Genomic DNA, 114,142 nt, shown 5'->3' with positions numbered 1-114,142 from the left:
TACAATAACGGCGCCACGTGGAGCAGTTGGCAGCAGTACAACCACAGCCTCTTTGCCACTCTGGAGCACAGTTTCGATAATGACTGGGTGGGTAAGTTGCAATACAACCGCCAGGTCAATGGGTATGACGCACCGCTCGGTTCCATGCAGTCGCCCCCCGATGCGAGCACCGGTCGAGCAAAGCTTTACGCCAATAAATACACCGGTGAAACAACCAGTAATTCTCTGGATGGCTACGCCAGCGGGCCGTTTAGCCTGCTAGGGCGAGAGCACGAACTGGTCGTCGGTGCATCGACCTCCAGATCTCACTGGCTCGGTAAGGACTATTGGAACGTCACCTATTACGACAACGATATCGACTTCTATAATTTTGACGGCGATGTAACTGAACCAGACTGGGGCCCGCTTGGCCAACGCATTGACCAAATAACCCGGCAGACCGCAGCCTACCTGGCAACCCGCTTAAGCGTGAACGACCAGCTTTCGCTGCTACTCGGTGCACGCTTGGCGGACTATCGTCTGAGCGGCACGGACAAGAGCGTCGAAACTGGTCGCCTAGTTCCCTATGCGGGCATGATTTATGACCTCAACTCAAACTATTCGCTCTACGCCAGTTACACCGATATTTTCATGCCGCAAACCTACTACCGCGATAGCGCGAACAAACTGCTGGAACCCGATGAAGGACAGAATTACGAAGTAGGTATCAAGGGTGAGTTTTTCGATGGTCGTCTCAACACCAGCGTGGCCTACTTCGAGGTGCATCAGGATAACCGCCCCGAGTCCGACCTCAATGCCGACATCGCGCTGAACGCGGATCCTTACATCGCATTCAAGGCAAAAACTAAGGGCTATGAAGCCGAAATATCCGGAGAGCTGGCAGCAGGCTGGCAAATCCAGGCGGGCTATACCCACAAGATCATTCGCGACCAGGCCGGCGACAAGTTATCGACCTGGGAGCCGCAAGATCAGCTCACGCTCTATACCAGCTATAAACTCAGAGGGCCGCTGGATCGCTTCACTGTCGGAGGAGGCGCACGCTGGCAAAGCGAGGGGTGGCAGGTATTGAACAATCGCGGTAAGGGCATCCGGGAAAAATTTTCCCAAGACCCGTACTCGCTGGTGGATGCAATGGCCCGTTATCAGATCAGCGAAAACCTGTCGGCTACACTCAATGTCTATAACTTGTTCGACAAGAAGTATTACACCAACATCGGCTTTTACAATTCCGCCTATTCGGGTGATCCACGTAACGTCATGTTGAGCACTCGCTGGAGCTTCTGACTCTGATGAGAAGGACTATCTGCTGCCCCTTCTCAGGATGAGGCCTCAAATGACCTTCGACTCACGCAGAGCGAGGGAATGATCATCAACAAGCCACAAGATTGTCATTCCCAGCAGCCCGCCTTACACGTAGAATTGCGAAGAATTCCCATTCGCATGCTGTCTCTACTGGAGGGCGGGATGTCCACGGCATCCACCGGCACGGCTTTGCACGTGCTTTACCGCGACCATCACGGCTGGCTTCGTGGCTGGCTGCGCCAACGATTAAACAATTCCGCCGATGCCGCCGACCTGGCGCAGGACACTTTCGTTCGGGTAATGGTCGCCCGTACAGCGGGCAATCTGCGCGAGCCGCGCCACTATCTATCGACCATTGCCCGAGGTCTGGTCATTGATCTTTACCGGCGACGTTCTCTGGAGCAGGCTTACCTCGAAGCACTCGCCCTTCGTCCCGAACAGTACGCGTCGTCGGCTGAAGAGCGAGCGGTAATCCTCGATAGCCTGATGGCCATCGACCGTCTGCTAGACGGCCTCGGGGCACGCACTCGCGCTATCTTCCTTGCCGTGCAACTGGACGGCCTGACATATGAGAAAACTGCCGAACGGGTAGGCGTTTCGGTCACCACGGTGCGCAAGCACCTGGCCATCGGTCTGCTGCATTGCCTGCAGCTGGAGGATGTGTGACGGCCTTTCTCACCGAGGCCGTGGAGTGGTATGTACGTCTGCATGACAGTACTGCCGACGATGCTACGCGTGTCGGCTGGCAAGCCTGGCTTGGTGCCGATAGCCGCCATGCCGAAGCCTGGGCGCGTATCGAACTGTTGCAACAACAGCTCGGTCAGGCTCCCGCCGGCGCGGTCAGCACGCTGGAAACGGCGCGTCGAGACCGTCGTAGCGCCCTAAAAACGCTTGCCCTGTTGCTAGGTGTTGGCGTGGTTGGTTGGCAGGGCTATCAGCTCTCGCCATGGAGCGCCGATTACGTCACGCGGATAGGCGAGCGTCGGCGCGTGGCCCTGGCCGATGGCACTCGCCTCGAACTCAATACCGATACGCGCGTGGATATCCTTTTCGATGCAGGGCGACGCCTTATCAATCTGCAGCAAGGCGAAATTCTCGTGGAAACCGCCAAGGATACGCGCCCGCTGAGCGTGCAGACTGCCGAGGGGCGCATCCTCGCGCTGGGGACCCGATTCAGCGTACGCCGGATCGACAGCCTGACGCGAGTCGAGGTCGAAGCCCATGCTGTGGAAGTACATCCACGCCTGGCGGTAGGGCCCGCGCTGCGGGTAGAGGCAGGCCAAGCGCTTGATTTCAGCGCCGACACGATGGGGGCACCGCGTGCGGCGCAAGGCAGCGCTTCCGCCTGGACACAGGGCATGCTAGTTGCGGTTGACTGGCGCCTGGACAATTTGCTTGCCGAGCTGTCGCGCTATAGCCCCGGCTACCTAGGCTGTACGCCGGAGGTCGCGGGCATGCGCCTGTCCGGCGCCTTCAACCTGAATGACAACGAAGCCACCCTAGCCAGTCTCGAAGATGCGCTGCCAGTTCATGTGCGCCGCATGACGCAGTATTGGATACGTATCGAACACCGCAAGGCGTGACCGTTTGCCAGAGCATGCTGATGGGAGGTGTCTTCACGAAGGCTCGGCGACATTCGAGCCGCTAAAAAAATGACTTAAGAGGTAACAGATTTTCATTTCTGCTTCGGCTCCATGTTCACGAGCGCTACAGACGCCCGCTCATGCCTACCTCGAACTGGAGCCCATCATGTCCCAAAGCACTTCGCCCTTCAGCCGCAGCATCCGTCACGCGGCACTGGCGCTGAGCCTTTCCGGCACGTTGCTGATCGCAGCAGCGGCTTCGGCCGAACCCATCGGCTATGACATACCTGCCGGCAGTCTAGCCGGAGCCCTCAGTCAGTTCGCGGCCGCCAGCGGCATTACCATCAGTTTCGGAAGCGAGGAAACCGCCGGTCTGCACAGCAATGGTCTGCAAGGCGAATACGAGGTGGAGGAGGGTTTTGCTCATCTGCTGCAAGGTAGTGGTCTGCGAGTAGAGCATGTTGACGGCAAGCGCTATGTGCTGGTTCGCGCCCGTCAGGTTGCTGCGCTGGAGCTGGGGGCGACTACCGTGACCAGCACGCAGCTGGGTGCCACCAGCGAGGGTACTGGCAGCTACGTGACAGGTTCGACTAGCACAGCGACGAAGCTGAGCCTATCCATGCGTGAGACGCCGCAGTCGGTCAGCGTAGTGACCCGCCAGCAAATCGAAGACCAGAACCTGAACGATATTTCACAGGTTCTCGAGCAAACTCCCGGCGTTGTCGTCAACACCTTCGGGCCCGCTGGGAGTGATAGCAACCAGATATACGTCCGTGGTTTCGAAGTCGGCAGCATCCAGGTCGATGGCATCAACCGACCTGATACCTATGGCTTTCGTGACGACCTCGCCGATATGGTGACCTATGACCGAGTCGAGGTGGTGCGCGGCGCCACGGGATTGATGTCGGGCGTGGGTGACCCCGGTGCGACGGTGAACTTGATTCGCAAGAAACCGACACACGACACGCGACGTTCGCTGACGGCGAAAGCGGGTTCCTGGGACAACTACCGTACCGAGCTGGATCTATCTGGGGCGCTATCTGAAAGCGGCCACGTACGCGGTCGCTTCGTCGCGTCGAAGACAGACGGAAAGAGCCATATCGACCGACAGTCCCTGAAAAAGCAGGTGGCGTACGGGGTGCTGGAATGGGATATCGCCGATGAAACCATGCTCACAGTGGGAGCCGAATACCAGGATATGGACAATGATGGGGCGGGCAACCATGGCTTTCCAATGTTCAAATCCAACGGTACTCACTTCAAGCCTTCACGCTCGTTCAACTCGGCTGCCGATTGGAGCTACCACGAGCGTGAAAGCAAAACGCTATTCACCACTCTGGAGCATGCGCTGGGCAATGGCTGGCAGTTGAAATTCAACGCCGAACACAATCGCCGCAGCTATGACGATGCCTTCGCTACCGCGGCCAGCGGCACCGTCAACCCCGACGGCAGCGGAATCGGCACCTGGACCGGGCGCTGGGCGGGCGAGCCTCGTCAGACCTCATTCGACCTGGGCGCTTCCGGCCCATTCGAGCTGTTTAACCGCGAGCACGAGCTGCACCTGGGTGCGAGCCACTACAAGGCTTATTACCGCAACGACGGCTACCCACTGTGGTCATTCCAGACCATCGATAATATCTACACTTGGGACGGCTCCCTTGCCGTTCCGAGCGCCATTCACACCAAGTACTCGGAGGATTCGCTAGATGAAACCCAGTTGGGACTAGTCGCCGCCGCCCGCTGGAGTCTCTCCGACAGCGTCTCGTTGATCACCGGGGTGCGAGTGATCGACTGGCAGCGTGATAAAAAGTCGCGCGTCTTGGCGACGAACGAAGTTAGCCATACCGAGCAGGTCGAAAGCGGCATCGTCACACCGTACCTTGGCCTCGTCTACGACTTCGCCGAAAACTGGTCGGCCTATGCCAGCTATACCACCATCTTCAAACCGCAGGATAGGCAGGACGTCAACGGTACCTATATCGAGCCGGAAGAAGGCGAAAACTACGAGCTGGGTATCAAAAGCGAGTTCTGGGACAGTCGATTCACTACTGCTTTCAGCATCTTCGAAGTGCGTCAGGACAACCTTGCTGTGGCTGATGGCGGTAACCTAGCGCCGGATGGCAACCAGGCCTACCGTGCTGAGTCTGGCACAAAAACCCGCGGATTCGAGATGGAAATGGCGGGGGAAATCCTGCCTGACTGGCAGGTTTCTGCCAGCTACACCTATGCCGAGATAAAAGACTCCGACGATAAACGGATGCTCACGCAGGTGCCGCGGGATACCTTCAAGCTCTTTACCACCTACCGCCTGCAGTCCCTGCAGCAGCTGAAGGTAGGCGGCGGTGTGCGCTGGCAGGGCGCGGAGTACTACAAAGGTTCCGGGCCTAACGGTGAGTCTTTTAACCAGGGCGCTTACAGCGTCGTGGATCTGATGGCGCATTACGCGTTCACGCCCGAGACCAGCGTCTCGCTGAACCTCAACAACGCACTCGACGAGCATTACTACACGGCGATCGGTTCGCGCGGGTGGTATGGCACTCCGCGTAACGTCACGGCCACGCTGGTGCAGCTTTTTTAAGTAGCCAGGGCGGAAAGCCGTGTAACGCGCCCTACCTACAGGCTAGGGCGCCTGCGCCTTCAAACCGGCAAGCAGAGCCAGTAGAGGAGGCTTTCCCGTCCTGAGCAATATCGCTTGCACCAACGCCCTGGGCGCCGTGTCGGGGCAGCGTGGTTCTACGTTTGTCATCACATCCGAGCTGGCTCGACAGCGCCCCTCCGGCGCTGTGGCACCCATCTCGGCTCGGGTTCATGGACGGTCACCCAACGCTTAGACAGAGATCGAACTACGCATGTCGCTTCCCCTACTATCTAAACGGCACCGCTGGTTGGCCATCGCATTGCTTGTGATACCGCTAGGTCTTGCGGGCTGGATCAACAAAAGGCCAGTAATCGACTACGCCACCGCCACCGTAGAGCGTGGAAATGTAGTGGCTACCGTGGTCGCTATTGGCACGTTGCAGCCGCGCCATTCGGTGGACGTGGGCGCCCAGGTCTCCGGACAGATAATGCGCTTGCACGTGGAGCCTGGTGATCGGGTGGAAAAGGGCCAGCTACTTGCCGAAATCGATGCCAGTCTGCATGAGGCCACTGTGGAGGCCGACCGCGCTGCGCTGGACGGCTTGCGCGCCCAGTTGGCCGAGCAGCAGGCGCAGCACGACCTGGCTCAGCAGCAGCATCGCCGGCAGCAGCGCCTGTTGGCCGACGAGGCGACTCGCGAGGAGGATGTGCAGATTGCCGTTGCCAACCTGCGTTCGGCTGGGGCGCGGTTGAAGCAATTGCGCGCGCAGATCGCCGAAGCTCAGGCCCGTTTGCGTGGTAATGAGGCGCAACTAAGCTACACGCGCATCTACGCGCCAATCGCCGGCTCGGTGCTGGGTGTCGATGTGAAGGAAGGGCAGACACTCAACGCCACCTACCAGACGCCGACGGTGATGCGTATCGCCGACCTGCGCAGCATGACCGGTTGGACGCGTGTCTCCGAGGCCGATATCCGCCGGGTCAAGGCGGATCTGCCGCTGTACTTCACCACCCTGGGTGGTGATGAGCGGCGCTGGCATAGCACAGTGCGCCAGGTGCTGCCCGCGCCACCGGTGACCGCCACTGGCCAGGGCGAATCGAACAGCAGCAGCGCCGAGCCGGAAAAGGTGGTGCAGTACACCGTGCTGTTCGAGGTGGATAACAACGATGGTGAGTTGATGCCGCAGATGACCGCTCAAGTGGTGTTCGTCACCGCTTCGGCGAAGGATGTGCTGACTGCGCCGCTGGATGCCTTGCAGGGCACGCCGGGCAACTTACAGGTGCGAGTTCTTGCCAATGGCCAGCCGGAATTGCGTGCGGTGAAGGTAGGCGCGCGGGATCGTCAGGTGGCCGAGATTCTCGACGGCCTGCAAGAAGGCGAGCATCTGGTGACGGGCGAAGCTCCGACCGAATCCGGCACGTCGAGGTTTCAGTGGTAGCGCCGCTGATCGAGCTGCAGGGCATCCGGCGCACCTATGGCGGTGACAACGGGGCACCGGCCGTCGATGTGCTGCGGGGCATCAGCCTATCGATTCAGGCGGGAGAATTCGTCGCCATCGTTGGCACGTCCGGTTCCGGCAAGTCGACGCTGATGAACCTGCTCGGCTGTCTGGACCGCCCCAGTGCCGGCAGCTACCGCTTTGCCGGCGAGGACGTGGCTGTCTTCGACGCTGACCAATTGGCCTGGCTGCGTCGCGAGGCCTTTGGCTTCGTGTTTCAGGGCTATCACCTGATCGCCACCGAATCCGCGCGGGAGAACGTCGAGGTGCCGGCGATCTACGCCGGCATGCCGGCCGAGCAGCGCCGCGAGCGGGCGACTGCGTTGTTGCGTCGGCTGGGGCTGGACGAGCGGCTGGAGCATCGGCCGGGTCAGTTGTCCGGTGGCCAACAGCAACGCGTATCGATTGCCCGGGCGTTGATGAACGGTGGACGCATTATCCTCGCCGACGAGCCCACCGGCGCGCTGGACAGCCGCAGCGGCAAGGAAGTGATGGCGCTGCTGCACGAACTGGCTGACGCCGGGCACACCATCATCCTGATCACTCACGACCGCGATGTCGCCGCTCAGGCGCGGCGGGTGATCGAGATCCGCGACGGAGAAATCATCAGTGACAGCGGCGCCATGCTGCCGAGCAATGCGCTGCCGGCACCGGACATGCGCCAGGCCGGTCGCGACAGAGGCGCCTCCTTCTTCAGCGAGCTGGGCGAGATGTTGCGCGGTGCCTGGCGCGTGCTGTTGATCCACCGTTTTCGCACCGCACTGACCCTGCTGGGCATCGTCATCGGCGTGGCGTCGGTAATCGTCATGCTCGCCGTCGGTGAAGGTGCCCGCCAGAAGGTGGTCGCTGAAATGGGCGTGATGGGTGCCAACATGATGTACGTGTCCAGCGATGTGCCGCGTACAGGCGGCCCTGTCGGAGTGCTCACCGCTGGCGATTTCGAAGCCATTGGCAAGCTGCGTGAAGTGTCCCGGGTGATGCCGATACTGCGTGACCCAGCGCTAATTCGTCATGGCCAGCAGGCGCTGCAGACCGAAGTGCTCGGCGTCGGCGAACACCTGCCACAGATACACCGCTGGCCGGTGGCGCGAGGGCGTTTCTTCAACGCTGCGGAGGATCGTGAAATAGCCCCGGTGGCGGTGCTCGGGCATGAGGTTCATGCCAGCCTGTTCCCGGATGGCGGCGATCCGCTCGGCACGATCATCCTGATCAACAGTTCGCCCTTCGAGGTGATCGGAGTGATGAGCGAGAAGGGCAGTGAAGCGGGTGGCAACTACCCCGACGAGCAGGTTCTGGTGCCGCACAGCACCGGTGTGGTGCGGGTGTTCCCCAAGCTGCGTGACGAGAGTTACGGGGCCATCGAAGTGAAACGCAGTGATGTGGTCGCCCAGGCCCAGGCATCCCTGGAAGAGCTGATGCTGCAGCGCCATGGTCGTCAGGATTTTCGCGTCTACAACTCCGCCGCCAAACTACAGGCCGAGGCCAAGACGCGGCAGAGTATGACCCTGATGCTCGGCCTGATCGCCGCTGTGTCGCTGCTGGTCGGCGGTATCGGCGTGATGAACGTGATGCTGATGACGGTACGCGAGCGCACCCGCGAGATCGGCATTCGCATGGCGACTGGCGCACGCCAGCGCGACATCATGCGTCAGTTTCTCACCGAATCGGTTTTGGTCACGTTGGTCGGTGGCAGCGTCGGCGTGGTCACCGGGTTGCTGTTCGGCGCCTTGTTGATTGCCTGGAACGTGCCGTTGGTGTTCTCGCTGTCGGCCATGTTACTGGCATTCGCCTGCTCGGTCGGCACTGGTCTGGTTTTCGGCTACCTGCCAGCCAAGACAGCAGCGCAACTCGACCCGGTGGTAGCACTGGCCGTGCAATGACAGGACTTCCCATGTTTCGATGTACCCTCCCGGTGCTGTGCGGCGCGTTGTTGCTCAGCGGCTGCAGTCATACGTCCTATACACCGCCCAATCGTCCGGTCGCACCAGGTGCCTGGCGCCATGCCCCGGAGGGCGGTGCAGCATTGTCCGACACCTGGTGGCGGGTCTTCGCCAGTAGGGAACTGGATGTACTGGTTGAGCAGGCCCTGAATCACAACCAGGACCTTGCGGCTGCCGCTGCGCGCTTGCGGCAGGCCGAAGCCGGCATTCGTGCCTCCGGCGCACCGTTGCGGCCACTCTTGGATGGCAATCTTGGCGCCAGCCACGAAAGCCGCCTGGGCGGCAGTGGTGAAGCCGTCGGCAGCCGCTATGGCGGTGGTCTGGCCGCCAGTTACGAAGTTGATCTGTGGGGCCGTTTGGCCGCTGATCACGAAGCGGCATACGCCGAGCTGGCTGCCAGTCGATTTGATCGAGAAACCCTGCGCCTGAGCATGACCGCCGTCCTGGTCGATACCTGGTTGCATCAGGTTGCCTTGGCCGAGCGCCTGCGTTTGGCCGATCTCAACCTGAGCAATGCAGAACGGGTGATGGCTACCGTGCAGGCGCGCCAGAACGCAGGCGCCGCTACACTACTCGAGTTGGCTCAGCAGCGCGGCCTGGTGGCCGAGCAGCGACGTAGCCGAGAAGAATTGCGGCAGCAGGCTGACGACATCCGCAGCAGCCTGGCCGTGCTGCTAGGGCAGAGCGCCCCGGCGGCGCCTTCCGCTACTTCGCTTGCGGCCTTGCAAGCACCGGAGCTGGCCGCAGGCTTGCCCAGCGATCTGCTGCTGCGGCGTCCCGACCTGGCACGCGCCGAGGCGCAACTGAGCGCAGCCGATGCCAACCTACGTGCGGCGCGTGCCGCGCTGTTGCCGCGTTTGAACCTGACTGCTGGCGCCACTGGCTCGGCGGGCAGTCTGTCGCACGTGTTGGCTAATCCGTTGTATTCGCTGACGGCGTCTCTAACTGCGCCAATCTTCGACGGCGGAGCCCTGGCGGCGGCACATGATCGCAGCGCTGCCCGACGCGAGGAGCTGCTGGCCCATTATCGCCAGCGCATCATTGATGCGTTTGCCGACGTACAGACGGCGCTCAATGCTATTGCCGGGGTAGAGGCCCGATGGCAAGCCCAGCGGGAAGTACAAGCCCAGGCCGAGCGCGCCCTGCAACTGGCCGAACGGCGCTATCAGGCCGGCGCCGACGACCTGCTCAACCTTCTCGATGCCCAGCGCAATCTGTTCGTCGCTGAAGATCAGAGCGCTCAGCTGCGCCTGGCCCATTTGCAGAGCGGCGTAGCGCTGGCCAGAGCTCTCGGCGGTGGCTGGCGCACGGCGGTTACTCCGTAAATCAGCTGCAGGCCGACTGGTCGAGCTTGATTCACCGCTGGTAAGGCAACCCGGCGCCTGCACCCTTATGGCCGGCGCCCTGGCCATCGCATGACGCAAAGGGCGGAACCAAGGCAATCAGATCATGAGTACCATCAACCTGTTGTTGTGGTTACAGGTCCCGATGGTCGATTTCGACGGTGTAGCCGGGGCCTGCGTCGAAGAGGATGTAGAAGGGCGTCTCCGGCCGTTCGAAGGTAAAGGACGCCTCTTCGTCCAGCTTGCCGGCCACCAGAATGCGCTCGTCGTAGTCGATCACGTCGAGCGTCACGCCGGTGGCCGGCACGCCGCCACTGAAACCGCCGACGCAGCGAACAGTACGCTCGCCGACGGCCTTGCACTGGCAGAAAGGCGCCTGATGTGCTGCGACTTGCTGAGCGATGCCGATAAGCAGGACAGCGGCCACGACGGCTACGGACCGGGGAATGATCATCAGTGGTTGCCTCGTCGTTCGAGCCAGGCCCGGGTGTCGGGCGAAGCTTCTGCCAGGGGGATGGAGGCCTGGTGGACGCTGCCGTCCCAGCCCTCCACGGTCAGCCAGAGATCGCTGTCCGGAGAGGCACGCGGTGGCACCACCACCTCGCCCTCCAGCGCGTATGGGTTGCCCATCAGCAAGGAGCCGGCGGTCCGCAGGCTTTGCGGTTTGCCGATGCGCAGGTAGGCGGCTTTGATCTGTGGCAGGCATGCCTCGCAAAAGGCAACCATGAACGGCTTGTGAAAGCCGTAGATGCCTTCGTCGTGAGGGCCGCCCAATTCGTGCTCGGCCAGCCGTGCGCTCCAAGGGCCAACCTGGATCTCGCCGATCTCACGCTCCCCCAGGCCCATTAGGCCGCGGGACTTGGCCTGATTCTGGAAGTATTGCGACATGAGTGCCAGCGGCACGATCAACAGCAGAACGTTGAGATGGAAGCGCCAGCGCAGCCACGCCGCACGCAGCCGGCCGGGGGTTGAGGAGGAAGCGCTCATGGGGTTTTCTCCGCAGCGGTTTCGAGAGCCGCACGGCAGTCGGCACGGGACGGGCGGCGCAGTTGGGCGCTGGCCTTGACGGTGCGCTTGCTCCATATCAGCAAGCCGCTCAGTACCATGAAGGTCAGCAACAGGCCGAATAGGAACCAAAGCAACTTCAGCCAGAGTCCGCCGAAGTCACCGAAATGCAGCGGATACATCGATTCGGTGACGAAGGCCAGGGCAGGGCGATCATCGAGCAGGTTGGTGCCGACGATGCTGCCGTCGTAGGGACTGATCGATAGCGACTGGTTCATCAGCGGGTACCAGCCGCGTCCACCGATAGTGACCGGGCCATAGGCGCTTTCCGGCAGACTGATGAAGCTGGGCTCGAAGCCCGGCACCCGCGCTTGGGCAATTTGTGTGATTTCATCGAGGCCCAGGGTCGGCGGTGCCTGGTTGGTGGTGGTGGTCACAGCGTCACGCTGGATTACGGCGGGCGGGCGGCTCTGGACGTAGGGAATGTCGAGATCCGAGAGGATCGCCTGCAGCAGGAACCAGGTGCCGGTGACCGAGATGATGCCGATGAACCAGATCGACCAAATGCCCGACAGTCGGTGGAAGTCCCCCCAGAATACGCGCGCGCCCTGGTTTAGACGCAGCCGCGGTTTAAAGAAGGCGCGCCAGAAGCGCTTATAGACCACCAGGCCGGTGATCAGTGAGGCAAGCATTAGCGGGCCCAGGCTGCATACCAAGTACCAGCCCCAGCTGTATCCATCGGTCCAAGGTGCAAGCCACCAGCCATGTAGGGCACGAGTGAACTGGCGGAAGTCGAACAGCGGGCTGACGCCCTGGATCGCCCCGGAATAGGGGTTCACGTAGAGAGTCGCGGTGGTGGCGTCGGGGTAGGCGACCCGCACCGTCAGCGCAAAATGATCCTCCTGCGGGCGCGACAGCCCGAGCACGGCGAGCCTGGGCTGCTGCGTCTGCACGGACTGCAGGATCTGCTCGTAATCGAGCCGTTGAGCATTAGACGAAGGCTTGCTGGCACGCACGTCCGGGTTGGCCAGCCAGACGATTTCCTGACTTATCGTAGCAAGCGTACCGGTCACGCAGATGATCAGCAGGAAGAACCAGATCGGCAGGGACAACCAGCTGTGGACGAGGAACCAGAGTCTGGAGCGGGACTTCTTGGACATGTGGGATGGGGTCTACGTATAGGAGGGGATGCGCACAGGATTTGAGTCCGCACTGCTGCTGTCAGCAGAGTTCGCTCCCGCATGCCGAAACATGGAGAGCGCACGGTTTAGGGCGTCTCTAATGAACAAGACGGATGAGCGAGCGAAAACCCGCAGCTGCAAATGAAAGAAAATGTTGCTGCAGAGCGGGCCTGGCTGCTGTTGATAGCCTCAGGGCACGTTACCCGGACTCACACGCGGGGGGCGAAGGAGGTAAATGTCTGCTGCAGGCGTTGGCTGTATAGCTTGTGCATGCCTTGAAGCGGCAGCTTGCGTCGGGCGTATGTTACTTGGCCAGAAACCGCATACCTTCTTCCAGGCCGCTCAAGGTCAGCGGATACATCCGTTCCTCGACCAGTTCGCGGATGATTCCGGTAGAGGTCGTGTAACCCCACGTGTCCTTGGGGTAGGGGTTGATCCAGATGAGCTTTTTGTACTTCTCCATGAAGCGCTGCATCCAGACGTAGCCGGCTTCCTCGTTCCAGTGCTCGACACTGCCCCCCGGCTGGGTGACTTCATAGGGCGCCATCGCCGCGTCACCGACAAACACCACCTTGTAGTCGGCGCCGTACTTGTGCAGTAGATCCAGCGTCGAGGTTCGCTCCGAGGTACGGCGGAAGTTGTTTTTCCACACCGATTCGTAGATGAAATTGTGGAAGTAGAAGTACTCCAGATGCTTGAACTCGGTCTTGCAGGCGGAGAACAGTTCTTCGCATACCTTGACGTGGGCATCCATCGAACCGCCGATGTCGAACAGGATCAGCAGCTTCACCGCATTACGCCGCTCCGGTCGCATCTGGATGTTGAGCAGGCCCGCATCGCGCGCGGTATGGTCGATGGTGCCGTCGATGTCCAGTTCGTCCGCCGCGCCTTGGCGTGCGAACTTGCGCAGACGACGCAAGGCAATCTTGATGTTGCGCGTGCCCAATTCGACCTGATCGTCGAGGTTCTTGTATTCGCGCTGGTCCCAGACCTTGACCGCCTTGCCCTGACGCTTGCCGGCATCGCCGATGCGGATGCCTTCCGGGTTGTAGCCGCCGGAGCCGAACGGGCTGGTGCCGCCGGTGCCTATCCACTTGTTGCCGCCGGCATGACGTTCCTTCTGTTCTTCGAGCCGCTTCTTGAATTCCTCGATCAGCTTGTCCAGGCCACCGAGGGATTGGATTTGCGCGCGCTCTTCGTCGCTCAGGCTGCGTTCGAATTCCTTGCGCAACCAGTCTTCGGGAATCAGCGCTTCGAGATGCTGGTCAAGGTTTTCCAGGCCTTTGAAATAGGCGCCGAATGCCCGGTCGAACTTGTCGAAGTGACGTTCGTCTTTGACCATCACCGTGCGCGCCAGGAAATAAAACTCGTCCATGTCGGCGAACACGACACGGTGCTTGAGCGCATCGATCAGATCCAACAGTTCGCGTACCGACACTGGCACCTTGGCGGCGCGCATCTCATTGAACAGGCCAAGCAGCATGACAGAACCTCAGGCGCGCACGCGGCGGCGCGCTATGGAAATGGATTAAAGGTCACGGTCGTGCTCGGGGAGCGCGTCGCGAATCTCGTACCAGTCGGCCTTCGAGCCAACGAAGATGTGTGACTGCGGCGGAGCCGGCAGCGGCGAGTCGAGAGAGCCGGCAGCGACCCCTACTTCATGCTCGCGGTTGTCAACAAACAGCAGGTTGGAGCCGCAGCGGATGCAGAAGGTGCGCGTCACGTGCTCGGAGGAGTGGAAAACGCCCAGTTGGTCCTTGCCCGCCATGAAATGCAGGGCCTCCAGCGGCACGCTCGCATAGGTCGCGAATGCGGCGCCGTGGGCCTTTCGGCACATCTTGCAATGGCAGTGGGTCAGCTCATCAATGGGCGCATCGATGCGATAGCGCACGACGCCGCACAGGCAACTACCGGTATGCGTTTGCATGGTTTCTTCCTCCTATGAGTACGCGGCCGGCTCCGCCGAAGCCGGCGCCGATCAACGGCTGTTGGCGCGTCGACTCATGAAGGCTAGACGCTCCAACAGCATGACGTCCTGCTCGTTCTTGACCAGTGCCCCGGCCAGCGGCGGGATCGCACGGGTCGGATCGCGCTCACGCAGCACGGCCTCGCCGATGTTGTCGGCCATCAGCAGTTTTAGCCAATCGACCAGCTCGGACGTCGAGGGCTTCTTCTTCAGCCCCGGCACTTTGCGCACGTCGAAGAATACGTCCAGCGCCTCGCTGACCAGATCTTTCTTGATGTCCGGGTAATGCACATCGACGATGCGCTGCAGCGTCTCGCGATCAGGGAAGGCGATGTAGTGGAAGAAGCAGCGGCGCAGAAATGCGTCGGGTAGCTCTTTTTCGTTGTTCGAGGTGATGATGATAATCGGGCGCTGGGTCGCCTTGATGGTTTCGTTGGTCTCGTAGACGTAGAACTCCATCTTGTCGAGTTCCTGCAACAGATCGTTTGGAAACTCGATGTCAGCTTTGTCAATTTCATCGATCAGCAGAATGACCCGCTCTTCACTCTCGAAGGCCTCCCACAGCTTGCCTTTCTTGATGTAGTTCTTCACATCGTGGACCTTGTCCACGCCCAGCTGCGAGTCACGCAGGCGGCTCACCGCATCGTATTCGTAAAGGCCTTGATGCGCCTTGGTGGTGGATTTGATGTGCCAGGTGATGAGCCGAGCGCCGAAGGACTCAGCCAGCTGCTCGGCCAGCATGGTCTTGCCGGTACCTGGCTCGCCTTTGACCAGCAGCGGGCGCTCCAGCGTGATGGCGGCGTTGACCGCAAGTTTGAGATCGTCAGTGGCGACGTAGGACTGGGTGCCTTCGAATTTCATTACGGATTCCTTCGGCGGGGCCTGGCACGCAGGCACTCGTTGTAGTCAGGTGAGGACTATAAGGGAAGGTCGCGCGACTGTGAACGTGAGCGCATCATTCAGTCACTGAATGGCTGCGTGCGCGTTTCTGGTGACGGCTGGCGCTACTCTTCTTCGCTCATCGCACGTTCAAAACGGGCTGTGAAGGCTTCGACGAATGCATTGCGCAGTATCGCCACGAACGCCTGGAAGGGGCTGACATCCGTCTCCTTGGTCGTGCCGGACAATTCCACACGGGTGGCGAACTGGTCCTTGCGCTGGTTCTTCAGCACTTCCTGCCCACCGCCGACCACCGCTTCCCAGAGACCCCGCAAGAAACCTTTGTCCTCGTTCTTGATGTCCTGCTCGTAATCGAAGATATCAACGTCGCGCAACAGCGGCTTGATATAGCCGTCGAGCTGACTGTCGCTGGCTTGGACTTCGACGACGAGGTCACCTGTGCCGCCAGCGAAGTCGAACTTGGCGTAGGCGCGGCTGAGGTCGTTCAGCTGTTTGAGCGGTACGCCGGTCACGCGCAGATTGACCTCGAAGTCCTCCCAGTCGGTAAACGGATCGAAGCTGGCGGTCGCTTCGATCGGGGCCTGGTTGAACATTTTTCCGGTGCCTTGGAAGGCTGCGGTGCGCGTGCCATCGGCATCGTCCGTGTTGGTCAGGTTGTACAGGCTGGCCTGAATGTCGCTGGCGTAAACATGCACCTGTGGGTCGGAAGAGAAGTTACGAAACGATAGCTGTCCATCCACCACGCGGATCTCATTGAGCGTGATCGGCACCAGGGCGTCGAGCTGATCACGCCAATCGACGCCTTCGCCATTTTGCGAGTCGCCGCTGTCGCCGCCATCGACGAAATTCAGATGCGGCTGCTCGAAAACGACCTCACCGACGATCTCTCGATGTCGCAGGATGCCGTCCCAGCGGATGGCGATGTCGATGCCTGGTGCTTTGAGCAGCGGCGCCTGTACGCGCTTGTCCTTCTTCTCGATCAGCAGGCCTTCGACGCGGTAGGCGCCCCGCCACCAGGCGAGATCGACGTCTTCGACATGCCCCGTGTAGTCGCCCATGTCGGCCATTTTCTCGTTCAGGTAGTTGCGCACCAAATGCGGTAGGGCGAGGTGCACCACGATCAGCAGCAGGCCGAGCGCGAGAAGAATCCACAGAGGAAGCAGGCGACGTGTCATGGCGTTCCGACGATGGGATATATGTAGACGATGGACCCCAGGCGGCCGCTGTGAGTTCGGCTGGACTGACGCCAGGACTGCGCATACGCTGATTGGTCAGGTACATCTCGGACAGGGCATTCCCATGAGTCGCATCTTCGCAGACAACGCACGCTCCATCGGCAACACCCCGCTGGTAATGATCAACCGCCTCGGCCCCAAGGGCGTCAGCATCATGGCCAAGATCGAAGGGCGCAATCCGGCCTATTCCGTGAAATGCCGGATTGGCGCTGGGATGATCTGGGATGCCGAGGACAGCGGCCGGATCAAGCCCGGCATGACGCTGGTCGAACCCACTTCAGGCAATACTGGCATCGGCCTGGCCTTCGTCGCTGCGGCGCGCGGCTACAAGCTCATGCTCACCATGCCGGCGTCGATGAGTCTTGAGCGACGCAAGGTACTGAAAGCCCTTGGTGCCGAACTGGTGCTTACCGAACCGGCCAAGGGAATGAAGGGCGCGATCGAGAAGGCCGCGGAGATCGCCGCCTCGAACCCCGAGCAGTACTACATGCCGCAACAGTTCGAGAATCCGTCCAACCCGGCGATTCATGAAAAGACCACCGGGCCGGAAATCTGGAACGACACCGACGGCAGCATCGATGTGTTGGTAGCCGGTGTGGGCACGGGCGGCACCATCACCGGTGTTTCGCGTTATATCAAGAACACCAAGGGTAAGCAGATCCTCAGCGTGGCGGTGGAGCCGACCAGCTCGCCGGTGATCAGCCAGACGCTTGCAGGCGAAGAGGTCAAGCCCAGCCCGCATAAGATTCAGGGCATTGGCGCAGGCTTCGTGCCGAAGAATCTCGATCTATCGATGGTTGATCGCGTCGAACTGGTCGATGACGAGGAGGCCAAGCAGATGGCCCTAAGGCTGATGCGCGAAGAGGGCATTCTTTGCGGCATCTCCTGTGGCGCGGCCATGGTGGCAGCCGTCCGTCTGGCCGAACGGCCGGAAATGCAGGGCAAGAACATCGTCGTGATCCTGCCTGACTCCGGCGAGCGTTACCTGTCCAGCATGCTGTTCACCGATATGTTCAGCGACCAGGAACTGGTGCAGTAATACCTGCGCGGCGCAGTTGCTGAAATCAGCTGCGTCGCGGATTAGCCTGTGGCTGGGCAATCGGCGCCTGACGCAGGATCAGCCACAATGCCAGCGCGATCAGCGCACCGCCCTGGACGTAAGCCCACGAAAGCGGCTCATCAAGAAATATCACGCCCCACAGCACGCCAAATGGCGGGATCAGGAAGGTCACCGTCAGCGTCTTGACCGGTCCGATATCCGCCAGCAAGCGGAAGTAGAGGATGTAGGCGAACGCCGTACAGACCAGCCCCAGACCCAGCAAACTCAGCCAGACCGTCGAATTGCCCCAGCTCACCGGCGGCGCCTTCAGTATCGACAGTCCGAACAATGGCAACAGGCACAGTGCCGCACCGAGCTGGCTACCGAATGCGACCACCTCGCTGTCCAGGCCTTCGCCCTGATTGATCCAGCGGCGGGTGAGAAAGCCGCCGAAGCCATAACAGGCGGTGGCGCCCAGGCAGGCCAGCGCGCCGAGCAGCAGGTCCATACTGAATGGCACCGGTCCGATTCGCATCAGCAATGCCACGCCCCCAAGTCCGCTGAAAACGCCGACTATCTTGGCGAGCGTCAGCTCCTCGGCGAAGAACAGTGCGCCGATCAGCACGCCCATCATCGGCGTGGTGGCGTTGAATATCGCCGAGTAACCAGCCGGAACCAGTTGCGCAGCCACCGAGTACAAGGCAAACGGGATACCTGAATTGATCACGCCAAGCACCAGACACAAGCCAAGCTTGCCGCGAAAGTCCCAGCGTGTGCGAAGCAGGGCGAGGATGGCCAGCAAGCCAGCGGTTGCTAGCAGTACGCGAAAGAACGCCGTGGGAAAGGTGCCGAGCACAGGTGCGATGATGCGCAGGAACAAAAAACTCGCGCCCCAGATGGCTGCGAGGGCAAGCAGGCGAAGCATGTCGACCGGTCGCATCAGGCTGACTCCAACTCAGGAAGCTGCAAGTGTTGTCTCCCAGCCGCCAACTGGCAATCCGAAACCGACTTTCAAACTGTTGGCTGCTAAGCTCGGCGGACGTTCATGTTCGGCAGTGGGTGAATCATGGTGCAGCAGAAACTGGCCGCTGAAATGGCTCGGCAGATCCTTCTTGGCTTCGATGACTACCGTGAGCAGTTTCGCCTGATCACCGAAGGCGCCCAGACGCGCTTCGAGCAAGCGCAATGGCAGGAAGCGCAACGTGCCTCGGCAGCGAGGATCAACCTCTACGAAGAGAAGGTCAGTGAAACCCGGCGGGGATTGCTGGCCAGCTTCGATCATGCCGACCTGCTTCAGGTCGAGGCATGGCCGCAAATCAAAAGTGCGTATATCGATCTGATCAACCCGCGCTTCGACGATGAGCTGTCGGAGACCTGGTACAACTCGATCTTCTGCGGCCTGTTCAGTCATGACTGCATCAGCGACGGCACCATGTTCATCCATACCACGCGCCCCGCAGTGCGCGCCCATGAACGCCTTGCACAGACGCGCACGTACCAGCCCAACGGCGATCTGGCCGGGATGCTGAAACAACTGCTGAGTGATTACGCCTTCGCTGTCCCTTACTGCGACCTTCCCGGAGACCTGCTACGCATGCAGGCCCAGCTTCAGGAAACGCTACCCGACTGGGTCTGCAAGGACCCAGAACTCACGGTTGAGCTGTTCGTTTCCGTGCTCTATCGCAACAAGGGGGCGTATCTGCTAGGGCGCATCTTCACTTGCGACGAACAGTGGCCGCTGGTCATTCCGTTGCTGCACCGTGAGGGCGAGGGCATCGTTGCCGACGCGCTGATTACCGACGAGGCGGAGGTGTCGATCATTTTTTCCTTCACCCGCTCGTATTTCATGGTGGAGATTCCCATCCCGGCGGATTTTGTCGGCTTTCTCAAACGTATTCTGCCCGGCAAGCACATCGCTGAGTTGTATACGTCGATCGGATTCTACAAGCACGGCAAGTCGGAGTTTTACCGAGCGCTGATCGATCACCTGGCCAATACCGACGACCGCTTCGTCATGGCGCCCGGCGTGCGCGGTATGGTCATGACGGTGTTCACGCTGCCGGGTTTCAACACAGTATTCAAACTGATCAAGGATCGCTTTTCGCCGATCAAGAGCGTCAACCGTGCCACCGTGATCGAGAAGTATCGCTTGGTAAAAAGCGTCGACCGTGTAGGGCGCATGGCCGACACCCAAGAGTTCGCCGACTTCCGCTTTCCCAAGGAGAAGTTCGATCCAGAATGCCTCGCCGAGCTGCTGGAAGTCGCGCCTTCGACGGTCGAGGTGCAGGGCGATACCGTACTGGTTCGCCATTGCTGGACCGAGCGTCGCATGACACCGCTTAACCTTTACCTTGAGCACGCTAGCGAACAGCAAGTGCACGAGGTGCTGGAAGACTACGGGTTGGCCATCAAACAGCTCGCCGCCGCCAATATCTTTCCCGGCGACATGCTGCTGAAAAACTTCGGCGTCACGCGCCATGGGCGAGTGGTCTTTTATGATTACGACGAAATCTGCTTTCTCACCGAGGTGAATTTCCGCCACATCCCGCCGCCGCGTTATCCCGAGGACGAAATGGCGTCGGAGCCCTGGTACTCGGTGGGGCCGAACGATGTGTTTCCAGAAGAATTCCCTCGCTTTCTGTTCGCCGATTACGGACAACGCCGGCTTTTCGCCAGTCTGCACGGCGAACTGTATGACGCCGATTATTGGAAGGGTCTACAAGAAGCCATTCGCGGCGGCAAGGTAATCGATGTCTTCCCTTATCGACGCAAGGCGGACCGTAATTGAGCCATTTGCCGGAGCGATCGACGCGGGCGGCAGAATGTCGTTGAACGCACGTCGCTCGGATCGGTCGCAGTTGTAAAGCGCCGTAACAAAGCGACGCCAGTCCGGTGGCTTTCGGTGCAAAGCGCACGAGCGCCAGGGTGAAAGTTGGATTATGCTGACCTCGAAGCCCCCATGGCTCCGATGTAGCCCGTTATTTCGCAGGAGGGTCTGACCATGAAAGCAAGGCTCAATGAGATGTTCTGGAAGTTGGCGATCACGCTTGGCTTGATCGAACCACCTCGTATGCAACCAGTCCCCGTCCGCGCCCGGCGCGAACAGGATCGCCGTTCTTTCCGTTAATGGGGGGTGGCGCTACGCACTGGGCAGGGCGGGGCCGCCACGCTCGACGGCTCGTCTATAGGCGGGCCGCTGTTGTATGCGCTGCAAGAAACCCATCAGGCGAGGACGGCGCTCGTCCAGCCCGGCTCTGGAATGCGCCGCCTCTATCGGAAAGCTCATCTGTATGTCCGCTGCGCTGAAAGCCTCGCCAGCAAACCAGTCAGACTTTTCCAGCGCTGCCTCCATGTAATCAAGATGGGTCTTTAGCTGCGGGCCTATGAAAGCTCGATTGGCGCCCTTCGCTATTGCACGTGCTACCGGGCGGATGAAGAATGGCATTGGACCATCGCTGACCCGGTCAAACACCAACTTCAGCAGGAGCGGCGGCATGGCCGAGCCTTCGGCGTAGTGCATCCAATATCGAAAACGGCGAAATTCCGCGGTGCCGCTTTCAGGCATCAGGCGCCCGTTTCCGTATCGCTCCAACAGATACTCGAGAATGACCGCGGACTCGGCAAGCGTTAGGTCGCCATCGGTGATAACCGGCGATTTCCCAAGTGGATGAACAGCTTTCAGCTCCGCCGGTGCCAGCATTGTCTTCGGATCCCGCGCATAGCGCTTGAGCTCGTACAACAGCTCAAGCTCCTCCAGCAGCCACAGGACGCGGTGCGAGCGAGAGTGATTCAGATGATGGACGGTGATCATGCCGGTGCCTCGTGATGGGGTCGGGCCAAGCATAGTCGGTCTGCAGATTGTCGGCCGATATGGCAGACTCCGCCGCCGAGGTGATCCATGTCCCGTCCACGATGTTCGCGTTGCCAGCGCCCTTTATCCCTTTGCCTGTGTGCGCTGATACCGGCGCTGGATAGCCGCACCCGAGTGCTTGTGCTTCAGCATTCCAACGAAGCGAGCCATGCCCTGAATACGGCGCGGTTGGCGGTGTTGGGCTTGCGCAATGCCCAGCTGAGAATCGGCGAATGCTTTGAGGACGATTGCGCTGCCAGCGAACCGAGCTACCTGCTGTTTCCAGGGGACGATGCTGTACCCGTCGGCAGTATTGCCTGCGGCGAAACGCCTATACGTTTGGTCGTGCCGGATGGCACCTGGCGCAAGGCTCGCAAGATCCTGCACATCAATCCGTGGCTGGCGGCGCTGCCACGGGTAGCGCTGCCGGACGGGCTGATCTCCCGCTACCGTTTACGCAAGGCGCCGATGGCGGGCGCGTTGTCGACAGTCGAGGCGATCGTTGCAGCGCTGGATGCGCTTGAGGCTCCGAGGCGATTTGACGAGCTGCTTCGCCCGTTTGATGCGTTGATCGAAGGTCAGATCAATGCGATGGGAGAAGAGATATATCGTCGCAATCATGCAGACCGGCAATAACGTGGAGTCAACCTGGCAGCGAACTGCAAAACGCATCCAGTCGCTCCAGACTGGCACCGGGCCCACGCGCAGTTACTCCACTCCAGAATGTTTGCCGGCCGTCAGCGTTTTCTGCTTGAGAATGTACAGGGTCACAAGCGACGCACTCAGCAACATGCCTATTCGAGCCCAGATCAGCGGGACCAGCCAGCAGGAAATACCAATGCTGACCCACATCGTGGCAATTGCATACAGCTTGCCCTTGAGTGGAATGCCGTTGCCTTCCAGGTAGTCGCGAAACCAGGGGCCAAGGCGTGGGTGACCCACCAGCCAGTCGTAGAAGCGTTGCGAGCTACGCACAAAACAGGCGGCGGCCAAAAGCAGGAATGGGGTAGTGGGAAGAACTGGCAGGAAAATACCGATGACGCCCAACGCTACCGCTAGCCAGCCTGTCACCAGCAATAGCGAGCGGACCAGAGGGTTGCGGTGCTGCTGAATATCACGATGAGCCACGATGCTATCCGGGCGCGCTTTTCGGTTCGCTGCGAACCGTGTTGTGGCACCAGCTTAAGCCGGCTTCGTCGCTCATTCGCAAGTGCCGAACGGTTGAACATCGAGACATGTAGAGCAAGGATTCTCTCCATTCTGCAGTGTCCCGCCAGTGGACCGCTTTAGCGCAGCGAGAGGGCGGGCCAGGGGGCCGCGCACTGATGGCACGAGGGTGAGCTGGCGCCCACCCTCTGACTGGGTGCCACCAACCAGTCAGTGGCGGCGTGGCTTGAGTAGGGCGGGCTTTTCCTCAGGGGCGTGGCAGATCAGGTACAGCGCCGTCAGCAACTCCGGAATCTGCGCGACCATTTCGTCAACCAAGTCGGCGTCATCGGCAATGTCGGCGAACTCAGGCTGCTCGTCGAACAGGCCTGAGCCAACCATGATCGGCAGCAGCAGCTCGCTGACCTCCTCTTCGGAGTCCTCGAACCAGATCGCTTCGCGCATGAATACGCCTTCCATGAAGCCAATGCACCAGCCACGCAGGTCCGACTCGTCCGGCTCCTCGCCTAGATCCAGCTCGCAAGGCAGCTCCATATCTTCGTCGCTGGCCAGTTGGCGTGCGATGTGCGCCTTGAGCTGGATGAGCGTGGCCTCGATGGCTTCGCGTTCGGTGTCGTCCTGGTACTTGGGCGGCTCGGAGAACAGGGCGTCGATCCATTCACGCTCGGGCACCTGTTCGGAACAGATACACAGTGCTGTCAGGTAGCCATGGGCGGCGATGTAATCCAGTGCTTCCTCGTGCAGATCATCTGCATCAAGAAAGACTTGCAGGCGGGCGAGTTGCTCGGCGAATGACATCTGGAACTACCTTGGGGTTGGAAGACAGTCGGGATTCTAGACGAGGTGGGGGACGCAGGCTACTCGCCTTCCGTATGCATGCGTGTAGCGGGTTCTCATCTGCAATGGCGCAACGGTCCTGAACTACGCGGTTTGCTCGCGTATACTGCGCGCCTTGTTTCGGAGACCGGCATGCTCGACCAGGCACAGCGCATCCTCAAAGACGTATTTGGCTACGACGCGTTTCGTGGTAACCAAGGCGCGATCATCGAGCGTGTCGGTAGTGGCGGCGATGCGCTCGTGCTGATGCCGACGGGTGGCGGCAAGTCGTTGTGCTACCAGGTACCTGCGCTGTTGCGCGAAGGGCTGGCGGTGGTGGTGTCGCCCTTGATCGCGCTGATGGACGATCAGGTGGCGACCCTTGATGAGCTGGGCGTATCGGCCGTAGCGCTCAATTCGACGCTCGGCGCAGATGAGCAGCGCGACATCGCCGAGCGTATCCGGCGCAACGAGATAAAAGTGCTCTATCTGGCGCCAGAGCGGCTGGTTCAGCCGCGTATGCTGGCGTTCCTGCAACGGCTCGAAATCGCCTTGTTCGCCATCGACGAGGCGCACTGCGTGTCCCAGTGGGGGCATGACTTCCGCCCTGAGTACATGCAGCTAGGCCAGCTGTCGGAGTTATTCCCAGGCGTGCCCCGTGTTGCTCTGACCGCTACGGCGGACAAGCGCACCCGGGAAGAGATCGTTCAACGCCTGCATTTGGAGAATGCCGAGCGCTTCCTGTCGAGTTTTGACCGTCCGAACATCTTCTATCGAATCGTGCCGAAGGAGCAGCCGCGCAAGCAATTGCTGGGGTTCCTTGCCGAGCGCCGCGGTGATGCCGGCATCGTCTACTGCATGTCGCGCAAGAAGGTGGATGATCTCGCTGCGTTTCTCTCCGAGCAGGGTTTTCCCGCATTGCCCTATCACGCGGGTTTGCCCAACGAGCTGCGTGCCTATCACCAGAAGCGTTTCCTCAACGAAGAGGGGCTGATCATGGTGGCGACCATTGCGTTCGGCATGGGTATCGACAAGCCCAACGTGCGCTTCGTCGCCCACCTCGACCTGCCCAAGTCTCTCGAGGCCTACTATCAGGAAACCGGGCGGGCAGGGCGCGACGGACTGCCCGCTGACGCGTGGATGGCCTATGGCCTGCAGGATGTGATTTTCCTCAAGCAGATGCTTAACAATTCCGAGGGAGACGAGCGCCACAAGCGCGTCGAGCAACACAAGCTCGATGCAATGTTGGCGCTGTGCGAGGAGACTCGTTGTCGCCGGCAGGTGCTGCTCGCCTACTTCGATGAAGAGCTGCCAGACCCTTGCGGTCATTGCGACAATTGCGTGGATGGCGTTCAGACCTGGAATGCCACCGAGCCAGCCCGCCAGGCGCTCTCGGCGATTTACCGCAGCGGCCAGCGCTATGGCGTCGGGCACCTTGTCGATGTTCTGCTGGGGCGCGATAACGACAAGGTACGCGGCCTCGGTCATCAACATCTTTCCGTGTTTGGCGTGGGCAAAGCGCTGACGGAGCCGGAGTGGCGGTCACTTTTCCGCCAGTTGGTGGCTAGAGGGTTGGCTGACGTCGATCTCGAAGGCTTTGGTGGATTGCGTCTGAGCGACAGCTGCCGCCCATTGCTACGCGGAGAAGTGAGCCTTGAGCTGCGTCGCGAGTTGGCCAGCAAGACCGCAAAGCCGGCGGCTAGCGCGGCCAGCCAGCTGGTGCGCAGCGAGGAGCGCGAGACCTGGGAAGCGCTGCGGGCACTGCGCCGCAAGTTGGCGGAAGAGCACAGCGTACCGCCCTACGTGATCTTTCCGGACGCCACCTTGCTGGAGATGCTGCGCAGCCAGCCAGCCTCACTCTCGGACATGGCTACCGTCAGCGGGGTAGGTGCGCGCAAGCTGGAGCGATATGGCCAGGCCTTTCTTGAAGTACTGCAAGGCAACGTGGCAGCGGCCAAGTCGCCTGCCGATCTGCGCCATGAGCTGATCACCCTGGCGCGCGCCGGAATGACCCCTGCGCAAATAGCTCGTCAGCTCGACTGCAGCGAAAAGAACGTTTACAGCATGCTCGCCGAGGCGATTGGATTGCAGCAGCTAAGCCTGGAGCAAGCGCTGGATCTGCCTGAGGATTTGCTCGGGGAGATTCAGGAGGCGTTTCTCGATGGTGAGGGGGAGTTGCCACCAGTGAGCGCTGTAGCAGAGCAATTTGCCGGTCGCGTATCTGAGCAGGTGCTCTATTGCGTGCGTGCCGCATTGCAAGTCGAGTTCGAATTGTAACCAGGTGCATCGTGCTGACTGCGCTGCAGGCCGCGTCAGGGCTGCACGATGGGCTCGTTGGCTTTGGCGGTGCCATCATTACGACTTTTGCAGCCCTATCAGCGACCGAAGGTCGTCTTGCCTGCTTTTCGGAGCTGTGGTTAGCTCACTAATAATTAGTTTTTGCAGGAATGGCCGTACATGTACGCCGAGCAACATCGTTTTGCCATGCAGTTGGCGCAACTCTCGCGTGGCTGGCGCGCGGAACTGGATCGACGTCTGGCCGATCTCGGATTGTCACAGGCGCGTTGGCTGGTTCTTCTTCATCTCGCCCGTTTCGACCATGAGCCCACTCAGCGTGAGCTTGCGCAAAGCGTCGCGGTAGAGGGGCCAACCCTGGCCCGTTTGCTGGACAGTCTCGAGGCACAGGGGTTGGTGCATCGCAAAGCTTCGGCCGAAGATCGTCGGGCCAAACGGATTTCCCTGGGGGCTCCGGCACTGCCACTGATCGAGAAGATCGAGGCGATTTCCACCCAGGTTCGTCATGACGCATTTGCTGGCATCGACGAAGAGGATTTGCGCAAATGCCAGCAGGTGCATGCGCGCATCCTCGCCAATCTGGATAAACGCTGATCAGCTGAAGGTGGAGCGCGCTGGTCTACCGTGTTGATCACGGTCACCTCTTATAAGCGCCTATCGACTCCGCTTTGCTCTCCACGCAACGGCGCCAGCCGATGCGCTGCACGTTTTATCCTGTCGTGCAGGGCCTGCGTAGAATCCCCAGATCCTTGATCGATGCTCCTAGAAGCTGCGACCCAGATTCATGTAAAGCGCTTGTTCGTCCTCGTCATTGACGCCGTAACCGAAGTTAAGCGGACCTAGTGGCGTGTCGTATCCGAGGAAGATGCTGGCGGCATTTATGTAGCCGCTGTCGAAGTCATTGTCGTTGTTCCAGGCCCGGCCGCGCTCAAGGGAGCCCCCCAGATAAACCGGGAATGACAGCGGCAGGAACGATCGTGGCGTCATGCGACGGTAGTAGACCATTCGGGCCAGGCTGATGTTCTGGCCCGCCAATGCGTCCTGGCGAAAGCCTGATAGCTGGCGGGCGCCGCCAAGCAGGAAGCTTGATGTCACGACCTCTGCGTCGTCCATCGTGCGGCCATAACGCCCGCCCAGTACCCAGGTATTGGCGTCATGGCTGAGCGCCTTGTCCAGCTTGATGTTCCACTGTCGGTAGCGCTGGTCCGAGCTCAGCGTTGGGTCGTACTGACGCAGCGTCAGGCGTATGTCCTCGCCTTCGCGTGGGAAGTCGACGTTGTCCAGCGTATCGAAGGAATACTGCAGCTCGTAATAGCCTTCGGTGAAGCTGAAGTCCGGCAGGTCCCGCTCGCCGATTCGAACGTCCGCCTCGCCCCACGCCTGACCGACTCCGAAGCGGATCTCACCATTGTTGGCGATCTGGCGACCTACGTTCAGGCCGTAGCCGTAGCGCTGCAGGCGATACTCGGCAATCGGGTCGTTATCGAGAATGGACTCCACGTTCTGAGCTTCGACAAACAGGTTCGGCGCGACGAACCAGCGTGATCCGGCATCCAGCGGTTGATAGAACTCGCTGTAGAGCTCTTGCCGATCACCCAGCTGCAGGCGTGTGAGCCATTCGGCACCCAGTTCATTGATGCCGTTCTTACGATAGCTGGCGCCCAGGTTGAAGACGCTGTCCCCTCGGAAATCATCCGAGAGGCTCAGGCCGAGGCGCAGGTAGTCGGTGCCGGTACGCTTCTCACGGGCACTGATCACAAGCGTGTTGCCAAGCTTGCCACGCTGGACCCGATATTCGACACGTTCGAAATAGTCCAGACCGTAGAGCGTGCCCATGTCCTTCTGCAGATGCTCCAGGTCCAATGGGGCGCCCAGTTCCTGGCGAATATGTCGGCGGATCACTGCATCGCTGACCTTGGAGTCGTTCTCCACCTTTATCGCTGTGATAACCGGCGTGCGCGGGTCGCTGGAACGCGCCAGGCTAAGTGCCGGGTTGCCGCCACTCGGGGCGCGCATCTCGGCCAGGCGTCCTTCCAGCGCAAGCGTAGCGCGGTAGCCGGCATCGACCAGTTGCGCGGCACGGTCGAAGTCGGTAGAGCCGTAGGCGGCCAGTGGCGGCTGGATCAAGAGGTCATGCGGTTGCAGAGTGGCCAGCTGCGCCTCGGAGTTGCGGCGGGTCATCATGGTTGTAGTCTGGTTGAGTACATCGACCACCGTGAGCAGCTCCTTGCGCGGCTTGAGGGGCGTTCCGATGTCCACGACGATCAGACGGTCGACTCCCATGTCGCGGGCGACATCCATCGGAATGTTGTCAACCATGCCGCCATCTACCAGCAGGCGGCCGCCCAGCTCCACCGGCGCGAACACGGCCGGAATCGACATGCTCGCGCGAATTACCTGGGGCAGGTGGCCACGGCGAAAGATCACCTTCTCGTCGTTGGCAATATCGGTGGCTACGGCGCGGAAGGGGATCGGTAGCTGATCGAAGTCGCGGGTGTCGCTGGCATGCACCAGCAGGCGCTCGAGCAGCAGCGCAAGGTTCTGCCCTTGGATCACGCCCAGCGGAAGGCCCAGGCTACCGTCGTCGCGGAAGCTGAGCTTCTGCTTGATAAGAAAATCGCGATCATCCTGTTTGCGCCGATAGGGAATGTCCTGGCGCGGTGGGTCATCGGAGAGTACCTGTTGCCAATCGAGTGTCAGTGCAAGGCGTTCAAGCTCGGCGACGCTGTACCCCGCAGCGTACAACCCGCCGACGACGGCGCCCATGCTGGTGCCGGCGATGGCATCAATGCGTACACCTTGCTCTTCCAATGCCTTGAGCACGCCGACGTGGGCCAGCCCGCGCGCCGCGCCTCCAGACAGGACTAGCCCTGTCTTCGGTTGAGCTGATTGAGCGAACAGCAAAGGCGTGGCAAGCAGTAACAGCACGGAAATCAAAAGGCGGAGCATGGCTGAACCGACGGAGTGCGTGGTGGAAGGCGGCTATTATAGGCCGCTATGAACGCGCCGGAGACGCCACAAATGACCTTAGCCAAGCCGGAAATTGTCATCACCTATTGCACTCAGTGTCAGTGGCTGTTGCGCGCCGCCTGGCTCGCCCAGGAGTTGCTGTCGACCTTCGCCGATGATTTGGGGCGCGTTTGCCTGGTGCCTGCCACTGGCGGAACCTTCCATATCAGCTGCGACGGCGTGCAGATATGGGAACGAAAGAACGATGGTGGCTTTCCCGAGGCCAAGGAGCTCAAGCAGCGTGTGCGTGATTGCATCGACCCGCAACGCTCGCTGGGCCACAACGATCGTTGAGAGTCAGTTGATGAGTTTGGGGGCAACGCTGGGCGGGGTTTTCAGGCGGCTGGTCACAACGCTCGCGATGATGATCAAGGCGCCGCCGAGCAGCATGCGCAGTGTTGGCTGCTCATTGAACAGCCACCAGGCGAAGGCGATGCCGTAGACCGGTTCGAGGGCGAAGATCACCGAGGTCGTACGTGCTTTTAGCACCCGCAGGCTGGCCACGAACAGGCTGTGCGCCAGCCCTGTGCAGAGCACGCCCAACAGCGCCAGCCAAAGCCAGTCCTGCGCCGGTATCGCAGGGATCGCCGACCAGCTGAATGGCAGCAGGCCGGCGAGGATCGCCAAGTTCTGCCATAGAGCCGATCGAACTGGATCCAGGCCGCGGGTAACGGCGCGGTTGAGCAGCGACAGCAGGGCAAACAGCAGCCCCGACAGCACGCCATAGAGCAGCCCGGTAGTCGGGCCGCTGCTGAGGTCGAATGCCGGAGCGACCAGTAGCAAGCCGGCGCATACCACGCCGACCATGGCAAATTCCACGGCGCGGGTACGTTCGCGGAACAGCAGGCCTTCGAGCAGTACGGTAAAGGCGGGAAAGCTGGCGAAGCCCAGGGTGGCGATGCCTACGCCAGCGATCTTCACGGCAATGAAGAAGGTCAGCCAGTGCGCGCCGAGCAGCAGGCCGCCCAACGCCAATCCGGCGCGTTGCCGCCAGTTTGGCGGCGCGCCGCTGGGCCGCAACAGCTGCGTCACCAACAGTAATGCCAGAACGGCGAACAGTGCGCGGCCGAAGGTGATGATCAGCGCCGAACTGTCGGCCAGCTTGCCGAGTACGCCAGACAGACCAAACATCAGCGCGCCGAGATGGATCGCCAGCAGGGCGTTACGCGGAGTCATGGGGTGCTCGGCCTGAGCGAGCAGCACATTCCGTATGCGCCGGGGCGGGAGCGAAACAGTGGGATCATGGCTATCTGGACCTTGCGAATCAGGACCATGCTAGGCGGTCGTTGGGGGCGTGTCTGTCGCGTCAGTCATCGATTTTGTCGCGCAACTCGCGGCGCAATGCACGCGGCGTGCAACCGCGTGCGCGAACCAGCGCGGCGGTGAAGGCGCTTTGCGAGGTATAGCCTACTTGCGCGGCGATCTCGCCGATCGGCAGCCAGGTGTCGTGCAAAAGCGCCTCGGCATACTGCAGGCGCCGCTGGCGCACGTACTCCATCGGCGTTCGACCAGTCTCGCGAAGAAAGCGCGCATGCAAGCCTGCCGCTGATAATCCGGCGATACGGGCGAGGTCGGCAACCTGAAGCGGGTGTGCCAGGTGCCGGTCGATAAATGCGTCGATGGCCGCTAGCGGCAGCAGCTTCAAGTCCAGGGACGCTTCCTGTGCGCCAGCCAGGCTTGCCAGCAACAGCACAGTACCTTGTTCGGCGATTACCGAATCATTGATGGGGCTGCTCGCCAGCCAGGCAATGAGGTTCTGCTGGGGCGGGGCGAGGTGCAAGGTGCCGGGGCGTTCAAGCAGGCGTAGGCTGGCCTCTGTGTGGTGGCCCAAGCGCTGGTGAACCCAGCCCTCGGATGGAAGGTCAAGCACCAGGCAGTGACTGCCGGTGGCGCTGGCGCAGGCGTGGTGGGTGGCAGAGGGTATCACCGCCAAACCCCGCTCGCCGACGCAGCTGCCGCGCCCGGCGATCTCGAACTCCAGCAGTCCCTTGAGGCCGAATACCAGCTGCGGGTGATCGTGGCTATGAGCAATGAGGTCGTGGCGGTAGTTGCGCAGCGATAGCATCTGACGGAGGTCTCGGAAGCAGCCAGCATGCCGTGCAGCGCACGGCTGGCAGACTGTGGATCAGAAGATCAGAGGATGACCTTGTCGCGTAACTTCTCAGCAGCCTGCTGCAGTGCCTGGATCACGCGTTCCTTGTCGAAATTCTGCACGCCATTGGTGTCCAGGTACATGGAGAAGCCGGGCAGTTCGTGTTCCAGGAAGCTGCAGGTCGCGCCAAGGTCGCGGCGGAAATCCACTACTTGATAGATCTGCACCGGGCGAGAGAAGCCTTTGACCGGAATCTGTCCCTTGTCGCGGCACATGATCACGTCCTTGATCAGCGAATAGGTTTCATGGGAAACCAGGATCTCGCTGGCCTCGGCTGAGCTTTCCAGGCGACTGGCCAGGTTCACTTCGCGGCCGATGATGGTGTAGTCCATTCGGGTGTCGGCGCCGAAGTTGCCCACCGTGCAGTAGCCGGTGTTGATGCCCATGCGGATTTCCATAGGCTTGGTGATGCCTTGGGCGCGCCATTGCTGGCGCAGCACCTTCATGTGCTTGCGCATGGCGATGGCCATGGACACTGCTGCCACCGCGTCTTTTTTCGCGCCCTGGCTGGATGGGTCACCAAAGAACACCATCACGCAGTCGCCGACGAACTTGTCGATGGTGCCGCCATATTTGAGGGCGATCTTCGACATCTCGTTGAGGTAGTTGTTGAGCAGGTCGGTGAGGGCTTCGGCTTCCAACTCTTCGGCAAGCTCGGTGAAGCCCTTGATGTCGGAAAAGAACACCGTGAGTCGCTTGCGTTGAGTTTCCAGACGAACGCTACGCTTGCCGGTGAAGATCGATTCCCAAACCTGTGGTGAGAGATATTTTGCGAGGTTGCGGGCCAGGCGCGCGGCCTTGGCCTGTTCCGTTTCAATTTCCTTGCGGGCCTGGGCCAGGCGCTGTCCCTGCTGGTGAACGAAGTAGGCCGTGGCACAGACGTAGAAGCCGGTGAACAAGATGCTGACCAGCGAAACCAGCGGCGGCGTTGTGCCCTGATACTGCAGGGGGGCCACCAGAAAGGCCAGGCCAACACCGACTGTCACGCATGCCAGCGCCAGCGCCAGGTTGCGCAGACTGCCGATCACCAGCGCGCTAAAAGCGAGCGTGAGCAGAAACATCAGGCTGGGTACGATCGAGAAACCGAGCAGCAGGATGCCCGCGCCAGCATTCAGTGCGTCCAGGCAGAGCAGCGTCTGCGAGGTGCGTTCGGGATGATCGCGTTTGAATCGATAGCTCAGGTGATAGGCCAAATGCGGATAGAGCAAGGCGTACGGCACCATCCACAGCAGTTCCATCGAGAAATAATGGGTGTAGGTGCCTGCCGCGAGCGTGGCGGCGCAAGTCAGGTACGCGATTACTCGGGAGTAATACTCGCGCAACGGACGAGTGGCGAGGCCATTGCGGCGCTCAACCGTGGTGGAATTCATGTATGTGTACGGTTCCTGATGGTTTGTCGACGCCTTTTCCCCATGCGCCTAGCAGACTGACGCTGAACTCTATGGTCTCGTCACGCTGCTGATGACGAACGTATCGAGTGCTTCAATGTTCAGTCTTGCGGCTGCTGAGTCAGCTCGGCGATGGCCGACTCGTGCAACAGCCGCCTGATCATAACCAAGCAGGACCACATCGCCAAACCACAGCTTGAAAACAGCCGCGGCACTGGTCGGATATGTCGGTGTCGTCGCACTCAGAAGTGGACGCGACCGATCAACATGTCTCTGAACATCACCCAATCGCCCAGAAAGCTGTACAGCGGGTACTGGAATGTCGCAGGGCGATTCTTCTCGAAAACGAAATGGCCGACCCAGGCAAATCCATAACCGGCCACTGGTATGGCGAGCAACCAGGCCCACTGTTGGGTGGCCAGCGCGTAACCAAGAATTGCCAGCACCAGCAGGCTGCCTGCGAAATGCAGTCGACGACAGGTCCGATTGCTGTGCTCGGCGAGATAGAACGGGTAAAAATCGGCAAAGCTGGTGAAGCGTTCGGCGGTTTGCGTACTCATGGCGTACCTCCTGTTATTGTCGTCGCACAGCTTAGTCAGCTAACGCCTTGCGAGTCAGTGACAATCAGGGCCAGTTTAGTTGCCTTGCACACAGCTGCCTTACCATCCGTAGAACAAGAAGCAACATGACCGAACGCACCACTTCCTCGAGCTGGGCACAGGGAATAGTCCAGACTCTCGAGTCGGCAGGGATCGACTGCCGCCAGTTGTTCAGCGAGCTGAATCTGGATTACACGGCTTTGAGTGACGCCGATGCTCGCTTTGCGCAGGACGATATGACCCGCCTGTGGCATCGCGCCGTGGCTGTTTCCGGAAATCCTGCCATCGGCTTGGATATGGCGCGGCAGGTGCGGCCGGCGGCGCTGAATGTGGTTGGTTATGCGCTGATGTCGAGCCGTAATCTAAAGGAGGGCTTTGCCAGGCTGGTGCGTTACCAGCGGATCATTGCTGAGGGGGCAGACCTGGATTTTCAGCAGTGTTCGCAAGTTTACCGTCTGAGTTTGACGATCCAGGGTGATCGGCTTCCACCGGCCCGGCAAAGTGCCGAAGGCTCGCTTGCGGGCTGTTTGACCTTTTGCCGCTGGTTGACTGGAACGGCGCTGCAGCCGTTAGAGGTGAGTTTTCAGGGGCGCGCGCCGCGTGATCTGGAGCCTTATCAGCGACTGTTTCAAGCGCCGCTGCGTTTCGAGGCGCCCCGCTACGCGCTGCTGTTCTGCCAAGTTGATGTAGAAATGCCATTACCGACGGCCAATGAAGCACTGGCGCAGTTGCATGACCGTTTCGCCGGCGACTATCTGGCGCGCTTCGCTGATACCCGGATCATGCATCGCGCGCGTCAGATTCTCTGCCGGGTGCTGCCGCAAGGTGAGCCCAGGCGCGAAGCGGTCGCGCAGGCGCTTTGCCTCTCCGAGCGCACGCTGCAGCGGCGTATGCACGATGAGGGCAGCAGTTTTCAGAAATTGCTGGATGACACGCGTCGCGATCTGGCGGAGCAGTACCTGGCCCAGCCCAATCTCGCACCGCTGGAAATCGCCTACCTGCTTGGCTTCGCCGATCCGAGCAATTTCTATCGGGCCTTCAAGCGCTGGTTCGGCGTGACGCCCGGTGAGTATCGTCAACGCGTGCGGCCCCTTCGCTAATGATCTGGATGCGTGCGCATAGCCTTAACTACAGCGAATCGGTTACATCTATGCGCCTTCTCATGTAACGGAGATCCAAATTGGCCACCAGCCTTCTTGCGCTGCTCGACGATATTGCGAGCGTACTCGACGATGTATCGGTAATGACCAAGGTGGCGGCAAAGAAGACCGCCGGCGTGCTGGGCGATGATCTTGCCCTCAATGCGCAGCAGGTGACAGGCGTGAAGGCCGACCGCGAGCTGCCCGTTGTGTGGGCGGTGGCCAAGGGCTCGTTTCGCAACAAAGCTATTCTGGTCCCCGCTGCGCTGCTGATCAGCGCGTTCCTGCCGTGGGCGATTACGCCGCTGCTGATGCTCGGTGGCGCTTTTCTCTGCTACGAGGGGTTCGAGAAGCTGGCGCACCGCTTTCTGCATACCGCGCGCAGTGGTCACGCGGAGACGGCGAAAGCACTCGCCGACCCGTCCGTAGACATGGTGGTGTTCGAAAAACGCAAGATCAGCGGCGCCGTGCGTACAGACTTCATTTTGTCTGCAGAGATCATTGCCATTACCTTGGGCACGGTCGCTGCAGCTTCCTTTAGTCAGCAGGTGATGGTGCTGGTGGGGATCGCCATCCTGATGACGGTTGGCGTCTACGGCCTCGTGGCGGCTATCGTCAAGCTCGATGATCTCGGCCTGGCTTTGAGCAAGCGCGCAAGTGGCCTGGCAAGCGCCACTGGCCGAGGCATCCTGCGCGTCGCGCCCTGGCTGATGAAGTTCCTATCGGTCATAGGCACCGCGGCCATGTTCATGGTGGGTGGCGGTATTCTCACCCACGGTATTCGCGCCGTGCACCACTTCATCGAGAGTAGCGCCCATGACGCCCTAGGGTTGCCTTACCTGGGTGCCGTCCTGGGTGGTCTGCTGCCGACGCTGCTCGATGCCGCGTTCGGCATGGTCGTCGGCGGTGCCGTGCTCACGCTGGTTACCCTGGGGCAACGACTGTTCAGACGAGACTCCGGAACCGCCGCCTGATCAATGCCGCCAGAATGCAGGGGTCAGCAACACCAGCACGGTGATGATTTCCAGGCGGCCGAGCAGCATGCCTATCGACAGCAGCCATTTGGCGGCATCAGGCAATGTTGAGAAATTGCCCGCCGGACCGATGATTTCACCCAGGCCAGGGCCGACATTGCACACTGCTGTGGCGGCGCCGGTAAGCGCGGTGATCGGGTCGAGCCCCAGCAGCGCCAGACATAGCGCCAGTACACCGATGGTCATGGTGATGAAGAACGAGAACGTGAGAATCGAGCGAACGATTTCTTCGTCAAGGTTGTGGCCGTTGTATTGCTGGCGAATCACCGCGCGTGGGTGAATCAGCTGTTTGAAGTTGGCGCGCAGCAGTGAGTAGGCCACCTGGAATCGGAACATTTTCAGGCCGCCTGACGTCGAGCCCGAGCAGCCGCCGACAAAGGTGAGGTAGAAAAACACCATGACGGCGAATCCGCCCCACTGGGTGTAATCGTCAACCGCAAATCCGGTTGTGGTCACTACTGAAACCACGCTGAAGGTGACGACGCGCAGCGCATCCAGCATAGGGATTTCATTGTTCAACCAGTACCAGCCGCTGAACAGCAGGCTCGTCACCGTCAGCATCACCACAAAACCGCGGACCTGCTGATCTCTGAACAAGGCCGTGCGGTTACCGCGCAGCGTCATTACGTACAGGGTGAACGGCAGACTGCCGAGGAGCATAAAGAACACTGCGACCCAATGGGCTGACGGTCCGAACTTGCCCATCGACGCATCTGAGGTTGAAAAGCCGCCTGTTGCCACGGTGGACATCGCATGGTTGATGGCATCGAACGGGCTCATGCCGGCCAGCAGGAACGCGACGAATGCTGCCAGGGTGAAAACCGCATAAATCGTAATGAGGTATCGACCGGCCACGTGTGAGCGCGGCATGACTTTTTCCGACCAGTCCGAAGATTCGGTCTGGAACAGCCGCATCCCGCCGACCCGCAACAGCGGCAGAATGGCAATCGCCATTCCAATAAAGCCGATACCGCCCAGCCAATGCAGCAGCGAGCGCCACATGAGCAGGCCCGGCGATAGGCTGTCCAGCCCTGATAGCACCGTGGCGCCGGTGGTGGTGATGCCCGACATGGTTTCGAAGAAGGCGTCGGAATAGCTGATGTGTTGGGTCAGCATCAGTGGCAGTGCGGCGAAGCAGCACACCGCTACCCAGCTCAGCGTCGTCAGGAAATACATGTCTCGCGGACGCAGGTTGGTATTGGCTGGCCGTCCTGGAGCAACCAGCGCGAAGCCGCAGGAAAAGGTGATCAGGCTCGACCAGATGAATGCCTGCAGGTCATCGGTTCGTTCGAAGCTCAGCAGCGTGAGCATCGGGACGATCATGCTGACGGCGAGGGTGATCAGGAATATGCCGAGAATGAAACCGATGATGCGCAGTGTCGGCAGGGCCATGTAGAGGTGCTCGGCACGGTGGAAGAGGGCGGTCATTCTACTCGTGTCTTGGTGCCAGTAAACCGCTGCGCGGCCCGTCGCAAAAATGTTTTCGATGGGAGCTCGCAGCCCCTTCCCAAGGCCGTTGCCATGAATAGAATAGCCGCCGGGGCGCCGGCCCTTTCCGGTTTCTGGGTGTTCACCTGCCATGTCCATCGACAATCCCTGTCTCACGTGCGGCGCATGCTGCGCGTACTTCCGTGTGTCCTTCTATTTTGGTGAATGCATGTCGGCCGGCGGTGCGGTTCCTGACCACCTGACGGTTCAGGTCTCGCCCTTTCATGTGGCCATGCTTGGCACTGACAGCAAGCCATCTCGCTGCGTAGGGCTACTGGGTGACGTGGGGTGCGGGGTGCGCTGCAGTATGTATGAGCAGCGATCGAGCGCTTGTCGCGAGTTCGAGGCGTCCTGGGAGCATGGCGAGCATAATCCTCGTTGCGACACGGCACGCGCAGCGCATGGGTTGCCACCGCTGATGCCACCATTGCAGCCACAGATTTCTCCAGATCAGGTGGCCTGAGCCGTGTAATTGCGGCGGGGGTGTGGTTGCCGCTAACCCGCCATCACTCGCGGTAACGCGGCAACACCCTCTAGAATGTCCGACCCCTTTAGGAGGTAATGGATGGACGCTCTGGACCTGCTGCTAAATCGCGTATCTGTCACTCGCCTATGCGAGCCGGCCCCTGATGCCGCTCAACTCGACCTGCTCTTTCGCGCAGCGCTACGTGCCCCGGATCACGGACAGCTGCATCCCTGGCGCTTCCTGACCATCGAGGGCGATGCGCGTCACAAGCTTGGTGAGTTGTTTGCCCGAGCACTGCAGTCGTGGGAGCCCGACGCTTCGGAGCAAGCGCTGCAGAAAGCGCGGAACATGCCGCTGCGAGCGCCGATGCTTATTGTGGTGATCGCCAGCGTGAAGGCGCATCCGAAGGTGCCGGAACACGAACAGCTGCTTGCCGTCGGCTGTGCGGCCCACGGACTATTGCTGGCCGCCCATGCCCAGGGAATTGGTGCCGTGTGGCGCACAGGCGAATTCTCCTATGACCCTCAGGTACTCAGCGGCCTGGGCTTGAGCCAACAAGAGCGCTTGCTGGGCTTCATATATATCGGGACACCGGAAGGGCGCGTGCGCGCCGCTCCAGTGCTCGAACCGCAGGCGTTCGTCAGCGACTGGGGCGGTCAGCAGGACGCTTAAGCGTCTGCAGCGCTGGGCTGGGCACCAGATACTGGCAAGCGCAGCCTGGCAATGAAGCCGCCGTCGGGATGGTTGGCCAATTGCAGTTGCCCGCCGTGGCGCTCTGCCGCGCGGCGGGCAATCGCCAGTCCAAGGCCATGACCGGCGGCCGTCTGCCCCGGGGCGCGGAAGAATGGTTCGCTCAGTTGCGGCAGGTATTCCTCGGCTACGCCGGGACCGTGATCACGGACACTCAGTACCAGTTCGTTGCCCTCACGCTGCGCGCGCAGCTCGATCGGCATCCCTTCGGGGTTGAAGCGCAGCGCATTGCGCAACAGGTTGTCCAGCGCACGCTCCAGCATTTCAGACCAGCCGCTCAGTCGCACGTCGGGCTCCACCCGGCTGTCGATGCGTTGAGCTGGACAGATGATGCGAGCGTTGTCCTTCAGTTGCTCGAACATCGACGGCAGGTCTACGGGGGTAACTGCGCCAGGTTCAGCATCAAGGCGCGAGAGCTCGAGAATCTCGCTGATCAACGCTTCCAGTCGATCGCACTCTTTGGCCAGACGCGGCCAGATCACTTCTCGCTCGCTCGGGCTGGCGCGCTCTGCGAGTGCCTGGGCTATGCGCAGCCGGGCAAGCGGTGAGCGCAGTTCATGGGACACATCGCGCAGTAGCTGGCGTTGGCTGCTGATCAGTGCCTGCAGCCGCGCGCCCATGCGGTTGAAGTCGTTCGCCAGCACGCCGAGCTCATCGCGCCGCGTGGCCAGCCGGGCCAATGACTGCTGCTGATAGGTGGTCTGGCCGAGGTCATGCACTGCGCGGCGAAGGCGATCCAGCGGTCGGGTGATGGAAAGGGTAAGCAGCAGGCTGAAGCCCGTCAGTACAACCAGGGCGATGCCCAGGGCGCTCAAGGGCCAGGCCAGACTTCCACGGTGCCAAGCCTGCAGTTCGGGATGTGGGATGCGGTAGATGAATAGATAGGTTTCGCCACTATTGGGGCTGATGTAATCGGCAGTCAGGCGCCGCCAGGGTAGGTGACGCTCGCGGTCCTGATGGCGTGCTTCAAGTGCGGCAGCGCGGTCAGAGAAAGTGCCGCGGATAATCGGTTGACCGTTCTCCGCCAGTACCTGTACGTCGACGCGGGAGCGATGCCGGCGTTGCTCGAGCAGGCGTTGCGCGGCAATCGGGCCCTGGCGTTCATAAACCTCGGTCCAGGTCTCGGCGAGCCCCTGCAGCGCCGGGTGGCGGCTGAGAATCCAGGCATCCTGATTAAGCGCATGGCCGAGCAGCATGGCCAGGCCGGCCACCAAGGCTATGGCCAGCCAGAACGTCGCGAGTATGCGCCAGAACAGTGATCGCACTGGTCCTCTCCACAGCAATAGCCCGGTCAGCTCCGCGCTGTCATCACAAATGACGGGCGGACGCTGCCGGGCAGTTTAACGAAGGCGTCCTAGGATCAGTTCTTCTGATCGCGGTCAGCTTTCCACTTGAGGAATTCGGCGCGTTCGGCGCGCTTCTCTTCCATTTTTTTGATGCTTTCGTCGAAGGCTTTCTGCTGCTCGGGCTTGAGTTGGGCACGCATGCTCTGGTGAGTCTTTTCGCGGCTGGCTTCAAGGTCCTTCTGCATGGCCTTGCGATCGGCTTCGGGCAGCTTGTCGAGATAGCGCTGGGTGATTTCCTTATGCTGCTTCATTTGCTGGCCCATCAGCTTGCGCATTTCGCGCTGCTGTTCCTTGGTCAGGTCCAGGTCCTGAAACATGTGCGGCGCCTTCTTGCCACCGTGATGGCCGTCGTGCATGCCGCCGGGCATCGCGAATGCAAAGGTCGGCAGGGCTGCGGCGAACAGTAGGGCTACGAGTGATTTGCGCATGGTGAAAACTCTCCTATGTAGGGAAACCGGCCGTGCCGCCGCGCTATCCAGATGGGCGCTGACGGCAGGTCTGTGACCGGATGAGTTCAGTCTACGCAGTGCAAGGTCAAGAGCGGTCAGCCCACGGTAAAGGCTGGGTAAAGACGTTAGGCCGAGTAAAGATAGCCGCGGCTGCGTAACGCGACGATGCGCGGACTGCCGTCGGTATGCGGTCCAAGCTTGCGACGCAGGTTGCTGACATGCATGTCCAGGCTGCGATCATAGAGGGTCAGTTTGCGACCCAGCGCATGCTGGGCGAGGGTTTGCTTGTCGATCGGCTCCCCGGGTTGCGCCAGCAATGTCTCGAGAATGCGGCCTTCGGACAGGGTAAGGCTGACGTCGTGGCCGCCAACGCTGGCGACGCCGCGGGCGGGGCTGTAACACAGATCACCGAGCTCGACCTGGCTGGGTGCTGCGGCTGGGTGACTTCGACGCAGTACGGCGCGCAGACGTGCGGTGAGTTCGCGAGGGTCGCAGGGCTTGGCCAGGTAATCGTCGGCGCCAAGCTCCAGACCGAGAATGCGGTCCAGCGGTTCGCCACGCCCCGAGAGCATCAGCACCGGCAGCTCGGGATGTTCGCTGCGTAGCTGCTTGAGTAGTTCCAGGCCACTGCCGTCCGGGAGCATAACGTCCAGGATGACTGCCGCTGGTTGGTGTTGCGCCAGCGCCTGCCGTGCGCTCTGGCCATCGTGGCAGGCGTGGGCGACGAAACCTTCTTGCGCGAGCCAGCTGATCAACAGCTCGCACAACTCCTGGTCGTCGTCGATAAGCAGTAATTCACTCATTTCAGCTCTGGCACTCAGTTGAGCCACTGGCGACGGCGGCGGCCGCGCGTTACCAGCAGGCCTAGGGTGAAACTGATGACTCCGACTGCGCCGCCAACGGCGAACCATTGCTGCTGCTCGCTCAACATGGCTGGCAGCACTTTCGCCTGTTCGGTCTGCAGTTGCAGGCGCAGCCGTCTGTTCTCCTCGCGCAAGCGCAGCAGCAGTGCCTCAGTGGTATCGCCGGCCAGGCCTGCAAGTTGCGGTTCGGCTTCGACTTCCAACGCCTCGAACTCAATGGAGTCAGTGGGTTCGGTCACTGTTGTGGGAGGCTCTATCGGCTCTTCCTGGGCATGCAGCGCGGGGGCGAGCAGGGACAGGGCAAACAGCAGGGAAAGCGGTCGTTGACGCATCGGAACTCCTATTTCCTATCGAGGCCGTGGTACTCCAGCGGCCGGGCAGATTCGCTATCCCGGCTGTGTCGGCTCAGGGCAGCACTTTCTTGAAGGGCTTGACTACCACGCTCACGTAGACGCCCGCAGCTTTATAGGGATCTGCGTCCGCCCACTGCTGCGCTGCTTCGAGGGAGTCGAACTCGGCAACCACCAGGCTGCCGCTGAAACCGGCTTCGCCCGGATCATTGCTGTCGATGGCCGGGTGCGGACCGGCGAGAACCAGGCGGCCTTCGTTCTTCAGTTGCTCTAGGCGGGCCAGATGGGCTGGGCGAGTGGCGAGGCGGTCCTGCAGGGAATTCGGTGCGTCGGTGGCGATAACGGCGTACAGCATGGTCGTTCCTCGTTCGCGTGGGTTGCGTCTGTAAGCGGAATTGAAAGCCCGGTGGCGACTTGGCTGACGCCCTGTCCGAGGCCTCATGGCGCGTGGCAGCTGCCTCTGCGGCATAGCGCGCCATCATAGCAAACGGCGCTGAAGGCGGAAGCGCTGCGCTTGATCTGGCGTATCGCCCACCGCACGGCAAACAGGATTGGTGGTCGAATCAGCTGCGAAGGGAGGCATGCCGGCAGTGGTTCCATCGTGCGATGACACGAGGCAAGCCAAAGCTCTGGCGCGGCGTTAGACTAGTCGGCCGTTTTTACCTGAGCGTCTGGTTTCCAGCGATGGCAGCCAGTTGACCATCTTTGCGCCAGGTCTCACGGTTCTTTCTCGAGGTGTCAGCACCTCACTGGAGTGCGTTACCCGATGATTGTCGATCTGCATTGCCACAGCACCGCCTCGGACGGTGTGATGGCGCCTGCCAAATTGGTGGAGCGCGCCCATGCGCGCGGCGTCGAGATGCTGGCGCTAACCGACCATGACACGGTGGATGGCCTCGCCGAGGCGCGAGCGACGGCTCAGGCGCTGGGCATGCAGCTGGTCAATGGGATCGAGCTTTCATGCCTGTGGAGCGGGGCTACCATTCATATATTGGGCTATGCCTTCACCGCTGATGCTCCGGCATTACAGCAGGCTATCGCGCTTCTGCACGATGGTCGCTGGCGCCGCGCCGAGCTGATCGGCCAGCGCCTCGAAGCGAAGGGCATGCCGGGCGCGCTCGAGGGCGCAAGGGCGATTCAGCAAGAACTCGGCGACAGTGGTAATGCGCCGGCCCGCCCGCACTTCGCGGACTATCTCGTGCGCGCCGGTTATGTGCGTGACCGCGCCGAAGCATTCCGTAAATGGCTCGGTTCGGGCAAGCTCGGTGACGTGAAGCAGCATTGGCCGAGCCTGGAACAGACGGTGCAGACCTTGCGCGATTCCGGCGCGTGGATGAGCCTCGCGCATCCGTGGCAGTACGATTTCACCCGCAGCAAGCGGCGTCGGCTGGTAATCGATTTCGCCCAGGCAGGCGGTCACGCGTTGGAGGTGGTCAACGGCATGCAGCCGTTGGAGCAGGTCGGCGGGCTGTCGACGCTGGTGCGTGAATTCGGCCTGATGGCGACGGTGGGCAGCGACTTCCACGCGCCTGGGGACTGGTCGGAGCTGGGGTTGTACCGCAGTTTGCCGGAGGACCTGTCGCCGCTTTGGAGACATTTCGATCATGAGCGCCGCATACCTGCTGCCAGCTGAACAGGGAGTTTCCATGAGCCAGTTCTTTCAGATTCACCCGGATAACCCCCAGCCGCGCCTGATCAAACAGGCTGTGGAAATCATCCGCAAGGGTGGGGTGGTGGTCTATCCGACTGATTCCAGCTATGCCGTCGGCTGTTCGATGGGCAACAAGGCCGGGATCGAACGTATCCGCCGTCTGCGCCAGCTCGACGATAAGCACAACTTCACCCTGGCCTGCCGCGACCTGTCGCAGCTGGGGCTGTTCGCCAAGGTCGATACCGCCGCATTCCGCCTGCTCAAGGCCCATCTGCCGGGGCCTTACACGATCATTCTGTCGGCTACTCGCGAAGTGCCGCGCATGCTGCTGCATCCCAAGCGTCGCACCATTGGGCTGCGCGTGCCGGCTCTGCCGATTGCCCAGGCTCTGCTGGAAGAACTGGGCGAGCCATTGATGAGTGTCAGCCTGATCCTACCTGGCGAAGAGTTGCCGATGAGCGACCCCTATGAGATGCGTGATGCCTTGGAGCATCAGGTAGACCTGATCATCGATGGCGGGTACGGTGGCCTCGAGGCATCTACCGTGGTCAGCCTGGTCGACGATCAGCCTGAAGTGGTGCGGGTCGGTTGTGGCGATCCCGCGCCTTTCATGGTCTGAGCCGGCTAGCGAGCTGCCCGAATTACATCAATCAAGGACACCCTTTTGAGCTCCATGGATTCACAGCGACGTGTGGTTTCCGGCATGCGTCCCAGCGGCCGGCTCCATCTTGGTCACTACAACGGCGTTCTGAAGAACTGGGTCAAGCTGCAGCATGAATACGAATGCTTTTTCTGCATCGTCGACTGGCATGCGCTGACCACGGATTACGAGAGCTCCGGTGAGATTTCGCAGAACATCATGGATATGGCGGTGGACTGGCTGGCCTCTGGAGTCAGCCCAAGCTCCGCCACGCTGTTCATCCAGTCGCAGGTACCCGAGCATGCCGAGCTGCACCTGCTGCTGTCGATGATCTGTCCGCTGAGTTGGCTGGAGCGGGTGCCATCCTACAAGGAGCTGCAGCAGAATCTGCAGCATAAGGATCTTGATACCTATGGCTTTCTCGGCTATCCGCTACTGCAGGCGGCGGACATCCTGATCTATCGTGCCGGGCTCGTGCCGGTTGGTGCCGACCAACTGCCGCATATCGAATTCGCCCGCGATGTGGCACGCCGCTTCAATCACATTTATGGGCGTGAGGCGGACTTCGAAGATAAGGCCGAAGCGGCGATCCGCAAGCTCGGCAAGAAAACTTCGCGTCTTTATGTCAGCTTGCGCAAGGCCTATCAGGAGCAGGGCGACGTCGAGGCGCTGAACACCGCGCGTGCCATCATCAAGGAACAGCAGACCATCACCATCGGCGATCAGGAGAGGCTCTACGGCTACCTGGAAGGCTGCGGCAAGCTGTTGCTGCCCGAGCCTCAGGCGCTGCTCGGCGATTCGCCGAAGATATCCGGTCTCGACGGCGGCAAGATGGCCAAGTCCAACAGCAATGCCATCTACCTGCGCGACACGTCGAACGAGATCGAAGAGAAGATCCGCCGCATGCCCACCGACCCGGCCCGCGTACATCGCAGCGACCCTGGTGAGCCGGCGCGCTGCCCGGTGTGGCAAATGCACCTGGTGCATTCCGATGAAGCTGTGCGCCAGTGGGCCGAGCAGGGCTGTCGCGGTGCCGGTATCGGCTGTCTGGAGTGCAAGGCGCCCTTGATCGATTCGATCAGGAACGATCTGATGCCGTTGCAGGAACGCGCACTGGACTACGAGCAGAACCCCGACCTGGTCCGCAGCATCCTTGCCGAAGGCGCCGACCGAGCCCGCGACGAAGCCCGTGAGACGCTGATTGAAGTACGCCAGGCCATGGGCCTGAATTATCGCTGACTGCCGTCCCGCGCAGCCTCAAGGATGTCCATGCAGCAGAGCGAGTCTCACAGCATCGTAACGATCCAGCCCGGTGAGCAGCTGCGGCTGGCGCTGGTCTATGGCGAGGCCGTCACCGAGCTGCCGCTGGATCTGTATATCCCGCCGGACGCGCTGGAGGTCATTCTCGAAGCGTTCGAAGGCCCTCTGGATCTATTGCTCTACCTGATCCGCAAGCAGAACATCGACATTCTCGACATTCCCGTGGCGGAGATAACTCGTCAGTACATGGGCTACGTCGAGCTGATGAAGTCGGTGCGGCTGGAGCTGGCGGCCGAGTATCTGGTGATGGCCGCGATGCTTGCCGAGATCAAGTCGCGCATGCTCCTGCCGCGCTCGGCCGAGGTGGCCGATGAAGAAGACGACCCACGTGCCGAGCTGATCCGTCGGCTGCAGGAGTACGAGCGTTTCAAAGCGGCTGCCGAAGACATCGACGAGCTGCCACGTGTCGGCCGCGACCTGCAGGTGCCGCGCCTCGATGCGCCCGAGGCGCGGGCACGCAAGCTGCTGCCGGATGTCAGCCTCGAGGAGCTGCTGGTGTCGATGGCCGAAGTGCTGCGCCGTGCCGATATGTTCGAGAGCCACCAGGTCACCCGCGAAGCGCTGTCGACCCGCGAGCGTATGAGCGAAGTGCTCGAACGCTTGAAAGGCGGCGCCTTCGTCCCCTTCGTGACGCTGTTCAGGATCGAGGAAGGGCGCCTTGGCGTGGTGGTGACCTTCATGGCCGTGCTCGAGCTGATCAAGGAGTTGCTGGTCGAGCTGGTGCAGAATGAGCCCTTTGCGCCGATCCATGTGCGTAGTCGTACCGAATAGGCATTTGCAGGAGTCAATCGTGGACCTGTCCGATCCCAAGGATCTCGCTTCGCTGCTCGAAGCCTTTCTGCTCGCCTCCGGCAAGCCGCTTTCCCTTGAGCGCCTCAGCGAACTCTTCGAGGAAGGCGAGCGGCCTTCCTCGGCGCTGCTGAAGAAGGCCCTTGAGGTGCTGGAAAAATCCTGCAAGGGCCGCGCGTTCGAGCTCAAGGAAGTGGCCAGCGGTTACCGCCTGCAGGTGCGTCAGCGCTTTTCACCCTGGGTTGGTCGGTTGTGGGAAGAGCGCCCGCAGCGCTATTCCCGCGCGCTGTTGGAGACCCTGGCGCTGATCGCTTACCGCCAGCCGATCACCCGTGGCGAGATCGAGGACATCCGTGGCGTTGCGGTCAACAGTCAGATCGTCAAGACGCTACAGGAGCGCGAGTGGATTCGCGTGGTCGGTCATCGTGACGTGCCTGGTCGGCCGGCGATGTTCGCCACCACCCGCCAGTTTCTCGACCATTTCAACCTGAAAAACCTTGATGAGCTGCCGCCGCTGGCCGTGCTGCGCGAGATGGAACCGGAGCTGCGGCCGATGCTCGACGATGAGGACGCGCCCGTGCCTGTTGCCTTGCAGGCACGCGCCGATGAGGCTGCGGACGAGCCTCTGGCGCCGCTACCCGAGCAAACCAGCTTCCGCAGCTTGCTGGCCGAGCTTGACGGCATGGAGCAGGGGCTCAAGACAGATTTCGATGATCTGTTGGATGCAGAAGAAGCTACAGACGAGCCGGCTGAGGAGAAACCGGCGCCGTAACACCATATTTTTCAGGTTTTTTATCGGCATTGCCCTCGCATTTTCCCTCCTCGCAAGCCTGCGTCCATCAGCCATTGTGCCAACTACTTGCCTGCCGTTGCTTCGAGCGGCGGCGTTGCGTCGTGTCTGAACGCCAACTGACCCTGGATGGTTTATGGTTGTCAGAGCTTTCAACCAAACGTTGAGTCGTTCAACAAACAGTTGAGTTTTGCAGCAGGAGTAAGGCATGCATCCGCGAGTTCTAGAAGTTACCGAGCGCCTGGTCGAGCGTAGCCGCAAGACCCGCGAGCGCTATCTGGCGATGATGGCCGCCGCCGCCAGCGAAGGTCCGCAGCGGGGCAAGCTGCAGTGCGCCAATTTCGCCCATGGCGTCGCCGGCTGCAATTCCGGCGAGGACAAGCAGAGCCTGCGCCTGATGAATGCGGCCAACGTGGCCATCGTCTCGGCTTACAACGACATGCTCTCGGCGCATCAGCCTTACGAGCACTTCCCGGAAGCGATTCGCCAGGCATTGCGCGAAATTGGCTCGGTCGGACAGTTCGCCGGTGGCGTGCCGGCCATGTGCGATGGTGTTACCCAAGGCGAAGCCGGCATGGAGATGAGCCTGGCCAGTCGCGAAGTTATCGCCATGAGCACGGCAGTTGCGCTGTCGCACAACATGTTCGATGCCGCATTGATGCTCGGCATTTGCGACAAGATCGTGCCTGGTCTGATGATCGGCGCCCTGCGTTTCGGCCACCTGCCGACGATTTTCGTGCCCGGCGGGCCGATGCCATCGGGGATCCCCAATAAGGCGAAAGCGGAAGTTCGCCAGCGTTACGCCGAGGGCAAGGCCAGCCGCGAGGAGCTGCTGGAGTCGGAAATGAATTCCTATCACAGCCCAGGCACCTGCACCTTCTATGGCACGGCCAATACCAATCAGGTGGTGATGGAGATCATGGGCCTGCATCTGCCGGGCTCCTCGTTCGTCAACCCTTACACGCCGTTGCGCGATGCCCTGACTCGAGAGGCGGCGCATCAGGTGACGCGCCTGACCCATCAGGCGGGCAATTACACGCCGCTGTGTCAGGTAGTCGACGAGAAATCCATCGTCAACTCGGTGGTTGCGCTCAGCGCCACCGGGGGGTCGACCAATCACACCCTGCATATCCCGGCGTTCGCCCGTGCCGCTGGCATCCAGCTGACCTGGCAGGACATGGCGGAGCTTTCCGAAGTGGTGCCGACGCTGGCCAAGGTCTACCCCAACGGCCAGGCCGATGTGAACCATTTCCATGCCTGTGGCGGGGTACCGTTCATGGTGCGCACGCTGCTCGACGCCGGACTGTTGCATGAGGACGTGCACACTGTCGTCGGCAAGGGGCTGCGACGCTACATCCAGGAGCCGTTCCTCGACGGTGACAAGCTGGTCTGGCGTGACGGCCCGACGCAGAGCCTCGATGAAAACATCCTCCGTCCGGCTGACCGGCCTTTCTCACCGGAAGGCGGGCTGCGTGTACTGGAGGGCAACCTCGGCCGCGGCGTCACCAAGATTTCCGCCGTGGCGCCGGAACACCGTGTGGTCCAGGCGCCGGCGCGGGTGTTCATCGATCAGAGTGAGCTGGCGACCGCGTTCAAGGCCGGCGAGCTGGAGTGTGACTTCGTTGCGGTGGTGCGCTTTCAGGGGCCCAAAGCCAATGGCATGCCCGAGTTGCACAAGCTGACGCCGTTCCTCGGCGTGCTGCAGGACCGCGGGTACAAGGTGGCGCTGGTCACCGATGGGCGTATGTCCGGCGCATCGGGCAAGGTCCCGGCGGCTATCCATGTCTGCCCGGAGGCGCTGGACGGCGGACCGCTGGCGCGGGTGCGAGACGGCGACATCATCCGCGTCGATGGCGAGACCGGCGAGCTGCGCGCACTGGTCGATCCCGTCGAATGGGATGCGCGAGAACCGGCGATTCGTCCCGAAGACATGGGCATCGGCTGTGGTCGCGAGCTGTTTGCATTCATGCGTGCGTCCTTCAGCACGGCGGAGCAGGGCGCCAGTGCCTTTACCGAGAGCCTGGAGGCGCTCAAATGAAAACCGCGCTGGTCGGAGACATCGGTGGTACCAATGCACGCTTCGCGCTCTGGCGTGATCAGCGCATCGAACAGATTCGTGTGATTCCCACAGCCGATCATGCTCGGCCGGAGCTGGCGATCCGGGCGTATCTGAGTGAGGTCGATCAGCCGTTGGAGGCGCTCGAAGCCGTTTGCCTGGCCTGCGCCGGGCCGGTGGGCGGTGATCTTTTCCGTTTCACCAATAATCATTGGCAGCTGAGTCGCGAAGCGTTCTGCCGCGAACTGGGCGTGAAAGAGTTGCTGCTGATCAACGACTTCACCGCCATGGCTCTCGGGATGACGCGGCTGCACGATGGCGAGCGCATCACGGTTTGTGAGGGTGAGCCTGAACCGGGACGGCCACGGCTGGTCATAGGGCCCGGCACCGGGCTTGGGGTTGCCGGGCTGCTGCCATTGGCGGGCGCTGGTTGGCGTGCCCTGCCGGGGGAGGGCGGACATATTTGCCTGCCGATTGGCAGTGAACGCGAGGCCGCGATCTGGGCCCAGTTGCATCGCTCCCTCGGTCACGTGAACGCGGAAGCTGTGCTCAGTGGCCCAGGTTTGCTGACGCTTTACCGCGCCTGCTGCGCGCTGGATCGGCAACAGGTTGCGTTCGACTCGCCTGCGGGCATTACCGCTGCTGCGCTGACAGGAGACGTATACGCGACGGCGGTATTGGAGCAGTTCTGCCGCTGGTTGGGGCGTATCGTCGGCGATAACGTGCTGACCCTCGGCGCTCGCGGCGGCGTATACATCGTTGGCGGTGTGGTACCCCGTTTCGCCGAATTTTTCCTGCGTAGCGGTTTCAGCGAGGCGCTGCGCGATAAGGGGCAGATGAGCCGCTATTTCGATCGCCTGCCGGTCTGGCTGGTGACCGCGCCGTACCCAGGCCTCGAAGGCGCGGGCGTGGCATTGCAACCGTTGTTGGAAGGAGCCTAGGCTGCGGCATGTCGGGTCGACGGGTGACCTCATAACAACAAAAAGGGACGTGACGTGAGCCAAGCAGGTAAGAACATCCTTCTGGTCGATGACGATCAGGAAATCCGCGAACTGTTGCAGACCTATCTCAGCCGCTCGGGCTTTCAAGTGCGCGGCGTGCCGGACGGCGCGCAGTTTCGCGCGGCGCTGTGCGCCGAGCCGGCCGATCTGGTGATTCTCGACGTCATGCTGCCCGACGAGGACGGCTTCAGCTTGTGCCGCTGGATTCGCCAGCATGAACGGCTGGCCTCGATGCCGATCATCATGCTCACCGCCAGTTCCGACGAAACCGACCGAGTGATCGGCCTGGAGCTTGGTGCCGACGACTATCTGGGCAAACCGTTCAGTCCGCGCGAGTTGCTGGCGCGGATAAAGGCGCTGCTACGTCGCGTGAGCTTCGCTCAGGAGCGCGGCAGCGATGTGCTGGCGTTCGATGAGTGGAGACTGGACATGATCAGTCATCGTCTATTTCACGCCGACGGCGAAGAGGTTTTCCTCTCCGGTGCAGACTTCGCCCTGCTAAAGCTGTTTCTCGACCATCCGCAGCAGATCCTCGACCGCGACACCATTGCCAACGCCACTCGCGGGCGTGAGGTGATGCCCCTGGAGCGCATCGTCGACATGGCGGTCAGTCGGCTACGCCAGCGCCTGCGCGATACCGGCAAGTCGCCGCGTCTGATTCGTACCGTGCGCGGCTGCGGCTATCTATTGGCTACCCAGGTAACGCCGCACCATGCATCTGCACACTGAGCGGCGGCGCCTGCGGCTGGTGCCGCGCTCGCTGCTTGGGCGCATGTTGCTGCTGACCTTGTTGGCAGTATTGTTGGCTCAGGGCCTGTCCAGCCTGATCTGGCTATCGCAGCTGCGTGCCAGCCAGATGGAAGGATTGCTCACCAGCGCCCGCAGCCTGGCGCAGTCCATGGCGGCCAGTGTCAGCTACTTTCGCTCGCTGCCCTTGGGGTATCGGCCGCTGGTGCTCGATCAGTTGCGCAGCATGGGTGGTACGCGCTTTTTCGTGTCGCTCAACGACAAGCCGCTGGACATGAAAATCCTCCCCGAAACGCCACGCAAGCGAGTCGTCCTGCATGAAGTCGAGCAGGTGTTACGTCAACGGCTCGGTGGGGAAGTGGACCTGACCATCGAGTTCGTCAGCCCGGACGATCTGCGAATTTTCAACAGCGGCATCAAGCTCGATGAGCTGCCGCGTTCCTGGGCGCACTACGCGCTGGGGCTCGAACCGCTTTCACCGCCGGTACTGGTGACGCAGATCCAGATCGCCCCGCAGGAATGGCTCTATCTGGCCTCGCTGATGCCGGCGCCCTACGTCAGCCTGGAAGACGAGGGCCTGCCGGTCCAGCAGCTCTGGTTCATTGTGCTGACCAGCGCCTTTCTGCTGCTGTTCATTGGCTTGCTGGTGCGTTGGCAAAGCCGGCCGCTCAAGCGCCTGGCCAAGGCTGCTCGCGAACTGTCGTTGGGTGCCGAGGTGAAAACCCTGACGGAAACCGGCGCCAGCGAGATCGTCGAGGTGAGTCGTGCCTTCAACAACATGCGCGAACGTATCAGTCGCTATTTGACCGAGCGCGGCCAGCTGTTCAGCGCCATTTCCCATGACCTGCGCACACCCATCACACGACTGCGTCTGCGGGTCGAACTGCTGGAGGATGAAGCCCAGCAGGTCAAATTCACCCGTGACCTCGACGAACTGGAGCTGCTGGTCAAGGGCGCGTTGCAGTGCGTGAAGGACACCGATATCCACGAGAACATCGAGGCGGTGGATCTCAATCTGCTGCTCGAGCATATCGTCGAGCCTTATCAGGCCTGCGACGGTACTCGCGTGACGCTGGACGGCCGGGCTTTGGCGACTTATCCGGGCAAGCCGCTGGCGCTCAAGCGCTGCATTGGCAATCTGCTGGATAACGCCCTGAAGTACGGCGAGCGTGCCCATCTGCACGTCGAAGATGACAGGGAGACGCTGGTACTGCATGTCGACGACGAAGGGCCAGGTGTGCCGGAGCAGCGGCTGGAGCACGTCTTCGAACCCCATGTGCGGCTTTCCGGGCAGCAGCAGGGCTATGGGCTGGGGCTTGGTATCGCGCGCAACATCGCCCATGCCCATGGCGGCGAGCTGAGCATGCGCAACCTGCAGCAGGGAGGGCTGAGGGTGACGCTAACGCTGCCACGCTGATCCCGCACAGTGCGCATCGTTACGCTTGTCGCACCTTTGTAACCGTCCGGTGACCATCGGCCATCCCTTCGTTACCCAGTGTCCATTTTTCTGCGCATAGACTCGATCATCGCAAGCGACCAACGACTTGCCGGATAAAAACAAGAAGGTGCCTCTACATGAAAGCGATCCATCGTCTCGCTCTTTCCGTTTCCCTTGCCCTGCCTGTTTTCGCCCATGCCGGCGAAGTCGAAGTTCTGCACTGGTGGACCTCCGGCGGTGAAAAGCGCGCGGCCGATACCCTGCAGAAGCTGGTAGAGCAGAAGGGCCACAGCTGGAAGGACTTCGCCGTAGCCGGCGGCGGCGGCGAGGCCGCCATGACCGTACTGAAAACCCGCGCCGTTTCCGGTAATCCGCCTTCCGCAGCGCAGATCAAAGGACCAGACATCCAAGAGTGGGGCGAACTCGGCCTGCTTGCCAACCTCGATGACACCGCCAAGGCCGAGCGCTGGGATGAGTTGCTGCCTGAGCAGGTGCGCAAGATCATGCAGTACGATGGTTCCTACGTGGCCGTGCCAGTCAATGTGCACCGGGTCAACTGGCTGTGGATCAATCCGGAGGTGTTCGAGAAGGCCGGTGCCAAGCCGCCGAAGACCCTCGACGAGTTCTTCGCCGCGGCCGACAAACTCAAGGCCGCCGGCTTCATTCCGGTCGCCCACGGTGGCCAACCCTGGCAGGACGGCACCGTGTTCGAGGGTTTCGTACTGAGCATTCTCGGCCCGGACGACTACCACAAGGCCTTCGTCGAGCTGGACAACGACACCCTGACCGGCGACAAGATGGTCCAGGCCTTTACCGCGCTGAAGAAGCTGCGCGACTACATCGACGCCGACGCCGCTGGCCGGGAGTGGAACCGTGCCACCGGCATGGTCATCGACGGCAAGGCCGGCATGCAGATCATGGGCGACTGGGCCAAGAGCGAGTTCACTGCCGCCAACAAGGTGGCTGGCAAGGACTATCAGTGCCTGCCGTTCCCCGGCACCCAGGGCAGCTTCGCCTTCAATATCGACTCCCTGGCGATGTTCAAGCTCAGCAACGACGACAACCGCAAGGCCCAGGAAGACCTGGCGCGCACCGTACTGGAGCCTGAGTTCCAGACCTTCTTCAACCAGAACAAGGGCTCGATTCCGGTTCGCCAGGACCAGGACATGAGCGAGTTCGATGCCTGCGCCCAGCAGTCGATGACCGACTTCAAGGAAGCCGCCAAGGGCAGCGGTCTGCAGCCCAGTCTGACCCATGGCATGGCTGCTTCTAGCTACGTGCAGGGCGCGGTGTTCGACGTCGTCACCAACTTCTTCAACGACCCCAAGGCCGACCCGCAAAAGGCGGCCAAGCAGCTCGCGGCAGCGATCAAAGCCGTGCAGTAACGCTGAGGGCGGACCGCGTCTGCCCACTTCCCTGACGTACGTCCCGGTACAGGCCCACGCCTGTGCTGCGGGCGACGACATCCCGGATTTCCATGAGGGATCACATCCATGAGCTCCATCGCGCTTCAAGCCAGGCCCGCCAAAGCCTCGCCGTTCGACGCCCTGCAGCGCTGGCTGCCCAAGCTGGTGCTGGCGCCGAGCATGCTGATCGTGCTGGTCGGTTTCTACGCCTACATCGGCTGGACCTTCCTGCTCTCGTTCACCAATTCACGCTTCATGCCCAGCTACAAATGGGTCGGCCTGCAGCAGTACGAGCGCCTGTGGGACAACGATCGCTGGTGGGTCGCCAGCCAGAACCTGCTGGTTTTTGGTGGATTGTTCATCGCCATCAGCCTGCTTATCGGCGTCGTGCTCGCCGTGCTGCTGGACCAGCGTATCCGCCGCGAAGGGCTGATCCGCACCATCTACCTGTATCCCATGGCGTTGTCGATGATCGTCACCGGCACCGCCTGGCAGTGGCTGCTCAATCCTGGCCTGGGCCTGGACAAGCTGCTGCGCGACTGGGGCTGGGAAGGCTTTCGCTTCGACTGGCTGGTCGATCCGGATCGGGTCATCTATTGCCTGGTGATCGCCGCGGTGTGGCAGGCCTCCGGGTTCGTCATGGCGCTGTTCCTCGCCGGTCTGCGCAGCGTCGATCAGTCGATCATCCGCGCTGCTCAGGTGGATGGTGCGAGCCTGCCGACCATCTACCTGCGCATCGTGTTGCCGAGTTTGCGCCCGGTGTTCTTCAGCGCCTTGATGATTCTCGCCCACATCGCGATCAAGAGCTTCGACCTGGTGGCGGCGATGACTGCCGGTGGGCCGGGCTACTCCAGCGATCTGCCGGCGATGTTCATGTACGCCCACACCTTCACACGCGGCCAGATGGGACTGGGTGCAGCCAGCGCCATGCTGATGCTTGGCGCGGTGATGGCGATCATCGTGCCGTACCTGTATTCCGAGCTGAGGAACAAGCGCCATGTCTGACTTCGCTCAACCACGCCTGACCCTCGGGCGCCTGACCATCCATGCCACCCTGCTGCTGGCGTGCGCCGTCTACCTGGTGCCGCTGATCGTGATGTTGCTGACCAGCTTCAAGACCCCGGAAGACATCCGCACGGGCAACCTCCTGAGCTGGCCGCAAGCGTTCAGTGCGATGGGTTGGCTGACCGCCTGGGACAGCATCGGCGGCTATTTCTGGAACTCGGTGAAGATCGTCATTCCAGCCGTGCTGATTTCCACCGCGCTGGGCGCACTTAACGGGTATGTGCTGTCGATGTGGCGCTTCCGTGGTTCGCAGCTGTTCTTTGGTCTGCTGCTGTTCGGCTGCTTCCTGCCGTTCCAGGTAATCCTGCTACCGGCGTCCTTCACCCTCGGCAAGCTCGGGCTGGCCAATACCACCACCGGTCTGGTGCTGGTGCACGTGGTCTACGGGCTGGCCTTCACCACGCTGTTCTTCCGCAACTTCTACGTCAGCGTGCCGGATGCGCTGGTGCGAGCGGCACGGCTGGACGGAGCCGGCTTCTTCACTATCTTCGGACGCATCCTGCTGCCGATGTCAGTGCCGATCATCATGGTCTGCCTGATCTGGCAGTTCACTCAGATCTGGAACGACTTTCTGTTCGGCGTGGTGTTCGCCAGTGGTGACACGCAGCCGGTCACCGTGGCGCTGAACAATCTGGTGAACACCAGCACCGGCGCCAAGCGATACAACGTCGACATGGCCGCGGCGATGATCGCCGGCCTGCCCACGCTGGTGGTCTACGTGGTCGCCGGCAAATATTTCCTGCGCGGGCTGACAGCCGGCGCCGTCAAGGGTTGAGGAGAAATAACGATGGCTTCCCTGGAACTGCGCAACGTTCAAAAGAACTATGGCAACAGCCAGATCGCAACGCTGAAGGACATCGCGCTGAAGATCGACGCCGGTGAATTCCTGATTCTTGTCGGGCCCTCGGGCTGCGGAAAATCCACCCTGATGAACTGCATTGCCGGCCTGGAGAGCATCACCGGCGGCGAGATCCTTGTCGACGGCGAAGACATCAGCCAGGCCAGTCCGAAGGATCGGGATATCGCCATGGTGTTCCAGTCCTACGCGCTCTATCCCACCATGACCGTGCGCGACAACATCGCCTTCGGCCTGAAGATGCGCAAGGTGTCGGCGGCGAAGATCGAGGAGGAGGTGGCGCGAGTCGCCAAGCTGCTGCAGATCGAACCGCTGCTGGAACGCAAGCCGGCGCAGCTGTCGGGCGGCCAGCAGCAGCGCGTGGCCATGGGCCGGGCGCTGGCGCGACGGCCGAAGATCTATCTATTCGATGAGCCGTTGTCGAATCTCGATGCCAAGCTGCGGGTGGAGATGCGCACCGAAATCAAGCTGATGCACCAGCGGCTGAAGACCACCACCGTCTATGTCACCCACGACCAGATCGAGGCGATGACCCTCGGCGACAAGGTGGCGGTGATGAAGGATGGCGTGATCCAGCAGTTCGGCACGCCGCACGAGATCTACAACAACCCGGCCAACCTGTTCGTCGCCAGCTTCATTGGCTCGCCGCCGATGAATTTCGTGCCGGTGCGCATTCGCCAGCGTGACGGGCGCTGGGTGGGCGTGCTCAACAGCGAGCAGGGCAGTTGCGAGCTGCCACTGCCGATCGCGACTGATGAAGGCCTGCGTGATCGCGAACTCATCCTCGGTATTCGGCCGGAACAGATCGGCATTGCTGGAGTCGGATCAGCGGATTCTGCTTTGTCGGTCGACATCGAAGTAGTGGAGCCGACCGGCCCAGACACGCTGGTGGTTTTCACGCTGAATCAGGTCAAGGCCTGCTGCCGACTGGCGCCGGATCAGGCGCCGCGGGTGGGGGAAACGCTCAATCTGCAATTCGATCCGCGCAGGGCGCTGCTGTTCGATGCCCAGACCGGCGAGCGGCTGGGCGTGGTACAGCCTGAGCCTGTGCGTGAGAGCAAGGTAACCCGGCTGGTTTCCAATGGTGCGGGAACGGTGCAGTGAAATACCGCCTGCCTTGCCAGCAGGTGTTCGATGAAACGTGAACGGTTACAGGAATGAATAGAGCCGGCTCGGCTCGATCCAGCGATCAATAACAACAAAAGCGGAGTGGATATGAAAAAAACACTAACAGCCCTGGGCGTTGCGACCGCCGTTGCCGGTATGACCTTGCCTTTGAGCGCTCACGCCCTGGAATTCACTGGCTACATGCGTAGCGGCGTCGGTGAGTCGGTCAACAGCGATTCGCAATCGTGCTTCCAATTGCCCGGTGCGCCGAGCAAGTACCGTCTCGGTAACGAATGTGAGCAGTACGGCGAGCTGGACCTGCGTCACGACCTCTACACCTTTGCCGATGGTTCGGTGCTGAGCGTGGAGGGCATGGCGGCGCTGTACAACCAGTACAACCATACCCCGAAGTTCACCGGTGATCATGGTTGGGCCCGGATGGTGCAAGCCTATGCCGAGTGGAGCAAGGTGCCGGCGCTAAACAACGGCTCGTTTTGGGCTGGCCGCCGCTTCTACAAGCGTAATGACATCCATATCTCCGATTTCTACTACTGGAACCAGAGCGCCACCGGCGCCGGTGTCGAGGACATGGAGATCGGCGGGCTGAAGTACAGCTACGCGTTCTCGCGCAAGGACAGCGTATTCCAGAAGAACTATGTCAATCGCCACGACTTCAACGTCGGCGGTTTCGACAGCAATCCGGGCGGGGAGCTGGAATTCGGCCTCAGTTACATCGATAAACCCAGCCGAGACGATGCCCACAGTGGTTGGGCCGTGACGGTGCAGCACGTGCAGTCCGACTTTCTCGGCGGCAAGAACACCCTGGCATTGCAGTACGGTGAAGGGCCGGGCACTGGCCTCGGCTACACTGGCGACGTGACGCTGGATGACAGTGCCAAGAGCTGGCGCGTGGTGGAGTATTTCGACTGGCAGCTGACGCCGCGCTTTGGCGGCCAGTTCCAGGTGGTCTATCAGAAGGACAAGCGCGCCGACGGCGGCGATCAGGACTGGTGGTCGGTGGGCGCCCGCCCGGTCTATGCATTCAGCGAGCAGTTCAAACTCGTCGCCGAAGTGGGGCATGACCAGATCGATGCCACCGACGGCACGCGCAAGCTGAGCAAGTTCACCGTCGCGCCGACCTGGTCACCCGCGGGCCCAGGCTTCTGGGCGCGTCCGGAGTTCCGTCTCTACTACACCTACGCCAGCTGGAACGATGCCGCGCAGCGTGCCGCCAACCTGATGGCTGAAGGCTCCGCGTTGTCCGACAGCGGCGCGTTCGGCAACGCGCAGCACGGTTCGAACTTCGGCGTACAGGTGGAGCACTGGTGGTAAGAGTCGCGGCTTAGCGCGTTGCCATCCAGATCAGCAGTCCGGCCTGGAACAGCGCCAGCGCAATCAGGCAAACGATGGTGAATCGCAGCGCACCGTCCTCACGGCGGAAGCGGGCGATTCGCTCCTGCAGCTCACGAATCTGGTTTTCCTGCGCCTGCAGGTTGCGGTCGGCCTGTTCCAGCATGGCCGCTGCTTCCTGCAGCTCCACCACCTGAACCTTTTCGCTATTCCAATCCTGCCGAAGTGCACTGACGCGCGAAGCGCCGTAGGTCGGCTTCAACGGTTCGGCCTGAGGATAGTCGACATCAAAGCCCTGGGTACGCAGACAGTGATCGCGGCGCAGGCGCTGGTCGTCGCTTGAAACGTCCTTGGGCAACGCGCCGCCTTCAACCAGATAGTGGCCCCAACGCCGTTGGGCCCATGCCGCACCCTGCGCCAGAAGAAAACGGCCAAGCCCTCGGTTCACCGGCTCCAAACGTAAGCCTGAATCCGGGCCGAAGCGTAGCTCCTTGTTGCGGTGATCGGCCCAGACCTCAAGCACGTTGTTTTTGCGCGAACGCACCTGCCCAGGGATATTGATGAACATCCGCAGCAGGCTCTGCTCAGGCGTGTGTCGCTCCAGCTGCGCCAGCTCGACGAAGCGTAGCGGTCTTGCGCCGCCGTCGCGCTCGGTGGGCAATGGCGCCAGGCGCAGCAAGCGAAAACGGTCAGGCTTGAGCTCTGCCCACGGGTGCTTGGACGGTGCTGCCTGTTCTTTCTCGGTCGTTTGAGTCGTCTCGGTGTCGGTCATCTGCGCGTTCCTGGGCCTGCGCGGCGGCTCGTTCAGGATTCGTATCGGGCCATCGTCACGCGGGCTATCGGCTGCGCGGCGACTAACTGGAGGCTGGCAGCATGCCATTATCCTGCAGGAATCGCTGGATATCCTGCACCAGACCGCGGGCTATCGGCAGATCAGGGTCGTCGTAGGATGCCAGCTGCCTGGCGTCCGCCGGGACGATGCGCAGCACGTGATTCATGCCGTCGACCATGGCCAACCGGGCATCGGGCTTGGCGCGCTGCAGTGCTTCGGCGTCTTCGATGCCAACCTGGATGTCGTGTCGGCCCTGGACAATCAGCGCGGGTATGTCGACGGCTGCGAAGACCTCTGCCGGATCGTAGGCGAACAGCGATATCAGGTAAGGCTGCACGCTGGGTCGGAACAGTACCTGCAGTGGCTCGGGCACCTCGGCTTGGACGCGTCCGGCCTTGAGCTGGTCGATCAGGTAATGACTGGTGGCCAGTAGCGTCGGTGGCAGACGGCCCTGCAACTGCTCGCGCAGCACCTCGTCGATGGGTCGGCCGCTGCCGGCGATACTGATCAGTGCCGCCGCTCCGGACTCCGGCGCTGCAAGGCTGGCGATCAGCGCACCCTCGCTATGGCCGATGAGAATCAGCTCGCTGAAGCGCGAGTCGTTCCTGAGCTTTTCGCTCCAGGCCAAGGCGTCGCCGACATAGGCCTCCACACTCAGATCACGCTCGTTCGGCGCGGCCGGCAGACTGGCGCCCACGCCGCGCTTGTCATAACGAAGGCTGGCCACGCCCAGTCGCGCCAGCCCCTGGGCCAGACGTTTGAGGCTGTCGTTGCGTCCGGCTGGGTTGTTGCCATTGCGATCGGTCGGGCCGGACCCGGCGATCAGCAGCGCTACCGGCACGGGCTGGTCGCTTTTCGGCAGCAACAGGCTGCCCTGCAGCACGCCGCTGCCGGTGTCCATGTTCAGGGTCTGATTGAGCAGGGTCTGAGCCTGCAGGAACGAGGGTGACATGGTCAGTAGCAGCAATATCAGCAGGGCACGCATGGAAGGGCTTCGTGGATAACAGTGCAGGTTGGACGCGGCAATCGCCGCAAAGGTCAGTATGCGCCGGCAACAGGGGCGATGAAACCGCAGCTGCCTCAGGTATACTTCCGACCCCTGTTTTTCGGTCGATCGCGGAGCGTCCTGCATGTCCGGCAATACCTACGGCAAGCTGTTCACCGTCACCACTGCCGGCGAAAGCCATGGTCCTGCGCTGGTGGCCATCGTCGACGGCTGTCCGCCCGGGCTGGAGTTGTCGCTGGACGATCTGCAGCGTGATCTCGACCGCCGCAAGCCTGGTACCAGCCGGCATACCACCCAGCGCCAGGAAGCCGACGAGGTGGAAATCCTCTCCGGCGTGTTCGAAGGCAAGACCACCGGGTGCCCGATCGGCTTGCTGATTCGCAACACTGACCAGAAGTCCAAGGACTACTCGGCGATCAAGGATCAGTTCCGTCCGGCCCATGCCGACTACACCTATCACCACAAATACGGCGTGCGCGACTACCGCGGCGGTGGCCGCAGCTCCGCGCGCGAGACCGCCATGCGCGTGGCTGCCGGCGCCATCGCCAAGAAGTATCTGGCGACCCTGGGCATCCAGGTGCGTGGCTACATGAGCCAGCTCGGGCCGATCGAGATCCCGTTCAAGACCTGGGATAGTGTCGAGCAGAATGCCTTCTTCAGCCCCGACCCGGACAAGGTGCCGGAGTTGGAGGCCTACATGGACCAGCTGCGTCGCGATCAGGATTCGGTGGGCGCGAAGATCACCGTGGTCGCCGATGGCGTGCCACCGGGCCTTGGCGAGCCGATCTTCGACCGTCTGGACGCCGAGCTGGCCCATGCGCTGATGAGCATCAACGCGGTCAAGGGCGTGGAGATCGGTGCCGGTTTCGCCTCGGTAGCCCAGCGTGGCACCGAGCATCGTGACGAGCTGACGCCGCAGGGTTTTCATTCCAACAATGCCGGCGGCATTCTCGGCGGCATCTCCTCGGGCCAGCCGATCATTGCCCATCTGGCGCTCAAGCCGACGTCCAGCATCACCACGCCAGGGCAGTCGATCGACGTGAATGGCGCACCGGTCGATGTCATCACCAAGGGCCGCCATGACCCGTGCGTTGGCATCCGTGCCACGCCGATTGCCGAGGCCATGATGGCCATCGTGCTGCTCGATCACCTGCTGCGCCACCGTGGGCAGAACGCCGATGTGCAGGTTCTCACCCCGGTGCTGCCGCAACTGTGAATCCGGGCCGTAGACGGCAAACCGACGGCGGCAGCATAAGGTGGCCGTTGTCCGCAGTCGGTAGCTTGTAGCCTATGGCCGCTGCTCTGCCGTACTGGCGTCTGTCCGGTTTCTACTTCTTTTACTTTGGGTTGCTCGGCTCGACGGCGCCGTTTCTCGGCCTGTACTTCGATCACCTTGGTTTCTCGCCGGAGCGGATTGGCGAGCTGATCGCCATTCCCATGCTGATGCGCTGCGTGGCGCCGAATCTCTGGGGCTGGCTGGGTGACGCAACCGGCCGCCGGCTGGAAATCGTTCGTCTCAGTGCGTTGTGCACCTTGCTGTCCTTCGGCTTGATCTTCTTCGACAAGAGCTTTGCGTGGCTGGCGTTGGTGATGGCGCTGCATGCGTTCTTCTGGCACGCGGTACTGCCTCAGTTCGAAGTCATCACACTGGCCCATCTGCATGAACAGCCCGAGCGCTACAGCCAGGTCAGGCTGTGGGGCAGTATCGGTTTCATTTTCGCGGTGGTGGGGCTCGGGCTGTTGTTCCAGCAGCTCAGCCTCGATCTTTACCCGACCGCGGTGGCCTTCGTGATGGTCGGCATCGTGCTGAGCAGCGCCTGGGTGCCCAACGCTCATCCGCGTCAGCGTAGCGAGGCGATCGGGCAGGGCGGCTTTGTCGTCCAGTTGCGGCGGCCTGGCGTACTGGCCTTCTACGGTTGCGTGGCGCTGATGCAGCTGGCTCACGGGCCGTACTACACCTTTTTCAGCATTCACCTCGAAGCACTGGGCTACAGCCGCAGCTTTATCGGGCTGATGTGGGCGCTGGGCGTGGTCGCGGAAATCCTGCTGTTTCTGGTCATGGCGCGCCTGCTAGAGCGTTTCTCGCTGCGTCAGGTGCTGTTGGCCAGCTTCCTGATTGCTGCGCTGCGTTGGGTGTTGCTTGGGCAGTTCGCCGAGCATCTGGCCGTGCTGCTGGTCGCCCAGTTGATGCATGCGGCCACATTCGGCAGCTTCCATGCCGCCGCCATTCATTTCGTTCAGCGCAGTTTTGGCCATCGGCAGCAGGGCCAGGGCCAGGCGCTTTACGCCAGCCTGTCCGGCATCGGCGGGGCGCTGGGCGCGCTTTACGCCGGATATGCCTGGTCCGGCCTCGGGCCGGGCTGGTCGTTCGCCATCGCCAGTCTGGCGGCGCTGGCCGCAGCCGCTATCATTGCCTTCCGCTTGCAGGAGGACCGAGCATGACTGCCACGCGCCGCCACCTGAGCCAGACGATCATCGACGTCGGCCGCTTTTTGTATGGTCGTGGCTGGTCGCCGGCGACCAGCAGCAACTATTCCGCGCGCCTGACCAGCGCCGAGATACTGCTGACGGTTTCCGGCAGGCACAAGGGCGAGCTGACTGCCGATGACCTATTGGCGGTGGACACGCATGGCAACAGCCTGGAAGAGGGCAAGAGGCCGTCGGCGGAAACACTGCTGCATACCCAGCTGTATCGCTGGAAGCCGGAGATTGGCGCGGTGCTGCACACCCATTCAGTTAATGCCACGGTGCTGTCCCGCATTGCCTTGGGCGATTCGCTGGTGTTCGCCGATTACGAGCTGCAGAAGGCCTTCAGCGGCATCTCGAGCCATGAATCACAGGTACTGGTGCCGATCTTCGACAACGATCAGGACATCGCCGCCCTGGCCACCAGGGTGCAGCCGTGGCTTGACGAGCATCCCGATTGTGTTGGCTACCTGATTCGTGGTCACGGGCTGTACACCTGGGGTGAGAAGATGAGTGATGCGCTGCGGCAGATCGAGGCATTCGAATTTCTCTTCGAATGCGAATTGAAAATGCGCGCCCTGCAGCCCAGATAAATTCCTGCCTGGCCGGTAGCTACCGACCAGCTGATTTCTTTCGGAGAGCCGAACATGAGTGTCCTCAGCGTCTATCACGAGACCCGTCCAGACCAACCGCTCAAGGTGCTGAGCCACCTCGAAGACATTGCCCCGACCCTGGCTGAGGTCGGTGTGCAGCTGGAGCGCTGGGAGGCCAGCGCACCTATCGCCGCAGGGGCCAGCCAGGAGGAGGTGATCGCCGCCTACCGGCCGCAGATCGACAAGCTGATGGTCGAGCGCGGCTACGTCACAGTCGATGTGATCAGCCTGACCCGCGACCACCCGCAGAAGGACGAACTACGCGCGAAGTTCCTCGATGAGCACCGCCACGCCGAGGACGAGGTACGCTTCTTCGTTGCCGGGCGCGGGCTGTTTACCCTGCATATCGACGACATGGTCTACGCCGTGCTGTGCGAAAAGAACGACCTGATCTCTGTGCCCGCCGGCACGCGCCACTGGTTCGACATGGGCGAAGAGCCGCACTTCATCGCGATCCGCCTGTTCAACAACCCTGAAGGCTGGGTCGCAGAGTTCACTGGCGAGAGCATCGCCGATCAGTTCCCGCGGCTGGACGACTGATATGCCGGTCAAGGCGATTCTCACCGACATCGAAGGCACCACCAGTGCTGTCAGCTTCGTCTTCGATGTGCTGTTTCCCTATGCTCGCGCGCATCTACCAGCGTACATCCGCAGCCATGCCGAGGAGCCCGCCGTCGCCGCGCAGATCGAAGCGGTGCGCAGCGAAAGCGGTGAGGCCGATGCCAATATTGAGCGCGTCATCGAAATCCTGCTTGGCTGGATCGCCAGTGATCGCAAGGCCACGTCGCTCAAGGCCCTGCAAGGCATGGTCTGGGCCCAGGGCTATCGGGCCGGGCAGCTCAAGGGGCATGTCTACCCGGACGCGGTGGCTGCGCTGCGAGAATGGAAGACGCAGGGTTTCGGTCTTTACGTGTATTCCTCCGGCTCAATCCAGGCGCAGAAGCTGATTTTCGGCTGCTCTGAGGCTGGCGACCTGACGTCGTTGTTCTCTGGCTATTTCGATACTACGAGCGGGCACAAGCGCGAGGTGGCGTCCTATCAGCGCATTGCCGAAGCCATCGGCTTGCAGGCAGCCGAGGTGCTGTTCCTCTCCGATGTGGTCGAAGAATTGGATGCCGCCCGGCAGGCTGGCATGCAGGTTTGCGGCGTGGCGCGTGAAGGCGGTTTGCTCGGCAAGCATCCAACCGTTGCCAGTTTTTCGCTGATTGAGCCGCGTCGCTATTGAGTGGTTCCGGAGCCGGTACTGAACCCTGCCGCCGCGCTGGCATCCTAGATTAGGTACTCACTCAAACAGGAGCGTACCCATGGGAGACGCCTTCGGCGGTATTTTCGGCCTTCTCATCCTGATACTGGATATCTGGGCGATCATCAGCATTATTCGCAGTGACAGCACCAGCGGCAAGAAAGTGCTCTGGGTTCTTCTGATCGTACTTCTGCCAGTACTCGGCCTGATCATCTGGGGAATCATGGGACCGCGCGGCAATCGCCCTGACTCGCGCGGGCCGTACCGGTAGCCTCCGATGGAAAGTCTGAGCGGCCCGCTGGCCATTGTGGTGCTGGTGCTGGATATTTTGGCAATCGCCTACGTCTGGCGTAGCGGCATCGAGGTTGGTCGCAAGGTCGTCTGGTCATTTGTAATTCTGCTGTTGCCCGTGGTCGGTCTGATCATGTGGGCGGTAGCGGCGGGGCCGTTCGGCAAGGCGCGGCTGTGAAGCATGTGGCGCAGTGGCCTGGTTATCGTCGCGCTGATCCTTGTTGCCGAAGCGATCAAGGCTGACGACGAGGCTGCATGGCAGGCACTGCGCGAAGGTCGCGCCGTGCTACTTCTTCGCCACGCCACCGCTCCCGGTCTGGGTGATCCTGAAGGTTTTGTCCTCGAAGATTGCGGAACTCAACGTAACCTCGACCAGCGTGGCCGCTCCGAGGCGATTCGCTGGGGGGCGCGACTACGCGAAGAGGGCCTCGGCGAAGTTCGTTTGTTCAGCAGTCGTTGGTGCCGCGCACTTGAGACGGCCGAAAATATGTCGGTCGGGCTAGTGGAGCCGTTACCCGCGCTGGATTCGTTCTTCGCATCACCTGCCACCGAACGCCGACATACTGCTGAGCTGCGCGATGCCGTCGCGCAGCTGCAGGCTGGCGAGGTGGCGGTGCTGATCACCCATCAGGTCAATATCACCGCGCTGACCGGGATATTTCCGCAATCGGCCGAGGGATTTATCCTGGCCCGGCCACTGGCTAGCCCACCCAAGGTGCTGGCGCGCCTCGCACCGCCTTAGCCGCCCTTGGCCCCTTTTGCATAGTTATCCCAGATGTGGATGGCCGCATAGGCACGCCACGGGCGCCACGCTTCGGCTCGTTCGGCCAGCGCCTTGGCTGTGAGACCGTCGACTCCCCACAGCGGTGCTTTGAGTAACCCGAGATCGGCAGCAGGAAAGGCGTCCGCAACCCCGAAACCCCGTAACGCAATGTACTCGGCGGTCCAGGGGCCGATTCCCGGCAATTCGCAGAGTCGTTGCACCAGCGCATCGGCGCCATCTTCCACATGCAGCTGCAACGCGTCTTCGGCTACGGCCGCGGCGAGGCGGCGCAGGGCCTGCGCACGTTTGGCAGGCATGCCGATATTTTCCAGCGGGTCATCGGCGATCGCTTGCGCCGTAGGGAACAGCATTGCAAGTCCGTGTGGCGGACTCTCTAGCGGCTCGCCGAGACGCTCCACCAGGCGCCGGGTGATGGTCACTGCCGCCTTGACGGTGACCTGCTGGCCGACCACTGCCCGTACGGCCTGTTCGAACGGGTCGTAGGCGGCGGGAAGACGCAGGCCGGGATGCGCAGCGATCAGCGGAGCCAATTCAGGGTCGAGGACGAAATGCGCGGCAATCGCATGCGGGTCGGCGTCCAGGTCGAACATCTTGCGCACCTGACGGACAAGCGGCTGGGTGGCTTGTTGCAACGAGTCGCTGAGCGTCAGTTCGAGCGCTGGGCGATCATCCAGTGAGCGCACGCAAAGCCAGCCACTGGCTTCGCCCAGACGCAGTGTGCGTGCGTAACCGTCTGCGTCCAGTCGCTCCACGCCGGGGAGCAGGCGCAGAGAAAAATGGCGGTGGAACTGTTGCCAGTCCCAAGGTTCGAGGTAAGGCAAGTGCAAGGTTTCGATCATCTCTGCACCCTAGCGGCTGCATGCGGCTTTGTCGTCCCGAAGTATGCTTTTGCTGCCCGCGGTTACCGCTGTCATCTTGGCCAACGTAGAATGCGGCTCTTTTCGGTGGGCAAGCTCCATTGCCTGCCACGCCAGACAGCTATCAGGCACCGAAGCGCTGCTTCGGACGCCGCGCCAAGGGAGACACCCGATGAGCGACTTTCAGGAAACTCTCTACGAGGGATACGGGCAGCGATTCCAGATCGACAAGCTGCTGCACGAAGTACACACCGAGCATCAGCATCTGGTGATCTTCGAGAATGCCCGCATGGGACGCGTGATGGCATTGGACGGAGTGATCCAGACCACCGAAGCCGACGAGTTCATTTACCACGAGATGCTCACCCATGTGCCGATTCTGTCCCATGGACTGGCGCGCCGTGTGCTGATCATCGGCGGCGGCGACGGCGGCATCCTGCGCGAGGTGGCGCGCCATCGCGATATCGAAAGCATCACGATGGTCGAGATCGATGACGCCGTAGTGGAAATGTGCAAGGAGTTCCTGCCAAACCATTCCGCTGGAACCTTCGATGATTCGCGGCTGAATCTGGTGATCGACGACGGCATGCACTTCGTGGCGACCACCGAAGAGAAGTTCGACGTCATCATTTCCGACGCCACCGATCCCATCGGTCCCGGCGAAGCGCTGTTCTCTGAGAATTTCTACCAAGCATGTCGGCGCTGCCTCAACGAAGGCGGCATTCTGGTGGCGCAAAACGGAACGCCCTTCATGCAGCTGGGCGAGGTGCAGACCACTGCCAAGCGCCTGCAGGGCCTTTTCGGCGACTGGCATTTCTACCAGGCTGCGGTGCCGACCTACATCGGTGGCGCCATGACTTTCGCTTGGGGCGCCTGCAGTGCCGAGAACCGCAAGCTGCCGTTGGAAACACTGCTACAACGGTTCGCAGGCAGCGGCATCTTTACCCGTTACTACAACCCCCACGTGCACATTGGCGCTTTCGCACTGCCTCAGTACGTGTTGCACGCAATCGCCAAGCCCAGCAACGACTGAGGCGAAGTGTGATGAGTGTCTCGAAACGGGGCGCTCTACCTTAGTGGATGACGTGGCCCGCCCGGAAACGGTGCGGGCTTTTTTGTTCTAATTCGTAACCTGCTGTTTTGAAAGAAATTGTTCTCGTGGCGCGGGGTTTGCACTGTGACTGGGCACGTATGTGCTCGAGGGCTTTGCATGGACCGCGTTTTCTACGATGAAATGTTCGACCCCCAGGGCGGCTGCCGACCTCACTACCAGCCGTTTTCCAGCTGGTTGTCGAGCACGCCAGCCGATATGTTGGCCCAGCGCCGACGCGAGGCCGATCTACTGTTCCACCGGGCTGGCATCACCTTTACGCTGTACGGCGATGAGCAGGGCACAGAGCGTCTGATTCCTTTCGATACCATTCCGCGCTCCATCCCGATGAGCGAATGGCGCATGGTCGAGCGCGGCTGTGTCCAGCGGGTCCAGGCGCTCAACCTGTTCCTTGCGGATATCTACCACGATCAGCGCATCCTCAAGGCAGGCGTCATCGCACCGGAGCAGGTGCTGACCAACGAGGGCTATCAACCTGCCATGCAGGGGCTCGACCTGCACGGAGACATCTACGCGCACATTGCTGGCGTGGATCTGGTGCGCGACGGCGACGGCACCTATTACGTACTCGAAGACAATCTGCGCACACCCAGCGGCGTGAGCTACATGCTCGAAGACCGCAAGATGATGATGCGGTTGTTCCCCGAGCTGTTCGCCGCACAGCGCATCGCGCCGATCAACCACTACCCGAACCTGTTGCTGGAAACGCTCAAGCATTCGAGCCCGATGGATAATCCCTGCGTGGTGGTAATGACACCGGGTCGGTTCAACAGCGCCTTTTTCGAGCACGCCTTTCTGGCGCGGGAAATGGGTGTCGAGCTGGTCGAGGGGGCCGATCTGTTCGTTCGCGACGAGCACCTGTACATGCGTACCACCTCCGGCGCGCGCCAGGTGGATGTGATCTACCGCCGACTCGACGATGGTTTTCTTGATCCGCTGGCATTCAATCCTGATTCGACCCTGGGTGTGCCAGGCCTGCTCTCGGCGTATCGGGCAGGCAATCTGGTGCTGGCCAATGCCATCGGTACCGGTGTGGCGGATGACAAGTCGATCTACCCATTCGTCCCGGACATGATCCGCTTCTATCTGGACGAAGAGCCGATTCTCGCCAATGTGCCGACCTGGCAGTGCCGCAAGCCAGACGAACTGTCCCACGTTCTGGCTCACTTGCCGGAGTTGGTGGTCAAGGAAACCCAAGGCTCTGGCGGGTACGGCATGTTGGTTGGCCCTGCGGCCAGCGTAAGGGAGATCGAAGCCTTTCGTGCCCGGTTGAAGGCTAATCCGGCTGCCTACATCGCTCAACCCACGCTGAGCCTGTCGACCTGTCCAACCTTCGTCGAAAACGGTATCGCACCACGACACATCGACCTTCGGCCCTTCGTGCTCAGTGGCCGCGAGACACGTCTGGTCCCTGGAGGGCTGACCCGTGTTGCGCTGCGTGAGGGCTCGCTGGTGGTCAACTCGTCGCAAGGCGGCGGAACCAAGGACACCTGGGTTGTGGAGGATTGCTGAATGCTGAGTAGAACCGCTGCCGACCTGTACTGGATGTCCCGCTATCTGGAGCGTGCCGAGAACATGGCGCGCATGATGGATGTGAGCTATTCGCTGTCGCTGATGCCGCAAAGCGGACGCGGCGATGGCCTCGACGAGCTGGCGATGCCGCTGCTGATCACCGGCACCCTGGACGAGTATCTGCGCTGCCACGGCCAGTTGAATGCCGAGCGGATGCTGCACTTCTTCGCCCTTGAGGAAGCCAACCCCGTCAGCTTGTTCAACTGCCTGCGCCTGGCTCGCAGCAACGCCCACGCCGTGCGCGGCCGCATCACCTCGGATATGTGGGAGAACATCAACGCGGCCTGGCTGGAAATGCGTGGCATCGCCGAGCAGGGCTTGGGACGCTACGGCATCAGCCGATTCTGTGAGTGGGTCAAGGAACGCTCGCACCTGTTTCGGGGGGCTACCGTGGGCACCATCATGCGCAGCGATGCCTATCGCTTCATCCGGCTGGGCACCTTTATCGAGCGCGCGGATAACACCTTGCGTCTGCTCGATGCGCGCCACGAGCTGCTAGGCGAGGAAAGCGAACTGCTCGATGACCGTTCCGCTCGCGCCTATTACCAGTGGAGCGCGCTGCTGCGGGCGCTGTCCTCGTTCGAGGCGTTTGCCGAGATCTACCGTGGGTCCCCGCGGACGGCCAAGGTCGCGGAGCTGCTGCTATTGCGTGCGGACGTGCCGCGCTCATTACGCGCTTGTCTGGTGGAGCTGCAACTGATCCTGGCCAGTCTGCCGGGGGAGAACGGGCGCCCTGCGCAACGTCTGGCTTCCGAGCTCGAAGCGGGACTGCGCTATACGGCAATCGACGAGGTGGTCGAGTTCGGTCTGCACGATTGGATCAGCGTTTACATCGAGCATATCGGCCGGCTCGGCAGCGCCATTCACTCGTCCTATCTGGAGGCAGCATGAAGCTATCGATAAGCCACGACACCAGCTATCGCTACGAAGATCAGGTTCGTGCAAGCATCCAGTACCTGCGCCTGACTCCGCAGCAGAGCCAGCGCCAGCGTGTATTCAGCTGGGCGCTCGAGCTGCCGCGCCCGGTGCGTGCGCAGCTCGATCCCTACGGCAACGTTCTGCATGTGCTGACACTCGACGAACCCCATGACGAGATCGTCATTCGCGCTCGCGGTCAGGTGGAAATCGATGAAGCCTGTGAATGCGAAACCGAGGACGCATCGCCGCTACCGTTTTTGCGGGTCAGCCCGCTGACTCAGGCTGACGACGCCTTGGCTGATTTCGCTCGGCAGCAGTGCGGCAGCCGTCCCGAGCGGGACTCGCTGGCGCAGCTGATGCACGCGCTCGCCGATCACATGGTCTACACCCCGGGTGCGACGCACGTGGGAAGCACGGCCGCGCAGTCATTTGCGGGTCGTGCAGGCGTCTGCCAGGACCACAGTCACGCCTTCATCGCGTGTGCTCGTAGCCTGGGTATACCAGCGCGTTATGTATCGGGCTATCTGCTCACCGATGACAGTGACCACCTGGCCAGTCACGCCTGGGTCGAGGCATGGGTGGAGGGGCTCTGGTATAGCTTCGATGTATCGAACCGACTGATTCGTCCGGATCGCCATCTCAAGCTGGCGGTGGGGCTGGATTATCTCGACGCCTGCCCCGTGCGTGGGATGCGCCGGGGCGGTGGCTGCGAGTCGATGCATGCGCGAGTGCAGGTGATGCCGATGCAAATGGCGCAGCAGTAGTGCTCCGGGGCGTGGCCTTGCGGTACGACGTGGCTGGGTTACCATCCGCGCCTGCCTGGGGGCGGTCCCTCAATCAAAAGAGTCCGAGTAATGACTTACTGTGTCGCCATGAATCTTGCCGACGGACTGGTGTTCGTGTCCGACTCGCGGACCAACGCCGGTGTCGATCATATCGCCACGTTCCGCAAGCTTTACCGTTTTGGCCTGCCGGGCGAGCGCCTGATCGTGCTGCAGACCGCCGGTAATCTGGCCACCTCGCAAGCAGTGGTGAGCTTGTTGCGCCATCGGTTAACGGCCGAAGGCGTCAATCTCAACAACGTTCCCAGCATGTTTGCCGCCGCACGCCTGGTCGGCGATACGCTGCGCGAAGTCGTGGAGCACGATGCGTCACCGAGCATGAGTTCGGGAATCGACATGAGCAGCTCTTTCCTGGTGGGTGGGCAGATCAAAGGTGAAGTCCCCGAACTTTACAACCTGTACCCGCAGGGAAACTTCATCAGCTCGACGGTAGACACGCCTTACTTCCAGATCGGCGAAAGCAAGTACGGTAAACCCATTCTCGATCGCGCACTGAAGCACGCTACTGGCCTCGAACAGGCGCTTCGCTGTGCGCTGATCTCCTTCGACTCGACCATCCGCAGCAATCTGTCGGTAGGTATGCCGCTGGATGTGTTGGTTTATCGCAAGGACAGTCTCGAGCTGCCCGCCGGCTATCGCGTGGAGGAGGGCGACGCCTATTACGAGGGAATTCGCGAGCAGTGGTGCAGCAACCTGAGACGGATGCTCGTTGAACTGCCATCAGCCCCGGGCCTCTATCTGGAGTAAGGGGCCGTGATTCGCTGCTGATGTGGCGTGACGCCATATAGCTCTCGCAGTCAGCTTCGCGGCCTGCTAGCTTGTCACTGTGGACATCGTCCACCGCGTTACTTCGACTAGCTGTTGCGACTCCCGTTTGCCCGATGTCTTGACGACGGAGCCGATCTCCCGCTGAGCTCGTGGCAACTCCATCCAGTATGAGAGGAGGCTGATTCATGAGCACCACCTTCCACGAGGATGTCAGCAGCACCGTTCTGCGCCGGATGAAGGAGGGCGGTTTCGATTTCGCCCGTGTGCATCCTATCGAGTTCTACGCGGTATTTCCCGAGCAGGACCGTGCCCAGAGAGCCGCACAGAATTTTCGCGGCGAAACCATCAATACGCAGGTGTTTCCGCGTGAGGACGGAAACTGGAACCTGCAGATCAGCAAGGTGATGTACGCAACGTTCGACGGCATCGGCGATTTCGAGCAGGACCTTGAATATCTGGTCGAACCCCTTGGCGGGGTGCTCGATGGCTGGGGCGTCACCCAGGAGCTCGAAGGTCAGAGAGCTTGACCTTCACTCCCTTTTGAAACCGCTCTGAAGTGCCTGGTCCCAGGGAGGGACCGGGCCGAAGCGATTTTTCAGAAACTCCAACAGAAGCCGGCTCCGTGAATCCGCTTCGCGTGTCAGGCGCAGTGCATAGATGCCACTGGCTTCCGGCGGCGGTAATCCCCCTTCGCAGAACAGCGGCAACAGCTCACCGCGCAGCAGGTAATCGCTGATCAGCCAAGTGGGTAGATGGGCGATGCCAAGTCCGCCCAGCACTCCGGCCAGCAGCGCTTCGGCGTTGTTCGCCACCATGCGCAACCTACCAGGGCGCAGCAGCTGAGGCCTCCCGCCACGCTCGAAGCGCCAGGCATGTGGCGGCGCCAGGGCATCCCAATCCAGCCCGTCATGTTCGGGTAATTCTTCTGGCTGCAGTGGTACCCCTCGGCGCTCCAGATAGGCGGGGCTGGCGCAGACGACTCGCACCATCGGCGCCAGCGGCGTGGCGACCAGTCGTGTATCGGCTAATGGGCCGATGCGCAGTACCAGATCGACTTCCCCTAAATGCTCGCCCTGGAGGTCGACGAAGCTATCGATCAGGCGCAGCTGAACATCGACCCCGGGATAGGCCTGCAGAAATTCCGCCAATGCCGGAGCCAGGTGACGGCGACCGAAGGGGGCTGGCGCGTCGATACGGATGCGCCCCTTAGGTGCGCTGTCCAGCGACGTTGCCTCTGCGCGCGCCAGATGCAGTTCCTGAACGATGCGCCGGGCGCGCTCGGCAAATGCCAGCGCCGCGGGCATTGGGCGAACCGCATGGGTGCTACGACTGAATAGCTGACAGCCGAGCGCCTGCTCCAGCGCGTCGATGCGCCGTGCCACGGCCGAAGGTGTCAGTCCATGGCGGCGCGCGGCGGCAGAGAAACTGCCGGCGTCGAGCACGTCGATGAACAGGCTGAGCTGGGCGGAAAGGGCATCGGGCAGCATCTGAACTCCTTGCTTGTGCGTTTTACGCAAAGCCATTGTGCGGGGCTATGCGTACCGGTGCCAGCGGTGGCAGCGTACGATGAGCGCCCCATCGAACTGGAGTGCCGGAATGCTGCTGGATGTCGGATTGAACGTGCTGCTCGGGTTGGCGTTAGGCACGCTCGGCGGATTGTTCGGTATTGGCGGTGGGCTGATCGCAATTCCGGTGCTGGGTGTCCTGTTTGGCCTGGACCAGCAACTGGCGCAGGGTACGGCGCTGGTGATGGTCGTACCCAACGTGTTGCTCGCCATCTGGCGTTATCACCAGCGCAATCGCATTGATTGGCGGCATGCCCTCGCACTGGGTAGCGCCAGCTTCGTGTTCGCTATCGCAGGCGCGGCCGTTGCGGTGTCGCTGGATGCCGGGCGCATGCGCTTGGCTTTCGTCGGCTTTCTGCTGGCACTGGCAGCGTACACGTTGTTGCGGGTGTTTCTACGTCCGGCCCCTGGTGACGGCCAACTCCGTCATCCGTGGCCATGGCTGGGCGTGCTCGGTGCCGGCGCCGGAGCACTCGGTGGTCTATTCGGAGTCGGTGGTGCAGTCATCGCCACACCGATCCTGACCAGTGTATTCGGTACCTCGCAGGTGGTTGCCCAGGGCCTGTCGCTGGCGCTGGCGGCGCCGAGCACGGGCGTCACCCTGGTCACCTATGCGCTGCATCATCAGGTCAACTGGCTGCTGGGCTTGCCCCTGGCAGTTGGCGGGCTGCTCAGCATCAGCCTGGGCGTTCGGCTTGCGCATGCCTTGCCCGAACGGTTGTTGCGGTTGTTGTTCAGCATTTTTCTGGTGGCCAGCGCAGTGCTGTTGGCGCTGGAGAGCTGACCGCCCTCAGCCCATCAGACCGAGTAGCCCGCCACCGATGGCCCCACCGAGCACCACCAGCCACGGCGGCAATTTCCAGTACATCAGTGCGGCCAGGGCGACCAGGGCGAGGACGAAGTGTTCTGGCGCCTTGATCGCACTGCTCCATACCGGATCGTACAGCGCGGCCAGCAGCAGCCCGACCACCGCGGCGTTGATGCCTGCCAGTGCCGCCTGAGTGCGCCTGTTGCTGCGCAGTCGTTCCCAGAAGGGCAGTGCGCCGATCACTAGCAGAAACGAAGGGACGAACACTGCTACCAAACACAGCGCCGCACCAAACAAGCTGCTGGGTGCGTCGTTCATCGAGGCGCCGAGGAATGCAGCAAAAGTGAACAACGGGCCCGGTACGGCCTGCGCGGCGCCATAACCGGCCAGGAATACGTCATTGTCCACCCAGCCTGAGGGCACTACCTCCGCCTGCAGCAGGGGCAACACCACGTGGCCGCCGCCGAACACCAGAGCGCCCGTCCGGTAGAACGCGTCGACCTGTGCCAATGCGTGGCTGCCCGTGCTGCTGGCGAGTAGCGGCAGCAGCGCAAGCAGCGCGAAGAACAGGATCAATGCCACCAGTGCGCTCCGGGCTGTAACGGTAACAGCCAACGTTGCATGCGAGTCGATGGTGGTTGGGCGGAATACAAGCAGCCCGATCAGGCCAGCCGCGACGATGACGGCGACCTGACCCCAGACGAAGGGAAGCAACAACACGGCGCTTGCCGCCATGAGGGCGATGGCGATCCGCGGCCCGTCGGTGCATAGCGTTCGCGCCATGCCCCATACGGCCTGCGCTACCACCGCAACGGCAACGATTTTAAGGCCGTGAAGGATGCCACTGGGCAGTGCATCGCCCCACGTGGAGATACCCAACGCGAACAGCGTCAACGCGATCGCCGATGGCAGGGTGAAGCCCGCCCAAGCCGCCAGCGAGCCGCGATAACCGCCGCGTAGCAGGCCGATCGCCAGGCCAACCTGGCTGCTGGCTGGGCCGGGAAGAAACTGGCAGAGCGCGACCAGGTCGGCGTAACTGCGCTCGTCCAGCCAGCCGCGGCGTCGAACGAACTCCTCGCGGAAATAGCCAAGGTGTGCGATCGGCCCACCAAAGGAGGTCAGGCCAAGGCGCAGAAACACCAGAAAAATCGTCCAGGCGTCGAGTCGGGCAGTTGCTGAATTAACTTTCGAGGCGGTAGGCATGCGGGTCCGTCGGATGTCGATCTGCAGGGTCGAGTCGGGCAGGCAGTCTAGCCGGTGAACGTGTCAGGTGGATGACGGAGATTGCGTTGCGGCGCCGTTGCGCGGCCAATCGTCGGTGACGAGAAAAACTCTTTCCTGCTCCAGCCAAACGCCTGAAGCATCCGGTTCAAGCCGTGCCAGGAGTTGCGCTCGTGTGGCAGCCGGTCCGCTGGCCAACCAGTCGGCAAAGCTGCTAGCGTCCCAACGCTGCGCAGCGGCGACGCGCGCTGCTGCCAGCCATGCACCGCGCTCAATAGGCTGCCAAACCGCTCCGGGTTTTTCGGCCTCATAGATCGGCCAGTCGGCCTGGCGAACCCAGCGGCCGTGCAGGTGATGCGGATTGGCGCCGAGCGGAGGCGTGCACCCCCGCGGCCACGGCTGGAACAGATAACCGCCGAGCCAGAAGCTGCTCTGCACTGGCCGGCCAGTAAGTTCAGCGAGCACTGCCAGGGTTGCCGGCTGGGTACACAGCGGCAGCTGATGCTGGCACATGTGGGCGAGCTTGAGGTCAAGGCGGTCATGGCTGCCAGGGCCAAGCCAATGCGCGTGTTGGCTACCATCGCCTGATGCGAGGCCCAGATAGAACTTCACGGCCAGCTCGAGATGGTGCACGCCTTGGTCATCACAGAACAGCAGGTCGAGCTCACCGAGGGTGCTGCCGTTCTGTCGAATCGGCAGGTTCGCCGCGAGCAGCTGGATATCGGGCGCCTGGGATAGCGCGTACTGCCACAGTCTTTCGTAATACAGACCCAATCGCCGAGTGCTGTGCAGCGACAACCAGGCGTGGAGGATGGATGGCTCGGCGTCCTGGCGCAGCAGCCAGTCGGCCAGCAACCCCGGCTCGTTGTTCCAGCGGCTGGCGGTCAGTGGGTTCCGCTGACACCTTGGCGCCTCGCTCAGCAATGACGGCGAAAGGATCGTCCAGGCGAGATCGCGCACCTGCGGATGCTGGAGACGATTGGGTAAGTCGGCAAGACTGCAAAGGCTCATGCGTGCAGCATAGCTGCCGGTTTGCTGATGGTCCGGCGTTTCGCTGATAATCCACTGCCGCTGAACACGGCGCCGGCCAAAGGCTCTAACGCCTGTGCTGGATTCCAGGCGTATCGGCTATCCGCATCGGCGATCTTGCCAGGGTGCCGCGTGTTACTTTCGAGCGTTGCGACTGCCCGCAACATCTGCCCAGCCACACCAGGGAACGTCAATGGAGCAATTTCGCAATATCGGCATCATCGGTCGTCTGGGAAGCTCCCAGGTGCTGGATACAATCCGCCGGCTGAAGCGATTCCTCGTCGAGCGCCATCTGCACGTGATTCTCGAAGAGAACATCGCCGAGGTGCTGCCGGGCCATGGCATGCAGACGTCATCCAGGCAGCGCCTGGGCGAATCCTGCGATCTGGTGATCGTGGTCGGCGGTGACGGTAGCCTGCTGGGCGCGGCCCGGGCGATGGCAAAGCACCGGGTGCCGGTCCTCGGCATCAACCGCGGCAGCCTCGGCTTTCTCACCGACATTCGCCCGGACGAGCTGGAAGAGAAAGTTGCCGAGGTGCTCAACGGGCAATACACGCTGGAGAATCGTTTCCTGCTCGAAGCCCAGGCCCGACGTTTCGACGAGCCGATCGGCGAGGGCGACGCGCTCAACGACGTGGTGCTGCACCCCGGCAAATCCACGCGAATGATCGAATTCGAGCTGTACATCGACGGCCAGTTCGTCTGCAGCCAGAAGGCCGACGGGCTGATCGTGGCGACGCCCACCGGCTCCACGGCCTATTCGCTTTCCGCTGGCGGTCCGATCATGCATCCGCGGCTGGATGCCATCGTTGTCGTGCCCATGTACCCGCATACCCTGTCGAGCCGACCGATCGTGGTCGACGGCAACAGCGAGCTGAAGATCGTGGTGTCACCAAACATGCAGATCTATCCGCAGGTGTCCTGCGATGGCCAGAACCACTTCACTTGCGCACCGGGCGATACCGTGACCGTGCGCAAGAAGCCGCAGAAGCTGCACCTGATCCACCCGCTGGACCACAACTACTACGAAGTCTGCCGAACCAAGCTTGGCTGGGGTAGTCGCCTCGGCGGGGGCGATTGATGCTGCTTGATCCCGAGCGCGGCTACGACCTGATCGGTGACGTGCATGGCTGCGGCCGTGCGCTGGCGCGCCTGCTGGATTCACTGGGCTATCGCTTGCAGGGTGGAGTTTGGCGACATTCGCGGCGGCAGGTGATCTTCCTCGGCGACATCATCGATCGCGGGCCACATATCCGTGAGGCGCTGCATCTGGTCTACGACATGGTCGACCGTGGGCAGGCCTACTGCATCATGGGCAACCATGAGTTCAACGCGCTGGGTTGGTACATGCCCGCACCACCGGGCAGCGGTCGCGATTTCGTGCGCGAGCATTCGCCGCGTTTCGCCCGGCTGTTGCAGGAGACCTTCCAGCAGTTCGAAGCCTATCCCGAGGAGTGGAAAGCCTTTCGTGAATGGTTCTACGGCCTGCCGCTTTTTCTCGAGAGCGAGCGCTTCCGCGTCGTGCACGCGTGCTGGGACAGCGACGTGATCGCGCGTCTGCGTCCGTTCCTTAACGATGCCTGCATCAATCGAGGAATTCTGCGTGAGGCCGGCCTGCCGGGCACCTTCATCTGCCAGGCGCTCGACCGCCTGCTGCGCGGTACCGACATGCCGCTGCCCGAAGGCATGACGTTGACCAGTGAGGAGGGTTTCGTGCGTACCTTTTTCCGCACCAAGTTCTGGGAAGAGAACCCGCAAACCTACGGGGACGTCGTTTTTCAGCCCGACGGCCTGCCGGACCATGCGGCACGCATGCCCTTATCGCAACAGCAGAAGAATCGCCTGTTCCTCTACGGCCCGGACGAGCCTTTGCTGTTCGTCGGCCACTACTGGCGCCGCGGCCGTCCCGGGCCCCTTCGCGATAACCTGGCCTGCCTGGATTACAGCGCGGTAAAGAACGGCAAGTTGGTGGCTTACCGGCTGGACCGGGAGACGCGTCTGGACCCGGCCAAGTTCGTCTGGATCGATGTGCAGGCGGTGTTCCAATGAGCATGTCCGTTGCCGAAGCCCTGCGCCTGCCGCTGTCGGAAGATCTGAGCGGCTTCATCGCCTTGTTGCACCGCCTGCGGGTGCCGTGCCGAGTGTCGGAGGAGGGTGACCAGCAGGTGCTGCGTGTGCCGGCTGAGGTCGTCGAGCAGGTTCGCGACCTGTACGCTCGGCATCCCCGGGGCGACGACAGCATCGTCATCGAACAGCCGCGTCGGCGCGGCGGTTTCGTAGCAGCTTTGCGCGCAAGCCCCCTCACCGCGCTGGTTCTGGTTTTCACCCTGGTTGTCGCAGCCGTCACCATGCTCGGCGACAACTTCGCGACGATCCGCTGGCTGAATTTCGTCGACTTCCGTGTCGAGGGCGAATACGCCTACTTCGCGTCGCTGGACCAGACGCTCGCAACCGGGCAATGGTGGCGGTTGATCACGCCGATCTTCGTGCACTTCGGCATTTTGCATCTGGCAATGAACAGCATGTGGTTCTGGGAGCTGGGGCGGCGCATTGAAGCGCATCAGCGAGCCTGGATGCTGCTGGCGCTGACAATAGCGTTCGGGTTGGTATCCAACTTCGCTCAATACTTGTTCGGTGGGCCGGGTATCTTCGGTGGTCTTTCGGGCGTGCTGTACGGCCTGCTCGGGCATTGCTGGCTGTACCAGAAACTCGCCCCTAACGCTGCCTACCGATTGCCGCCCGGTGTGGTGGTGCTGATGCTGGTGTGGCTGGTGATCTGTTTGACCGGCGTTATCGAGGTGCTCAGTTTTGGCGCACTGGCCATCGCCAACGCTGCGCATGTCGGCGGCCTTGTCGCGGGCTGTGTCACCGGCGTGATTGGCGGCATGCTGGCGCGCCGCCGTTAGCTTGCGGGCCTTTTCCCTAAAACGTGACTGCCCGGTAGAATGGCTGCTCGTTTCCCTCGGAGCTGGCCATGTCGACCTTTATCCAAACCGCCGAAAACATCACCCCCGAAATCTACGCAAGCCTCAAGCAAGCCCTCGAGGTCGGCAAATGGGCGGATGGCCGCAAGCTGACCCCTGAACAGAAAGAAACCTGCATGCAGGCGGTGATTGCCTGGGAGATGAAAAATCTTCCAGAAGAGCAGCGTACCGGCTTCATGGGTGGCCAGGAGTGCGGCTCCAAGAGCAAGAAGGCCGAGCCGGCCATCGACAGCAGTCTGTTCGCTCCCGCTTCGGGAACCCGCCACTGATGCTCGAATTGGGACGTGGCGCGCTAAGCAAAATGTCGATTCAGCTCGGCGCACCGGCGCAGTATTCCTTCCGCCTGAATGACGAACTGGTGCCGGTCAATCCGCTGATCGGCAAGACCTTGCGGCTGGAGTACCTTGGCGCCATCAACTGCACCCATTGCGGACGCAAGACCAACAAAAGTTTCAGCCAGGGTTATTGTTATCCCTGCTTTAAAAAGCTACCGCAGTGCGATGTCTGCATCATGAGCCCGGAAAAATGCCACCACGACTTCGGCACCTGCCGCGATCCGCAGTGGGGCATGGACTTCTGCATGACCGACCACGTGGTCTACCTGGCCAACTCGTCAGGCATCAAGGTCGGCATCACCCGTGCTACGCAATTGCCGACGCGCTGGCTCGATCAGGGCGCCAGCCAGGCGCTGCCGATCATGCGGGTTGCCACACGCCTGCAGTCGGGCATGGTGGAAGATCTGCTGCGCAGCCAGGTGGCGGATCGCACCAACTGGCGGGCGCTGCTCAAAAGTGACGCTGAGCCGATCGACCTGATCGAAATGCGCGAGCAGATCTTCGATGCCTGCGCCGCGGGGTTGCGCGAGTTGCAACAGCGCTACGGCCTGCAGGCGATCCAGCCGGTGGCCGATGCCGAGGTGCTGGAGATTCGCTATCCCGTGGAGGCCTATCCGACCAAGGTGGTCAGCCTCGATTTGGAGAAGACACCCGTGGTCGAGGGCACGCTCAGGGGCATCAAGGGCCAGTACCTGATTCTCGACACCGGCGTGATCAATATCCGCAAGTTCACCGCTTATCAGGTCGCCGCCAGCACTGCTGCGTAGGGTGGACAACGGTGCAACCTTGACCACCGCGGAGCAGGGCGCAGTGGGTGCATACGGATGTAAGAAGCGGCATCCACCCTGCGGCGCTAAGGGCCGACGGCTCAAGGATGAGCGGCCTGGAACAATCGCGTGGAAAAGGCTGCGCCGTTTTCCACCCTACAAGTCCGCCGCTACAGGCGCTAAGCTCGAAGTCATTAGCAGCCCGGTACCCGGGCTGGCAGGTCCATCGCCATTTTTCCGCTTGAAGCTAGCCGCTTGAAGCACAGCCGACGAGGTTTCCATGCGTACCGAACAACCGAAAGTCATTCATCTGAAGGATTACCAGGCGCCAGAGTACCTGATCGATGAAACCCACCTGACCTTCGAACTGTACGAGGATCGCACTCTGGTGCATGCGCAGCTGGTAATGCGCCGCAACCCTGAGCGCCCGTCCGGCAACCTGCCGCCGCTGGAGCTGCACGGGCAGGAGCTCGAACTACTGTCCATCGCGCTGAACGACCGCGCGCTGGACGCTGGCGACTACCAGATCAGCGAGGACTGCCTGACCCTGCAGCCGGAAAGCGATGCTTTCGTGATCGACACTTCGGTGGTGATCCATCCGGAAACCAACACCGCGCTGGAAGGGTTGTACAAGTCCGGAAGCATGTTTTGCACCCAGTGCGAGGCCGAGGGCTTCCGCAAGATCACCTATTACCTCGACCGTCCAGACGTGATGAGCAAGTTCACCACCACGGTGAGCGCCGATCAGAAGGCCTATCCGGTGCTGCTTTCCAACGGCAACCCGATTGCCAGCGGCAGCGAAGACAACGGCCGGCATTGGGCGACCTGGGAAGACCCGTTCAAGAAGCCGGCCTATCTGTTCGCCCTGGTGGCGGGTGACCTCTGGGCCATCGAGGACAGCTTCACCACCATGAGCGGGCGCAACGTGGCGCTACGGATCTACGTCGAGCCGGAGAACGTCGACAAGTGCCAGCACGCCATGGACAGCCTGAAGAAGTCGATGAAGTGGGACGAGGAGGCCTACGGTCGCGAGTACGACCTGGACATCTTCATGATCGTCGCGGTCAACGACTTCAACATGGGCGCCATGGAAAACAAGGGCCTCAATATCTTCAACTCCAGCGCCGTACTGGCACGTGCCGAAACCGCCACTGATGCCGCCCATCAGCGCGTCGAGGCCATCGTCGCCCACGAGTATTTCCACAACTGGTCGGGCAACCGCGTGACCTGCCGCGACTGGTTCCAGCTGTCGCTCAAGGAAGGCTTCACCGTGTTCCGTGATTCGCAGTTCAGCGCCGACATGAACTCGGCGACGGTCAAGCGCGTCGAGGACGTCGCCTACCTGCGCACCCACCAGTTCGCCGAGGATGCCGGCCCCATGGCGCACTCGGTGCGCCCGGAATCCTTTATCGAGATTTCCAACTTCTACACCCTAACCGTCTACGAGAAGGGCGCTGAAGTGGTGCGCATGATCCAGACGCTGCTGGGCGAAGAGGGCTTCCGCAAGGGCAGCGATCTCTACTTCGAACGGCATGACGGCCAGGCCGTGACCGTCGACGATTTCGTCAAGGCGATGGAAGATGCCAACGGTGCGGACCTGACTCAGTTCAAGCGTTGGTACAGCCAGTCCGGCACACCGCGCCTGGCCGTCAGCGAGCAATACGACGAGGCAGCGAAGACTTATCGCCTGACCTTGCGCCAGAGCTGTCCGCCGACGCCGGGCCAGCCGACCAAGGAGCCGTTCGTAATCCCGGTGAAACTCGGCCTGCTGGCTGCCGATGGTTCGGACATGCCGCTGCGGCTGCAGGGCGAAGCGTCTGCCGCCGGGACCAGCCGTGTGCTGGCGGTGACCGAAGCCGAACAGGCCTTCACTTTCGTCGATATCGCCGAGCGGCCGCAGCCCTCCCTGCTGCGTGGTTTCTCCGCGCCGGTGAAGCTGGACTACCCGTATAACCGCGACCAGCTGATGTTCCTCATGCAGCACGATTCCGACGGCTTCAACCGCTGGGAAGCGGGTCAGCAGTTGTCGGTGCAGGTGCTGCAGGAGCTGGTCGGCCAGCACCAGCGTGGCGAGGCGCTGGCGATGGATGAGCGCCTGATCGAGGCGCTGCGCAGCCTGCTGCAGAACGATGAACTGGATGCGGCCATGGTCGCCGAAATGCTCTCGTTGCCGGGCGAAGCCTATTTGACCGAAATCAGCGACGTGGCGGATGTCGATGCCATCCACGCCGCGCGCGATTTCGCCCGCAAGCGCATCGCCGATGTGTTGTTCGAGCCGCTGTGGCAGCGCTATCAGGTCAATCGCGAGACCTCACGCAACACCGCCTATGTCGCCTCGGCCGAGCACTTCGCTCGTCGCGCGCTGCAGAACATCGCCCTGTCATACCTGATGTTGAGCGAGAAAGCCGAGGTCGTCGAAGCGTGTCTGGAGCAGTTCGAGCACGCCGACAACATGACCGAACGCCTGACCGCACTGGCCGTGCTGGTCAACTCGCCGTTCGAGGCGGAGCGCGACAAGGCGCTGCAGTCTTTCGCCGAGCATTTCAAGGACAATCCGCTGGTCATGGATCAGTGGTTCAGCGTGCAGGCCGGCAATCCGCTGCCCGGTGGCCTGGAGCGGGTACAGGCGCTGATGCAGCATCCGGCGTTCACCCTGAAGAACCCGAACAAGGTGCGCGCGCTGATCGGTGCCTTCGCCAATCAGAACCTGGTCAACTTCCACCGCACCGATGGTGCCGGCTACCGCTTCCTTGCCGATCAGGTTATTACCCTCAACGCGCTGAACCCGCAGATCGCCTCGCGTCTGCTGGCGCCGCTGACCCGCTGGCGCAAGTACGACAGCGCACGTCAGGCGCTGATGAAGGGCGAGCTGGAGCGCATCCTTGCTTCCGGTGAGCTGTCCAGCGATGTCTACGAAGTGGTGAGCAAGAGCCTCGCCTGACCCGGCAAGGCCGATCGCGCAACGATCGGCCGCTGCCTCTGCTTTAGGCTTCAGCCCACCAAAGCGGGCCTTCGTCGGTTCACCGTGCCGTCAGGTCACAGTGGACCGCGTCCCACCTGGAGATACTCTTGATTCGTTGCCGCCTGCGGTGACCATCCTCCTGGTACACCGCGTCGGATCGGCATTGCAATATCGAATCTGCCAGTTGGCATACTGGCAACTGGCCCGATCAACCTGAGTGATCGTGCGTCAATCATTGCGTGAGAGTTAACAATTCATAACGTCCGGCCAATTGTGTGTGTCCGCGTAAGCTGGCTAGGATGGCTGAGCCTGCACTTCAGGCCTTACCTAATAAGAATAAAGGGGGTATGTATGAGTGAGCCCGTATTGCGGCGCACACTATCCGGCCGCGCCGCGGTTCCATTCCGGGCGAGGGCGTCGCGTCTTCACTCATCGGTTGCGGGCATGCTTTCGCTATGCGGCGCCTTCTCGCTCCTGCTGCTTGCGGCGGCGGCTCCGGCCCAGGCCACAACCGACGGCCAGACTCGCTATTCAATCGAGTCGGCTAAAGCCGCATCCAATCTTCTTCTCGACATCACCCAGGCCGGCGACCGTCTCGTTGCTGCGGGCGATCGAGGACACATTCTTTATTCCGACGACGAAGGCAACAGCTGGGTGCAGGCAAAGGTGCCGACTCGCCAGCTGCTGACGGCTATCTACTTCGTCGATGACAAGCACGGCTGGGCGGTCGGCCATGATGCGCTGGTGCTGAACACTGCCGACGGCGGCGCGAGCTGGACGGCGCAGTATGAAGAGCGTGAGCGCGAAGCTCCGTTGCTGGACATCTGGTTTGAAGACACTCAGCACGGCATCGCGGTCGGCGCCTATGGCGCCCTGATCGAAACCGTCGATGGCGGCCAGAGCTGGGATGACATCAGCGAGCGGCTCGACAACGAGGATGGTTTTCATCTGAACGCCATCACCCATATTCAGGGATCGGGCCTGTTCGTCGTCGGTGAAATGGGCGGCATGTTCCGCTCAGCCGATATGGGCGAAACCTGGGAGCGCGTCGAATCGCCCTATAAGGGCTCGTTCTTCGGCGTGGTAGGTGGCTCGGAGCCAGGCGTGGTGGTTGCCTTCGGCTTGCGCGGTCACCTGTTTCGCTCCGTCGATTTCGGCGACAGCTGGCAGGCCATCGAACTCAGCAACGGTAACGGCCATGCGCTGGAGTCCGGGCTGGCCGATGGCAGCTTGTTGCGTGACGGACGCATTGCGGTGGTCGGGCACGGTGGCGCGGTGCTGACCAGCGACGACCAGGGCAGCAGCTTCAAACTCTTTAACCGTCCCGACCGGCGTTCGCTGTCGGGCGTTAGCTCCGATTCCCAAGGCAACCTGATCCTGGTAGGGCAGGGTGGTGTTCGCATCGCCTCGCCATCGGGCGCGGATCTGGCCCCAAAACAATAAAGCCGGGAGAGTCTGTATGACCAAGCACCAACAGAAACCGGCGTCGTTCCTCGAGCGCCTGATTTTCAACAACCGGCCGGCAGTCGTGGTTCTCTGCCTGCTGATCAGCGCGTTCCTCTTTTACCAGGCGGCGCAGGTTCGGCCGCAAACCAGCTTCGAGAAGATGATTCCGCTGGGGCATCCCTACATCCAGAAGATGCTCGAGCACCAGAACGATCTGGCTAACCTCGGCAACACGGTACGGATTTCCGTGGAAGCGGTTGAGGGAGACATCTTCTCCAAGGAGTACATGGAAACGCTGCGGCAGATCCATGACGAGGTGTTCTACATCCGCGGCGTCGACCGCTCCAACATGAAGTCGCTGTGGAGCCCCAACGTTCGCTGGACCGAGGTCACCGAGGAAGGCTTCGCTGGTGGCGAGGTCATCCCGCAGACCTACGACGGCTCGCCCGAGAGCCTCGATGACCTGCGCGACAATATCCTCAAGTCCGGTCAGATCGGCCGCCTGGTGGCCAACAACTTCAAGTCGAGCATCATCGATGTGCCGCTGCTGGAGTCCTACCCGGACCCTGAAGACCAGAGCCGGCAGATCAAGCTGGACTACCAGAAGTTCTCCCACGAGCTGGAAGAGAAGATTCGCGAGAAGTATCAGGCGCAGAACCCGAATGTGAAGGTGCACATCATCGGCTTCGCCAAGAAGGTCGGTGACCTGATTGATGGGCTGGTCGGTGTCGCGCTGTTCTTCATCGTCGCCATCGGCATCACCTTCGTACTGCTGCTGTGGTTCACCCGGTGCTTGAAGAGCACCATTGCGGTGCTGATCACCACGCTGATTGCCGTCACCTGGCAGCTCGGTTTGCTGCATACGCTGGGCTTCGGGCTCGATCCGTACTCGATGCTGGTGCCGTTCCTGGTCTTCGCCATCGGCATTTCTCACGGCGTACAGAAGATCAACGGCATCGCCATGGCATCCGGGTATACGGAAGACCCGGTGACGGCGGCGCGCATGGCGTTCCGGCAGCTGTTCATACCTGGCATGGTGGCGCTGCTGTCGGATGCTGCGGGGTTCGTCACCTTGCTGCTGATCGACATCGGCGTTATCCGCGAACTGGCCATCGGCGCTTCGCTGGGTGTGGCGGTGATCATCCTGACCAACCTGATCCTGCTGCCGGTGGCGATTTCCTATATGGGCATCAGCCAGAAGGCGGTCAAGCAGGCGCGCGAAGAGGCTTCGCGTGACCATCCGTTCTGGCGCGCACTGTCCAACTTTGCCAGCCCAACCGTTGCGCCAATCTCCATTACCATCGCCGTGCTGGCGCTGGCTGGTGGTCTCTGGTATGGCCAGAACCTGAAGATTGGCGACCTCGACCAGGGCGCCCCGGAGCTGCACCCAGACTCGCGCTACAACCTCGATAACGACTTCGTCATTCGCAACTACTCGACCAGCTCAGACGTGCTGGTGGTGATGGTCAAGACCGCGCCTGAAGGTTGTTCGCACTACGACACGCTCGCCGCCATGGACGAGCTGATGTGGAAGATGCAGAACACCGAGGGCGTGCAGTCGGCGGTGTCGATGGTCTCGGTCGCGCGTCAGGGCATCAAGGGCATGAACGAAGGCAGCCTGAAGTGGGAGACGCTGTCGCGTAACCCGCACGTGCTGAACAACTCCATCGCCCGCGCCGAAGGCATGTACAACAGTGACTGCTCGCTGGCACCGGTGCTGGTGTTCCTCAACGACCACAAGGCGGAAACGCTGGAGCACGTGGTCGCCGCTGCGAAGGATTTCGCCGAGGAGAACAACCGCGAAGGGCTGGAGTTCGTACTCGCGGCCGGTAACGCCGGTATCGAGGCGGCCACCAACGAGGTCATCGCCGAGTCGGAAATCACGATGCTGATCGCGGTCTACGCAGCAGTGAGCTTCATGTGCCTGCTGACCTTCCGTTCGTTGGCCGCGACGCTCTGCGTGATCCTGCCTCTGGTGCTGACCTCGATCCTCGGCAACGCGCTGATGGCCTTCATGGGAATTGGAGTCAAGGTGGCAACCTTGCCAGTGATCGCGTTGGGGGTGGGTATCGGTGTGGACTACGGTATCTATATCTACAGCCGTTTGGAGTCGTTCCTGCGCCAAGGCATGACCTTGCAGGAGGCCTACTACCAGACGCTGAAATCCACCGGCAAGGCGGTGATCTTCACCGGCGTCTGTCTGGCGATCGGCGTGGTGACCTGGGTGTTCTCGGACATCAAGTTCCAAGCCGACATGGGCATGATGCTGACCTTCATGTTCCTCTGGAACATGGTCGGGGCGATCTGGCTGCTGCCGGCCCTGGCCCGCTTCCTGATCAATCCAGAGAAGCTGCGCCAGAAGGCGTGATGATCACGCAATAACGAAAACCGCGGCCCTAGGGTCGCGGTTTTTTTATGGCTATCGCGTTGTCCGCCCGGCGATAGGGCTACGGTCAGGCGCTCTGGCTTATGGCTTCCATTGCTGTCTGCGCGGCAACTTCGCCGATCACCAGAATGGCCGGACTCTTCAGCTTGAAGGTCAATGCATCGCGGCACATGCCAGCCAGGCTCGAACGGCACTCGCGTTGCTGCGGCAGTGAGGCATTCTCAATCATCGCCACCGGTGTGCCGGCGGGAAGGCCGCCTTCCAAGAGTCCGGCTTGCACCTGTTCCAGCTTGCTCACACCCATGTACACCACCAGCGTGGTGCCGCTTTTCGCCAGCGCCTGCCATTCCGGGCTGCTGTCGTCGAGTGTGTGTGCGGTGACCAGGGTGACGCCGCGGGCGACGCCGCGCTGGGTCAGCGAGATGCCGCATTGCGTGGCACCGGCCAGGCCGGCGGTGATGCCGTTGACCAGTTCGACCTCGATGCCGCGCGCCGACAGCCATTCGGCTTCCTCGCCACCGCGGCCGAAGATGCACGGATCTCCACCCTTGAGGCGCACCACGCACTTGCCCTGGCGGGCGTAACGCAGCATCAGTCGATGGATAAAGGCTTGCGGCGTGGAGCGGCAGCCGCCACGTTTGCCCACGGGGATGATGCGTGCGTTGGGGCAGTGCTCAAGAACAGCGGGATTGACCAGATCATCAATCATCACCACCTGCGCTTCCCCCAGCGCCCGCACGGCCTTGAGGGTCAGCAGTTCCGGGTCGCCAGGGCCGGCGCCTACCAGCCAGACTTTTGCGCTCATGGGGTAATCCTCGTCTTGGTCGGTATCAGGAAAGTGCGCGTTCCGGCTGACTGGCCAGCAGGCGCTTGATTTCGGGAACGCAGGATCCGCAGCTGGTGCCACAACCCAGCTCCTGCTTGAGCCCATTGAGATCGAGGCCACGCTCGATGCCTGCATGGACTTTGCTCCGGCTGACGTTCATGCAGTTGCACAGGGTGCGATCGGTGCTGACCGTCGCGCCGCCAGGTGGCGCGCTGAGTGGAGCCAGCAGCCAGCGGCGCAGGTCTGCGTCGGCGCTGCCGCTTTCCCAGAGTCCGCGCAGCCACTGCCGGGCGGCGGTCTCGCCGGCCAGGCGCAACGCGACGATACGGCCTTCCTCGATGCGTACGCGCTTGCCGACCGCGCGACGCGGGTCGTCATAGGCCAGCACCGGGCCTTCGTCGAGGCCGAGCAGCCGGTCGATGGTGGCCAGCTCGGTAGCCGTTGGCGTCGAGCGCCGGGCGGCGCGGATCAGCAGTGCCGAGCGCTCGCGGCCTGCGAGGCTGAAACTGGCGTAGTCGAAGGCTTCGAACAGCGGCCGCAATGCCTCGAAGCGCTGCTGCACGTCGCCTTCAACCAGCGCGAAGAACTGCCAGGGCAATTCGACCTGTTCCACTTCAATGCCGGCGTGCTTGAGTTCCGGTTGTTTCGACAGCGGATCGACGCTGGCCAGGGTCAGTACGTTGCAGCCCAGCCCCTTGAGGAATCGATCACCCCAGTGCATCGGCAGGAAGGCCTGGCCGGCGCGCAGACTGTCATCCTTCTGCACCGGGAGGATCAGGCTGCCGCGACGGCTTTTCACCGTCACCAGCTGGCCGTCCAGCAGACGCCGGCGGCGCATGTCATCGGCGTTCATTCCGAGCAACGCTTCTTCGACATGGCCGAACAGCCGCGCTGCTGTGCCAGTGCGGCTCATGCCGTGCCACTGGTCGCGCAGCCGGCCGGTGTTGAGCGTCAGCGGGTAGCGCGCCTCGCGCTTTTCCTTCGGCGCCTGGTAGTGCTCGGCGATAAAGCGAGCGCGGCCATTGGCAGTGGGGAACACTCCGTCGCCATACAGCCGCGCGGTGCCTTGTTCGCTGCCCGGTGGGAAGGGCCATTGCTGTGGACCACGCGCATCGAGCACGGCATAGCTCAGGCCGCTGTAGTCCAGATCGTGACCGGCAGTGAGCGGCTTGTACTCCTCGAACAGCGCTTCGGCATTCTCGAAGGCAAACAGGCTTGGCGCACCGGGGCGCAGGCGGCTTTCCAGACGCCGGGCGAAATCGCAGGTGATCGCCCAGTCTGCACGGGCTTCGCCTGGGGCCGGTACGGCGCGGCGCACGTGGCTGATACGGCGCTCGGAGTTGGTCACTGTGCCTTCCTTCTCGCCCCAGCTCGCGGCCGGCAGCAGAAGATCGGCATGGCGACAGGTTTCGGTGGTAAAGAAGGCTTCCTGAACCACGACGAAGGGGCAGGTGGCCAGAGCTTCATGGACTTTCTGTTGGTCCGGCAGCGACTGAGCCGGGTTGGTGCAGGCGATCCACAGCGCCTTGATCTTGCCGGCGCGCACCGCCTCGAACAGCTCGATGGCGGACAGCCCGGGCTGCGCCGACAGCTGCTCGACGCCCCAATAGCCGGCGACTTCGGCGCGGTGTTCGGCATTGGTTGCGTCGCGGTGGCCGGGCAACAGATTGGACAGGCTACCGGTCTCACGACCGCCCATGGCATTCGGTTGGCCGGTGAGCGAGAAGGGGCCGGCGCCCGGGCGGCCGATCTGCCCGGTGGCCAGGTGCAGGTTGATCAGCGCACTGTTCTTCGCACTGCCGGCAGTGGACTGATTCAGCCCCATGCACCACAGGCTTAGAAAGCTCGGCGCCCCATGACGCGCAGGAGCTGCTGCACTCGGTGCGGCCGCGTTAAAAACCGGCTCGGGATGCTCATTTACTGCATGTAAACTCCGCTCCCTCGCCGTTTTTTGCCTTGCCGCACCTTCGCTCGCGACGCTCCTGCGCGCCCTGGGTTTTCCAATCAGCCGTGCACAGGTCTGCAGATCATCTACAGAGATGCCACAGAGTTCGGCGACCATCGCTGGGCTGTAATCGCGCACCAGGCTTTTCAGGGCATCGAAGCCTTCGGTATGGGCATCGATGAAACGGCGGTCGATCCAGCCTTCCCACATGAGGATATGCAGCAGGCCGTGGAGCAGTGCGACATCGGTGCCCGGCAGGATCGGCAGATGCAGGTCGGCCAGCTCGCTGGTGTCCGTGCGCCGCGGGTCGACGACGATGATGGTCATCTCCGGCCGCTTCGCCTTGGCTTCCTCCAGTCGGCGGAACAGCACCGGATGCGCGTAGGCCATGTTGCTGCCGGCGATCAGCAGGCAGTCGGCCCGCTCGATGTCTTCGTAGGAGCAGGGCGGGGCGTCGGCGCCCAGGCTGCGCTTGTAGCCGACCACCGCCGAGGACATGCACAGCCGCGAGTTGGAATCCAAGTTGTTGGTGCCGACCAGGGCGCGGGCCAGTTTGTTGAAGGCGTAGTAGTCTTCGGTCAGCAGCTGGCCGGAGACATAGAAGGCGACGCTGTCCGGCCCGTGTTCGCGGATGGTCTCGGCGAATACGCTGGCCGCGTGCTCCAGGGCACTGTCCCAGTCGGTGCGGCTGCGGGCCAGGCCCTTGCCCAGACGCAGCTCGGGATAAAGCGCGCGAGCGTCGAGGTCGCCGGTCAGGTGCAGGGTCGAGCCCTTGCTGCACAGCTTGCCGAAGTTGGCCGGATGGCTGGGGTCGCCAGCCACGTCGAGGATGCGTTCGCCGTCGTGCTCGATCAGTACGCCACAGCCGACACCGCAGTAGCAGCAGGTCGAGGCGGTTGTCATACGCATGGCGTCGTCTCCAGGAAAGTATCGTCGGTTTCGGCTGCAGGGTGGGCTTGGGCACACCGGTAATCCGGCTTTCGCCACGAGTGGCTCGGTGGGCTGAAGCCCACCCTACGGGTAGGTCTTATGCCGCACACTCTTTGCGCGCATTCAGCGAAAGCTGCACGCGACCGTTCTCGACGCGCGCCTCGTGGCGATGGGCGCAGCCAACGTCCGGGGCCAAGGCCTCGCCGCTGGCCAGATCGATCTGCCAGTTGTGTAGCGGGCAGGCGACCTGCTTGCCGTAGACGATCCCCTGCGAGAGCGGGCCGCCTTTGTGCGGGCAGCGGTCGTCGAGGGCGAAGACCTGATCGTCGGAGGTGCGGAATATTGCGATATCACCCTTGGGGCCGGCGATGATGCGCGAGCCGAGCGGGTTGATTTCATCCAGTGCGCAGATATCGAGCCAGTTCATGCGGTGTCTCTCCAGATCAGGTTCTCAGGCGTTTTCCAGCTGCTTGACGGCGATGCGGTCGAATTCCTTCTTCAGCTGCGGCTTGGAGAGCTGCTCCTGCCACGGGTCCTGCTCGAAGGAGAGCGAGAACAGCAACCGCTGGTGCAGCGCCTTGCGTCGCTCGGCGTCGTCCAGCACGGCCTTCTTGATGTGATCCATGCCGACGCGCTGCATGTAGTGCACGGTGCGCTCAAGGTAAAAGGCTTCCTCGCGGTAGAGCTGGAGGAACGCCAAGCTGTATTCCATGACCTCCTCGGCCGTCTTCACCTTGACGAAGAACTCGCCGGCCTCGGTCTTGATGCCGCCGTTGCCGCCGATGTACAGCTCCCAGCCGGAGTCCACGCCGATGATGCCGACGTCCTTGATGCCGGATTCGGCGCAGTTTCGCGGGCAGCCGGAGACGGCCAGCTTGACCTTGTGCGGCGACCACATGTTGAACAGAGCGTGTTCCAGGTCGATGCCCATCTGCGTCGAGTTCTGCGTACCGAAGCGGCAGAACTCGCTGCCGACGCAGGTCTTCACGGTGCGGATGGATTTGCCGTAGGCGTGGCCGGAAGGCATATCCAAGTCTTTCCAGACGCCCGGCAGGTCTTCCTTCCTGATACCCAGCAGGTCGATGCGCTGGCCGCCGGTGACCTTGACCATCGGCACCTGATACTTGTCCGCCACATCGGCGATGCGCCGCAGCTCAGCAGCATTGGTGACGCCGCCCCACATCCGTGGAATGACCGAATAGGTGCCGTCCTTCTGGATGTTGGCGTGGGCGCGCTCGTTGATGAAGCGCGATTGCGGGTCGTCTTTGGCTTCGCCCGGCCAGGTGGAGATCAGGTAGTAGTTCAGCGCCGGGCGGCAGGTAGCGCAGCCGTTCGGCGTGCGCCAATCCATGAAGGCCATGGCCGCCGGAATGCTGGTCAGGTGGTGCTCGCGAATGGCCTTGCGTACCTGGCCGTGGTTGAGATCGCTGCAGCCGCAGATGGCTTTTTCGCTCTTCGGCTTGACGTCCGCGGCGCCGCCGACGGTGTTGATCAGAATCTGCTCGACTAGCCCGGCACAGGAGCCGCAGGAGCTGGCGGCCTTGGTGTGTTTCTTCACCTCGTCCACCGAGAACAGCCCGTGTTCCTGGATCGCCTTGACGATGGTGCCCTTGCACACCCCGTTGCAGCCGCAGACCTCCATGTCGTCCGGCATTGACATGGCCTTGCTCTGGCCCTGATGGCCAGCATCGCCGATGGCTCCCTCGCCTAAGCCGGCCGCACCGAACATCAGATGGTCGCGTATCTGGCCCACGTTCTGGCCTTCGCGCACTTGGCGGAAGTACCAGCCACCATCGGCGGTGTCGCCGTACAGGCAGGCGCCGACCAGTACGTCGTCCTTGATCACCAGCTTCTTGTAGACACCGCCGATGGGGTCGGAGAGGGTGATGGTTTCGGTGCCGTCGCCGCCGATGAAATCGCCGGCTGAGAACAGGTCGATACCGGTGACCTTGAGCTTGGTCGAGGTCACCGAGCCCAGGTAGCGGGAGAAGCCGAGCATCGCCAGGTGGTTGGCGCAGACCTTGGCTTGTTCGAACAGCGGCGCGACCAGGCCATAGGCGGTGCCACGATGGTTGGCGCATTCGCCGACGGCATAGATGCGCGGGTCATAGGTCTGCAGCGTGTCGTTGACCAGAATGCCGCGATTGCACGGGATGCCGGCCTGTTCCGCCAGCTCGCTGTTGGGACGGATGCCCGCGGCCATCACCACCAAGTCGGCGGGGATCACCTCACCGTCCTTGAACTTGACCGCGCAGACCCGGCCTTCGCCGTTGTCGAGCAGTTCGGCGGTGTGCTTGGGCAGGAGAAACTTAAGGCCACGGCTTTCCAGCGCGCTCTGCAGCAGGGTGCCGGCAGTCTTGTCCAGCTGGCGCTCCATCAGCCAGTCGCCGATGTGCACCACGGTGACGTCCATGCCGCGCAGCTTGAGGCCATTGGCCGCTTCCAGGCCGAGCAGGCCGCCGCCGATGACCACCGCGTGTTTGTGGGTCTTGGCGGTTTCCATCATCACCTGGGTGTCGGCAATGTCGCGGTAGCCGATCACGCCTTGCAGGTCCTTGCCCGGAATCGGCAGGATGAACGGGTTGGAGCCGGTGGCTATGAGCAGGCGGTCGTATTCCGCCTCGCTGCCGTCGTCGGCGATGACCCGGCGTTTGACGCGGTCGATCTTCACAACCTTGCGGTTGAGCATCAGACGGATGTCGTTTTCGGCGTACCAGTTGAGATCGTTGAGCACGATCTCTTCGAACTGCTGTTCGCCGGCCAGCACGGGGGAGAGCAGGATGCGGTTGTAGTTTGGATGCGGCTCGGCGCCGAACACCGTGATGTCGTAGAGCTCGTTTGTGAGCTTGAGCAGTTCCTCAAGGGTCCGCACGCCGGCCATGCCGTTGCCGATCATCACCAATTTGAGTTTCTTCATGCCCGTTCTCCGTGCCATGCGACGTTACCGTCTGGCCTGCTCGAAATTTTTCAACAACAAAAAAGGCGTCCCACCGGTTACCCAGTGAGGACGCCTTTGTCCGTGTCCCGTTCTCTCGGGAAACCTGGCCGCTCCACGTTGAGGGTCAGGTCGTAATGATTCTTCGATATTTCACATTGCAGAGGCTGTGCCAACTTTCCAATACGCCATTTTTCAATGGGTTGGAGCTTGCCGGCGCGGCGTTTAGGGGTTGATCGTTGCACTGATATGCAGCGGCTTGCGCCGTGGTGGTGCGAATTGCGCCTGTTGTCGATCCTTAAAAGGCCGTTGACAGGCGGCGGCTGGGTTTCTAAAGTTTCGCCCATGCGCCGATTTAGTCAGCTACTTGCGGGGCGCCTGGAGCCGATGGCTTCGAAATACCGCTAAAGCGCTGGTTCCGGTGTCGCCTCCCACCGCTGCCCAGCGGAACCCTCGAGGCGGAAGTTGAATTGATGAACGCAAAGCACGCCCAGTTGCGCCTGGCCCCGATCACCAGCGGCCTACACCCCAGCAATCCGAAAATCCTCCTCGGCGGCACTCACCAGCCGTCCCTGTTGCGCTACCTCGAAGGGTGGCCACGACGTCATCGCAAATCCCGCGCCCTGCTTATCCAGTTCGCCACGGCCGACGAGTCGCTGGCACGTTTCGCCACCGACAGCTTCGATCTGGCGGTCATTCAGGCGCCGACGGCCGAACGCCTGGAAGAGTGCGTACGAGAGTTGATCCGGGTGGCGCGCCAAGGGCTGATTACCCGTCGCTAGTGGTCTGCACGGGCTTCAGGGGCAGCCTCAGATCAGTCCCGAGCAAGCAGCATGTGCACACCGTGATCCGCGCCCACGCGTTGGCAAGGATTTGCCGTCGCCCACCCTGCGAACCAGCGCTCATTGCGCAGGCCTCGGCATCGCCGCGCAATGAGCGACGCTTGGGGGCGTACAGGTGCCGGAAGCTCCAGCTTCGGAAGCGGGTTGAGCGTAGCAAAGCCCGGCGAACGTGATGCCAGGCGGTGCTTTTTGATGCTGCGGATTTCAGGTTGGCTGGCCCGGCCTGTGGCCTGCCGGATACAGGCTATTCCTCGTCATCGCCACAGGCGGTCCCTCTGGCCTTGAACACCTTGACCACTTCGCTGACGAAGCTCACCACTAGCATCCGCTCGTTCTCGGGCAGGTCCTGAATCATTTCCCCGATGGATTGAGCGTGGTCGGCCGCTTTGGCAGGACCGCTGCGAAAAAGATCGCTCGGCGAGCATTCGAGTATCTCGGCGATTTGCTGCAGCCGGGGCAGCGTCGGTGATATCACTCCGTTTTCCATGCGGCTGATCGTTTCCTTCTCGACGCCCATGATCTCCGCTACCTGTGCCTGGGTCAGGCCCTTTACCTTGCGGCGGATGGCGATCGTCTCGCCTACTTCGTACACCAGTCCTCTGTCCTTCATTCGCTTGGCCTCTCGCGTCATTTGATATGACGTTTTGAGTTATTTTCTGAGCGCAAGCTCCACAAGCGAAGGACGTTTAGCGTCTATATGGTAGGCGTTAGATGTCATTTTCCTGTTGACCCCTGTCACAGCCGAGAGCGATAGTTCTGCTGTCAACGTGCTATCTAGAGCGCCGCTTGGAGTTTTTCGTGGGGAGAAAGGGAATGCTGGCCAATCTGAAAATACGCACAGGGATATCGATCGTTCTTTGCACGCTGATCGTGGCCTTGCTGGTGTCGACCGTCACCGCCTGGAGAGGCGCGAAGATCAGCATGGAGCAGATTCAGAACCTGTATCTGCAAGGTATCGAGCGCAACGACCAGCTGCAGCGCGCCTATGCCCGTCTGTTGCGCGCCCGTGTCGGTATGGCCGGGGCGTTCCTGGAAACGACTGCCGGGGAGCGGGACGAGGCCCAGGCCACACTGGCCATCACCCGGAGACTGGTCGACGAGGCGGAGAGCGCCTTCGATGTATTCACCGGAAACAGCGCCGGGGGGTCCTGGCAGAGTCTAGAGCAGCAGCTGCTACAGGCGTTCACCGCCTACCATGCGGCGCTGGACGAACAGTTGCAGGCCCTGCAAGGCGGCTCGCAGAGTCGCTACATCGAAGTCAACTTGACAGCCCGGGCAGCGAACGACGATTTCGACAAGGTGCTGCAGTCCTATGAACTGCGGATGGAGGCGCATATCACCGCCGTCATGCAGGACGCCCAAGATCGTTATGCGCTGGCCTTGACCGAAGCCATCCTGCTGACCGCCATCACCCTGCTGCTGGCGGTCGGCTGCTGGTGGTTCATCGCCACCCGTGTGTTCGCTCCGTTGCGCGAGGTCGGCAGCATATTCGGCCGCATCGCCGGCGGCGACCTGACCAGCCGAATCGAGGTGCATTCGACCAACGAGATCGGCGTGCTGTTCGCTGCGCTCGCCCGCATGCAGGAAAGCCAGCGGGAAACCATCGGCAGGATTACCAATTCGTCGAACCAGCTGGCCTCGGCCGCCGAAGAACTCAGTGCCGTCACCGAGGATTCCAATCGTGGGCTGCATCAGCAGCACCAGGAACTGGAACAGGCGGCGACCGCGGTGAACGAGATGACCACCGCCGTGGACGAGGTGGCGCGCAATGCGGTATCCACTGCGCAGGCGTCGAACGACTCCAACGCGCTGGCGCAGCAGAGCCGTGTCCAGGTGCAGGCCACCCTCGCCGAGGTGGAAGCGATGACCCGTGACATTGAGGTCACCTCGCAACTGGTGCGGGAGCTGGCCGAGCAGGCACACAGCATCGGCAAGGTGCTCGATGTGATCCGCGCCGTATCGGAGCAGACCAACCTGCTGGCGCTCAATGCCGCCATCGAGGCCGCACGTGCCGGTGAGGCTGGGCGCGGCTTCGCCGTGGTCGCCGACGAAGTGCGCACCCTGGCCCAGCGGACCCAGGAGTCGACCGGCGAGATCGAACAGATGATCGGCCGTATCCGCAACGGCACCAACGAGGCCGTCGAGTCGATGACGGTCAGCACCCGCAGGGCCCAGTCCTCGTTGAATTCGACTCGCAGCGCCGGCCAGGCGCTCGAGGACATCTTCCAGAGCGTGATGCAGATCAGCGAACGCAACTTGGTGATCGCCAGCGCAGCGGAGGAACAAGCCCAGGTGACGCGCGAGGTGGACCGCAACCTGATCAATATCCGCGACCTTTCCACCGGCGCCGCGGCAGGCGCCAACCAGACCAGCGCGGCCAGCAGCGAACTGTCGCGCCTGGCGGTGGAACTCAACGAGATGGTGATGCACTTCAAGCTTTAGGGTGCCAGTCGCGATCCGCCCCTACATCCTCGGCCACAAACCACAGCGAAACCGTCCTATGCCAAGCGTACGCGAACTCATGGACCTCACTAGGAAGGTAATCGCCAGCCTGTTGCGCGCGGTCCCCCTGTCGGAGCAGGCGAGCCTGATCTGCCAGGAGATCGAGCGCATAGCGCCGGATGCGATCGCCTTCATTCTACGCATCGACGAGCAGGGGGCGTTGCGCCCGCTGGCCGGCTCCGGCCTGTCCGTGCGGCAGGTCCAGGCGCTGGAAGGCCTGGCCGGTGACGGTCTGTATTGTTGCACGGCACCAACCGCTATCGATGTGCCCGCACCCCGAAGCCTGCATGACATCGCCGCATCGCAGGGCACGCAGCGCTTCTGGGCGGCGCCGATACAGGCCGGCGATGGCCGGGTGCTCGCCGTGCTCGCGGTGCAGCCGCAGGAAACGGCGGCTCCGACGCCGCTGCACCGGCAACTGATCGAGACTTGCCTGCCGCTCTGCGCCTTGGTACTGGAGCGCGAGGAGAGCCGTGCCCGTATCAATCGGCTGAAGTTCTACGACGACCTGACCGGATTGCCCAACCGCAGCCTGCTGCAGACCCGGGCCGCCCAGGCGCTGGTCCAGGCCCGCTGCGACAAGCGCCCGCTCGCCGTGGTGCTTGTCGATCTGGACCGCTTCCAGCGGATCAACCAGTGCCTCGGCCGAACCGGCGGGGATGAGCTGCTGGGCCTGGTCGCGCAGCGCCTCGCGCAGGAGCGGCGTAGTTGCGATATCGTCGCCCATCTCTCGGCGGATACCTTCGCACTGGTGTTGCCCTGGTGCCGTGCCGAGCAGGCCGCCGCGTCGGCACAGCGGCTGCTGTCGATCCTGAGCCGGCCTTGCCAGATCGCCGATGTCCCGCTCGTGCTGTCGGCGTGCCTGGGCATCAGCCTGTTTCCTGCAGACGGCGAGGATATCGATACGCTGGTCCATCGTGCCGACATCGCGCTGCAGCGGGCGAAAGTTGGTGGCCTGGGGCGTTACTGTTTCTTCAGCGAGAAGCAGATGCGCTCGCCTCAGGACCTGGCGCTGGAAGATGCGCTGCGCATGGCCATCGAACAGAACCAGTTGCAGCTGCATTACCAACCACAGGTCTGTTTCGAGGATGGCCGCTTGCGCGGGGTTGAGGCGCTGGCTCGTTGGCGCCATCCGCAACTGGGAAATATCTCGCCCGCGCACTTCGTTGCCCTGGCGGAGCAGTGCGGATTGATAGACGAACTCGGGCGATGGGTGCTGCACGAAGCCTGCCGCCAACTGGCCGAATGGCGTCACCGCGGGCTGGCGGTTCCGACGATATCGGTCAACCTGTCGCCTTCCAATTTCCAGAATCCCGAACTGCCGGCGACCGTCGCGCGCGCGCTCGCCCGGCATGGAGTTCCGGCCGCCGAGCTGACGCTGGAAATAACCGAAAGCGTGTTGATGGATACCACTCCTGTGTTCCTGGCCACCTTCCAGGAGATTCATGCCCAGGGTGTCTCGTTGTCGATGGATGATTTCGGCACCGGCTTTTCCAGCCTGAGCCACCTGCATCGTCTGCCCGTACAGGAGCTCAAGCTGGATCGCGCCTTCGTCTCCGAGCTGGATCGCGATGCTGCCAGCCGGACCCTGAGCGATGCGGTATTGCGTCTCGGTGAGAGCTTGCAATTGTCGGTGGTGGCCGAAGGGATCGAAACCGAGGCGCAGCGGTGCATCCTGGCCCGGATGGGGTATCGGGTCGGGCAGGGCTATCTCTTCTCCGCGCCGCTGCCTCCCGCGAAGCTGGAAGCGTGGGTGGCCTCAAGGGCTGGGCAGGCCAGGCGCCTTGCCGATGCCATCGTTCCCGACTGAGGACTCCCGGCGCTGTTCAGGACAGCCGCGCCAGCAGCATCAGCAGCATCAGGTTGAGCAGCAAGGAAAGCAACGCCACGCTGCGCCAGACCTTCAGCGGCTCACGTTCGAGCAGCGGCCGCGGCCGAAGGTCGGCACTGCGCTGTTCACCCTGTTCCAGCTCAAGCAGCCATTGCTCGGCGGTTTCGAAACGTTGCTGTGGGTCTACCGCTACCGCACAGCTGAGACTGTCCTCCAGCCAGGTCGGCAGGTCCGGGCGATAGCGGCTGGCCGGTGTCGGATTGCCGAAGCGCGGACGCTGGAAGGCTTCGATCTCGCCGTACGGGTAGTGCCCGGTCAGCAGGTAATAGAGTGTCACACCGGTCGCGTAGAGATCCTGCGCCGTGCTGGGTTCGGCACCTGTGAATGCCTCCGGGGCAATGAAACTTGGGGTTCCGGGCAGGTGATTGGGTTGATCGCGAGACAGCCCGGGGCAGAACGCCAGGCCGAAATCCAGGATGCGCAGCTCGCCGTCTTCGTCCAGCAACAGGTTCTCCGGCTTGATATCGCGATGCAGGATGTTGCGCCGATGCAGCATGCCCACCGCACGGATCAGCCGGGACGCGACCTGCCGCAGATCGGCCAGTGGCAACGGGCCGTCTTGTTCGAAGCGTCGTGCCAGGGTCGTCCCGCTGTACTCGCGCTGCACGTAATAGAGGTGTTGGCGTTCTGGCAGAGGATGCAGTTCGGCGAAGTTGCGCCCGGCGACCCGGCGCATGAACCATTCTTCCTGCAGCAGCGCAGGCCCGGCGTCCGCTTCGTCCTGCCGGCTGGGTGGCAGCGTCTTCAGCAGCCACGGTTGGCCCTGGCCATCAAGCACGCGGTAGATCAGTGACTGTCGCGACTCGTGCAGCAGTGCATTCACCTGCCAGCCCTCGAACGTCTGGCCAGCGCGCAGCTTTGGCGGCAGCGGCCAGTGATCGAGCTGGGCCAGGGTGTCGGCAAGAACTGCTGTGGGCAGCGCGTCTACGCGCAACAGCAATGCACTGGCGTTGTCCTGGCTGCCGCTCTGGTGCGCCAGATTGACCAGCGCCTGTGCGGCGGCTCTGAGGTCAGGCTGGTCGTGAAGAATATGCTCGATATCGCGTTCGGGGACGCAGGACCAGACACCATCGCTCAGCAGCAGATAGCTTTCGCCTTCCTGCAGCTCTCCGTCGAGGTAATCCATCACCAGATGTTGATCCAGCCCCATGGCGCGTTTGAGCACATGCTGCATGCCGGCTTGTTCCCAGACATGATCCTCGCTGAGCCGCTCGAGCTGAGTGCCGTTCCAGCGGTAGGCGCGGCAGTCGCCGACGTGGGCGAGGGTGAAGCGTCGCCCGCGCAGAACCAGCGCGGTCAACGTGGTCAACAGCGGCTGACTGCCGCCGTTGGCCTGTAGCCAGCGGTTATGTGCGACCAGCACGCGGTCCAGCGATTGCGCGACGGCCCAGGTCTCGGGCGTCGCGTAGTAGTCGAAGGCCAGCGCCTGCAAGGTCGCGCGCGCGGCCAACCCACCATCGGCGCACTGGCTGACTCCATCGGCCAGGGCGAACAGATAGCCCTTGCCGGTGGCCAGTCCGGGTGCCGGGGTGACGATGCGTATCGCATCCTGATTTTCCGGGCGCGGCCCAGCAGCACTGGCTTCGCCATAACTCAATCGCAGGGGCATGGTTGCTCTCGAATGACTGCGTACTGCAGCAGAGCAATATTCGCGCCCTGCAGGATCTGCGTGGGCATCACACCCGCGCCGCGGTTACCGCAGCCGAACCCCAGGTGGTGCGCCAGCGACGCTTGACGCCATAGAGGCCGAACCAAGCGAGCACGCCGAGGCTGGCGAACAGCCAGAGGCCGAGCTGGTAGTCGCCGGTCGATTGCTTGACTGCGCCAAGCCCGGCGGTGAGCAGAAAGCCGCCGATACCGCCGGCCATGCCGACCAGTCCGGTCATCACGCCAATCTCTTTGTTGAAACGCTGCGGCACCAGTTGGAACACCGCACCGTTGCCGGCACCCAGGCTGAGCATGGCGACCACGAACAGCGCCAGCGCGGCAGTGGAACTCGGCAGGTTGAAGCCCACGGCGGCGATGCAGAATGCGGCGACGGTGTACATCACCAACAGTGCTCTGATGCCGCCGATGCGGTCGGCCAGCGCGCCGCCGAGTGGCCGTAGCAGACTGCCAGCGAAGACGCAGGCAGCCGTGTAGTAGCCGGCCTTGACCGGGTCGAAGGCGTACTGGTCATGGAAATAGCCGGGCAGCGTGCTGGCCAGGCCGAGAAAGCCGCCGAAGGTCACGCTGTAGAAGAACATGAACCACCAGCTATCGCGGTCGCCCAGTGCCTTCATGTAATCGGCCAGCGACTTCGGTGCCGGGCGGTTGGGGGCATTCTTCGCCACACTGGCGAAGATGATGAGGGTTAGCACCAGCGGGATCAGGGCCAGGCCAAACACGTTGTTCCAGCCGAAGATGGCTGCCAGTACCGGAGCGAACAGGGCGGCCAGCACGGTGCCGGAGTTGCCGGCCCCGGCAATGCCCATGGCCTTGCCCTGGTGCTCGGCCGGATACCACTGCGAGGCCAGCGGTAGTGCCACTGCAAAGGATGCGCCGGCCATCCCAAGGAACAACCCGAGCAGCAGCGCCTGTTCGTAGTTGTGGATGCCGTGCAGCCAGGCGACGAATAGCGCAACGATCACCACGACCTGACCGAACAGGCCGGCGGTTTTAGGTGAAGTGCGATCGGCGAGGATGCCCAGCACCAGGCGTAATACTGCGCCAGCGAGAATCGGCGTGGCGACCATCATGGCGCGCTGCTGGGTGGTCAGGCCCAGGTCGGCGGCAATCTGCACGCCCAGCGGGCCGAGCACGTACCAGACCATGAAACTCAGGTCGAAGTAGAGGAAGGAGGCAAACAGGGTCGGCGTGTGGCCGGCTTTCCAGAAACTCGTGCTCATTGGATCGGCTCCAGGGCTTTCGTGGCGCGGCGTTGGCCGCTCGGGCTGCTCAGGCCGCCCCGTCGTCGAGGCGGAAAACAAAAAGGCGCCGCAGCACGCCTGCCGGAGCAGGAATGATGCAACGCCTTTGTCGTGTTTCGCAGACCGCCGTTGGCCTGCCTGAACCAGAACTAGCATCTAGCGTGCCAGCCTGCGGATGCCGCCAATTGTGCGAGTTCAGGGCGTGTGGCAGGCACGTTTTAGCAGCGAAGCGCACAGATAGCGCGCAACAGCGCGCCAAATCAGGGCAAGCTTCGCGGCGTTACGCAAAATCCGGGGAGCGATCGAAGTGAGGGGCCGTTGCAGTTTTGCCGCGAACCGCGCAAACCTATGATCCGCGCCTGTTTTTGCGCGATGCTGCGTGACGCGCCGTTAGTTTGGAACCCCGGATTTCATGGCTTGCGCTTTGTCCCGTACTAAAACAGGATCTGCCCGGCTGCGACGAAATGGCAACCGAGCCTACTCTTGAGCGGCTTTGCCAAGGAGCGACCGATGCCCCTGATTGCAACCCTGACCCTCAATCCGGCGATGGATCTTTCCGTCAGCACCGCCCGGGTCACCGATACCCAGAAGCTGCGCTGCTCGTTGCCGCGTCACGATCCGGGTGGCGGTGGAATAAACGTGGCCCGAGTGGTCAAGACACTTGGCGGCAATGCGGTCGCTGTCTATCCCGCTGGCGGCCCATTCGGCGAGCTGCTGCAGCGCTCCCTGAACGAGCTCGGTCTGGTGCATCGCCCGGTGTCCATTGCTGGCGACACACGAGAGAGCTTTACCGTGGACGAGCTGGAATCCGGGCTGCAATACCGCTTCGTGCTGCCTGGTCCGGCGCTTGCCGAGCAGGAACTGCAACGCTGTCTGGCCACGCTCGCGACGCTCCGCCCGGCGCCGGCGTACGTTGTTTTGAGCGGCAGCTTTCCACCCGGCGTTGGCCTGTGTTTTTACGACGAGCTGCTGGCGCTGACACGCCGTCTCGGCGCGCGCCTGGTTGTCGATCTGTCCGGAGAGCCTCTGCGCTATGCGGCCCGTCAAGGTGGTGCGTACCTGATGAAACCGAGTCTCGACGAGTTATGCACTCTCATGGGGTGTGCGGTTCTCAGCGAAGCCGAGCAGGAAGCAGCACTGCGCAGGCTGATTGTTCAGGGCAGTGCCGAAATCATCGTGCTTTCGCTGGGTGCCGAGGGCGCCCTGTACGCCTGTTGCGATCAGCTGCAGCGACTGCCTTCACCAGATGTAGCGGTGGTGAGCGCAGTTGGGGCGGGCGACAGCATGCTCGGTGCCATGGTGCTGGCGCTGGCCGAGGAGCAATCGTTACGTGAGGCCGTTCGTCTGGGTATCGCCGCCGGTGCCGCGACGGTGATCCGCCCAGGCACGGAGCTTTGTCATCGCGATGACGTCCAACGGCTGCTAACCATGGAAAGCGACCCTACTCGATCCGGTTGACCCGCGGAAACTTGCCGGCGAACGCCTCGGGCATGGCGACGACGCGGCTTTGGGCATAGTCGTAGAAGACGAAACCGGATTTGGCCATGGCAATCAGTGTGCCGTCGGCAGGGCGGGTGATGCGGAAGATGATATCACCGCCGTACTTGTTGAAATCCATCACCCCGACTTCGAACAGCAGTGCGTCACGCGCGTGGGCCTCGGCTCTGTAAGTCGTGGCAAGGTCGGTCACGATGATCCCGGCGCCGTCCTGGCGGGTTTCGGCCACGCCATAGGCGAACAGAAAGCGCGCCCGTGCCTCGGAAATCATCGAAATCATCGAGTCGTTGGCCAGATGGTTGCCGGCGTTGATGTCGGTGATCCGCACGGTGAGCTGAGTGGAAAAGCAGTACTGGTCTTCTGGGAACTCTAGATTCAGGCGCGCCATGGGTCGCTCGGTCAACGGTCGAAGGCGCGCATTCTAGCGCTGTGTCATACGTCCAGGTCAGATGACTACTCGTGGGTACGATGTTTGGTTGAGCGAATGCACGGCGGGCGGGCAGATCACTGCCCGAGCAGCTCGTTCATGGCAATGATCTGTTCGGCGACCTGGATCAGCTTTTGTTGGCGGCTCATCGCCTGGCGACGCATCAGCGTATAGGCCTCTTCCTCCTTGCAGTCGCGCATCTTCATCAGCATGCCCTTGGCCAGTTCGATGCGCTTGCGTTCGGCGAGTTGCTGTTCACGGGCCTGCAATTGTGCGCGAATCGCCTGGTCGGTCTCGAAGCGCGCCATCGCTACATCGAGGATCGGCTTCAGCCGCTGGGCCTGGATGCCTTCGACGATGTAAGCGCTGACGCCGGCGCGAATGGCCTGGCGCATGGCACCAGGGTCACTGTCGTCGGTGAACATGACGATGGGCCTCGGTTGGTCGCGGCTAACCAGGACCACTTGTTCCAGAACGTCACGGCCCGGTGAGTCGGTGTCGATCAGCACCACGTCAGGGCGGATGGCCTCGACCCGTTCGGGCAGGTCGATGGTCAGGCCGGACTCATCGATGACTTCGAAGCCAGCCTCGATCAGCGCGCTTTTCAGGCGTCCAATCTTTCGTGGGGTGTCGTCGATCAGCAGGATACGTAACATGCCGCCCCCCTTGTCAAAGTGCGGCAACCACGGCGTGTTCGGCCATGGCGTGCAACGTGAAACTGCGGGCGTAAGCTGCCGGGTCGGTGCCGTCCCAGAGTTTGCCGTCCATGAGCGTGGCGCTGCGCATAGGCGATTCCGGTACTGCAATACCGAGCGCTTCAGCGGCCTGTCGGTACAACCCGGTCTGCTGCACCTGGCTAGCAACCTGCTTATAATCGGGGTCCTGCCGTAGCAGACCCCAGCGTCGCAGCTGAGTCATGAACCACAGGCCATCAGACAGGTAGGGCATGTTTGCTGCACCATCAGCAAAGAAGCGCAGCGCATGCTCGTCGTTCCAGGCATTACCCAGGCCGTCCTGATAAGCGCCGAGAAATCGTGACTCGATGGCTGCCAGCGGTGCGTTGACATACTCGCTTCCGGCGATCAGCTGCGCAGTGCTGCGGCGGTTTTCCTGACTCTGATCGATGAAACGGCTTGCCTCAAGAATCGCCATTACCAGTGCACGGGCGGTGTTGGGGTATTGCTCGACGAAGGCCTGGGTGCAGCCTAGTACCTTCTCTGGATGGTCCGGCCAGATCGACTGGCTGGTCGCCAGCGTGAAGCCGACACCTTCTGCTATTGCTTGCGCCCCCCAGGGCTCTCCAGCACAAAAACCGTCGATGCGACCGGCCTGCAAATGGGCCACCATCTGCGAAGGCGGCAACACAAGCGTTCGCACGTCCTGCAAGGGATGAATGCCGTTCGCCGCCAACCAGTAGTAAAGCCACAGCGCGTGGGTGCCCGTGGGGAACGTATGTGCGAGGGTCAGGCGTGCACCGCTTTGACGCACGCTATTGCGTAATGCCTCAGCATCGGTCACGCCGGCTGCCTTCAGCGAGGCCGATAGATTGATGCTCTGGCCGTTCTGGGCGAGGCCCATGAGTACAGCCATGTCCACCGCCGGGCTACCGCCGATGCCCAGATGAACCGCATACAGCAGCCCATAGAGCCCATGAGCAGCGTCCAGTTCGCCCCCTGTCAGCTTGTCGCGTAGGGCCGACCAGGAATTCTGCCGGTGCAGGTTGAGCGTCAGGCCGAAGGGCTGGGCGAAGCCCTGCGTTGCCGCGACGATCAGCGATGCGGCGTCCGTGAGCGGCAGGAAGCCGAGATTGACCGAGCTCTTTTCCGGTGCATCGCTGCCGGCGACCCAGGCCAGTGCATCGTGGCGGTGCGGCGTGGCGGGTTCAGTCATGCTGTGTTGGCCTTTTCGATTGCGAAGCGTGCGGCGCAGTTCAATGAACCGCGCGACGGCTCAGGAGTGATCTATGCCAAGCCTGAAGCAAGCGATATGCCAGCGTGAAAATGGTGCACGACGCGGTGCCGGTGCACCGCCTCGGTTAATACTCTGGCGGTGGGCAGTGCGAGGTGTTTGGTCAGCGTGGATAAAGTGGTGGCAGGGCGCTCTGCTCCTGCTCGATGCTGGGGCCGGTCGCCGGGGGGAGCGCCTGGATCGCCTGCCACAACGCATCGCCTTGCCAACGCTGGCCGGCCTCGCTGTACAGCGCACCGTTGAGGCCATCCAGCGCATCAGACAACGGCACGAAGCGGGCGGCCATGTCGGCCAAGGTTTCGGGTTGCTGCCGTGCCCAGGCGTCCAGTGCCTGGCGAGTGGCCTGGGAATCGTTGGCCTGACAGGCTCGACGCAGATCGTCGAGCAGGCTGCGCGGGGTGGGGCCGGGTTGCAATGCGCGTTGCACCGCGGGCTGTCGGCGCGCGCGTGACCAGAGCCCGAAGCCGATGAGCGTGGTGAGCGCAAAGAGTGTAGTGCTCAGTTGCCAGGGCCAGACCAGTTGCTTTTGGACCGGTACCGACGCTGAGGCGGGTTGCTCCAGAGGAGGTGGCACGAGATTCGGATTGTCAGCGACGTTCAGGGTGCGCTCGTCCAGTGTGGTGCGCTCCAGGCGGTCTTCCACGGTATTCCACCAGACCACCTCTAGCGCAGGCAGTTGTAGCGGTCCACTACGGGTCGGAATCAGGGCTTCGCGCTGCTCGCGGCTACCAACCAGGCCAATACCGCTAACTTGGTTTGCCAGAGTTGGTTGATCTGGGTAGCGCCGTAACTCGGCGCTTTGCACAGAGCCGATGGCGGGCAGCTGCGTGCTGGTCAATCCCTCAGCTTTGAGCAACAGGCTGCGGGTAAGCGATTCGCCCGCTTGGGCCTGGTCCGGCTCAGGGCTCCAGGCCTCCACCAGTGTCAGGCTGCGGGCCGGCAGCCAGGGTGCATCCGCGGGATAGTCCGCCGGCTTGGCCTTGACGGTCAGCGGGATGCTGGGTGATCTGACTTGGGTCGAGCGTCCCGACCGTGAGCCGAACAGCGAGTTGCTGGCGTTGGTCACGGTAGTGGCGCTGAACAGCTGGGCGGGAATCGTCAGCTCTCCGGATTTCTGCGGAAACAGTGCATAGCGCACTTCGATGACGCCATGGCGGATGCCGTTGATGGTCTTCTCATAGGTGCGCGGCTCGCCGAGTCGCTCCACCAGAGCTTCGGGCATCTGCAGCGGCGAGAGGGTGCTGTCGTCGTACAGCGAGACGGAATGAAAGATGCGCAAGGTGAGGATTACCTGGGCCTGCACATAAACGCTCTCTTCGTCGACACTGGCATCGATGAAGATCGGCGCCAGCTGATCGCTTTCGGTGTTTTTCAGCGATTCCTGCACCAGCAGCGTGATCGGTTCGCTACGCCATTCACCCAACTGCAGGGGCGGAATGATCAGGTAGCCGGTCTGCTTCGGTCGCAGGGTGATCAGCCAACGAGTGATGGCACGGGCTTCGCCATTGCTGCTGGAAAGCTGGTTGACCTGGCGTGTATCGAATACGTCGAACAGCTCATCCAGTGGCTCCAGGTCGGGCTTGCCAAAAACTGCGCTGCCTTGGCTTTCCAGGCTCAGTTCGAAGGTTTCGTCGATGCTCAGCTGGGTGCGATCCACTCGCGCGAACAGGCCTGCGGCACCCGCTTGGCTTGCAACTAGGCTGAGCAGAAGAAAAGCCATCAGGCGCATCATCGATTGGTTTCCTGGTGCTTGCGTTGTTCGTAAAGAAATTTTCGTCTTAGCAGCTCGCCTGGGTTGTCCGGAATCTGACGTAACCACTGCTCCATCGCCTGTTGTCGCTCTTGCTCGGGGAGTGCCTCATGTTGCGCTTGGGCCGAAGAGGCATCCATTTCTTCCGACTCTTGCATCGCTTCGGTTGTTGAGGGTTGCGAGGCCGCGCTGCCTTCGCTGGTTGGCTCACCTTGGGTGTCATCAGGCGATGGTGCACTGATGGAGCCCGGTTCCTGCTGTTGTGATTGTTGCGGCTTGGGCTCTTCGGCCTGTTCCGTTTGCTGATCCTGTTCTTGCTCGGCTTCAGGTTGTTCCTCACGACGGCGCAGCAACTCTTCGATCAGGGCCTTGTTGTGCTGTGCCGTTAGCAGATCGGGCTGCAGTTCCAGTGCTTGATCATAGGCCTCGATGGCGGCTTCGAACGCCTCGCTGCGGGCCAGGGCGTTGCCACGGTTGTAGTGGTCGGCCGCGGTGTCGCCTTCGGCGAATAGCTCAGCGGCGCCGGCATAGTCGCCGGCCTGATAGCGAGCTGTGGCTTGCCAGCGGTGGTCAATAAAGCGCTCGGCGGCTTTTGCCGGCTGCTCTGCCTCTAGCAGTCGCTGACCTTGCTGATCGCGGCGCAGCCAGAGGTTGTCGACTTCGAAGGCACTGGCAGGTTGCGGCTGCAACAGCAGCAACGGCAGGCAGAACAGCCAGCCGCGCCGGCCGGCCAGGGCTGCCAGCAGCAGTAGGGGTAGTAGCAGCCAGTGGCCCTGATCCAGCCAGGCTTCCAGGCGAGTAACCTCATCGTCGTGCTGCAATGTGCCGCTTTGATCGAACAGGCCTAGGGCCGCCAGGTCGTCGTCGCCCAATCGCGCTTGCTGATAGAGACCGCCCAGCTCCGCGGCCAAGCGCTGCAGCCGTGCATTGTCCAGGCGCGGGATGAGGATCGCGCCCTGGGCATCCTTGAGGAAGCTGCCGTTCTCCCCGGCAATCGGCGCACCCTGTTCGGTGCCGACGCCGAGGATCAGCAGGCGCTCGCCGCGTCCCTGCATCAGCGTGGCAATTGCGCCGCGCTCGTGTTCGTCGAGGCTGCTGCCGATCAGCAATAGTCGGCCCCGACCCAAGCCTGCCTGCTTGAGCAAGGCGAGGCCCTTGGCAACGGCAAGGTCCGCGCGCTGGCCGGGTTCGGGCATCAGCGCCGGATGCAGTGCATCGAGCAGGTTGCGGGTTGTCGCCAGGTCGTCGGACAGCGGCACCACGGTATGAGCGCTGCCGGCGAATACCACTACGGCGGTCTGCACGTCCTGGCGACGCTCCAGCAGATCCAGCAGCTTGCGTTTGGCCTGCTCCAGACGGGTGGGTGGAGCGTCGCCGGCGAGCATCGAGGGTGTGAGTTCCAGCAGGACCACCAGCGGATCGCTGCGTTTGACACTGGGCTGCTCGAACCGCTGCCAGCTCGGCCCCAGCATCGCGAGGACTGCCAGCAGCCAGGCCAGGCCCAATACCAGCCAGGGCAGACGGCTGTGGCGCAGCCGGCCGCGGGTCAGCAGGGCGGCATGAAAGGCTTCCGGGAGCAGGCGCTGCCAACGGCCGACCTGCAACTGGCGATGCCACAGCCGCCAGAGTAACCAGATCAGCAGAGGGAGGATGATCAGCCAGTAGGGCCGCAGCAGATGGGGCAGCAGTTCGCTCATCGGGGTTGCTCCCGCCGCCATGCCAGCCGTTGCAGTTGGGCACTCCACAGGCTGGCCGCGACCATCAGCAGACTGATCAGCAGCGCCGCCGATAGCGGCCAGACGTAGAGCGCTTCGGCAATGCGTGCCTGGATCGGTTGCTGTGCGGCTGGCTCGAGCCGATCCAGTGTGTCGCCGATGGTCTTCAGCTCTTCACTGGAGGCGGCTCGAAAGTACTCCCCTCCGGTCTGTTCGGCGATGGCGCGAAGAGTGGGTTCATCCAGATCCAGGCCCGGGTTGAAGCCGAAGCGGCTGAGCACGCCACCTTCTTCCGGGATGGCGCCGATGCCGATGGTGTAGATCCGCACACCTTCTTCTGCTGCCAATGATGCCGCCAACAGCGGCTCGATCTCGCCGCCGTTGTTGGCGCCATCGGTGATCAGTACCAGTACGCGACTGTTCGCCGGACGATCTCTGAGTCGTTTCAATGCCAACCCTATGGCATCGCCGATGGCGGTATTGCTACCGGCGATGCCAACGCGCGCTTCGTCCAGCCAGACCCTTACGGTACGGCGGTCGAAGGTCAATGGTGCCTGCAGGTAGGCCTTGCTGCCGAAAAGGACCAGACCGACGCGATCGCCGTGGCGCTGTTCGATGAAGTCCCCCAGCAACACCTTGACCAGCTCCAGCCGCGTCAGCTCCTCGCCTTGCCATTGCATATCGGGATAATCCATCGAGCCTGATACATCCACCGCCAAGAGCAGATCGCGACCGCTGGTGGGCAGCGGCAGCGGTTCGCCTAGCCATTGGGGGCGGGCCGCGGCGAACAGCAGCAGCAGCCAGATGGTGAGGTAAGGCAATTGCTGGCGCCAGGCGGGTAGGGCGACGCGAGCACGGCGACCGGACAGCTGCTGCAGTTCGTCTAGAAAGCTGACCTTCAATGCCGCTTCACCGCTGTCCGCCGGCGGCAGCAATGCACGCAGCAGCCAGGGCAGCGGCAGCAATAGGAAGGCCCAGGGCCAGGCCAGTTCAAACATGTTTGCGAATCCAGATATCGACGGACTGTTCGAGGCCGTCGATAGCCTTATCGTCGAGGCGGCACTCGGCTCGGTAGGCGCCTTCGACCAGGATCATCCAGCGAGTGAGTCCGGCGGCCGGGCAGCGGCTATCGAGAAAGGCTAGCCAGGCGCGCCCGCTGAGCGTGTGTGGATGATCGTTGGGGTAGCGAATACGACAGAGCCGCTTGAGTAGCGCGTTGAGTTGCTGCAGCCAGTGGCTGGCCGGTTGGCCTCCGTAGGGCTTGCCCAGCCGCGACAGTTCGATCAGTGCTTCCTGGCGCTGCGGGTCCAGTGGCGGCTCTGCCTGCGCGCGAGGCGTGCGCTTGATCAGACGGTGACGAAGATGCCAGAGCAGCGCGGCAACGGCGATCAGAAATAGCCCAAGCAGCCACCAGCCTGGCGCCGGTGGCCACCAGGCGACCGGCTCGGGTTCGATCAGGGGTGCCAGTTGATCGAGCGGGTTCATCGTCGGGCGCTCGGGTGGCGGACGCTCAGATGTTCGCGCAATTGCTCGACCAGGTCGCGCTGGGTATCGAGAGGCATCAGCGGTACTCGCAGGCGATCGGCCAATCGCTGCCAGCGTGCACTGCGCGCTTCGCCCAATTGGCGGTAGCGTTGGCGCAGGTCTGCGTCGTGGGTATCCAGTTCCAAGCGGGCATTGCCTTCGCTGAAGCGCAGCAGGCCGGCGGCGGGCAAAGCGTGATCGAGTGGGTCGAAAAGAGGCAGCAATAGCAGATCGACATGGCGCGCCAGCAGGCTGAGTTGTTGTTCAGCGGCATCGGTCAGGGTGCGCTCGTCGCAGAGAATCACTGACAGGCTACCCGGGCGCAGCACTTCTCGTGTTCTGCGTAGGGCCATGCTGAAGGCTTCCTGGTCCAGTGGGCTGTCCGGCTGCAGGTGGTTGTTGGCTCGGGTGACGCGATCAAGCAGCTGCAACAGGCTCTGCTTGCTGCGCCGTGGCTTGATCTCCTGCTGCTCGCTACCGAACACCAATCCACCAACCCGGTCGTTGTGGCTAAGCGCTGCCCAGCCGATCAGGCTTGTCGCGTGGGCCGCCAGCACTGACTTGAACAGGCGTCCGCTGCTGAAGAATAACCGTGGGCTCTGCTCGACGACGATATAGATCGGACGTTCGCGTTCTTCGTGAAAGAGTTTTGTGTGCGGCTCCTGGGTGCGTGCAGTGACGCGCCAGTCGATAGTGCGAACATCATCGCCGGGCTGATAAATACGAACCTGGTCGAAATCCACGCCGCGCCCGCGCAACTTGGAATGATGCAGGCCCACCAGCGGACTGCGGCGGTTCGGTGTGGAAAACAGCGGCACTTCACGGACGCGATGACGCATATCAATAAGCTCAGCAAGGCTCACGCGGATACCGGAGTCCAGCTCGCTTGGCTGCCCGGTGACGGAAGCCTGCGGTTCCATCAGGCCACCGCAACCACGTCGAGAATGCGCTGGATGACACGGTCCTGATCGATTCCTGCCGCTTCAGCCTCGAAGGAGAGGATCAGACGGTGACGCAGGACATCGAAGAGCATCGCCTGGATGTCTTCGGGACTGACGAAATCTCGCCCAGCCAACCAGGCATGGGCGCGGGCGCAGCGATCCAGCGAGATGGAGCCGCGCGGGCTTGCACCGTAGGCGATCCATTCGGCCAGCTCGGCGTCGAATTTGGCCGGGGTGCGTGTGGCCATGACCAGTTGCACCAGATACTCCTCCACCGCATCGGCCATGTACAGACCAAGAATGTCCTTGCGCGCAGCGAAGATCGCCTGCTGGCTGACCCGATGTTCCGGCGCGGCCTCGCCGTTGATCGCCTCGCCACGGGCCTGCTGCAGGATGCGACGTTCCACCGAAGCGTCAGGGAAACCGATCTTCACGTGCAGCAGAAAACGGTCGAGCTGCGCCTCGGGTAGCGGGTAGGTGCCTTCCTGTTCGATCGGGTTCTGAGTCGCCATCACCAGGAACAGTGGTGGCAGATCGTAGGTGCTGCGCCCGACGCTGACCTGTCGCTCGGCCATCGCTTCGAGCAGTGCCGATTGCACCTTGGCCGGCGCTCGGTTGATTTCGTCAGCAAGCACCAGGTTATGGAAGATAGGCCCCTGCTGAAAAACGAAGCTACCGGTTTCCGGGCGATAAATTTCGGTGCCGGTGATGTCGGCCGGCAACAGATCAGGCGTGAACTGAATGCGATGAAACTCGGCCTCCAGGCCTTCGGCGAGTTCCTTGATGGCGCGAGTCTTGGCCAGGCCTGGGGCGCCTTCGACGAGCATATGGCCATCGGCGAGCAAGGCGATCAGCAGGCGTTCGATCAGCCGCTCCTGGCCTAGAATCTGGGTGGACAGGAACTGTCGCAGCGCGAGTATCGATTCACGGTGATCCATCGTTTCGGGTCTTCCAGGTGGGCGGCAAATCGGCTAGTGCGGCTGTCGGTGCCACCGCCTACTATTGTCTGCTACAGACGGTCGCAGGTGACTGCAGGACAGGCGCCACTTTACTGCATTAACCCTCAACTAGACTAACCTTGAACCTTCGTCCTGTGCCGTCAGTCACTACCGACGAGCCTTTCCCCAGCAAGCCAAGCGGAGCCATACATGGCGTTCTTTTCAGCGGCCAGCAAAGCCGACTTTCAGCAGCAATTGCAGACAGCGTTAGCGCAACACGTAGACCCGAAATTCCTGCCGCAACTGAGCCTGTTCGCCGAACAGTTCTTCGGCATTGTCGCGTTGCCCGAGCTTACCGAGCGGCGCATGAGCGATCTGGTCGGCTCGACACTGGCCAGCTGGCGCCTGCTCGAGCGGTTCGATCCCGTTACCCCCGAAGTGCAGGTGTTCAATCCCGATTTCGAGAAGCATGGCTGGCAATCGACCCACAGCGTGGTTGAGGTATTGCACCCAGACATGCCGTTTCTAGTTGACTCGGTACGCATGGAGCTGACGCGCCGCGGGTACAGCATTCATACCCTGCAGACCAGTGTGCTGCAGGTTCGGCGCGCAGCGGACGGCACTTTGTTGGAGCTCCTGCCGAAAGACCAGCATGCTGCTGATAGTCATGCGGAATCGCTGATCTTCGTCGAAATCGATCGCTGTGCAAGCCCTTCTGCGTTGCGCGAACTCGAGCAGTCCCTGCTGGGCGTGCTGGCTGACGTGCGTCAGGTGGTGGGTGACTTCGCCGCCATGAAGAGCAAGGCGGCAGAGGTGCAGGGGCGACTGGAGCAGGTCAATCTGCGTATCGACGGCGACGAACTGGACGAGATCCGGGACTTCATGCGCTGGCTGGCAGACGACCACTTCACCTTCCTCGGCTACGAGGAATTCTCAGTGCAGGAGCAGGCCGATGGCGGACGAATCGTCTATGACGAAAGCTCGCTACTGGGCCTGTCACGCAGCATGCGTACCGGGCTTTCTGAGGAGGAGCAGTCGCTCACCGGCCAGTCGGTGAGCTATCTGCGCGAGCCGTTGCTGCTGTCCTTCGCCAAGGCGGCAATGCCCAGCCGCGTGCATCGCCCCGCTTATCCCGACTTCGTTTCGGTGCGTGAATTCGATGATGAAGGGCGGGTGGTTCGCGAGTGTCGCTTCCTGGGTTTGTTTACCTCTTCGGTCTATACCCAGAGCGTGCGTCGTATTCCGTTCATTCGTCGTAAGGTCGAGACAGTAGTGCAGCGGGCCAATTTCGGCAGCTCTGCGCACCTGGCCAAAGAGCTGGTGCAGGTTCTCGAAGTTCTGCCGCGTGACGAGCTGTTCCAGGCGCCGATCGACGAGCTGTTCGAAAACGCAATTGCCATCGTGCAGATCCAGGAACGCAATCGGCTGCGACTGTTCCTGCGCTTCGACCCCTATCGACGTTTCTGCTACTGCCTGGTGTACGTGCCGCGTGACAGCTATTCCACCGAGACGCGGTTGAAGATCCAGCAAGTGCTACAGGAACGCCTTGAAGCCAGTGATTGCGAATTCTCCACCTATTTTTCCGAATCGGTTCTGACTCGCGTGCAATTCATCCTGCGCCTTGATCCCAGCCGTGCGGTGCAGGTGGATACGGTGCGTCTGGAGCAGGAAGTGCTGCAGGCTTGCCGGACCTGGCAGGACGATTACCAGAGTTTGGTTGTCGAGCGCTTCGGCGAGGCCAAGGGTACTCATCTGCTCAGCGAATTTCCAAAGGGCTTCCCAGCCGGCTACCGCGAACGTTTTTCGCCACAATCGGCCACTGTCGACATGCAGCATGTGCTCGAGTTGAGTGAAGAGCGGCCGCTGGTGATGAGCTTCTATCAACCAATCACGGCTGAAGAGAACCGCCTGCACTGCAAGCTCTATCACATGAACACGCCGCTGCCGTTGTCGGACATCCTGCCGATCATGGAAAACCTGGGGCTGCGTGTGCTCGGCGAGTTTCCGTTCCGATTGCGTGACCGCAGCGACCGCGAGTACTGGATACACGACTTCGCCTTCACCTACGCCGAAGGTCTGGAAATCGACCTGCTGGAGATCAATGAGGCGCTGCAGGACGCGTTCATCCATATCTATGGAGGTTTTGCCGAGAATGACGGGTTCAACCGCCTGGTGCTGACGGCAGGGCTGGCTTGGCGCGAAGTCGCTCTGTTGCGCGCTTATGCGCGTTACCTCAAGCAAATTCGCATGGGCTTCGACCTTGGCTACATTGCCAGCGCGTTGCTCAATCACACGGACATATCCCGTGAGTTGGTGCGGCTGTTCAAGATGCGCTTCTATCTGGCGCGCAAGCTGGGTGATGAAGATCTGGCTGACAAGCAACAACGGCTCGAGCAGGCGATTATCAGCGCCCTGGATGACGTCGCGGTACTCAACGAGGACCGGATTCTGCGGCGCTATCTGGCGCTGATCCAGGCGACTCTGCGGACCAACTTCTACCAGCCGGATGCCAACGGCAAACCAAAGCAGTATTTCAGCTTCAAGCTCGATCCGCGCTCGATCCCGGAGATGCCACGGCCGGCGCCGATGTACGAGATCTTCGTCTATTCGCCACGGGTCGAAGGCGTGCACCTGCGCGGTGGCAAAGTGGCCCGCGGCGGATTGCGCTGGTCTGATCGCGAAGAGGACTACCGCACCGAAGTGCTTGGCCTGGTCAAGGCGCAGCAAGTGAAGAATGCGGTGATCGTTCCCGGCGGTGCCAAGGGCGGTTTCGTGCCGCGTCGGTTGCCTACCAGTGGCACGCGTGACG

104 protein-coding genes (2 of these 104 cut by a window edge) are annotated in these 114,142 nt (G+C 62.0%); 60 read left to right on the top strand and 44 right to left on the bottom strand.

The features are described 5' to 3' along the window. From CXK91_RS21085 to CXK91_RS21055, 7 genes are all read left to right on the top strand, one after another. On the top strand, nt 1-1,284 hold the 3' portion of the coding sequence (locus CXK91_RS21085; protein ID WP_103457997.1) for a TonB-dependent siderophore receptor. Its footprint begins 1,134 nt before the window's first position; only the last 1,284 of its 2,418 coding nucleotides appear in the window; its start codon lies off the left edge, out of view; its stop codon occupies nt 1,282-1,284. A 180-nt stretch (nt 1,285-1,464) separates the two neighbouring features. After that, nucleotides 1,465-1,968, top strand: coding sequence for a sigma-70 family RNA polymerase sigma factor (locus CXK91_RS21080; RefSeq protein ID WP_103457965.1), 504 nt, complete (start codon nt 1,465-1,467; stop codon nt 1,966-1,968). Further along, nucleotides 1,965-2,885, top strand: coding sequence for a FecR domain-containing protein (locus CXK91_RS21075; RefSeq protein ID WP_103457964.1), 921 nt, complete (start codon nt 1,965-1,967; stop codon nt 2,883-2,885). Before CXK91_RS21080 ends, CXK91_RS21075 begins: the two co-directional genes overlap by 4 nt. A 166-nt stretch (nt 2,886-3,051) precedes the next feature. Next, a complete protein-coding gene (locus CXK91_RS21070; protein ID WP_103457963.1) occupies nt 3,052-5,463 on the top strand; it encodes a TonB-dependent siderophore receptor in 2,412 nt (803 codons plus the stop codon). A gap of 271 nt (nt 5,464-5,734) precedes the next feature. After that, nucleotides 5,735-6,901 carry an efflux RND transporter periplasmic adaptor subunit gene (locus tag CXK91_RS21065; protein ID WP_103457962.1) on the top strand — a complete coding sequence of 389 codons (1,167 nt, stop codon included), beginning with the start codon at nt 5,735-5,737 and terminating at the stop codon, nt 6,899-6,901. Beyond that, nucleotides 6,895-8,841: a MacB family efflux pump subunit gene (locus CXK91_RS21060; RefSeq protein ID WP_103457961.1), complete on the top strand. Its 1,947-nt coding sequence runs from the start codon at nt 6,895-6,897 to the stop codon at nt 8,839-8,841. Before CXK91_RS21065 ends, CXK91_RS21060 begins: the two co-directional genes overlap by 7 nt. A gap of 11 nt (nt 8,842-8,852) precedes the next feature. Further along, nucleotides 8,853-10,226, top strand: a complete 1,374-nt coding sequence (locus CXK91_RS21055) for an efflux transporter outer membrane subunit (protein ID WP_103457960.1) — start codon at nt 8,853-8,855, stop codon at nt 10,224-10,226. 151 nt (nt 10,227-10,377) lie between these two features. Here CXK91_RS21055 and CXK91_RS21050 read toward each other — a convergent pair whose 3' ends face one another. The 7 genes from CXK91_RS21050 to CXK91_RS21020 form a co-directional block, all read right to left on the bottom strand. Then, nucleotides 10,378-10,698: a hypothetical protein gene (locus CXK91_RS21050; protein ID WP_103457959.1), complete on the bottom strand. Its 321-nt coding sequence runs from the start codon at nt 10,696-10,698 to the stop codon at nt 10,378-10,380. Beyond that, nucleotides 10,698-11,231 (bottom strand): thiamine pyrophosphate-binding protein, encoded by a 534-nt coding sequence (locus CXK91_RS21045; RefSeq protein ID WP_103457958.1) that lies wholly within the window; start codon nt 11,229-11,231, stop codon nt 10,698-10,700. Before CXK91_RS21045 ends, CXK91_RS21050 begins: the two co-directional genes overlap by 1 nt. After that, nucleotides 11,228-12,409 (bottom strand): PepSY-associated TM helix domain-containing protein, encoded by a 1,182-nt coding sequence (locus tag CXK91_RS21040; protein ID WP_103457957.1) that lies wholly within the window; start codon nt 12,407-12,409, stop codon nt 11,228-11,230. The genes CXK91_RS21045 and CXK91_RS21040 overlap by 4 nt, the downstream gene beginning before the upstream one ends. 325 nt (nt 12,410-12,734) lie before the next feature. Then, nucleotides 12,735-13,913, bottom strand: a complete 1,179-nt coding sequence (locus CXK91_RS21035) for a vWA domain-containing protein (RefSeq protein ID WP_103457956.1) — start codon at nt 13,911-13,913, stop codon at nt 12,735-12,737. A 45-nt stretch (nt 13,914-13,958) separates the two neighbouring features. Beyond that, nucleotides 13,959-14,357, bottom strand: a complete 399-nt coding sequence (locus CXK91_RS21030; RefSeq protein ID WP_103457955.1) for a GFA family protein — start codon at nt 14,355-14,357, stop codon at nt 13,959-13,961. Between the two features lie 51 nt (nt 14,358-14,408). Beyond that, nucleotides 14,409-15,257 carry an AAA family ATPase gene (locus CXK91_RS21025; protein ID WP_103457954.1) on the bottom strand — a complete coding sequence of 283 codons (849 nt, stop codon included), beginning with the start codon at nt 15,255-15,257 and terminating at the stop codon, nt 14,409-14,411. A 143-nt stretch (nt 15,258-15,400) separates the two neighbouring features. Then, nucleotides 15,401-16,471, bottom strand: a complete 1,071-nt coding sequence (locus CXK91_RS21020) for a DUF748 domain-containing protein (protein ID WP_103457953.1) — start codon at nt 16,469-16,471, stop codon at nt 15,401-15,403. 124 nt (nt 16,472-16,595) lie between these two features. Between CXK91_RS21020 and cysK the strand changes: the two genes are divergently transcribed. Continuing rightward, on the top strand, nt 16,596-17,570 hold the full coding sequence (gene cysK / locus CXK91_RS21015) for a cysteine synthase A (protein ID WP_103457952.1): 975 nt from the start codon (nt 16,596-16,598) through the stop codon (nt 17,568-17,570). A 25-nt stretch (nt 17,571-17,595) separates the two neighbouring features. Here cysK and CXK91_RS21010 read toward each other — a convergent pair whose 3' ends face one another. Continuing rightward, a complete protein-coding gene (locus CXK91_RS21010) occupies nt 17,596-18,510 on the bottom strand; it encodes a DMT family transporter (protein ID WP_103457951.1) in 915 nt (304 codons plus the stop codon). Nucleotides 18,511-18,636: 126 nt separating this feature from the next. Between CXK91_RS21010 and aceK the strand changes: the two genes are divergently transcribed. Together aceK and CXK91_RS23025 are read left to right on the top strand one after the other, a co-directional pair. Further along, nucleotides 18,637-20,358 carry a bifunctional isocitrate dehydrogenase kinase/phosphatase gene (aceK, locus tag CXK91_RS21005; RefSeq protein WP_103457950.1) on the top strand — a complete coding sequence of 574 codons (1,722 nt, stop codon included), beginning with the start codon at nt 18,637-18,639 and terminating at the stop codon, nt 20,356-20,358. 213 nt (nt 20,359-20,571) lie between these two features. After that, nucleotides 20,572-20,697, top strand: coding sequence for a PA1414 family protein (locus tag CXK91_RS23025; protein WP_336440693.1), 126 nt, complete (start codon nt 20,572-20,574; stop codon nt 20,695-20,697). Between the two features lie 12 nt (nt 20,698-20,709). On the opposite strand, the gene CXK91_RS21000 is transcribed toward CXK91_RS23025, so the two are convergent. Further along, entirely contained in the window at nt 20,710-21,381 is a 672-nt protein-coding gene (locus CXK91_RS21000) for a glutathione S-transferase (RefSeq protein ID WP_103457949.1), read from the bottom strand. 87 nt (nt 21,382-21,468) lie between these two features. Here CXK91_RS21000 and CXK91_RS20995 point away from each other — a divergent pair, with 87 nt between their 5' ends. Next, nucleotides 21,469-22,056, top strand: a complete 588-nt coding sequence (locus CXK91_RS20995; RefSeq protein WP_103457948.1) for a tRNA-uridine aminocarboxypropyltransferase — start codon at nt 21,469-21,471, stop codon at nt 22,054-22,056. A gap of 72 nt (nt 22,057-22,128) precedes the next feature. Here the strand turns inward: CXK91_RS20995 and CXK91_RS20990 are convergent, their stop codons facing one another. Both CXK91_RS20990 and CXK91_RS20985 read right to left on the bottom strand, forming a co-directional pair. After that, a complete protein-coding gene (locus CXK91_RS20990; RefSeq protein WP_103457947.1) occupies nt 22,129-22,548 on the bottom strand; it encodes a YbaN family protein in 420 nt (139 codons plus the stop codon). Between the two features lie 249 nt (nt 22,549-22,797). After that, on the bottom strand, nt 22,798-23,385 hold the full coding sequence (locus CXK91_RS20985) for a YecA family protein (RefSeq protein ID WP_003280617.1): 588 nt from the start codon (nt 23,383-23,385) through the stop codon (nt 22,798-22,800). 171 nt (nt 23,386-23,556) lie between these two features. On the opposite strand from CXK91_RS20985, the gene recQ reads away from it, so the two are divergent. Together recQ and CXK91_RS20975 are read left to right on the top strand one after the other, a co-directional pair. Then, a complete protein-coding gene (gene recQ, locus CXK91_RS20980) occupies nt 23,557-25,680 on the top strand; it encodes a DNA helicase RecQ (protein WP_103457946.1) in 2,124 nt (707 codons plus the stop codon). A gap of 180 nt (nt 25,681-25,860) precedes the next feature. After that, nucleotides 25,861-26,292, top strand: coding sequence for a MarR family transcriptional regulator (locus CXK91_RS20975; RefSeq protein WP_003280620.1), 432 nt, complete (start codon nt 25,861-25,863; stop codon nt 26,290-26,292). 168 nt (nt 26,293-26,460) lie between these two features. Here CXK91_RS20975 and CXK91_RS20970 read toward each other — a convergent pair whose 3' ends face one another. Next, nucleotides 26,461-28,647, bottom strand: coding sequence for a patatin-like phospholipase family protein (locus tag CXK91_RS20970; protein ID WP_103457945.1), 2,187 nt, complete (start codon nt 28,645-28,647; stop codon nt 26,461-26,463). A gap of 72 nt (nt 28,648-28,719) precedes the next feature. Here CXK91_RS20970 and CXK91_RS20965 point away from each other — a divergent pair, with 72 nt between their 5' ends. Continuing rightward, the gene (locus tag CXK91_RS20965; RefSeq protein ID WP_103457944.1) at nt 28,720-29,001 is read left to right on the top strand and encodes a SelT/SelW/SelH family protein; all 282 of its coding nucleotides are present in this window, start codon (nt 28,720-28,722) and stop codon (nt 28,999-29,001) included. Between the two features lie 3 nt (nt 29,002-29,004). On the opposite strand, the gene CXK91_RS20960 is transcribed toward CXK91_RS20965, so the two are convergent. The 4 genes from CXK91_RS20960 to CXK91_RS20945 all read right to left on the bottom strand — a co-directional run bounded on the left by CXK91_RS20960 (nt 29,005) and on the right by CXK91_RS20945 (nt 32,807). Beyond that, nucleotides 29,005-29,883, bottom strand: a complete 879-nt coding sequence (locus CXK91_RS20960) for a DMT family transporter (RefSeq protein ID WP_103457943.1) — start codon at nt 29,881-29,883, stop codon at nt 29,005-29,007. Nucleotides 29,884-30,013: 130 nt separating this feature from the next. Next, a complete protein-coding gene (locus CXK91_RS20955; RefSeq protein WP_103457942.1) occupies nt 30,014-30,772 on the bottom strand; it encodes an AraC family transcriptional regulator in 759 nt (252 codons plus the stop codon). A 68-nt stretch (nt 30,773-30,840) separates the two neighbouring features. After that, on the bottom strand, nt 30,841-32,229 hold the full coding sequence (locus CXK91_RS20950; protein WP_103457941.1) for an adenylate/guanylate cyclase domain-containing protein: 1,389 nt from the start codon (nt 32,227-32,229) through the stop codon (nt 30,841-30,843). A 260-nt stretch (nt 32,230-32,489) separates the two neighbouring features. Continuing rightward, complete coding sequence (locus tag CXK91_RS20945; RefSeq protein WP_103457940.1) at nt 32,490-32,807, bottom strand: Mpo1-like protein; 318 nt, start codon at nt 32,805-32,807, stop codon at nt 32,490-32,492. A gap of 125 nt (nt 32,808-32,932) precedes the next feature. Here CXK91_RS20945 and CXK91_RS20940 point away from each other — a divergent pair, with 125 nt between their 5' ends. Both CXK91_RS20940 and CXK91_RS20935 read left to right on the top strand, forming a co-directional pair. Beyond that, entirely contained in the window at nt 32,933-33,946 is a 1,014-nt protein-coding gene (locus tag CXK91_RS20940; RefSeq protein WP_103457939.1) for an AraC family transcriptional regulator, read from the top strand. 80 nt (nt 33,947-34,026) lie between these two features. Then, on the top strand, nt 34,027-34,959 hold the full coding sequence (locus tag CXK91_RS20935) for a DUF808 domain-containing protein (protein WP_103457938.1): 933 nt from the start codon (nt 34,027-34,029) through the stop codon (nt 34,957-34,959). On the opposite strand, the gene CXK91_RS20930 is transcribed toward CXK91_RS20935, so the two are convergent. Continuing rightward, nucleotides 34,960-36,411, bottom strand: coding sequence for a TrkH family potassium uptake protein (locus tag CXK91_RS20930; RefSeq protein ID WP_103457996.1), 1,452 nt, complete (start codon nt 36,409-36,411; stop codon nt 34,960-34,962). 187 nt (nt 36,412-36,598) lie between these two features. Between CXK91_RS20930 and CXK91_RS20925 the strand changes: the two genes are divergently transcribed. Then, nucleotides 36,599-36,970, top strand: a complete 372-nt coding sequence (locus CXK91_RS20925) for a YkgJ family cysteine cluster protein (RefSeq protein ID WP_103457937.1) — start codon at nt 36,599-36,601, stop codon at nt 36,968-36,970. 102 nt (nt 36,971-37,072) lie between these two features. Continuing rightward, nucleotides 37,073-37,645 carry an NAD(P)H nitroreductase gene (locus CXK91_RS20920; protein WP_103457936.1) on the top strand — a complete coding sequence of 191 codons (573 nt, stop codon included), beginning with the start codon at nt 37,073-37,075 and terminating at the stop codon, nt 37,643-37,645. Here the strand turns inward: CXK91_RS20920 and CXK91_RS20915 are convergent. From CXK91_RS20915 to CXK91_RS20895, 5 genes are all read right to left on the bottom strand, one after another. After that, nucleotides 37,642-38,988, bottom strand: coding sequence for a sensor histidine kinase (locus CXK91_RS20915; protein WP_103457935.1), 1,347 nt, complete (start codon nt 38,986-38,988; stop codon nt 37,642-37,644). The two genes, CXK91_RS20920 and CXK91_RS20915, sit on opposite strands and share 4 nt — an antisense overlap. 95 nt (nt 38,989-39,083) lie before the next feature. After that, a complete protein-coding gene (locus tag CXK91_RS20910) occupies nt 39,084-39,497 on the bottom strand; it encodes a P pilus assembly/Cpx signaling pathway, periplasmic inhibitor/zinc-resistance associated protein (RefSeq protein ID WP_103457934.1) in 414 nt (137 codons plus the stop codon). 146 nt (nt 39,498-39,643) lie between these two features. After that, nucleotides 39,644-40,321 (bottom strand): response regulator transcription factor, encoded by a 678-nt coding sequence (locus CXK91_RS20905; protein WP_103457933.1) that lies wholly within the window; start codon nt 40,319-40,321, stop codon nt 39,644-39,646. 14 nt (nt 40,322-40,335) lie between these two features. Next, nucleotides 40,336-40,713: a hypothetical protein gene (locus CXK91_RS20900; RefSeq protein WP_103457932.1), complete on the bottom strand. Its 378-nt coding sequence runs from the start codon at nt 40,711-40,713 to the stop codon at nt 40,336-40,338. A 73-nt stretch (nt 40,714-40,786) separates the two neighbouring features. After that, nucleotides 40,787-41,086, bottom strand: a complete 300-nt coding sequence (locus tag CXK91_RS20895) for a YciI family protein (protein ID WP_003280644.1) — start codon at nt 41,084-41,086, stop codon at nt 40,787-40,789. Nucleotides 41,087-41,497: 411 nt separating this feature from the next. Between CXK91_RS20895 and CXK91_RS20890 the strand changes: the two genes are divergently transcribed. The 14 genes from CXK91_RS20890 to CXK91_RS20825 all read left to right on the top strand — a co-directional run bounded on the left by CXK91_RS20890 (nt 41,498) and on the right by CXK91_RS20825 (nt 56,929). Further along, nucleotides 41,498-42,364 carry a PHP domain-containing protein gene (locus CXK91_RS20890; protein ID WP_103457931.1) on the top strand — a complete coding sequence of 289 codons (867 nt, stop codon included), beginning with the start codon at nt 41,498-41,500 and terminating at the stop codon, nt 42,362-42,364. 13 nt (nt 42,365-42,377) lie between these two features. Beyond that, nucleotides 42,378-43,001 (top strand): L-threonylcarbamoyladenylate synthase, encoded by a 624-nt coding sequence (locus CXK91_RS20885; protein WP_103457995.1) that lies wholly within the window; start codon nt 42,378-42,380, stop codon nt 42,999-43,001. A 54-nt stretch (nt 43,002-43,055) separates the two neighbouring features. Then, on the top strand, nt 43,056-44,261 hold the full coding sequence (locus tag CXK91_RS20880; RefSeq protein ID WP_181003991.1) for a tryptophan--tRNA ligase: 1,206 nt from the start codon (nt 43,056-43,058) through the stop codon (nt 44,259-44,261). 30 nt (nt 44,262-44,291) lie between these two features. Further along, complete coding sequence (locus tag CXK91_RS20875) at nt 44,292-45,113, top strand: segregation and condensation protein A (RefSeq protein WP_103457929.1); 822 nt, start codon at nt 44,292-44,294, stop codon at nt 45,111-45,113. Nucleotides 45,114-45,132: 19 nt separating this feature from the next. Next, on the top strand, nt 45,133-45,903 hold the full coding sequence (gene scpB / locus CXK91_RS20870; RefSeq protein WP_103457928.1) for an SMC-Scp complex subunit ScpB: 771 nt from the start codon (nt 45,133-45,135) through the stop codon (nt 45,901-45,903). A gap of 226 nt (nt 45,904-46,129) precedes the next feature. Next, complete coding sequence (edd, locus tag CXK91_RS20865) at nt 46,130-47,959, top strand: phosphogluconate dehydratase (protein WP_103457927.1); 1,830 nt, start codon at nt 46,130-46,132, stop codon at nt 47,957-47,959. Then, nucleotides 47,956-48,918 carry a glucokinase gene (locus CXK91_RS20860; protein ID WP_103457926.1) on the top strand — a complete coding sequence of 321 codons (963 nt, stop codon included), beginning with the start codon at nt 47,956-47,958 and terminating at the stop codon, nt 48,916-48,918. The genes edd and CXK91_RS20860 overlap by 4 nt, the downstream gene beginning before the upstream one ends. Nucleotides 48,919-48,972: 54 nt before the next feature. Continuing rightward, a complete protein-coding gene (locus CXK91_RS20855; RefSeq protein ID WP_103457925.1) occupies nt 48,973-49,707 on the top strand; it encodes a response regulator in 735 nt (244 codons plus the stop codon). Further along, nucleotides 49,691-51,142: an ATP-binding protein gene (locus CXK91_RS20850; RefSeq protein ID WP_103457924.1), complete on the top strand. Its 1,452-nt coding sequence runs from the start codon at nt 49,691-49,693 to the stop codon at nt 51,140-51,142. Before CXK91_RS20855 ends, CXK91_RS20850 begins: the two co-directional genes overlap by 17 nt. 158 nt (nt 51,143-51,300) lie before the next feature. Next, nucleotides 51,301-52,548 carry an ABC transporter substrate-binding protein gene (locus CXK91_RS20845; RefSeq protein ID WP_103457923.1) on the top strand — a complete coding sequence of 416 codons (1,248 nt, stop codon included), beginning with the start codon at nt 51,301-51,303 and terminating at the stop codon, nt 52,546-52,548. Between the two features lie 108 nt (nt 52,549-52,656). Next, on the top strand, nt 52,657-53,574 hold the full coding sequence (locus CXK91_RS20840; RefSeq protein WP_103457922.1) for a carbohydrate ABC transporter permease: 918 nt from the start codon (nt 52,657-52,659) through the stop codon (nt 53,572-53,574). Further along, nucleotides 53,567-54,409, top strand: a complete 843-nt coding sequence (locus CXK91_RS20835; protein WP_102823740.1) for a carbohydrate ABC transporter permease — start codon at nt 53,567-53,569, stop codon at nt 54,407-54,409. Before CXK91_RS20840 ends, CXK91_RS20835 begins: the two co-directional genes overlap by 8 nt. A gap of 12 nt (nt 54,410-54,421) precedes the next feature. Beyond that, nucleotides 54,422-55,594, top strand: coding sequence for an ABC transporter ATP-binding protein (locus tag CXK91_RS20830; RefSeq protein WP_103457921.1), 1,173 nt, complete (start codon nt 54,422-54,424; stop codon nt 55,592-55,594). A gap of 111 nt (nt 55,595-55,705) precedes the next feature. After that, nucleotides 55,706-56,929 (top strand): maltoporin, encoded by a 1,224-nt coding sequence (locus tag CXK91_RS20825; RefSeq protein ID WP_103457920.1) that lies wholly within the window; start codon nt 55,706-55,708, stop codon nt 56,927-56,929. A gap of 10 nt (nt 56,930-56,939) precedes the next feature. On the opposite strand, the gene CXK91_RS20820 is transcribed toward CXK91_RS20825, so the two are convergent. Together CXK91_RS20820 and CXK91_RS20815 are read right to left on the bottom strand one after the other, a co-directional pair. After that, a complete protein-coding gene (locus tag CXK91_RS20820) occupies nt 56,940-57,719 on the bottom strand; it encodes a hypothetical protein (protein ID WP_103457919.1) in 780 nt (259 codons plus the stop codon). An 82-nt stretch (nt 57,720-57,801) separates the two neighbouring features. Continuing rightward, a complete protein-coding gene (locus CXK91_RS20815) occupies nt 57,802-58,764 on the bottom strand; it encodes an alpha/beta hydrolase (RefSeq protein ID WP_103457918.1) in 963 nt (320 codons plus the stop codon). A gap of 145 nt (nt 58,765-58,909) precedes the next feature. Here CXK91_RS20815 and aroC point away from each other — a divergent pair, with 145 nt between their 5' ends. From aroC to CXK91_RS20775, 8 genes are all read left to right on the top strand, one after another. After that, on the top strand, nt 58,910-60,001 hold the full coding sequence (gene aroC / locus CXK91_RS20810) for a chorismate synthase (RefSeq protein ID WP_103457917.1): 1,092 nt from the start codon (nt 58,910-58,912) through the stop codon (nt 59,999-60,001). Between the two features lie 74 nt (nt 60,002-60,075). Next, entirely contained in the window at nt 60,076-61,227 is a 1,152-nt protein-coding gene (locus CXK91_RS20805) for an MFS transporter (RefSeq protein ID WP_103457916.1), read from the top strand. Next, nucleotides 61,224-61,844, top strand: a complete 621-nt coding sequence (locus CXK91_RS20800) for a methylthioribulose 1-phosphate dehydratase (RefSeq protein ID WP_103457915.1) — start codon at nt 61,224-61,226, stop codon at nt 61,842-61,844. The genes CXK91_RS20805 and CXK91_RS20800 overlap by 4 nt, the downstream gene beginning before the upstream one ends. Before the next feature lie 54 nt (nt 61,845-61,898). Continuing rightward, nucleotides 61,899-62,444: a 1,2-dihydroxy-3-keto-5-methylthiopentene dioxygenase gene (locus tag CXK91_RS20795; RefSeq protein WP_103457914.1), complete on the top strand. Its 546-nt coding sequence runs from the start codon at nt 61,899-61,901 to the stop codon at nt 62,442-62,444. A 1-nt stretch (nt 62,445) separates the two neighbouring features. After that, entirely contained in the window at nt 62,446-63,129 is a 684-nt protein-coding gene (gene mtnC / locus CXK91_RS20790; protein ID WP_103457913.1) for an acireductone synthase, read from the top strand. A 79-nt stretch (nt 63,130-63,208) separates the two neighbouring features. Beyond that, nucleotides 63,209-63,418: a PLDc N-terminal domain-containing protein gene (locus CXK91_RS20785; protein ID WP_103457912.1), complete on the top strand. Its 210-nt coding sequence runs from the start codon at nt 63,209-63,211 to the stop codon at nt 63,416-63,418. A gap of 6 nt (nt 63,419-63,424) precedes the next feature. Then, entirely contained in the window at nt 63,425-63,616 is a 192-nt protein-coding gene (locus CXK91_RS20780) for a PLDc N-terminal domain-containing protein (RefSeq protein WP_103457911.1), read from the top strand. A gap of 3 nt (nt 63,617-63,619) precedes the next feature. Next, nucleotides 63,620-64,180: a histidine phosphatase family protein gene (locus tag CXK91_RS20775; protein WP_103457910.1), complete on the top strand. Its 561-nt coding sequence runs from the start codon at nt 63,620-63,622 to the stop codon at nt 64,178-64,180. Here the strand turns inward: CXK91_RS20775 and CXK91_RS20770 are convergent. Further along, on the bottom strand, nt 64,177-65,061 hold the full coding sequence (locus tag CXK91_RS20770) for a DNA-3-methyladenine glycosylase family protein (RefSeq protein WP_103457909.1): 885 nt from the start codon (nt 65,059-65,061) through the stop codon (nt 64,177-64,179). The genes CXK91_RS20775 and CXK91_RS20770 overlap by 4 nt on opposite strands. Nucleotides 65,062-65,251: 190 nt before the next feature. Between CXK91_RS20770 and speE the strand changes: the two genes are divergently transcribed. The 6 genes from speE (at nt 65,252) to CXK91_RS20740 (ending at nt 70,817) form a co-directional block, all read left to right on the top strand. After that, a complete protein-coding gene (gene speE / locus CXK91_RS20765; RefSeq protein WP_103457908.1) occupies nt 65,252-66,112 on the top strand; it encodes a polyamine aminopropyltransferase in 861 nt (286 codons plus the stop codon). Between the two features lie 177 nt (nt 66,113-66,289). Then, the gene (locus CXK91_RS20760; protein ID WP_103457907.1) at nt 66,290-67,702 is read left to right on the top strand and encodes a circularly permuted type 2 ATP-grasp protein; all 1,413 of its coding nucleotides are present in this window, start codon (nt 66,290-66,292) and stop codon (nt 67,700-67,702) included. Next, the gene (locus CXK91_RS20755) at nt 67,703-68,653 is read left to right on the top strand and encodes an alpha-E domain-containing protein (RefSeq protein WP_038659117.1); all 951 of its coding nucleotides are present in this window, start codon (nt 67,703-67,705) and stop codon (nt 68,651-68,653) included. After that, the gene (locus CXK91_RS20750; RefSeq protein ID WP_103457906.1) at nt 68,650-69,444 is read left to right on the top strand and encodes a transglutaminase family protein; all 795 of its coding nucleotides are present in this window, start codon (nt 68,650-68,652) and stop codon (nt 69,442-69,444) included. The genes CXK91_RS20755 and CXK91_RS20750 overlap by 4 nt, the downstream gene beginning before the upstream one ends. A gap of 90 nt (nt 69,445-69,534) precedes the next feature. Then, on the top strand, nt 69,535-70,269 hold the full coding sequence (locus CXK91_RS20745) for a proteasome-type protease (protein ID WP_103457905.1): 735 nt from the start codon (nt 69,535-69,537) through the stop codon (nt 70,267-70,269). A gap of 206 nt (nt 70,270-70,475) precedes the next feature. Continuing rightward, nucleotides 70,476-70,817 carry a ribonuclease E inhibitor RraB gene (locus tag CXK91_RS20740; protein ID WP_003280687.1) on the top strand — a complete coding sequence of 114 codons (342 nt, stop codon included), beginning with the start codon at nt 70,476-70,478 and terminating at the stop codon, nt 70,815-70,817. Between the two features lie 3 nt (nt 70,818-70,820). Here the strand turns inward: CXK91_RS20740 and CXK91_RS20735 are convergent, their stop codons facing one another. Next, nucleotides 70,821-71,777 carry a LysR family transcriptional regulator gene (locus CXK91_RS20735; protein ID WP_103457904.1) on the bottom strand — a complete coding sequence of 319 codons (957 nt, stop codon included), beginning with the start codon at nt 71,775-71,777 and terminating at the stop codon, nt 70,821-70,823. Between the two features lie 109 nt (nt 71,778-71,886). On the opposite strand from CXK91_RS20735, the gene CXK91_RS20730 reads away from it, so the two are divergent. Continuing rightward, on the top strand, nt 71,887-72,639 hold the full coding sequence (locus tag CXK91_RS20730) for a sulfite exporter TauE/SafE family protein (RefSeq protein ID WP_103457903.1): 753 nt from the start codon (nt 71,887-71,889) through the stop codon (nt 72,637-72,639). 6 nt (nt 72,640-72,645) lie between these two features. Here the strand turns inward: CXK91_RS20730 and chrA are convergent, their stop codons facing one another. Continuing rightward, nucleotides 72,646-73,866, bottom strand: coding sequence for a chromate efflux transporter (gene chrA / locus CXK91_RS20725; protein WP_103457902.1), 1,221 nt, complete (start codon nt 73,864-73,866; stop codon nt 72,646-72,648). A gap of 63 nt (nt 73,867-73,929) precedes the next feature. Continuing rightward, a complete protein-coding gene (locus CXK91_RS20720; RefSeq protein WP_103457901.1) occupies nt 73,930-74,895 on the bottom strand; it encodes a DUF1853 family protein in 966 nt (321 codons plus the stop codon). A gap of 211 nt (nt 74,896-75,106) precedes the next feature. Between CXK91_RS20720 and CXK91_RS20715 the strand changes: the two genes are divergently transcribed. From CXK91_RS20715 to CXK91_RS20680, 8 genes are all read left to right on the top strand, one after another. Beyond that, nucleotides 75,107-75,994 (top strand): NAD(+) kinase, encoded by an 888-nt coding sequence (locus CXK91_RS20715; RefSeq protein WP_003280695.1) that lies wholly within the window; start codon nt 75,107-75,109, stop codon nt 75,992-75,994. Further along, nucleotides 75,994-76,962 (top strand): metallophosphoesterase, encoded by a 969-nt coding sequence (locus CXK91_RS20710; RefSeq protein WP_103457900.1) that lies wholly within the window; start codon nt 75,994-75,996, stop codon nt 76,960-76,962. The genes CXK91_RS20715 and CXK91_RS20710 overlap by 1 nt, the downstream gene beginning before the upstream one ends. Further along, nucleotides 76,959-77,819, top strand: coding sequence for a rhomboid family intramembrane serine protease (locus tag CXK91_RS20705; RefSeq protein WP_103457899.1), 861 nt, complete (start codon nt 76,959-76,961; stop codon nt 77,817-77,819). Before CXK91_RS20710 ends, CXK91_RS20705 begins: the two co-directional genes overlap by 4 nt. Nucleotides 77,820-77,887: 68 nt before the next feature. Beyond that, a complete protein-coding gene (locus CXK91_RS20700; RefSeq protein ID WP_103457898.1) occupies nt 77,888-78,166 on the top strand; it encodes a YeaC family protein in 279 nt (92 codons plus the stop codon). Next, complete coding sequence (locus CXK91_RS20695) at nt 78,166-78,999, top strand: DUF2797 domain-containing protein (RefSeq protein WP_103457897.1); 834 nt, start codon at nt 78,166-78,168, stop codon at nt 78,997-78,999. Before CXK91_RS20700 ends, CXK91_RS20695 begins: the two co-directional genes overlap by 1 nt. 280 nt (nt 79,000-79,279) lie before the next feature. Next, nucleotides 79,280-81,940 carry an aminopeptidase N gene (pepN, locus tag CXK91_RS20690; RefSeq protein ID WP_103457896.1) on the top strand — a complete coding sequence of 887 codons (2,661 nt, stop codon included), beginning with the start codon at nt 79,280-79,282 and terminating at the stop codon, nt 81,938-81,940. A 465-nt stretch (nt 81,941-82,405) separates the two neighbouring features. After that, complete coding sequence (locus tag CXK91_RS20685; RefSeq protein WP_103457895.1) at nt 82,406-83,404, top strand: WD40/YVTN/BNR-like repeat-containing protein; 999 nt, start codon at nt 82,406-82,408, stop codon at nt 83,402-83,404. Nucleotides 83,405-83,420: 16 nt separating this feature from the next. Beyond that, nucleotides 83,421-85,775, top strand: coding sequence for an efflux RND transporter permease subunit (locus CXK91_RS20680; RefSeq protein ID WP_103457894.1), 2,355 nt, complete (start codon nt 83,421-83,423; stop codon nt 85,773-85,775). An 85-nt stretch (nt 85,776-85,860) separates the two neighbouring features. Here the strand turns inward: CXK91_RS20680 and cobA are convergent, their stop codons facing one another. The 4 genes from cobA to nirB all read right to left on the bottom strand — a co-directional run bounded on the left by cobA (nt 85,861) and on the right by nirB (nt 92,411). Then, entirely contained in the window at nt 85,861-86,598 is a 738-nt protein-coding gene (gene cobA / locus CXK91_RS20675) for a uroporphyrinogen-III C-methyltransferase (protein WP_103457893.1), read from the bottom strand. A 25-nt stretch (nt 86,599-86,623) separates the two neighbouring features. Continuing rightward, nucleotides 86,624-89,473 carry a nitrate reductase gene (locus CXK91_RS20670; RefSeq protein ID WP_103457892.1) on the bottom strand — a complete coding sequence of 950 codons (2,850 nt, stop codon included), beginning with the start codon at nt 89,471-89,473 and terminating at the stop codon, nt 86,624-86,626. Between the two features lie 118 nt (nt 89,474-89,591). Then, nucleotides 89,592-89,921 (bottom strand): nitrite reductase small subunit NirD, encoded by a 330-nt coding sequence (gene nirD / locus CXK91_RS20665; RefSeq protein ID WP_102819610.1) that lies wholly within the window; start codon nt 89,919-89,921, stop codon nt 89,592-89,594. Nucleotides 89,922-89,945: 24 nt separating this feature from the next. Continuing rightward, nucleotides 89,946-92,411, bottom strand: coding sequence for a nitrite reductase large subunit NirB (nirB, locus tag CXK91_RS20660; RefSeq protein WP_103457891.1), 2,466 nt, complete (start codon nt 92,409-92,411; stop codon nt 89,946-89,948). A gap of 491 nt (nt 92,412-92,902) precedes the next feature. Here nirB and CXK91_RS20655 point away from each other — a divergent pair, with 491 nt between their 5' ends. Beyond that, nucleotides 92,903-93,211, top strand: a complete 309-nt coding sequence (locus tag CXK91_RS20655; RefSeq protein WP_103457890.1) for a hypothetical protein — start codon at nt 92,903-92,905, stop codon at nt 93,209-93,211. A 304-nt stretch (nt 93,212-93,515) separates the two neighbouring features. Here CXK91_RS20655 and CXK91_RS20650 read toward each other — a convergent pair whose 3' ends face one another. Continuing rightward, nucleotides 93,516-93,881 (bottom strand): helix-turn-helix domain-containing protein, encoded by a 366-nt coding sequence (locus CXK91_RS20650; protein WP_103457889.1) that lies wholly within the window; start codon nt 93,879-93,881, stop codon nt 93,516-93,518. A 203-nt stretch (nt 93,882-94,084) separates the two neighbouring features. On the opposite strand from CXK91_RS20650, the gene CXK91_RS20645 reads away from it, so the two are divergent. Together CXK91_RS20645 and CXK91_RS20640 are read left to right on the top strand one after the other, a co-directional pair. Beyond that, a complete protein-coding gene (locus tag CXK91_RS20645; protein WP_103457888.1) occupies nt 94,085-95,713 on the top strand; it encodes a methyl-accepting chemotaxis protein in 1,629 nt (542 codons plus the stop codon). A 79-nt stretch (nt 95,714-95,792) separates the two neighbouring features. Then, nucleotides 95,793-97,583 carry a putative bifunctional diguanylate cyclase/phosphodiesterase gene (locus tag CXK91_RS20640; RefSeq protein WP_256055774.1) on the top strand — a complete coding sequence of 597 codons (1,791 nt, stop codon included), beginning with the start codon at nt 95,793-95,795 and terminating at the stop codon, nt 97,581-97,583. A gap of 16 nt (nt 97,584-97,599) precedes the next feature. Here the strand turns inward: CXK91_RS20640 and CXK91_RS20635 are convergent, their stop codons facing one another. Both CXK91_RS20635 and CXK91_RS20630 read right to left on the bottom strand, forming a co-directional pair. Continuing rightward, entirely contained in the window at nt 97,600-99,273 is a 1,674-nt protein-coding gene (locus CXK91_RS20635) for a bifunctional protein-serine/threonine kinase/phosphatase (RefSeq protein WP_103457886.1), read from the bottom strand. A gap of 67 nt (nt 99,274-99,340) precedes the next feature. After that, nucleotides 99,341-100,552: an MFS transporter gene (locus CXK91_RS20630; RefSeq protein WP_103457885.1), complete on the bottom strand. Its 1,212-nt coding sequence runs from the start codon at nt 100,550-100,552 to the stop codon at nt 99,341-99,343. Nucleotides 100,553-101,083: 531 nt separating this feature from the next. On the opposite strand from CXK91_RS20630, the gene CXK91_RS20625 reads away from it, so the two are divergent. After that, nucleotides 101,084-102,031: a 1-phosphofructokinase family hexose kinase gene (locus CXK91_RS20625; RefSeq protein ID WP_103457884.1), complete on the top strand. Its 948-nt coding sequence runs from the start codon at nt 101,084-101,086 to the stop codon at nt 102,029-102,031. Here the strand turns inward: CXK91_RS20625 and CXK91_RS20620 are convergent. From CXK91_RS20620 to CXK91_RS20580, 9 genes are all read right to left on the bottom strand, one after another. Next, nucleotides 102,015-102,458: a thioesterase family protein gene (locus CXK91_RS20620; RefSeq protein ID WP_103457883.1), complete on the bottom strand. Its 444-nt coding sequence runs from the start codon at nt 102,456-102,458 to the stop codon at nt 102,015-102,017. The two genes, CXK91_RS20625 and CXK91_RS20620, sit on opposite strands and share 17 nt — an antisense overlap. Nucleotides 102,459-102,574: 116 nt before the next feature. Next, nucleotides 102,575-103,153, bottom strand: coding sequence for an ANTAR domain-containing response regulator (locus tag CXK91_RS20615; RefSeq protein WP_103457882.1), 579 nt, complete (start codon nt 103,151-103,153; stop codon nt 102,575-102,577). A 13-nt stretch (nt 103,154-103,166) separates the two neighbouring features. Then, entirely contained in the window at nt 103,167-104,387 is a 1,221-nt protein-coding gene (locus CXK91_RS20610; RefSeq protein WP_103457881.1) for a CmpA/NrtA family ABC transporter substrate-binding protein, read from the bottom strand. Nucleotides 104,388-104,568: 181 nt separating this feature from the next. Continuing rightward, entirely contained in the window at nt 104,569-106,197 is a 1,629-nt protein-coding gene (locus CXK91_RS20605; RefSeq protein ID WP_103457880.1) for a BatD family protein, read from the bottom strand. Further along, nucleotides 106,194-107,912 carry a vWA domain-containing protein gene (locus CXK91_RS20600; RefSeq protein ID WP_103457879.1) on the bottom strand — a complete coding sequence of 573 codons (1,719 nt, stop codon included), beginning with the start codon at nt 107,910-107,912 and terminating at the stop codon, nt 106,194-106,196. The genes CXK91_RS20605 and CXK91_RS20600 overlap by 4 nt, the downstream gene beginning before the upstream one ends. Continuing rightward, nucleotides 107,909-108,928 (bottom strand): vWA domain-containing protein, encoded by a 1,020-nt coding sequence (locus CXK91_RS20595; protein ID WP_103457878.1) that lies wholly within the window; start codon nt 108,926-108,928, stop codon nt 107,909-107,911. Before CXK91_RS20595 ends, CXK91_RS20600 begins: the two co-directional genes overlap by 4 nt. Then, complete coding sequence (locus tag CXK91_RS20590; RefSeq protein WP_103457877.1) at nt 108,921-109,415, bottom strand: DUF4381 domain-containing protein; 495 nt, start codon at nt 109,413-109,415, stop codon at nt 108,921-108,923. Before CXK91_RS20590 ends, CXK91_RS20595 begins: the two co-directional genes overlap by 8 nt. Continuing rightward, nucleotides 109,412-110,374: a DUF58 domain-containing protein gene (locus tag CXK91_RS20585; protein WP_103457876.1), complete on the bottom strand. Its 963-nt coding sequence runs from the start codon at nt 110,372-110,374 to the stop codon at nt 109,412-109,414. The genes CXK91_RS20590 and CXK91_RS20585 overlap by 4 nt, the downstream gene beginning before the upstream one ends. Next, nucleotides 110,374-111,333: an AAA family ATPase gene (locus tag CXK91_RS20580; RefSeq protein WP_103457875.1), complete on the bottom strand. Its 960-nt coding sequence runs from the start codon at nt 111,331-111,333 to the stop codon at nt 110,374-110,376. The genes CXK91_RS20585 and CXK91_RS20580 overlap by 1 nt, the downstream gene beginning before the upstream one ends. A gap of 210 nt (nt 111,334-111,543) precedes the next feature. Between CXK91_RS20580 and CXK91_RS20575 the strand changes: the two genes are divergently transcribed. Beyond that, on the top strand, nt 111,544-114,142 hold the 5' portion of the coding sequence (locus CXK91_RS20575) for an NAD-glutamate dehydrogenase (protein ID WP_103457874.1). It continues 2,252 nt past the right edge of the window; only the first 2,599 of its 4,851 coding nucleotides appear in the window; the start codon lies at nt 111,544-111,546; its stop codon lies beyond the right edge, outside the window.

The sequence above is a fragment of the Stutzerimonas stutzeri genome (assembly GCF_002909485.1).
GTDB lineage: Bacteria > Pseudomonadota > Gammaproteobacteria > Pseudomonadales > Pseudomonadaceae > Stutzerimonas > Stutzerimonas stutzeri_AH.
This window is presented reverse-complemented; position numbering and strand designations above follow the sequence as displayed.

Bases quoted from the DNA above. Each gene is read 5' to 3' on its own strand.
- CXK91_RS21070 (WP_103457963.1), top strand. From the start codon at position 3,052: ATGTCCCAAAGCACTTCGCCCTTCAGCCGCAGCATCCGTCACGCGGCA.
- CXK91_RS20615 (WP_103457882.1), bottom strand. From the start codon at position 103,153: ATGTTACGTATCCTGCTGATCGACGACACCCCACGAAAGATTGGACGC.
- CXK91_RS20745 (WP_103457905.1), top strand. From the start codon at position 69,535: ATGACTTACTGTGTCGCCATGAATCTTGCCGACGGACTGGTGTTCGTG.
- CXK91_RS20635 (WP_103457886.1), bottom strand. From the start codon at position 99,273: ATGCCCCTGCGATTGAGTTATGGCGAAGCCAGTGCTGCTGGGCCGCGC.
- CXK91_RS20590 (WP_103457877.1), bottom strand. From the start codon at position 109,415: ATGAACCCGCTCGATCAACTGGCACCCCTGATCGAACCCGAGCCGGTC.
- CXK91_RS20925 (WP_103457937.1), top strand. From the start codon at position 36,599: ATGTCCATCGACAATCCCTGTCTCACGTGCGGCGCATGCTGCGCGTAC.
- CXK91_RS21025 (WP_103457954.1), bottom strand. From the start codon at position 15,257: ATGAAATTCGAAGGCACCCAGTCCTACGTCGCCACTGACGATCTCAAA.
- CXK91_RS20830 (WP_103457921.1), top strand. From the start codon at position 54,422: ATGGCTTCCCTGGAACTGCGCAACGTTCAAAAGAACTATGGCAACAGC.
- CXK91_RS20880 (WP_181003991.1), top strand. From the start codon at position 43,056: ATGGATTCACAGCGACGTGTGGTTTCCGGCATGCGTCCCAGCGGCCGG.
- CXK91_RS20640 (WP_256055774.1), top strand. From the start codon at position 95,793: ATGGACCTCACTAGGAAGGTAATCGCCAGCCTGTTGCGCGCGGTCCCC.
- CXK91_RS21040 (WP_103457957.1), bottom strand. From the start codon at position 12,409: ATGTCCAAGAAGTCCCGCTCCAGACTCTGGTTCCTCGTCCACAGCTGG.
- CXK91_RS20885 (WP_103457995.1), top strand. From the start codon at position 42,378: ATGAGCCAGTTCTTTCAGATTCACCCGGATAACCCCCAGCCGCGCCTG.
- speE (WP_103457908.1), top strand. From the start codon at position 65,252: ATGAGCGACTTTCAGGAAACTCTCTACGAGGGATACGGGCAGCGATTC.
- CXK91_RS21055 (WP_103457960.1), top strand. From the start codon at position 8,853: ATGTTTCGATGTACCCTCCCGGTGCTGTGCGGCGCGTTGTTGCTCAGC.
- CXK91_RS20595 (WP_103457878.1), bottom strand. From the start codon at position 108,928: ATGTTTGAACTGGCCTGGCCCTGGGCCTTCCTATTGCTGCCGCTGCCC.
- CXK91_RS20645 (WP_103457888.1), top strand. From the start codon at position 94,085: ATGCTGGCCAATCTGAAAATACGCACAGGGATATCGATCGTTCTTTGC.
- CXK91_RS21010 (WP_103457951.1), bottom strand. From the start codon at position 18,510: ATGCGACCGGTCGACATGCTTCGCCTGCTTGCCCTCGCAGCCATCTGG.
- CXK91_RS20910 (WP_103457934.1), bottom strand. From the start codon at position 39,497: ATGCGCAAATCACTCGTAGCCCTACTGTTCGCCGCAGCCCTGCCGACC.
- CXK91_RS20770 (WP_103457909.1), bottom strand. From the start codon at position 65,061: ATGATCGAAACCTTGCACTTGCCTTACCTCGAACCTTGGGACTGGCAA.
- CXK91_RS20950 (WP_103457941.1), bottom strand. From the start codon at position 32,229: ATGAATTCCACCACGGTTGAGCGCCGCAATGGCCTCGCCACTCGTCCG.
- CXK91_RS20610 (WP_103457881.1), bottom strand. From the start codon at position 104,387: ATGACTGAACCCGCCACGCCGCACCGCCACGATGCACTGGCCTGGGTC.
- CXK91_RS21020 (WP_103457953.1), bottom strand. From the start codon at position 16,471: ATGACACGTCGCCTGCTTCCTCTGTGGATTCTTCTCGCGCTCGGCCTG.
- CXK91_RS20700 (WP_103457898.1), top strand. From the start codon at position 77,888: ATGTCGACCTTTATCCAAACCGCCGAAAACATCACCCCCGAAATCTAC.
- CXK91_RS20760 (WP_103457907.1), top strand. From the start codon at position 66,290: ATGGACCGCGTTTTCTACGATGAAATGTTCGACCCCCAGGGCGGCTGC.
- CXK91_RS20940 (WP_103457939.1), top strand. From the start codon at position 32,933: ATGACCGAACGCACCACTTCCTCGAGCTGGGCACAGGGAATAGTCCAG.
- CXK91_RS20955 (WP_103457942.1), bottom strand. From the start codon at position 30,772: ATGCTATCGCTGCGCAACTACCGCCACGACCTCATTGCTCATAGCCAC.
- aroC (WP_103457917.1), top strand. From the start codon at position 58,910: ATGTCCGGCAATACCTACGGCAAGCTGTTCACCGTCACCACTGCCGGC.
- mtnC (WP_103457913.1), top strand. From the start codon at position 62,446: ATGCCGGTCAAGGCGATTCTCACCGACATCGAAGGCACCACCAGTGCT.
- CXK91_RS20930 (WP_103457996.1), bottom strand. From the start codon at position 36,411: ATGGCCCTGCCGACACTGCGCATCATCGGTTTCATTCTCGGCATATTC.
- CXK91_RS20670 (WP_103457892.1), bottom strand. From the start codon at position 89,473: ATGCGTATGACAACCGCCTCGACCTGCTGCTACTGCGGTGTCGGCTGT.
- CXK91_RS20605 (WP_103457880.1), bottom strand. From the start codon at position 106,197: ATGATGCGCCTGATGGCTTTTCTTCTGCTCAGCCTAGTTGCAAGCCAA.
- CXK91_RS21035 (WP_103457956.1), bottom strand. From the start codon at position 13,913: ATGCTGCTTGGCCTGTTCAATGAGATGCGCGCCGCCAAGGTGCCAGTG.
- CXK91_RS20985 (WP_003280617.1), bottom strand. From the start codon at position 23,385: ATGTCATTCGCCGAGCAACTCGCCCGCCTGCAAGTCTTTCTTGATGCA.
- CXK91_RS20825 (WP_103457920.1), top strand. From the start codon at position 55,706: ATGAAAAAAACACTAACAGCCCTGGGCGTTGCGACCGCCGTTGCCGGT.
- CXK91_RS23025 (WP_336440693.1), top strand. From the start codon at position 20,572: ATGAAAGCAAGGCTCAATGAGATGTTCTGGAAGTTGGCGATCACGCTT.
- CXK91_RS20970 (WP_103457945.1), bottom strand. From the start codon at position 28,647: ATGCTCCGCCTTTTGATTTCCGTGCTGTTACTGCTTGCCACGCCTTTG.
- CXK91_RS20630 (WP_103457885.1), bottom strand. From the start codon at position 100,552: ATGAGCACGAGTTTCTGGAAAGCCGGCCACACGCCGACCCTGTTTGCC.
- CXK91_RS20775 (WP_103457910.1), top strand. From the start codon at position 63,620: ATGTGGCGCAGTGGCCTGGTTATCGTCGCGCTGATCCTTGTTGCCGAA.
- CXK91_RS20795 (WP_103457914.1), top strand. From the start codon at position 61,899: ATGAGTGTCCTCAGCGTCTATCACGAGACCCGTCCAGACCAACCGCTC.
- CXK91_RS20890 (WP_103457931.1), top strand. From the start codon at position 41,498: ATGATTGTCGATCTGCATTGCCACAGCACCGCCTCGGACGGTGTGATG.
- CXK91_RS20735 (WP_103457904.1), bottom strand. From the start codon at position 71,777: ATGCTGCCCGATGCCCTTTCCGCCCAGCTCAGCCTGTTCATCGACGTG.
- CXK91_RS20845 (WP_103457923.1), top strand. From the start codon at position 51,301: ATGAAAGCGATCCATCGTCTCGCTCTTTCCGTTTCCCTTGCCCTGCCT.
- recQ (WP_103457946.1), top strand. From the start codon at position 23,557: ATGCTCGACCAGGCACAGCGCATCCTCAAAGACGTATTTGGCTACGAC.
- CXK91_RS21000 (WP_103457949.1), bottom strand. From the start codon at position 21,381: ATGATCACCGTCCATCATCTGAATCACTCTCGCTCGCACCGCGTCCTG.
- nirB (WP_103457891.1), bottom strand. From the start codon at position 92,411: ATGAAGAAACTCAAATTGGTGATGATCGGCAACGGCATGGCCGGCGTG.
- CXK91_RS21065 (WP_103457962.1), top strand. From the start codon at position 5,735: ATGTCGCTTCCCCTACTATCTAAACGGCACCGCTGGTTGGCCATCGCA.
- CXK91_RS20785 (WP_103457912.1), top strand. From the start codon at position 63,209: ATGGGAGACGCCTTCGGCGGTATTTTCGGCCTTCTCATCCTGATACTG.
- CXK91_RS20585 (WP_103457876.1), bottom strand. From the start codon at position 110,374: ATGGAACCGCAGGCTTCCGTCACCGGGCAGCCAAGCGAGCTGGACTCC.
- CXK91_RS20740 (WP_003280687.1), top strand. From the start codon at position 70,476: ATGAGCACCACCTTCCACGAGGATGTCAGCAGCACCGTTCTGCGCCGG.
- CXK91_RS21080 (WP_103457965.1), top strand. From the start codon at position 1,465: ATGTCCACGGCATCCACCGGCACGGCTTTGCACGTGCTTTACCGCGAC.
- cobA (WP_103457893.1), bottom strand. From the start codon at position 86,598: ATGAGCGCAAAAGTCTGGCTGGTAGGCGCCGGCCCTGGCGACCCGGAA.
- CXK91_RS20620 (WP_103457883.1), bottom strand. From the start codon at position 102,458: ATGGCGCGCCTGAATCTAGAGTTCCCAGAAGACCAGTACTGCTTTTCC.
- CXK91_RS20945 (WP_103457940.1), bottom strand. From the start codon at position 32,807: ATGAGTACGCAAACCGCCGAACGCTTCACCAGCTTTGCCGATTTTTAC.
- CXK91_RS20835 (WP_102823740.1), top strand. From the start codon at position 53,567: ATGTCTGACTTCGCTCAACCACGCCTGACCCTCGGGCGCCTGACCATC.
- CXK91_RS20840 (WP_103457922.1), top strand. From the start codon at position 52,657: ATGAGCTCCATCGCGCTTCAAGCCAGGCCCGCCAAAGCCTCGCCGTTC.
- CXK91_RS21050 (WP_103457959.1), bottom strand. From the start codon at position 10,698: ATGATCATTCCCCGGTCCGTAGCCGTCGTGGCCGCTGTCCTGCTTATC.
- CXK91_RS20750 (WP_103457906.1), top strand. From the start codon at position 68,650: ATGAAGCTATCGATAAGCCACGACACCAGCTATCGCTACGAAGATCAG.
- CXK91_RS20720 (WP_103457901.1), bottom strand. From the start codon at position 74,895: ATGAGCCTTTGCAGTCTTGCCGACTTACCCAATCGTCTCCAGCATCCG.
- CXK91_RS20900 (WP_103457932.1), bottom strand. From the start codon at position 40,713: ATGCGTCAACGACCGCTTTCCCTGCTGTTTGCCCTGTCCCTGCTCGCC.
- CXK91_RS20920 (WP_103457936.1), top strand. From the start codon at position 37,073: ATGGACGCTCTGGACCTGCTGCTAAATCGCGTATCTGTCACTCGCCTA.
- pepN (WP_103457896.1), top strand. From the start codon at position 79,280: ATGCGTACCGAACAACCGAAAGTCATTCATCTGAAGGATTACCAGGCG.
- chrA (WP_103457902.1), bottom strand. From the start codon at position 73,866: ATGCCTACCGCCTCGAAAGTTAATTCAGCAACTGCCCGACTCGACGCC.
- aceK (WP_103457950.1), top strand. From the start codon at position 18,637: ATGGTGCAGCAGAAACTGGCCGCTGAAATGGCTCGGCAGATCCTTCTT.
- CXK91_RS20730 (WP_103457903.1), top strand. From the start codon at position 71,887: ATGCTGCTGGATGTCGGATTGAACGTGCTGCTCGGGTTGGCGTTAGGC.
- CXK91_RS20600 (WP_103457879.1), bottom strand. From the start codon at position 107,912: ATGAGCGAACTGCTGCCCCATCTGCTGCGGCCCTACTGGCTGATCATC.
- CXK91_RS20965 (WP_103457944.1), top strand. From the start codon at position 28,720: ATGACCTTAGCCAAGCCGGAAATTGTCATCACCTATTGCACTCAGTGT.
- CXK91_RS20695 (WP_103457897.1), top strand. From the start codon at position 78,166: ATGCTCGAATTGGGACGTGGCGCGCTAAGCAAAATGTCGATTCAGCTC.
- CXK91_RS20895 (WP_003280644.1), bottom strand. From the start codon at position 41,086: ATGCTGTACGCCGTTATCGCCACCGACGCACCGAATTCCCTGCAGGAC.
- CXK91_RS20905 (WP_103457933.1), bottom strand. From the start codon at position 40,321: ATGAGTGAATTACTGCTTATCGACGACGACCAGGAGTTGTGCGAGCTG.
- CXK91_RS20680 (WP_103457894.1), top strand. From the start codon at position 83,421: ATGACCAAGCACCAACAGAAACCGGCGTCGTTCCTCGAGCGCCTGATT.
- CXK91_RS21030 (WP_103457955.1), bottom strand. From the start codon at position 14,357: ATGCAAACGCATACCGGTAGTTGCCTGTGCGGCGTCGTGCGCTATCGC.
- CXK91_RS20875 (WP_103457929.1), top strand. From the start codon at position 44,292: ATGCAGCAGAGCGAGTCTCACAGCATCGTAACGATCCAGCCCGGTGAG.
- CXK91_RS20755 (WP_038659117.1), top strand. From the start codon at position 67,703: ATGCTGAGTAGAACCGCTGCCGACCTGTACTGGATGTCCCGCTATCTG.
- nirD (WP_102819610.1), bottom strand. From the start codon at position 89,921: ATGAACTGGCTCGATATCTGCGCACTGGATGAAATCAACCCGCTCGGC.
- CXK91_RS20805 (WP_103457916.1), top strand. From the start codon at position 60,076: ATGGCCGCTGCTCTGCCGTACTGGCGTCTGTCCGGTTTCTACTTCTTT.
- CXK91_RS21045 (WP_103457958.1), bottom strand. From the start codon at position 11,231: ATGAGCGCTTCCTCCTCAACCCCCGGCCGGCTGCGTGCGGCGTGGCTG.
- CXK91_RS20650 (WP_103457889.1), bottom strand. From the start codon at position 93,881: ATGAAGGACAGAGGACTGGTGTACGAAGTAGGCGAGACGATCGCCATC.
- edd (WP_103457927.1), top strand. From the start codon at position 46,130: ATGCATCCGCGAGTTCTAGAAGTTACCGAGCGCCTGGTCGAGCGTAGC.
- CXK91_RS20850 (WP_103457924.1), top strand. From the start codon at position 49,691: ATGCATCTGCACACTGAGCGGCGGCGCCTGCGGCTGGTGCCGCGCTCG.
- CXK91_RS20820 (WP_103457919.1), bottom strand. From the start codon at position 57,719: ATGACCGACACCGAGACGACTCAAACGACCGAGAAAGAACAGGCAGCA.
- CXK91_RS20995 (WP_103457948.1), top strand. From the start codon at position 21,469: ATGTCCCGTCCACGATGTTCGCGTTGCCAGCGCCCTTTATCCCTTTGC.
- CXK91_RS20975 (WP_003280620.1), top strand. From the start codon at position 25,861: ATGTACGCCGAGCAACATCGTTTTGCCATGCAGTTGGCGCAACTCTCG.
- CXK91_RS20780 (WP_103457911.1), top strand. From the start codon at position 63,425: ATGGAAAGTCTGAGCGGCCCGCTGGCCATTGTGGTGCTGGTGCTGGAT.
- CXK91_RS20800 (WP_103457915.1), top strand. From the start codon at position 61,224: ATGACTGCCACGCGCCGCCACCTGAGCCAGACGATCATCGACGTCGGC.
- CXK91_RS20960 (WP_103457943.1), bottom strand. From the start codon at position 29,883: ATGACTCCGCGTAACGCCCTGCTGGCGATCCATCTCGGCGCGCTGATG.
- CXK91_RS20655 (WP_103457890.1), top strand. From the start codon at position 92,903: ATGAACGCAAAGCACGCCCAGTTGCGCCTGGCCCCGATCACCAGCGGC.
- CXK91_RS20815 (WP_103457918.1), bottom strand. From the start codon at position 58,764: ATGCGTGCCCTGCTGATATTGCTGCTACTGACCATGTCACCCTCGTTC.
- CXK91_RS20860 (WP_103457926.1), top strand. From the start codon at position 47,956: ATGAAAACCGCGCTGGTCGGAGACATCGGTGGTACCAATGCACGCTTC.
- CXK91_RS20625 (WP_103457884.1), top strand. From the start codon at position 101,084: ATGCCCCTGATTGCAACCCTGACCCTCAATCCGGCGATGGATCTTTCC.
- CXK91_RS20715 (WP_003280695.1), top strand. From the start codon at position 75,107: ATGGAGCAATTTCGCAATATCGGCATCATCGGTCGTCTGGGAAGCTCC.
- CXK91_RS20685 (WP_103457895.1), top strand. From the start codon at position 82,406: ATGCTTTCGCTATGCGGCGCCTTCTCGCTCCTGCTGCTTGCGGCGGCG.
- cysK (WP_103457952.1), top strand. From the start codon at position 16,596: ATGAGTCGCATCTTCGCAGACAACGCACGCTCCATCGGCAACACCCCG.
- CXK91_RS20710 (WP_103457900.1), top strand. From the start codon at position 75,994: ATGCTGCTTGATCCCGAGCGCGGCTACGACCTGATCGGTGACGTGCAT.
- CXK91_RS20580 (WP_103457875.1), bottom strand. From the start codon at position 111,333: ATGGATCACCGTGAATCGATACTCGCGCTGCGACAGTTCCTGTCCACC.
- CXK91_RS20705 (WP_103457899.1), top strand. From the start codon at position 76,959: ATGAGCATGTCCGTTGCCGAAGCCCTGCGCCTGCCGCTGTCGGAAGAT.